Annotated in this window: 119 protein-coding genes, 1 tRNA gene, 1 pseudogene and 1 riboswitch (1 of these 122 cut by a window edge); of the genes and pseudogenes, 80 read left to right on the top strand and 41 right to left on the bottom strand. The window is 71.5% G+C overall.

Annotated features, from left to right (window positions below; all coding sequences use genetic code 11):
* From IE247_RS22090 to IE247_RS22075, 4 genes are all read left to right on the top strand, one after another.
* Positions 1 to 458, top strand: the end of a protein-coding gene (locus IE247_RS22090) for an MFS transporter (protein WP_190124956.1). Its footprint begins 901 nt before the window's first position; the window shows 458 of its 1359 coding nt (coding positions 902-1359); its start codon lies off the left edge, out of view; its stop codon occupies positions 456 to 458.
* Between the two features lie 89 nt (positions 459 to 547).
* Positions 548 to 1024 (top strand): DUF2771 domain-containing protein, encoded by a 477-nt coding sequence (locus tag IE247_RS22085; RefSeq protein ID WP_190124955.1) that lies wholly within the window; start codon positions 548 to 550, stop codon positions 1022 to 1024.
* Between the two features lie 16 nt (positions 1025 to 1040).
* On the top strand, positions 1041 to 1715 hold the full coding sequence (locus IE247_RS22080) for a futalosine hydrolase (RefSeq protein WP_190124954.1): 675 nt from the start codon (positions 1041 to 1043) through the stop codon (positions 1713 to 1715).
* Positions 1712 to 2551, top strand: a complete 840-nt coding sequence (locus IE247_RS22075) for a 1,4-dihydroxy-6-naphtoate synthase (RefSeq protein ID WP_190124953.1) — start codon at positions 1712 to 1714, stop codon at positions 2549 to 2551. The genes IE247_RS22080 and IE247_RS22075 overlap by 4 nt, the downstream gene beginning before the upstream one ends.
* 122 nt (positions 2552 to 2673) lie before the next feature.
* On the opposite strand, the gene IE247_RS34900 is transcribed toward IE247_RS22075, so the two are convergent.
* Entirely contained in the window at positions 2674 to 3057 is a 384-nt protein-coding gene (locus IE247_RS34900; protein WP_190124952.1) for a cold-shock protein, read from the bottom strand.
* 177 nt (positions 3058 to 3234) lie between these two features.
* Here IE247_RS34900 and IE247_RS22065 point away from each other — a divergent pair, with 177 nt between their 5' ends.
* On the top strand, positions 3235 to 3471 hold the full coding sequence (locus tag IE247_RS22065) for a hypothetical protein (RefSeq protein ID WP_190124951.1): 237 nt from the start codon (positions 3235 to 3237) through the stop codon (positions 3469 to 3471).
* 6 nt (positions 3472 to 3477) lie between these two features.
* Here the strand turns inward: IE247_RS22065 and IE247_RS22060 are convergent, their stop codons facing one another.
* Positions 3478 to 4188 carry an HAD family hydrolase gene (locus IE247_RS22060; protein ID WP_268247229.1) on the bottom strand — a complete coding sequence of 237 codons (711 nt, stop codon included), beginning with the start codon at positions 4186 to 4188 and terminating at the stop codon, positions 3478 to 3480.
* Positions 4189 to 4266: 78 nt separating this feature from the next.
* Between IE247_RS22060 and IE247_RS22055 the strand changes: the two genes are divergently transcribed.
* The 3 genes from IE247_RS22055 (at position 4267) to IE247_RS22045 (ending at position 7269) form a co-directional block, all read left to right on the top strand.
* Positions 4267 to 5277, top strand: coding sequence for a FecCD family ABC transporter permease (locus IE247_RS22055; protein ID WP_190124950.1), 1011 nt, complete (start codon positions 4267 to 4269; stop codon positions 5275 to 5277).
* A gap of 73 nt (positions 5278 to 5350) precedes the next feature.
* Positions 5351 to 6415, top strand: a complete 1065-nt coding sequence (locus IE247_RS22050; protein WP_190124949.1) for a FecCD family ABC transporter permease — start codon at positions 5351 to 5353, stop codon at positions 6413 to 6415.
* An 8-nt stretch (positions 6416 to 6423) separates the two neighbouring features.
* Complete coding sequence (locus IE247_RS22045; RefSeq protein WP_190125007.1) at positions 6424 to 7269, top strand: ABC transporter ATP-binding protein; 846 nt, start codon at positions 6424 to 6426, stop codon at positions 7267 to 7269.
* A 31-nt stretch (positions 7270 to 7300) separates the two neighbouring features.
* Here IE247_RS22045 and IE247_RS22040 read toward each other — a convergent pair whose 3' ends face one another.
* Positions 7301 to 8389, bottom strand: coding sequence for a hypothetical protein (locus IE247_RS22040; protein WP_190124948.1), 1089 nt, complete (start codon positions 8387 to 8389; stop codon positions 7301 to 7303).
* 101 nt (positions 8390 to 8490) lie between these two features.
* Between IE247_RS22040 and IE247_RS22035 the strand changes: the two genes are divergently transcribed.
* A complete protein-coding gene (locus tag IE247_RS22035) occupies positions 8491 to 11022 on the top strand; it encodes a helicase C-terminal domain-containing protein (RefSeq protein ID WP_190124947.1) in 2532 nt (843 codons plus the stop codon).
* 46 nt (positions 11023 to 11068) lie between these two features.
* A complete protein-coding gene (locus IE247_RS22030) occupies positions 11069 to 12706 on the top strand; it encodes a DNA repair helicase XPB (protein ID WP_190124946.1) in 1638 nt (545 codons plus the stop codon).
* 40 nt (positions 12707 to 12746) lie between these two features.
* Here the strand turns inward: IE247_RS22030 and IE247_RS22025 are convergent, their stop codons facing one another.
* Positions 12747 to 12935 carry a hypothetical protein gene (locus tag IE247_RS22025; protein ID WP_190124945.1) on the bottom strand — a complete coding sequence of 63 codons (189 nt, stop codon included), beginning with the start codon at positions 12933 to 12935 and terminating at the stop codon, positions 12747 to 12749.
* A gap of 245 nt (positions 12936 to 13180) precedes the next feature.
* Here IE247_RS22025 and IE247_RS22020 point away from each other — a divergent pair, with 245 nt between their 5' ends.
* Positions 13181 to 15337 (top strand): HelD family protein, encoded by a 2157-nt coding sequence (locus IE247_RS22020; protein WP_190124944.1) that lies wholly within the window; start codon positions 13181 to 13183, stop codon positions 15335 to 15337.
* A 224-nt stretch (positions 15338 to 15561) separates the two neighbouring features.
* Positions 15562 to 16332, top strand: coding sequence for a calcium-binding protein (locus tag IE247_RS22015; RefSeq protein WP_190124943.1), 771 nt, complete (start codon positions 15562 to 15564; stop codon positions 16330 to 16332).
* 65 nt (positions 16333 to 16397) lie between these two features.
* Here the strand turns inward: IE247_RS22015 and IE247_RS22010 are convergent, their stop codons facing one another.
* Positions 16398 to 17213, bottom strand: coding sequence for a hypothetical protein (locus IE247_RS22010; protein WP_229869266.1), 816 nt, complete (start codon positions 17211 to 17213; stop codon positions 16398 to 16400).
* A gap of 459 nt (positions 17214 to 17672) precedes the next feature.
* Here IE247_RS22010 and IE247_RS22005 point away from each other — a divergent pair, with 459 nt between their 5' ends.
* The gene (locus tag IE247_RS22005; protein ID WP_190124941.1) at positions 17673 to 18272 is read left to right on the top strand and encodes a choice-of-anchor C family protein; all 600 of its coding nucleotides are present in this window, start codon (positions 17673 to 17675) and stop codon (positions 18270 to 18272) included.
* Positions 18273 to 18358: 86 nt separating this feature from the next.
* Here IE247_RS22005 and IE247_RS22000 read toward each other — a convergent pair whose 3' ends face one another.
* The gene (locus IE247_RS22000) at positions 18359 to 19606 is read right to left on the bottom strand and encodes an MFS transporter (protein ID WP_190124940.1); all 1248 of its coding nucleotides are present in this window, start codon (positions 19604 to 19606) and stop codon (positions 18359 to 18361) included.
* Positions 19607 to 19813: 207 nt separating this feature from the next.
* On the opposite strand from IE247_RS22000, the gene IE247_RS21995 reads away from it, so the two are divergent.
* The 3 genes from IE247_RS21995 (at position 19814) to IE247_RS21985 (ending at position 26557) form a co-directional block, all read left to right on the top strand.
* The gene (locus IE247_RS21995; protein WP_190124939.1) at positions 19814 to 20653 is read left to right on the top strand and encodes an endonuclease/exonuclease/phosphatase family protein; all 840 of its coding nucleotides are present in this window, start codon (positions 19814 to 19816) and stop codon (positions 20651 to 20653) included.
* Positions 20654 to 20858: 205 nt separating this feature from the next.
* Positions 20859 to 25724: a beta strand repeat-containing protein gene (locus IE247_RS21990; protein ID WP_190124938.1), complete on the top strand. Its 4866-nt coding sequence runs from the start codon at positions 20859 to 20861 to the stop codon at positions 25722 to 25724.
* Between the two features lie 179 nt (positions 25725 to 25903).
* On the top strand, positions 25904 to 26557 hold the full coding sequence (locus IE247_RS21985) for a sortase family protein (RefSeq protein WP_190124937.1): 654 nt from the start codon (positions 25904 to 25906) through the stop codon (positions 26555 to 26557).
* 20 nt (positions 26558 to 26577) lie between these two features.
* On the opposite strand, the gene IE247_RS21980 is transcribed toward IE247_RS21985, so the two are convergent.
* The 3 genes from IE247_RS21980 to IE247_RS21970 all read right to left on the bottom strand — a co-directional run bounded on the left by IE247_RS21980 (position 26578) and on the right by IE247_RS21970 (position 28257).
* Positions 26578 to 27300, bottom strand: a complete 723-nt coding sequence (locus IE247_RS21980; RefSeq protein ID WP_229869265.1) for a L,D-transpeptidase — start codon at positions 27298 to 27300, stop codon at positions 26578 to 26580.
* Between the two features lie 160 nt (positions 27301 to 27460).
* Positions 27461 to 27916, bottom strand: a complete 456-nt coding sequence (locus IE247_RS21975) for an NUDIX domain-containing protein (RefSeq protein WP_190124936.1) — start codon at positions 27914 to 27916, stop codon at positions 27461 to 27463.
* 137 nt (positions 27917 to 28053) lie between these two features.
* Positions 28054 to 28257: a DUF397 domain-containing protein gene (locus IE247_RS21970; protein WP_190124934.1), complete on the bottom strand. Its 204-nt coding sequence runs from the start codon at positions 28255 to 28257 to the stop codon at positions 28054 to 28056.
* A gap of 109 nt (positions 28258 to 28366) precedes the next feature.
* Between IE247_RS21970 and IE247_RS21965 the strand changes: the two genes are divergently transcribed.
* From IE247_RS21965 to IE247_RS21955, 3 genes are all read left to right on the top strand, one after another.
* Positions 28367 to 28591, top strand: coding sequence for a hypothetical protein (locus IE247_RS21965; RefSeq protein WP_190125005.1), 225 nt, complete (start codon positions 28367 to 28369; stop codon positions 28589 to 28591).
* Positions 28592 to 28604: 13 nt separating this feature from the next.
* Complete coding sequence (locus IE247_RS21960; protein WP_190124935.1) at positions 28605 to 28880, top strand: PH domain-containing protein; 276 nt, start codon at positions 28605 to 28607, stop codon at positions 28878 to 28880.
* Positions 28881 to 29200: 320 nt separating this feature from the next.
* On the top strand, positions 29201 to 29740 hold the full coding sequence (locus tag IE247_RS21955; protein ID WP_229869264.1) for a protein kinase: 540 nt from the start codon (positions 29201 to 29203) through the stop codon (positions 29738 to 29740).
* Positions 29741 to 29807: 67 nt separating this feature from the next.
* On the opposite strand, the gene IE247_RS21950 is transcribed toward IE247_RS21955, so the two are convergent.
* A complete protein-coding gene (locus IE247_RS21950) occupies positions 29808 to 30011 on the bottom strand; it encodes a DUF397 domain-containing protein (RefSeq protein ID WP_190124934.1) in 204 nt (67 codons plus the stop codon).
* 389 nt (positions 30012 to 30400) lie between these two features.
* Here IE247_RS21950 and IE247_RS21945 point away from each other — a divergent pair, with 389 nt between their 5' ends.
* Positions 30401 to 30634 (top strand): hypothetical protein, encoded by a 234-nt coding sequence (locus IE247_RS21945; RefSeq protein WP_229869263.1) that lies wholly within the window; start codon positions 30401 to 30403, stop codon positions 30632 to 30634.
* Between the two features lie 69 nt (positions 30635 to 30703).
* On the opposite strand, the gene IE247_RS21940 is transcribed toward IE247_RS21945, so the two are convergent.
* Together IE247_RS21940 and IE247_RS21935 are read right to left on the bottom strand one after the other, a co-directional pair.
* Entirely contained in the window at positions 30704 to 30883 is a 180-nt protein-coding gene (locus tag IE247_RS21940) for a DUF397 domain-containing protein (RefSeq protein ID WP_190125004.1), read from the bottom strand.
* Positions 30884 to 30917: 34 nt separating this feature from the next.
* A complete protein-coding gene (locus IE247_RS21935) occupies positions 30918 to 31808 on the bottom strand; it encodes a helix-turn-helix domain-containing protein (protein WP_190124932.1) in 891 nt (296 codons plus the stop codon).
* Between the two features lie 268 nt (positions 31809 to 32076).
* Between IE247_RS21935 and IE247_RS21930 the strand changes: the two genes are divergently transcribed.
* The 3 genes from IE247_RS21930 (at position 32077) to IE247_RS21920 (ending at position 34468) form a co-directional block, all read left to right on the top strand.
* The gene (locus tag IE247_RS21930; RefSeq protein ID WP_190124931.1) at positions 32077 to 32511 is read left to right on the top strand and encodes a hypothetical protein; all 435 of its coding nucleotides are present in this window, start codon (positions 32077 to 32079) and stop codon (positions 32509 to 32511) included.
* A gap of 28 nt (positions 32512 to 32539) precedes the next feature.
* Positions 32540 to 33166 (top strand): hypothetical protein, encoded by a 627-nt coding sequence (locus IE247_RS21925; protein ID WP_229869262.1) that lies wholly within the window; start codon positions 32540 to 32542, stop codon positions 33164 to 33166.
* A 120-nt stretch (positions 33167 to 33286) separates the two neighbouring features.
* The gene (locus IE247_RS21920) at positions 33287 to 34468 is read left to right on the top strand and encodes an alpha/beta hydrolase family protein (protein WP_190124929.1); all 1182 of its coding nucleotides are present in this window, start codon (positions 33287 to 33289) and stop codon (positions 34466 to 34468) included.
* Between the two features lie 69 nt (positions 34469 to 34537).
* Here the strand turns inward: IE247_RS21920 and IE247_RS21915 are convergent, their stop codons facing one another.
* Positions 34538 to 35236, bottom strand: a complete 699-nt coding sequence (locus IE247_RS21915) for a copper homeostasis protein CutC (protein ID WP_190124928.1) — start codon at positions 35234 to 35236, stop codon at positions 34538 to 34540.
* Positions 35237 to 35488: 252 nt separating this feature from the next.
* On the opposite strand from IE247_RS21915, the gene IE247_RS21910 reads away from it, so the two are divergent.
* The gene (locus IE247_RS21910) at positions 35489 to 37726 is read left to right on the top strand and encodes a heavy metal translocating P-type ATPase (protein WP_229869279.1); all 2238 of its coding nucleotides are present in this window, start codon (positions 35489 to 35491) and stop codon (positions 37724 to 37726) included.
* A gap of 85 nt (positions 37727 to 37811) precedes the next feature.
* Here the strand turns inward: IE247_RS21910 and IE247_RS21905 are convergent, their stop codons facing one another.
* Entirely contained in the window at positions 37812 to 38129 is a 318-nt protein-coding gene (locus IE247_RS21905) for a DUF6479 family protein (RefSeq protein ID WP_190124926.1), read from the bottom strand.
* A 107-nt stretch (positions 38130 to 38236) separates the two neighbouring features.
* Positions 38237 to 38911 (bottom strand): maleylpyruvate isomerase family mycothiol-dependent enzyme, encoded by a 675-nt coding sequence (locus tag IE247_RS21900; protein ID WP_190124925.1) that lies wholly within the window; start codon positions 38909 to 38911, stop codon positions 38237 to 38239.
* 213 nt (positions 38912 to 39124) lie between these two features.
* On the opposite strand from IE247_RS21900, the gene IE247_RS21895 reads away from it, so the two are divergent.
* From IE247_RS21895 to IE247_RS21885, 3 genes are all read left to right on the top strand, one after another.
* On the top strand, positions 39125 to 39841 hold the full coding sequence (locus tag IE247_RS21895) for an HD domain-containing protein (RefSeq protein ID WP_190124924.1): 717 nt from the start codon (positions 39125 to 39127) through the stop codon (positions 39839 to 39841).
* A gap of 132 nt (positions 39842 to 39973) precedes the next feature.
* The gene (locus tag IE247_RS21890; protein ID WP_190125003.1) at positions 39974 to 41197 is read left to right on the top strand and encodes a Cmx/CmrA family chloramphenicol efflux MFS transporter; all 1224 of its coding nucleotides are present in this window, start codon (positions 39974 to 39976) and stop codon (positions 41195 to 41197) included.
* A 93-nt stretch (positions 41198 to 41290) separates the two neighbouring features.
* Positions 41291 to 41821, top strand: a complete 531-nt coding sequence (locus tag IE247_RS21885; RefSeq protein ID WP_190124923.1) for a hypothetical protein — start codon at positions 41291 to 41293, stop codon at positions 41819 to 41821.
* An 18-nt stretch (positions 41822 to 41839) separates the two neighbouring features.
* Here IE247_RS21885 and IE247_RS21880 read toward each other — a convergent pair whose 3' ends face one another.
* Positions 41840 to 42109: a DUF4031 domain-containing protein gene (locus IE247_RS21880; protein ID WP_190124922.1), complete on the bottom strand. Its 270-nt coding sequence runs from the start codon at positions 42107 to 42109 to the stop codon at positions 41840 to 41842.
* Positions 42110 to 42146: 37 nt separating this feature from the next.
* Positions 42147 to 42503 (bottom strand): DUF8819 family protein, encoded by a 357-nt coding sequence (locus IE247_RS21875; protein ID WP_190124921.1) that lies wholly within the window; start codon positions 42501 to 42503, stop codon positions 42147 to 42149.
* Positions 42504 to 42610: 107 nt separating this feature from the next.
* On the opposite strand from IE247_RS21875, the gene IE247_RS21870 reads away from it, so the two are divergent.
* The 3 genes from IE247_RS21870 to IE247_RS21860 all read left to right on the top strand — a co-directional run bounded on the left by IE247_RS21870 (position 42611) and on the right by IE247_RS21860 (position 46072).
* On the top strand, positions 42611 to 43543 hold the full coding sequence (locus IE247_RS21870; RefSeq protein ID WP_190124920.1) for a MurR/RpiR family transcriptional regulator: 933 nt from the start codon (positions 42611 to 42613) through the stop codon (positions 43541 to 43543).
* Positions 43544 to 43638: 95 nt separating this feature from the next.
* Complete coding sequence (gene murQ / locus IE247_RS21865) at positions 43639 to 44622, top strand: N-acetylmuramic acid 6-phosphate etherase (protein WP_190124919.1); 984 nt, start codon at positions 43639 to 43641, stop codon at positions 44620 to 44622.
* Positions 44623 to 44644: 22 nt separating this feature from the next.
* Entirely contained in the window at positions 44645 to 46072 is a 1428-nt protein-coding gene (locus tag IE247_RS21860) for a PTS transporter subunit EIIC (protein WP_190124918.1), read from the top strand.
* Here IE247_RS21860 and IE247_RS21855 read toward each other — a convergent pair.
* From IE247_RS21855 to IE247_RS21845, 3 genes are all read right to left on the bottom strand, one after another.
* The gene (locus IE247_RS21855) at positions 46062 to 47504 is read right to left on the bottom strand and encodes an aldehyde dehydrogenase family protein (protein ID WP_190124917.1); all 1443 of its coding nucleotides are present in this window, start codon (positions 47502 to 47504) and stop codon (positions 46062 to 46064) included. The two genes, IE247_RS21860 and IE247_RS21855, sit on opposite strands and share 11 nt — an antisense overlap.
* A gap of 88 nt (positions 47505 to 47592) precedes the next feature.
* Complete coding sequence (locus IE247_RS21850; RefSeq protein ID WP_190124916.1) at positions 47593 to 48207, bottom strand: chorismate mutase; 615 nt, start codon at positions 48205 to 48207, stop codon at positions 47593 to 47595.
* A gap of 23 nt (positions 48208 to 48230) precedes the next feature.
* The gene (locus tag IE247_RS21845; RefSeq protein ID WP_190124915.1) at positions 48231 to 49265 is read right to left on the bottom strand and encodes a Clp protease N-terminal domain-containing protein; all 1035 of its coding nucleotides are present in this window, start codon (positions 49263 to 49265) and stop codon (positions 48231 to 48233) included.
* A gap of 477 nt (positions 49266 to 49742) precedes the next feature.
* On the opposite strand from IE247_RS21845, the gene IE247_RS21840 reads away from it, so the two are divergent.
* Positions 49743 to 50354, top strand: coding sequence for a VOC family protein (locus IE247_RS21840; RefSeq protein WP_190124914.1), 612 nt, complete (start codon positions 49743 to 49745; stop codon positions 50352 to 50354).
* A 31-nt stretch (positions 50355 to 50385) separates the two neighbouring features.
* Positions 50386 to 50608, top strand: a pseudogene (locus IE247_RS21835) (methyltransferase); the annotation flags it as partial.
* A gap of 23 nt (positions 50609 to 50631) precedes the next feature.
* Here the strand turns inward: IE247_RS21835 and IE247_RS21830 are convergent.
* From IE247_RS21830 to IE247_RS21820, 3 genes are all read right to left on the bottom strand, one after another.
* Positions 50632 to 51039, bottom strand: a complete 408-nt coding sequence (locus tag IE247_RS21830) for a RidA family protein (protein WP_190124913.1) — start codon at positions 51037 to 51039, stop codon at positions 50632 to 50634.
* A gap of 317 nt (positions 51040 to 51356) precedes the next feature.
* The gene (locus IE247_RS21825; RefSeq protein WP_190124912.1) at positions 51357 to 51980 is read right to left on the bottom strand and encodes a response regulator; all 624 of its coding nucleotides are present in this window, start codon (positions 51978 to 51980) and stop codon (positions 51357 to 51359) included.
* A complete protein-coding gene (locus IE247_RS21820; RefSeq protein WP_190124911.1) occupies positions 51977 to 53206 on the bottom strand; it encodes a sensor histidine kinase in 1230 nt (409 codons plus the stop codon). Before IE247_RS21820 ends, IE247_RS21825 begins: the two co-directional genes overlap by 4 nt.
* A 276-nt stretch (positions 53207 to 53482) precedes the next feature.
* On the opposite strand from IE247_RS21820, the gene IE247_RS21815 reads away from it, so the two are divergent.
* The 3 genes from IE247_RS21815 (at position 53483) to IE247_RS21805 (ending at position 56751) form a co-directional block, all read left to right on the top strand.
* On the top strand, positions 53483 to 54040 hold the full coding sequence (locus tag IE247_RS21815) for a GlcG/HbpS family heme-binding protein (RefSeq protein WP_190124910.1): 558 nt from the start codon (positions 53483 to 53485) through the stop codon (positions 54038 to 54040).
* A 33-nt stretch (positions 54041 to 54073) separates the two neighbouring features.
* Complete coding sequence (locus tag IE247_RS21810; protein ID WP_373305595.1) at positions 54074 to 55489, top strand: M1 family metallopeptidase; 1416 nt, start codon at positions 54074 to 54076, stop codon at positions 55487 to 55489.
* Positions 55490 to 55635: 146 nt separating this feature from the next.
* Positions 55636 to 56751 (top strand): nuclear transport factor 2 family protein, encoded by a 1116-nt coding sequence (locus IE247_RS21805; protein ID WP_190124909.1) that lies wholly within the window; start codon positions 55636 to 55638, stop codon positions 56749 to 56751.
* A gap of 57 nt (positions 56752 to 56808) precedes the next feature.
* Here the strand turns inward: IE247_RS21805 and IE247_RS21800 are convergent, their stop codons facing one another.
* Positions 56809 to 57384 carry a TerD family protein gene (locus IE247_RS21800; protein ID WP_190124908.1) on the bottom strand — a complete coding sequence of 192 codons (576 nt, stop codon included), beginning with the start codon at positions 57382 to 57384 and terminating at the stop codon, positions 56809 to 56811.
* A gap of 143 nt (positions 57385 to 57527) precedes the next feature.
* On the opposite strand from IE247_RS21800, the gene arfB reads away from it, so the two are divergent.
* Positions 57528 to 57956 carry an alternative ribosome rescue aminoacyl-tRNA hydrolase ArfB gene (gene arfB, locus IE247_RS21795; RefSeq protein WP_190124907.1) on the top strand — a complete coding sequence of 143 codons (429 nt, stop codon included), beginning with the start codon at positions 57528 to 57530 and terminating at the stop codon, positions 57954 to 57956.
* Between the two features lie 122 nt (positions 57957 to 58078).
* Here arfB and IE247_RS21790 read toward each other — a convergent pair whose 3' ends face one another.
* A complete protein-coding gene (locus IE247_RS21790) occupies positions 58079 to 58663 on the bottom strand; it encodes a flavin reductase family protein (protein WP_373305594.1) in 585 nt (194 codons plus the stop codon).
* Between the two features lie 352 nt (positions 58664 to 59015).
* Between IE247_RS21790 and cdgB the strand changes: the two genes are divergently transcribed.
* Both cdgB and IE247_RS21780 read left to right on the top strand, forming a co-directional pair.
* A complete protein-coding gene (gene cdgB / locus IE247_RS21785; protein ID WP_190124906.1) occupies positions 59016 to 60656 on the top strand; it encodes a diguanylate cyclase CdgB in 1641 nt (546 codons plus the stop codon).
* Between the two features lie 133 nt (positions 60657 to 60789).
* Positions 60790 to 61848, top strand: a complete 1059-nt coding sequence (locus IE247_RS21780; RefSeq protein WP_190124905.1) for a CBM35 domain-containing protein — start codon at positions 60790 to 60792, stop codon at positions 61846 to 61848.
* On the opposite strand, the gene IE247_RS21775 is transcribed toward IE247_RS21780, so the two are convergent.
* The 5 genes from IE247_RS21775 to IE247_RS21755 form a co-directional block, all read right to left on the bottom strand.
* Positions 61824 to 62750, bottom strand: a complete 927-nt coding sequence (locus IE247_RS21775) for a class II fructose-bisphosphate aldolase (protein ID WP_190124904.1) — start codon at positions 62748 to 62750, stop codon at positions 61824 to 61826. The genes IE247_RS21780 and IE247_RS21775 overlap by 25 nt on opposite strands.
* Before the next feature lie 90 nt (positions 62751 to 62840).
* Complete coding sequence (locus tag IE247_RS21770) at positions 62841 to 63767, bottom strand: 1-phosphofructokinase family hexose kinase (RefSeq protein WP_190124903.1); 927 nt, start codon at positions 63765 to 63767, stop codon at positions 62841 to 62843.
* Positions 63768 to 63889: 122 nt separating this feature from the next.
* Positions 63890 to 65065 (bottom strand): N-acetylglucosamine-6-phosphate deacetylase, encoded by a 1176-nt coding sequence (gene nagA / locus IE247_RS21765; RefSeq protein WP_190124902.1) that lies wholly within the window; start codon positions 65063 to 65065, stop codon positions 63890 to 63892.
* Positions 65065 to 66003, bottom strand: a complete 939-nt coding sequence (locus IE247_RS21760) for an ROK family protein (protein ID WP_190124901.1) — start codon at positions 66001 to 66003, stop codon at positions 65065 to 65067. The genes nagA and IE247_RS21760 overlap by 1 nt, the downstream gene beginning before the upstream one ends.
* A gap of 377 nt (positions 66004 to 66380) precedes the next feature.
* Positions 66381 to 67274: an SIS domain-containing protein gene (locus tag IE247_RS21755; protein WP_190124900.1), complete on the bottom strand. Its 894-nt coding sequence runs from the start codon at positions 67272 to 67274 to the stop codon at positions 66381 to 66383.
* 303 nt (positions 67275 to 67577) lie between these two features.
* Between IE247_RS21755 and IE247_RS21750 the strand changes: the two genes are divergently transcribed.
* The 3 genes from IE247_RS21750 to otsB are packed head-to-tail and all read left to right on the top strand — an operon-like array spanning position 67578 to position 69980.
* Entirely contained in the window at positions 67578 to 68861 is a 1284-nt protein-coding gene (locus IE247_RS21750; RefSeq protein WP_444545283.1) for an extracellular solute-binding protein, read from the top strand.
* A 17-nt stretch (positions 68862 to 68878) separates the two neighbouring features.
* On the top strand, positions 68879 to 69115 hold the full coding sequence (locus IE247_RS21745) for a DUF3263 domain-containing protein (protein WP_190124898.1): 237 nt from the start codon (positions 68879 to 68881) through the stop codon (positions 69113 to 69115).
* A 10-nt stretch (positions 69116 to 69125) separates the two neighbouring features.
* A complete protein-coding gene (gene otsB, locus IE247_RS21740) occupies positions 69126 to 69980 on the top strand; it encodes a trehalose-phosphatase (protein ID WP_190124897.1) in 855 nt (284 codons plus the stop codon).
* Between the two features lie 5 nt (positions 69981 to 69985).
* Here otsB and IE247_RS21735 read toward each other — a convergent pair whose 3' ends face one another.
* From IE247_RS21735 to IE247_RS21730, 3 genes are all read right to left on the bottom strand, one after another.
* The gene (locus IE247_RS21735; RefSeq protein ID WP_190124896.1) at positions 69986 to 71395 is read right to left on the bottom strand and encodes an alpha,alpha-trehalose-phosphate synthase (UDP-forming); all 1410 of its coding nucleotides are present in this window, start codon (positions 71393 to 71395) and stop codon (positions 69986 to 69988) included.
* Between the two features lie 151 nt (positions 71396 to 71546).
* A complete protein-coding gene (locus IE247_RS34795; RefSeq protein WP_268247228.1) occupies positions 71547 to 71672 on the bottom strand; it encodes a hypothetical protein in 126 nt (41 codons plus the stop codon).
* Positions 71673 to 71701: 29 nt separating this feature from the next.
* Complete coding sequence (locus IE247_RS21730; protein ID WP_190124895.1) at positions 71702 to 72646, bottom strand: glucosyl-3-phosphoglycerate synthase; 945 nt, start codon at positions 72644 to 72646, stop codon at positions 71702 to 71704.
* A 144-nt stretch (positions 72647 to 72790) separates the two neighbouring features.
* Positions 72791 to 72939: riboswitch (SAM riboswitch) on the top strand.
* Positions 72940 to 72955: 16 nt separating this feature from the next.
* On the opposite strand from IE247_RS21730, the gene thrC reads away from it, so the two are divergent.
* The 8 genes from thrC (at position 72956) to IE247_RS21690 (ending at position 82353) form a co-directional block, all read left to right on the top strand.
* Positions 72956 to 74245, top strand: a complete 1290-nt coding sequence (gene thrC / locus IE247_RS21725; RefSeq protein WP_190124894.1) for a threonine synthase — start codon at positions 72956 to 72958, stop codon at positions 74243 to 74245.
* Between the two features lie 20 nt (positions 74246 to 74265).
* Positions 74266 to 74541 (top strand): MoaD/ThiS family protein, encoded by a 276-nt coding sequence (locus tag IE247_RS21720; protein ID WP_190124893.1) that lies wholly within the window; start codon positions 74266 to 74268, stop codon positions 74539 to 74541.
* A 457-nt stretch (positions 74542 to 74998) separates the two neighbouring features.
* Positions 74999 to 75202: a cold-shock protein gene (locus tag IE247_RS21715; RefSeq protein ID WP_005315736.1), complete on the top strand. Its 204-nt coding sequence runs from the start codon at positions 74999 to 75001 to the stop codon at positions 75200 to 75202.
* Between the two features lie 394 nt (positions 75203 to 75596).
* On the top strand, positions 75597 to 77222 hold the full coding sequence (gene groL, locus IE247_RS21710; protein ID WP_190124892.1) for a chaperonin GroEL: 1626 nt from the start codon (positions 75597 to 75599) through the stop codon (positions 77220 to 77222).
* Positions 77223 to 77743: 521 nt separating this feature from the next.
* Positions 77744 to 79315: an alpha/beta hydrolase gene (locus tag IE247_RS21705; RefSeq protein WP_190124891.1), complete on the top strand. Its 1572-nt coding sequence runs from the start codon at positions 77744 to 77746 to the stop codon at positions 79313 to 79315.
* Positions 79316 to 79454: 139 nt separating this feature from the next.
* A complete protein-coding gene (locus IE247_RS21700; RefSeq protein ID WP_190124890.1) occupies positions 79455 to 79952 on the top strand; it encodes a hypothetical protein in 498 nt (165 codons plus the stop codon).
* 109 nt (positions 79953 to 80061) lie between these two features.
* Positions 80062 to 81279, top strand: coding sequence for an NAD(P)-binding protein (locus tag IE247_RS21695; RefSeq protein ID WP_190124889.1), 1218 nt, complete (start codon positions 80062 to 80064; stop codon positions 81277 to 81279).
* A gap of 66 nt (positions 81280 to 81345) precedes the next feature.
* Positions 81346 to 82353, top strand: coding sequence for a zinc-binding dehydrogenase (locus IE247_RS21690; protein WP_190124888.1), 1008 nt, complete (start codon positions 81346 to 81348; stop codon positions 82351 to 82353).
* Here the strand turns inward: IE247_RS21690 and IE247_RS21685 are convergent.
* Positions 82350 to 82850, bottom strand: a complete 501-nt coding sequence (locus IE247_RS21685; protein WP_190124887.1) for a GNAT family N-acetyltransferase — start codon at positions 82848 to 82850, stop codon at positions 82350 to 82352. The genes IE247_RS21690 and IE247_RS21685 overlap by 4 nt on opposite strands.
* Positions 82851 to 82948: 98 nt before the next feature.
* The gene (locus tag IE247_RS21680) at positions 82949 to 83833 is read right to left on the bottom strand and encodes an aminoglycoside phosphotransferase family protein (protein ID WP_190124886.1); all 885 of its coding nucleotides are present in this window, start codon (positions 83831 to 83833) and stop codon (positions 82949 to 82951) included.
* Between the two features lie 81 nt (positions 83834 to 83914).
* Here IE247_RS21680 and IE247_RS21675 point away from each other — a divergent pair, with 81 nt between their 5' ends.
* On the top strand, positions 83915 to 85213 hold the full coding sequence (locus IE247_RS21675; protein ID WP_373305599.1) for an SLC13 family permease: 1299 nt from the start codon (positions 83915 to 83917) through the stop codon (positions 85211 to 85213).
* Position 85214: 1 nt separating this feature from the next.
* Positions 85215 to 85700, top strand: coding sequence for a universal stress protein (locus tag IE247_RS21670; protein WP_190124885.1), 486 nt, complete (start codon positions 85215 to 85217; stop codon positions 85698 to 85700).
* A 172-nt stretch (positions 85701 to 85872) separates the two neighbouring features.
* Here the strand turns inward: IE247_RS21670 and IE247_RS21665 are convergent, their stop codons facing one another.
* Positions 85873 to 86562 (bottom strand): HAD family hydrolase, encoded by a 690-nt coding sequence (locus IE247_RS21665; protein WP_190124884.1) that lies wholly within the window; start codon positions 86560 to 86562, stop codon positions 85873 to 85875.
* Between the two features lie 2 nt (positions 86563 to 86564).
* Positions 86565 to 87413, bottom strand: coding sequence for a GntR family transcriptional regulator (locus IE247_RS21660; protein ID WP_190124883.1), 849 nt, complete (start codon positions 87411 to 87413; stop codon positions 86565 to 86567).
* 679 nt (positions 87414 to 88092) lie between these two features.
* Here IE247_RS21660 and IE247_RS21655 point away from each other — a divergent pair.
* From IE247_RS21655 to IE247_RS21535, 26 genes are all read left to right on the top strand, one after another.
* Positions 88093 to 88275, top strand: coding sequence for a hypothetical protein (locus tag IE247_RS21655; protein WP_190124882.1), 183 nt, complete (start codon positions 88093 to 88095; stop codon positions 88273 to 88275).
* 102 nt (positions 88276 to 88377) lie between these two features.
* A complete protein-coding gene (locus IE247_RS21650; RefSeq protein ID WP_190125018.1) occupies positions 88378 to 88554 on the top strand; it encodes a hypothetical protein in 177 nt (58 codons plus the stop codon).
* Positions 88555 to 88675: 121 nt separating this feature from the next.
* Positions 88676 to 88846, top strand: a complete 171-nt coding sequence (locus IE247_RS21645) for a hypothetical protein (RefSeq protein ID WP_190124881.1) — start codon at positions 88676 to 88678, stop codon at positions 88844 to 88846.
* Between the two features lie 90 nt (positions 88847 to 88936).
* Positions 88937 to 89218 carry a DUF6284 family protein gene (locus tag IE247_RS21640; RefSeq protein WP_190124880.1) on the top strand — a complete coding sequence of 94 codons (282 nt, stop codon included), beginning with the start codon at positions 88937 to 88939 and terminating at the stop codon, positions 89216 to 89218.
* Positions 89215 to 89682 (top strand): Pycsar system effector family protein, encoded by a 468-nt coding sequence (locus IE247_RS21635; protein WP_190124879.1) that lies wholly within the window; start codon positions 89215 to 89217, stop codon positions 89680 to 89682. The genes IE247_RS21640 and IE247_RS21635 overlap by 4 nt, the downstream gene beginning before the upstream one ends.
* A 56-nt stretch (positions 89683 to 89738) precedes the next feature.
* Positions 89739 to 90278, top strand: a complete 540-nt coding sequence (locus IE247_RS21630) for a hypothetical protein (RefSeq protein ID WP_229869261.1) — start codon at positions 89739 to 89741, stop codon at positions 90276 to 90278.
* Positions 90275 to 91582 carry a hypothetical protein gene (locus IE247_RS21625; protein WP_190124877.1) on the top strand — a complete coding sequence of 436 codons (1308 nt, stop codon included), beginning with the start codon at positions 90275 to 90277 and terminating at the stop codon, positions 91580 to 91582. Before IE247_RS21630 ends, IE247_RS21625 begins: the two co-directional genes overlap by 4 nt.
* Positions 91583 to 91734: 152 nt before the next feature.
* Positions 91735 to 92436: a DNA cytosine methyltransferase gene (locus IE247_RS21620; RefSeq protein ID WP_190124876.1), complete on the top strand. Its 702-nt coding sequence runs from the start codon at positions 91735 to 91737 to the stop codon at positions 92434 to 92436.
* A complete protein-coding gene (locus tag IE247_RS21615) occupies positions 92436 to 92822 on the top strand; it encodes an RRQRL motif-containing zinc-binding protein (protein WP_190124875.1) in 387 nt (128 codons plus the stop codon). Before IE247_RS21620 ends, IE247_RS21615 begins: the two co-directional genes overlap by 1 nt.
* A gap of 254 nt (positions 92823 to 93076) precedes the next feature.
* Entirely contained in the window at positions 93077 to 93535 is a 459-nt protein-coding gene (locus IE247_RS21610) for an NUDIX domain-containing protein (protein ID WP_229869275.1), read from the top strand.
* Between the two features lie 10 nt (positions 93536 to 93545).
* Positions 93546 to 93926 carry a DUF6251 family protein gene (locus tag IE247_RS21605; protein ID WP_190124873.1) on the top strand — a complete coding sequence of 127 codons (381 nt, stop codon included), beginning with the start codon at positions 93546 to 93548 and terminating at the stop codon, positions 93924 to 93926.
* Between the two features lie 22 nt (positions 93927 to 93948).
* On the top strand, positions 93949 to 94161 hold the full coding sequence (locus IE247_RS21600) for a hypothetical protein (protein ID WP_190124872.1): 213 nt from the start codon (positions 93949 to 93951) through the stop codon (positions 94159 to 94161).
* Positions 94162 to 94251: 90 nt separating this feature from the next.
* Positions 94252 to 94422 (top strand): hypothetical protein, encoded by a 171-nt coding sequence (locus IE247_RS21595; RefSeq protein ID WP_190124871.1) that lies wholly within the window; start codon positions 94252 to 94254, stop codon positions 94420 to 94422.
* A gap of 50 nt (positions 94423 to 94472) precedes the next feature.
* A complete protein-coding gene (locus IE247_RS21590) occupies positions 94473 to 94667 on the top strand; it encodes a hypothetical protein (protein WP_190124870.1) in 195 nt (64 codons plus the stop codon).
* Positions 94668 to 94746: 79 nt separating this feature from the next.
* Positions 94747 to 94983 (top strand): DUF6257 family protein, encoded by a 237-nt coding sequence (locus IE247_RS21585; protein WP_229869260.1) that lies wholly within the window; start codon positions 94747 to 94749, stop codon positions 94981 to 94983.
* An 86-nt stretch (positions 94984 to 95069) separates the two neighbouring features.
* Positions 95070 to 97184, top strand: coding sequence for a cell division protein FtsK (locus IE247_RS21580; RefSeq protein ID WP_190124869.1), 2115 nt, complete (start codon positions 95070 to 95072; stop codon positions 97182 to 97184).
* Positions 97185 to 97331: 147 nt separating this feature from the next.
* Complete coding sequence (locus IE247_RS21575) at positions 97332 to 97559, top strand: hypothetical protein (RefSeq protein ID WP_190124868.1); 228 nt, start codon at positions 97332 to 97334, stop codon at positions 97557 to 97559.
* A gap of 27 nt (positions 97560 to 97586) precedes the next feature.
* Entirely contained in the window at positions 97587 to 97775 is a 189-nt protein-coding gene (locus tag IE247_RS21570; protein ID WP_190124867.1) for a hypothetical protein, read from the top strand.
* Positions 97776 to 97788: 13 nt separating this feature from the next.
* The gene (locus IE247_RS21565; protein WP_190124866.1) at positions 97789 to 98046 is read left to right on the top strand and encodes a hypothetical protein; all 258 of its coding nucleotides are present in this window, start codon (positions 97789 to 97791) and stop codon (positions 98044 to 98046) included.
* A 24-nt stretch (positions 98047 to 98070) separates the two neighbouring features.
* A complete protein-coding gene (locus IE247_RS34790; RefSeq protein WP_268247227.1) occupies positions 98071 to 98199 on the top strand; it encodes a hypothetical protein in 129 nt (42 codons plus the stop codon).
* Between the two features lie 11 nt (positions 98200 to 98210).
* Positions 98211 to 98999, top strand: a complete 789-nt coding sequence (locus IE247_RS21560; RefSeq protein ID WP_190124865.1) for a hypothetical protein — start codon at positions 98211 to 98213, stop codon at positions 98997 to 98999.
* Positions 98999 to 99241 (top strand): hypothetical protein, encoded by a 243-nt coding sequence (locus IE247_RS21555; protein ID WP_190124864.1) that lies wholly within the window; start codon positions 98999 to 99001, stop codon positions 99239 to 99241. The genes IE247_RS21560 and IE247_RS21555 overlap by 1 nt, the downstream gene beginning before the upstream one ends.
* Before the next feature lie 93 nt (positions 99242 to 99334).
* Positions 99335 to 100210 carry a bifunctional DNA primase/polymerase gene (locus tag IE247_RS21550; protein WP_190124863.1) on the top strand — a complete coding sequence of 292 codons (876 nt, stop codon included), beginning with the start codon at positions 99335 to 99337 and terminating at the stop codon, positions 100208 to 100210.
* 304 nt (positions 100211 to 100514) lie between these two features.
* Entirely contained in the window at positions 100515 to 102056 is a 1542-nt protein-coding gene (locus tag IE247_RS21545) for a YfjI family protein (protein ID WP_190124862.1), read from the top strand.
* 288 nt (positions 102057 to 102344) lie between these two features.
* On the top strand, positions 102345 to 102560 hold the full coding sequence (locus IE247_RS21540) for a helix-turn-helix domain-containing protein (RefSeq protein WP_229869259.1): 216 nt from the start codon (positions 102345 to 102347) through the stop codon (positions 102558 to 102560).
* A 68-nt stretch (positions 102561 to 102628) separates the two neighbouring features.
* Positions 102629 to 104014, top strand: coding sequence for a tyrosine-type recombinase/integrase (locus tag IE247_RS21535; RefSeq protein ID WP_190124861.1), 1386 nt, complete (start codon positions 102629 to 102631; stop codon positions 104012 to 104014).
* Between the two features lie 46 nt (positions 104015 to 104060).
* On the opposite strand, the gene IE247_RS21530 is transcribed toward IE247_RS21535, so the two are convergent.
* Positions 104061 to 104134 (bottom strand) — tRNA-Thr (locus IE247_RS21530).
* Between the two features lie 177 nt (positions 104135 to 104311).
* Between IE247_RS21530 and IE247_RS21525 the strand changes: the two genes are divergently transcribed.
* From IE247_RS21525 to IE247_RS21515, 3 genes are all read left to right on the top strand, one after another.
* Positions 104312 to 105439, top strand: a complete 1128-nt coding sequence (locus IE247_RS21525; protein ID WP_190124860.1) for an ABC transporter ATP-binding protein — start codon at positions 104312 to 104314, stop codon at positions 105437 to 105439.
* 193 nt (positions 105440 to 105632) lie between these two features.
* On the top strand, positions 105633 to 106052 hold the full coding sequence (locus IE247_RS21520) for a hypothetical protein (protein ID WP_190124859.1): 420 nt from the start codon (positions 105633 to 105635) through the stop codon (positions 106050 to 106052).
* A gap of 38 nt (positions 106053 to 106090) precedes the next feature.
* Positions 106091 to 106813 (top strand): nucleotidyltransferase family protein, encoded by a 723-nt coding sequence (locus IE247_RS21515; protein WP_190124858.1) that lies wholly within the window; start codon positions 106091 to 106093, stop codon positions 106811 to 106813.
* A gap of 144 nt (positions 106814 to 106957) precedes the next feature.
* On the opposite strand, the gene IE247_RS21510 is transcribed toward IE247_RS21515, so the two are convergent.
* From IE247_RS21510 to IE247_RS35140, 3 genes are all read right to left on the bottom strand, one after another.
* Complete coding sequence (locus tag IE247_RS21510) at positions 106958 to 108631, bottom strand: DoxX family membrane protein (protein WP_190124857.1); 1674 nt, start codon at positions 108629 to 108631, stop codon at positions 106958 to 106960.
* A gap of 218 nt (positions 108632 to 108849) precedes the next feature.
* A complete protein-coding gene (gene rlmB, locus IE247_RS21505) occupies positions 108850 to 109800 on the bottom strand; it encodes a 23S rRNA (guanosine(2251)-2'-O)-methyltransferase RlmB (RefSeq protein ID WP_190124856.1) in 951 nt (316 codons plus the stop codon).
* A gap of 85 nt (positions 109801 to 109885) precedes the next feature.
* On the bottom strand, positions 109886 to 109993 hold a 108-nt coding region (locus tag IE247_RS35140), incomplete at its 5' end, for a CysS/YqeB C-terminal domain-containing protein (protein WP_444545284.1).

Raw genomic sequence — 109993 nt, 5'->3', positions numbered from 1 at the left:
TTGTGGGGGTCTCGGCGGGGCTCGGCAATGCCCTGGGGACGGCCGTGGGGGCCTGGCTGCGGACCCGGGCCCCGGAGATGATCATCGTGACGGTGCTCGGCACGGCGCTGGCGGCGGCGGTGCTGGCGGCGGTGTTCTTCGGGGCGGGGATGGTGGCGGTGCTGGCCGCGACGGCGGGGTTCTGCCAGGCGCTGGCCAAGCTGTCGCTGGACGCGCTGATCCAGCGGGATGTGCCGGAGGAGGTGCGGACCTCGGCGTTCGCCCGCTCGGAGACGCTGCTTCAGATGTCGTGGGTGGTGGGCGGCGCGATCGGGATCGTGCTGCCGCTCAACGGCGCGCTGGGGATGTCGGTGGCGGCGGCGATCGTCGGCACGGGCGCGGGGCTGGCGGTGCGCGGTCTGGTGGGCGCGTGCGGGCGGAGCGGGCGCAGTGGCCGCACCGGGCCGAGGGTCGCGTGAGAGCGGCGAGATCCGCCAGACAGGCCCTCGCGTGCGGCGCGCCGGACCCCCGCGCGGGAAGGGCGGGCGGGACCGATAGCCTTTTGGCCATGACCGTTGCGATCTTCTCCGGCAGGCGCCGCCGGGCCGCTGCCACCATCGGCGCCGTCTCCGCCGGGCTCCTCGTACTCTCGGCGTGCGACAAGCCGACCCCGCTCGCGACCGTCACGGTCGGGACGGAGTCCGTGAACTCCGAGGCCGCCTGCTACAACGACGGCAAGGCCATCAAGGAGTCCCTGGTCCAGGGGTGCCTGAACAAGGACTCGGGCAAGACCGTCAAGGTCTCGCTGGACGACAAGATCCGCTTCGGTGTCGACCCGGAGATCGCGGAGAACGGCTGGACCCTGTTCATCGGCGGGCAGCCCGCCGAGCAGGAGCCGTTCAAGAAGACGTACCGGACCATCCCGGCCAACGCCTTCTTCACCTCGCAGACCGGCGAGACCACCAACAAGACGAACATCAGCATCGTCGAGACCGACGGCAAGAAGCTCATCGGCATCTGGCTGTTCACGCTAGAGAAGAAGTGACCCCGGGAGCCCGGTGATGCGCGTACTGGTGGTGACCGCGGTGGCGGCCGAGTCCGAGTCCGTCGCCGCCGGGCTCACCGCACGGTTCCCGGCCGGCCGGTCGGCGAGGCCCGGCCCCACGGTGATGGCGGGCGGAGTCGGACCGGCGGCGGCCGCCGCGGCCACCGCCGCCGCGCTGGCCCTGGCGAGCGCCGGGGGCACCCCGTACGACCTGGTGGTCTCCGCCGGGATCGGCGGCGGCTTCCCGCCGCACGCGCCCATCGGCTCGCTGGTCGTCGCCGACGCGATCGTCGCCGCCGACCTCGGGGCCGAGACCGCCGAGGGCTTCCTCTCCGTCGACGAACTCGGCTTCGGCCGCACCGCCCATCTGCCGCCCGCAGCGCTCGCCGCCCGCGCGGCCGGGCTGACCGGCGCCCGGTGCGCGCCGGTGCTGACCGTCTCCACGGTGACCGGCACCGCCGCCCGCGCCGCCGAGCTGAGCGGGCGTCACCCCCGGGCCGCCGCCGAGGCGATGGAGGGTTTCGGCGTCGCCGAGGCCGCCGCCGCCCACGGGGTCGCGGTGCTGGAGATCCGGGCGATCTCCAACGCGGTGGGCCCGCGCGATCGCGCCGCCTGGCGCATCGGTGCGGCGCTGGCCGCCCTGCGGACCGGCTTCGAGCAGCTCAGCCCCCTCTTCGAGGAGTCGTCGTGACCCTGCGGATCGCGTACTCGCCCTGCCCCAACGACACCTTCGTCTTCGACGCGTGGGCCCATGGCCGGGTCCCCGGCGCGCCCGCCGTCGACGTCGAGTTCGCGGACATCGACATCACCAATGGAAGGGCCGAGCGCGGCGAGGGCGACATCCTCAAGGTGTCGTACGCCGTGCTGCCCTGGGTGCTGGACGAGTACACGCTGCTGCCCTGCGGCGGCGCGCTGGGCCGCGGCTGCGGCCCGCTGGTGCTCACCCGGGAGCCGGGCGGGGATCTGCGCGGAAAGACCGTGGCGGTGCCGAGCGAGCGTTCGACCGCTTATCTGCTGTTCCGGCTCTGGGCCGCCGACCAGGTGCCCGGCGGGGTCGGCGAGGTGGTCGTGATGCCGTTCCACGAGATCATGCCCGCGGTACGGGACGGAAAGGTCGACGCCGGACTCGTCATCCACGAGGCCCGGTTCACCTACCGGACGTACGGGCTGCACTGCCTCGCCGATCTGGGCGAGCACTGGGAGAACACCACCAGCCTGCCCATCCCGCTCGGCGCGATCATCGCCAAGCGCTCGCTGGGCAGGGAGACGCTGGAGCTGCTGGCCGCCTCGATCCGTACCTCCGTACGGATGGCGTGGGACGACCCGGAGGCCTCACGGCCCTATGTCCGGGCGCACGCCCAGGAGATGGATCCGGCCGTCGCCGACCAGCACATCGGTCTGTATGTGAACGAGTTCACCGCGGAGCTGGGAGAGGACGGCTACGCGGCGGTGCGCGGGCTGCTCACCCGGGCCGCGGCCGAGGGGCTCGTACCGCCGCTGGCCCCTGGAGCGCTGGCCTTCGGCTGACGGCGACGGCTGTACGGCTGTGCTGCGGGCGGCTGTACGACGGGGGCTGTACGACGGGGGTGTACGACGGGAGGGGGCGGCGCGTCGGGAGGAGAGGGCCGACGCGCCGGAAGAGGGACTGATCAGACGTCGAGCTGGTCGGCGACCGCGCGCAGCAGCCCCGCGATCTTCGCGCCCTGCGCCTTGTCGGGGTAGCGGCCACGCTCCAGCGCCGGAGTGATGTTCTCCAGCAGGGTTGTCAGATCCTGCACGATGGAGGCCAGCTCGTCCGGCTTGCGCCGCTGCGCCGCCGCCACGGAGGGCGTGGGGTCGAGAACCGTCACGGAGAGGGCCTGGTCACCACGCTGGCCGGCGACCACACCGAATTCGACACGCTGGCCCGGCTTGAGCGAGTCGACTCCGTCGGGCAGCACGGACGAGTGCACGAAGACGTCGCCGCCGTCGTCGCGGGAGAGAAAGCCGAAGCCCTTCTCGCTGTTGAACCATTTGACCTTGCCGGTAGGCACGTCTGTCCTCGTCTTCGTACTCATGGGGGCGCTGGGGCCGCCGGAAGCGTGGCGCCGATTTCGGCTCTGGAAGCACTGCCGCGGGCCGTCCGACCCGCAACCCAAGGCTAATGGTCCAGGGGCTGGTGACAAGACGTCGCCGATCGGTTCCTACTCGCTGGGAACTACCCTGGCTGGATGACTGCTACTCCTACCGCACCGGGTGACGGACTGGTCCGTACCGGTGGCATCGTCTTCATCGTCGGCGCGGTGGCCACTCTGGTCACCATGGCACCGCTGTTCCTGGGGACGGATCCGTTTCCGCCGATCGCCTACGGCGTCTGCATGCTCATGGGCGTCGGCTTCATGATCGCCGGGGCGGGGGTGCTGCGCTCGATCGCGGCTCAGCGGCGCGCCGCGAAGTCCGTCGCCTAGCCGCGCCTAGCCCTTTCGGGCGAGGTGCCCGCGCAGCCAGGCGGGGAAGGCCGTGAGGTCGTCGAGCACCACGTCCGCACCCTCTTCGCGCAGCTCAGCGGGGCCGCAGGGGCCGGTGGGCACGGCGACGGCCAGGGCTCCGGCGGTGTGCGCGCCGCGTACGTCGCCGATGTGGTCGCCCACGTACACACTCGCGCCGTACTCGCGCAGCGCCTCGGCCTTGGCCTCGGCCCAGAGCCAGCCGATGACGGCGTCGGGGACGATGCCGAGCGCTTCGAGGTGGAGCCTGGCGTTCGGCTCGTGCTTGGCGGTGACCACGATCGCCCGGCCGCCGGATTCGCGGACGGCGGCGACGGCCTCCCGCGCGCCGGGCAGCGCCCGGGTCGGCTCGATCGCGTACGCCGGGTAGAGCGCCCGGTAGCGGTCGCCCATGGCCTGAATCTGATCATCGGGGAACCAGTGGGCCAGCTCCTGCTCCAGCGGCGGGCCGAGCCGGGTGACGGCGAGGTCGGCGTCGATCCACACCCCCGTCTCCTCGGTGAGCGCGTGGTACGCGGCGCGGATGCCGGGGCGGGAGTCGATCAGCGTCATGTCCAGGTCGAAGCCGACGGTGATGCCGCCGTCGGCTTCGCCCGCGTTCGGCGCCGCGCGGTGGGCCGGGCCGGAAGCCAGAGGGTCCAGAGGGTCCAGAGGGTCCATGAGGTCAATTGTGCCCATCGGTGGCTCCTACACCCGCCCCTTTACACTAAGCCAAGCCTTACCAAACCTGCTGGTTCCGCTCCCTGATTGGTGCACATGTCAGCCAGACGCGCGCTCGCGGTCCGCCGCATCGGCTGGACGGCGGCGGCCGTTGTGGCCCTGCTGATCGCGGCCCTGCTCAGCCTCGGGGTGGGGGCGCGGCCGATCGCGCCGTCCGCCGTCTTCGACGCCCTGCTGCACGGCGGCAGCGGCGAGGACGCCCAAGTCGTCCGCGAGATGCGGTTCCCCCGTACGGTCATCGCGGTCCTGGTGGGCGCGGCGCTCGCGATGGCGGGCACGGTGATGCAGGGCATCACCCGCAACCCCATCGCCGACCCGGGCATCCTCGGCATCAGCCAGGGCGCTTCGGTGGGTGTGGTCTGCGCGATCGCCTTCGCGGGGGTGCACACGCTCGCGGGGTACGTCTGGTTCGGATTCGCCGGGGCCGCGATCGCGGGGGTGGCGGTGTACGCGATCGCCGCCAACGGGCGCGGCGGGGCCACCCCGGTGAAACTGGCGCTCAGCGGCGCGGCGATCAACGCGCTGCTGGTCGCGGTGGTGACGTCGATCCTCACCACCCAGGCCGCCACCCTCGACGAGTTCCGCTTCTGGCAGGTGGGTTCGGTGGCCGGCCGGGACATGGCGATCGCCGCCCAGCTCTGGCCGTTCCTGCTGCTCGGCGCGGTGCTGGTGATCTCGGTCGCGCGCGGTCTGGACGCGCTGGCGCTCGGCGAGGACATGGCGAAGGGGCTGGGCCAGAACATCGCGGCGGTACGGATCGTGGGCGGCCTCGGCGCGACGGTGCTGACCGGCGCGGGAGTGGCGGCGGCGGGCCCGATCGCCTTCATCGGGCTGGCGGTCCCCCATCTGGTCCGCGCGGTCGTGGGCACCGACCACCGGTGGGTGCTGCCGCTGGCGGCGCTGGTGGGCCCGGTGATGCTGCTGGTGGCGGATGTGATCGGGCGGGTGGTGTTCCCGCCGGGAGAGATACCGGCGGGTGTGACGGCCGCGCTGATCGGCGTCCCCTTCCTCGTGTTCCTCGTCCGCCGCAAGGCGGTCCCCGCATGACCCCCGTGCCCCCCGTGTTCCGCGTGACCCGTGTGACCCCCGCCCGCTCCGCCAACCCCACGGGGGTCCGCACATGAGCACCACCACCGCCCGTCCCACCGTCCGCCCCACCGGTTACGCCGTCGTCCGGACCGGCCCCGCCGCCTTTCTGCTGCACCGGCGGTCCGCGCTGGTCGCCACCGTGCTCGGGGCGCTGCTGGCCGCCGTCTGTGTGCTGTATCTGTCCGTCGGGGAGAGCTTCGTCCCCCCGGGCGAGGTGCTGAAGGTGGTCCTCGGGCACCCCTCCGACCACGAGCTGGTGGTCGGGACCCTGCGGCTGCCCCGGATGACCGTCGGCCTCCTCGTCGGCCTCGCCTTCGGCGTCGCGGGCGCGCTCATCCAGACCGTCGCCCGCAACCCGCTCGCCAGCCCCGACATCATCGGCATCAGCCAGGGCGCGACGGCGGTCACCGTCGGCGGGCTCGCCTTCGGCGTCTCGGCGACGGTGCTGCCCTACTTCTCCATCGCCGGGGGCCTCGCCGCCGCCGCGCTCGTCTATCTCTTCGCCTGGCGCGGCGGACTCCAGGCCGCCCGCTTCGTCCTCATCGGCATCGGCATCGGCGTCGCCCTGCGCTCCATCACCCTCCTCTTCCTCACGAAGACCGACCACCACATCGCCCAGCAGGCGAAGATCTGGATGTCGGGCTCCGTCAACGGCCGGGGCTGGGAGGAGGCCACCCCGCTCGCCTGGGCCATGCTCGCCCTGGTCCCCGCCGTGCTGTGGGCGGCCCGCGCCCAGCGGACCGTCTCCCTGGACGACGACACCGCCACCTCGCTGGGCGTCCGGCTCGGCCGAGTACGCCTCGGGCTCGTCGTCACCGGTGTGGTGCTGGCCTCCGTGGCGACGGGCGCGGCCGGACCCGTCGACTTCGTGGCGCTGCTCGCACCGCAGATCGCCCGCAGACTGACCCGTACCGCGCAGATCCCGCTGCTCTGCTCGGCGCTGACGGGAGCGGTGGTCGTGGTGAGCGCCGACCTCCTCGCCCGCAAGCTCCTGGCCCCCACCGAACTGCCCGTGGGGGTCCTGACGGCCGCCCTCGGCGCGCCGTATCTGATCTGGCTGCTGATGCGCGGCCGTACCACCGGAGGGAACGCGTGAGCAGGCTCATGGCGCGCGGGCTGACGCTCGCGTACGAGGACCGGACCGTCGTCCACGGCATCGATCTCGCGATTCCCGAGGGCCGGGTTACCGTGATCGTCGGGCCGAACGCCTGCGGCAAGTCGACCACGCTGCGCGCGCTGGGCCGGCTGCTGAAGCCGGCGGGCGGCGCGGTGCTCCTGGACGGCGCGGAGCTGGCGAAGATACCGACCAAGACGATCGCGCGCGCCATCGGGCTGCTGCCCCAGTCGCCCGTCGCCCCGGAGGCGATCACCGTCGCCGATCTGGTCTCGCGCGGCCGCCAGCCCCATCAGGCCTGGTGGAAGCAGTGGTCGGAGGAGGACGAGCGGGCGGTGACGGACGCGATGGCGCGCACCGATGTCACCGATCTCGCCGAGCGCCCGGTGGACGAGCTGTCCGGCGGACAGCGGCAGCGGGTGTGGATCGCGATGGCGCTCGCCCAGGACACCGAGGTGCTGCTGCTGGACGAGCCGACGACCTTCCTCGACATCTCCCACCAGGTGGAAGTCCTCGATCTGGTCCGCCGGCTCAACCACGAGCGGGGGCGGACCGTCGTCGCCGTGCTCCACGATCTGAACCAGGCCGCCCGCTACGCCGACCATCTGGTGGCGATGAAGGACGGCCGGATCGTCGCCGAGGGCCCGCCCGCCGAGGTGGTCACGGCCGAGCTGGTGCGCGAGGTCTTCGGGCTCGCGTCGGTGGTGGTCCCGGACCCGGTGACCGGCTCCCCGCTGGTGGTGCCGGGCGCGCCGTACACCCCCGACGCGCCCCGCACCCCCGACGCGGCGGACCTTCCCGTACCCGTACAGAAGACCGGCACCACCACCGGCTGAGGCAGGGACCGGGGCGGGGGCGGGGGCGGGCTCAGCGGCGGGAGCGCCAGACCAGATAGAGCGCGGAGGCGAGCGCCGCGCCGTTCAGCACCCAGGGGCCGGTGGCGGAGATCGCGTCCGCCATCCCCTCCGGGGGGACCGGCTCGCCCCAGCGGCCCTCCGTACGGCCCCAGAGCCAGAGGGCCCCGGCGCCCAGCGCCGCGCCCGGCAGCCCGAAGACGGCGAGCTTGGTCTCGGCGGGGTTGAGCCTGCGGGAGAGATACGCGAGGACCCAGCCGAGGCCGAGCGGGATCCAGGAGCCGAAGAGCACGCCCCCCAGCAGCAGCGCGGCGGCGAGCAGCAGCAGCGGGTTGCTGAGCCGGAGCTTCGGCGCGGGCTCGGGCTCGGGCTCGGCGGCTTCGACGGAGGCCGCTTCGGCGGGGGCGGGCGCCGCCCGGCGGCGGAGCAGCCCCAGCGGGCCGCGCGGCCGGGCCTTCGCCGCGCCCCCGCCCTCCTTCTCCTCTTTCCCCTTCTCCGTCGCCGCTTCCCCGGTCTTCTTCCCGTCCTCCTCCACCGGAGGCGGCGTCAGTATCTCGGGGATCTCGACCCCGCCGGTGAACCCGGCCACCCGCTCGCCCGGCCCGAACGGCTGCGGGGTCACACTCCACCAGTCGACGTCCGCGACATCCGCGACATCCGCGACATCCGCGTCGGACGAACCCAGCTCGTCGAGGCCCGCGAGATGCGGCGGCAGCCCGCCCGCCGGGGGCAGGGGCGGGGCCTTCGGGCGCTCGGCCACCGTCTTGCGCGGGCGCGGGATCCGGCGGCGCACCCGCTGCTCCGGCAGCGCGGCGGCCGGAGCGGCGGGGGCCGGGGCGGAAGGGGTTACGGAGGGCGGCGGCACGGCCCCGGAGCCGTCCAGCGACGCCGCCACGACCTCGTCCGGAGTGCCGATCCGCCCCAGGATCCGGCGCACGGCGGCGGGGGTGTCCGGGACCGCACCGGCACGCCGCCGGTCGATCTCGGACCGCAGCGCCGACACCAGCTCCATCCGGGTCCCGGACGGCAGCTGACGCTGCTGGGCCAGATCGCCGACCCGGCTCAAATAGTCGTAGACGAGCTGATCACTCTCGATCCCCACGGCCGGCTCCCCTGACGTTCCCCGATGTTGCCTGCCGACGGTAGCGCGCCCTCAGCGCTCCGGGGACTCCACAGGCCCTTCCAGCGACTAACGTGGTCCGGATGGGGACCACGCCCGAAGGAAGCAGTCCGCGCACACTGGCCGAGGCCCTGCGTGCCCGCAGCGAGCAGGAGCTGACCGCGCTGCTGCGCGCCCGCCCCGACCTCCTCAACCCGGTGCCGGGGGATCTGACCCAGCTTGCCACCCGCGCGAGCACCCGCGCCTCCGTCGTACGGGCGCTGGAGCGGCTCGACCGGTTCACCCTCCAGACCGCCGAGGCGCTGGCGGTCGCCCCCGAGCCCGGCCGGTACGAGACCCTGCTGGCGCTGCTGGGCGGCGACGACGGCGACCTTGAGGTCGAGGCCGCCCTGCCGGGCGCCGTCGAGACGCTGCGGACGCAGGCCCTGGTCTGGGGCGGCGGCGGCCGGCTGCGGCTGGTGCGCACCGCCCGGGAGCTGCTCACCCCCTCGCCCTCCCGCCCGTCCCCGACCGGCCTCGGCCCCACCGTCGCCGAGGCGACGGCCGGGATGTCGCCCGGCCGGCTCCAGGAGATCCTGGCCGCGAACGAGCTGCCGACGACGCACGATCCGGTGTCGGCGGTCACCGCGTTGACATCGCTCTTCACCGACCGGCGGCGGATGGGCGAGCTGCTCGACCAGGCCCCGTCGGAGGCGCTGACGGTCCTGGACCGGCTGGTGTGGGGCCCGCCGTACGGAGAGGTCACGGCCAGCCCCACACCCCCGGTGCGCTGGCTGCGCGACCACGGTCTGCTGCTCCCCGCCTCCCCGCGCACGGTCGTGCTGCCGCGTGAGGCGGCCCTGCATCTGCGGGCGGGCCGCGCGCACCGCACCGCAGAGCCGGTGCCGCCCGCCGTCCTGCCCGCCAGGACCGCCGCCTCGGGCCGTCCCGCCGGAGTGGACGAAGCCGCCGCGGGACAGGCGTACACCGCGCTGTCGACGGTCGAGGAGCTGCTCCAGGACTGGCACGAGGGCGGCCCGCCGGTGCTGCGGGCAGGCGGGCTCGCCGTCCGCGACCTCAAGCGGACCGCCGCCGCGCTGGACACCCATGAGCAGATGGCGGCCTTCTGGCTGGAGCTGACGTACACGGCGGGCCTGCTCGCCGCGGACGGCGAGGCCGACGAGCGGTACGCCCCCACCCCCGTGTACGACGAGTGGCTCACCCTCCCGGCCGCCGAGCGCTGGGCGCTGCTGGCGGACGCCTGGCTCACCGCGACCCGTACCGCCGGTCTGGTCGGCGGCCACGACGGCAAGGGCCGCGCGCTCTCCGCGCTGGGGCCCGAGATGGACCGCTCGGCCGCGCCCGAGGTGCGCCGGCGGGTGCTGGAGCTGCTGGCCTCGCTGGAGCCCGGCACCGCGCCCGACCCGGAGACCGTGCTGGCCCGGCTGCGGTGGGAGCGCCCGCTGCGGCCCGGCGCGGGAGCCGGCTCCGACGGTGTGGTGGACCTCCGCTCCCGGATGGCCGCCTGGACGCTCGCGGAGGCGGAGACCCTGGGCGTGACCGGCCGGGGCGCGCTGTCCGGGCACGGCCGGGCGCTGCTGGGCCCCGCCGACGGGGAGCCGCAGCCCGCCGCCGACCGTGCGCGCACCGCCGCCCTGACCACGGTGGAGCGCGCGGCCGCCCAGAGCGCGGCGGCCACCGCCCTCGCCCCGCTGCTGCCCACCCCGCTCGACCATGTCCTGCTCCAGGCCGATCTGACCGCCGTCGCCCCCGGCCCGCTGGAGCGCCCGCTGGCCGAGACCCTCGCGGTCCTCGCCGACATCGAGTCCAAGGGCGGGGCGACGGTCTACCGCTTCACGCCCGGTTCCGTACGCCGCGCCCTCGACGCCGGGCGCTCCGCCTCCGACCTCCACACCTTCCTGGCCACTCACTCCCGTACGCCGGTGCCGCAGCCGCTCAGCTATCTCATCGACGACGTGGCCCGCCGCCACGGCCATCTGCGGATCGGCGCGGCCTCCGCCTATGTGCGCTGCGACGACGACGCGCTCCTCGACGAGATCCTCGCCGACAAGCGCTCCCAGGGCCTCGGTCTGCGCCGTCTCGCGCCCACCGTCCTCGCCGCCCAGGCCGACCCCACCACCCTCCTCCAGAGCCTGCGGTCCATCGGCTACGCCCCCTCCGCCGAATCCCCCCAGGGCGATGTCCTGATCACCCGCGCCCACGCCCACCGCACCCCTCCGCGCACCCCTCCCGTCCCCGTCCCCGACGGCCCCCCGGCCCCCGACGACACCCTCCTGAGCGCGGCGGTCCGCGCCGTCCGCGCGGGCGACCTCGCCGCCACCGTCGAGCGCAAGCCCACCGCCGCCCCCACCGCCCGCACCCCGGGCCCCGGCGGCGGACTCCCCCGCTCCACCTCCGCGGAGACCCTGGCCACCGTCCAGGCCGCCGTGATGACCGGCTCCGCCCTCTGGATCGGCTACGTCAACGCCGAGGGCGCCGCCAGCCAGCGAGTGATCGCCCCGGTGCGCGTCGAGGGCGGTTTCGTGACCGCGTACGACCACACGGCCGACGAGGTCCGCACCTATCCACTGCACCGGATCACCGGCGTCGCGGAGCTCGCGGACGACCCGGCCTGAGGACGTACGGCACACTGGAGGTTTGGCTTAACGAAAGGGCGAAGTCGTGAACGGTCCCCTCATCGTCCAGAGCGACAAGACACTCCTGCTGGAGGTCGACCACGAGCAGGCCGACGCCTGCCGCCGGGTCATCGCCCCCTTCGCGGAGCTGGAGCGCGCCCCGGAGCACATCCACACCTACCGGATCACCCCGCTCGGGCTGTGGAACGCCCGTGCCGCCGGGCACGACGCGGAGCAGGTCGTGGACGCGCTGGTGCAGTACAGCCGCTATCCCGTCCCGCATGCGCTGCTGGTCGACGTCGCGGAGACGATGGCCCGCTACGGTCGGCTGACCCTCACCAAGCACCCCGTGCACGGTCTGGTGCTGACCTCGACCGACCGGCCGGTGCTGGAGGAGATCCTGCGCTCGAAGAAGGTTCAGCCGCTGGTCGGGGAGCGGCTGGACCCGGACACGGTCGCGGTGCACCCCTCGGAGCGGGGGCAGATCAAGCAGACCCTGCTGAAGCTGGGCTGGCCCGCCGAGGATCTCGCCGGATATGTCGACGGCGAGGCGCACCGCATCGATCTGGACGAGAACGGCTGGGCGCTGCGGCCGTATCAGAAGCAGGCCGTCGAGGGCTTCTGGCACGGTGGCTCCGGAGTGGTCGTTCTGCCGTGTGGGGCGGGAAAGACGCTGGTCGGGGCAGGGGCGATGGCTCAGGCGAAGGCGACCACGCTGATTTTGGTCACCAATACCGTCTCCGCCCGCCAGTGGAAGCACGAGCTGGTGAAGCGGACCTCGCTGACCGAGGAGGAGATCGGCGAGTACAGCGGTACGCGCAAGGAGATCCGCCCGGTCACCATCGCGACCTATCAGGTGCTGACGACCAAGCGGAAGGGCATCTACCCGCATCTGGAGCTGTTCGACTCCCGCGACTGGGGTCTGATCCTCTACGACGAGGTGCATCTGCTGCCCGCGCCGGTCTTCAAGTTCACCGCCGACCTCCAGGCGCGGCGCAGACTCGGCCTCACCGCCACGCTGGTGCGCGAGGACGGGCGGGAGTCGGACGTCTTCTCGCTGATCGGGCCCAAGCGGTTCGACGCGCCGTGGAAGGAGATCGAGGCGCAGGGGTACATCGCGCCGGCGGACTGTGTGGAGGTGCGGGTCAATCTGACCGATGCCGAGCGGCTCGCGTACGCCACGGCGGAGACCGAGGAGAAGTACCGCTTCTGTGCCACCACCGCGACCAAGCGGAAGGTGACGGAGGCGCTGGTCGCCAAGCACCGGGGGGAGCAGACGCTGGTCATCGGGCAGTACATCGATCAGCTCGATGAGCTGGGCGAGCATCTGGACGCGCCCGTGATCAAGGGCGAGACCTCGAACGCGCAGCGCGAGAAGCTCTTCGACGCCTTCCGTCAGGGAGAGATCTCGGTGCTCGTCGTATCGAAGGTGGCGAACTTCTCCATCGACCTGCCGGAGGCGACGGTCGCCATCCAGGTGTCGGGGACCTTCGGATCGCGCCAGGAGGAGGCCCAGCGGCTGGGCCGGGTGCTGCGGCCGAAGGCGGACGGGCACGAGGCCCGGTTCTACTCGGTGGTCGCCCGGGACACCATCGACCAGGACTTCGCGGCGCACCGCCAGCGGTTCCTGGCGGAGCAGGGATACGCGTACCGGATCGTGGACGCGGACGAGCTGCTGAAGTGAGCTGAAACCGGCCGGGACGGGAGGCGGGGGCGGGGCGTGCTCAGTGGCGGCGTACGCCCGCGTCCTCCGCGTACTCCCCGAGGACCGCGACGCTGAAGATGGCCCCGGCGAAGACCTTGAGCGCGCGCAGTGCGCCGCCCATGCCCTGGGGCGCGTGGTTGTCGCCGTCGGAGCCGCCGGTGGTGGCGCGGGAGGCGTGGGCGCTGGTGGCGAAAGTCGCTGTGTTCATGGATCCATACTGGCTCCACCTGCCCTTTCGCCACATCGCCCCAAGGGCTGAACCCCGCCCCGGAGTTCCTCCTCCTCCAGGTATAGGGGTCGGCGTCAGGGTCCGGGACCTGAGGAGGAGACCCGTGTCCTCCCTGCCGCCGAGAAACGCGTTCGCCGTCGTCCCGGACGATGACTAGACTCCTGCGTCTCCCCCGCCTTCCGCTTGTCGCGGAGCGCCGCCGTCCGGACGGAAACCGGCCGGCCATGCCCACGCTGTTCTCTCCCGACCCGGAGGCGATCCCTGTGTCCGCGCGCGCCCACGACCAGCCCGACGAACGCACCGAGACCGAGACCGGTACCGAGGCCGAGACCGAGGCCGAGACCGATCCCCTGGCCAGGGAGCGCGCCCATCTGTCGGCGTCCCGCACCGCCCTGCGGGTGATGCGCGAGGACGTCGAGGCGCTCGACCTCAGCAACGTCACCGCGAACTGGGTCAACTCCCGGGTCCTGGCGGCCCAGATGGAGAACCGGATCAAGGAGCTGGCGGACCTCTCCCACACCCCGCTCTTCTTCGGCCGGCTCGACTACCGGCGCATCGAGCACCCCGAGACCGGCATCGGCGGGGAGGGCGCGTTCCGCTTCTACATCGGCCGCCGGCACGTCCACGACGCGGCCGGCGACCCCATGGTGGTGGACTGGCGCGCCCCCGTCTCCCAGCCCTTCTACCGGGCCTCCCGGAAGGACCCGATGGACGTCGGGCTCCGCCGCCGCTTCGGCTACACCGGCGGCGAGCTGACCGCGTACGAGGACGAGGACCTGAGCGACCCGGCCGAGGAGTCCCGTACCAGCAGGCTCCTCCAGGCGGAGATCGAGCGCCCGCGCGTGGGCCCCATGCGGGACATCGTGGCGACGATCCAGCCCGAGCAGGACGAGATCGTCCGCTCCGGCCTCTCCGGCACCGTCTGCGTCCAGGGCGGCCCCGGCACCGGGAAGACCGCCGTCGGCCTGCACCGGGTGGCGTATCTGCTGTACGCGCACCGCGAGCGCCTCGCCCGCACCGGGACCCTGGTCATCGGGCCGAACCGGTCCTTCCTCCACTACATCGAGCAGGTGCTGCCCGCACTGGGCGAGCTGGAGGTCAAGCAGTCCACCGTGGACGACCTGGTCGCCCATGTGGAGCTGCGCGGCGCCGACCCCGCCGAAACGGCCGTGATCAAGGGCGACGCCCGGATGGCCCAGGTGCTGCGGCGCGCCGTCCGCTCCCACGTCACGCTCCCCACCGAGCCGGTGATGGTGGTGCGCGGCTCGCGGCGGTGGCGGATCCCCGCGTACGAACTGTCGGAGATCGTCCAGGAGCTGCTCGCCCGCGACATGCGGTACGGGGCCGCCCGCGAGGCGCTCCCCCAGCGCATCGCGCACTCCGTCCTGGTGCGGATGGAGGAGTCCGGCGAGGCCCCGGACGACCGGGTGCAGGACGCGGTCGCGCGCGATCGCGCCGTGAAGGCCGCCGTCAAGGAGATGTGGCCGCCGGTGGACCCGGCGAAGCTGGTGCTGCGGCTGCTCTCCGACGCCGAGTTCCTCGCCCGGCACGCCGAGGGGCTGCTCAGCGAGGAGGAGCAGCGGACCGTCCTCTGGCCGAAGCCGGTACGGAGCGTCCGGGCCGCGAAGTGGTCGGCGGCGGACGCGGTGCTGATCGACGAGGCCATGGACCTGGTGGCGCGTACGCACTCACTCGGCCATGTCGTCGTCGACGAGGCCCAGGACCTCTCCCCCATGCAGTACCGGGCGGTCGGCCGACGCTGCTCCACGGGCTCGGCGACCGTGCTCGGGGATCTCGCCCAGGGCACCACCCCGTGGGCCACCGGCAGCTGGCGCGAGGCACTGACCCACCTCGGCAAGCCGGACGCGGCGGTGGAGGAGCTGACGGCGGGCTTCCGGGTGCCGCGCGAGGTGATCGCGTACGCCTCACGGCTGCTGCCGCACATGTCCCCCGGCCTCGCGGAGGTCCGTTCCGTACGAGAGGCCCCGGGCTCCCTGGAGGTGCGCCGGGTCGCGGACGGGCTGGACGAGGAAGTGGTGGCCGCCTGCCGGCAGTCGCTGCGCCACGAGGGCTCGATCGGTCTGATCGCGGCCGACGACCGGGTGCCCGCGCTGGCCGGGGCGCTCACGGCGGCGGGCCTTCCCCATCTCGCGCCCGGCGAGGAGACGACGGCCGAATCCCGGCTGACGCTGGTGCCCGCGTCCCTCGCGAAGGGCCTGGAGTACGACTACGTGGTGCTCGACGAGCCCGCCTCGGTGGTGGCGGGCGAGCCGGACGAGCGGACGGGGCTGCGCCGGCTGTACGTCGCGCTGACCCGCGCGGTCTCGGGGCTGACCGTGCTGCACCGCGAGCCGCTGCCCGCGCAGCTTGGCGCGGTCTGAGGCCCGGCGGTCCGAGGCCCGGCGGTCCGAGGCCCGGCGGCCTGGCGGCCCGGAGGCCCGGTCGGAGGCGCGCGCGGAGACCCGCCAAAAGAAACTGCATGTCGTCGTACAACCATTTTGGTTCCTGCTTTGTCTGGACTTGGTGAGTCAGCAGACTCACCAACGTCCGGGCTCCCGGACGGCGCACCCGCTGTGCCGCCGAGCCCCTTCAGAACCGGGAAGACATGCGCTTTCGTGTATCTGCCGCCGTGGTAACCGGCGCTCTGGCCCTCACCGCTCTGTCCGCCCCGGCCGCCCAGGCCGATGAGGCGGTCGGCAACACGAAGATCTCGAACGTCGTCGTCAACGGCGGCAAGGCGATCATCCTCGGCACCTCCGCCAAGAAGACGGTCACCGTCAGCTTCACCGCCAGCGACAGCTCGGGCATCTTCTACGCCACCAGCGCCCTCTGGTACGGCAAGACCCCCGACACCGCGCTGAGCGCCGTCAGCCCCAAGGGCGGCAAGGCCACCTGCGGCAAGGGTTCCAAGCCCACCTGCAAGGCCACCTTCACGATCGACCCCACGTACCACCTGTACTCGAACAACCTGGCCGGCGGCTGGAAGACCATCGTCGGCGCGGCGGCCAACGACGGCGACTACATCAACAAGGACAACGCCAAGTCCTTCAACATGCAGCGTCTGTCGAAGATCTCCATCAACGCCTCGCCCGAGCCGGTGAAGAAGGGCAAGGACCTCACCGTCACCGGGTCCCTGACCCGCGCCAACTGGGAGACCGGCAAGTACGCCGGTTACACCAACCAGCCGGTGAAGCTCCAGTTCCGCAAGAAGGGCGGCAAGACCTTCACCACGGTCAAGACCGTCAAGACGGACAGCAAGGGCAACCTGAAGACCACCGTCAAGGCCTCCGCCGACGGCACCTACCGCTACTCCTTCGCGGGCAACTCGACCACCCCCGCCATCACCAACGGCGGCGACTTCGTCGACGTGAAGTAGCACCGCCCGCTTTCCCGAGGGCCCCGCCGATCACCGGCGGGGCCCTCGGCCGTTCCGGTTCCGGCTCAGCCCGCCGCGCCGGCCGCCCGCGTCACGGTGAACAGCAGCGGCGAGCGGACCCCCAGCCGGGCCGTGACATCGGCGACGATCTCGGCCAGCCCGCCGATCGCGTCGCCCGACCACTCGGCCAGCTCTCCGCGCAGCACCGTGCCGTGCAGGGGCGGGCCGTTCCAGAAACTGTCGTGGAACGGGGGAGGGAGGGCCGCCTCGTCCCGGCCGCCGCCCTCGTGGGACCCGAGGGCGGGTCCGGAGGCGAGGGCGAACACCTCCTGGTCCAGGCGGCCGAGTTCCTCGGCGAGCCGCCGCGCGACGGCGGGCGCCGACGGGTCCCGACCGCTGTCGACACGTACCTCCACCCGCTTCCTCGCCCCGGGGTCCCGTCCGGCGAACCAGCCGTCCGACCCCGCCGAGGGCACGGGCGCGTACGGCGGGCGCGACGAAGGATCGATCCCCTGTACCGGCAGAAGGATCTGCACCGCCGAGAGCCGCACCGTCCCGGCCCACGCCGTCGCGTCCTCCGCACACCGCAGGAACGGCCGCACCGGCAGCGGCCGGTCGTCGGCCACGGCACTGGCCTCCACCTGGAACCAGGAGATCAGCCCCGTTCCGGCGACATCGAGCGGATGGCTCCACCCGGCGTCGTTCATCCCCCACAGCCCGGCCGCGCGAAGCATGTCCTCCCCGGCGTCGCCCCCGGCCGACCGGTCGTCGAGCCAGCCCATGGCGATCGACCGCTGATGGAACAGCGAGTACGCGTCCTCCTCCGGCTCCGGCCGGTGCCAACCGTGCGGCACCAACTCCCCGTACAGGGCCGCGAACATCGTGCCCGCGCTCCGGACGGACGTGGGGGCCACGCCCGGCCGTGCCGCGCCGCCGTACCCCGGTGGGTCCAGTGGGTCCGGTGGGCTGGAATCTTCCTGGTCGTCTCGCAACTCGTCCGCCCTTCCCTCGCCCGGCGCGTATACGCGTCCGAGCCTAGGTCGTGTCTTCACCGGACGGAGAACGGTACGGGCCGGACGGACCACAGCGGCCCCAGTACCGCCATCAGCGCCTCAAAGAGATCAACGCATGTCCAGACCGCCGCCGAGCGCAGCCCTGCCCCCGTCTGTCCAACGCGACACGGCAGACTCGACCGGCTTGTTGGAGCGCGGCCGTGCGCTCCGGCACCACGCGCCCTGTCCAGCACTCCCACACGCCCGACCACACGCCTCCCCACCCCCTCCGGTCCACTGGAACGCTGATCGTGTTGTAGGAGGAAAACACCCTATTAGGAGGCAGTTATGGCTCTCTCCCGTTCCCTGGCCGTCGCCGCCGTCGCGGCAGCGCTCCTCGCGACCGGCGCACAGACGGCGATGGCGGCCCCTTCGGCGGCGACCGTGAGCCGCTTCGACGACGGCAGCTTCGAATACCCCACCGCCCCGGCGAACTCGTTCAGCACCCTCACCGCCGGACAGTCCATCGGCCCCTGGAAGGTCGCCTCCGGCACCGTGGACCTGATCGGCGCGGGCTTCTGGCAGGCCGCCGAGGGCGACCAGTCCGTCGACCTCAACGGCGGCCAGGCGGGCGCGGTCGCCCAGACCTTCACCACCATCCCCGGGCGCACCTACACCGTCACCTACGCGCTCGCCGCGAACCCGGCCGGCGGCCCCGCGCTGAAGACCGGCAAGGTCCTGGTCGACGGCCAGAACTTCCAGGACTTCTCCTTCGACTCCACCGGGAAGACCTTCACCGCCCTGGGGTACGTCCAGCGCCAGGTGACCTTCGTGGCCACCGCCTCCGCCACCACCCTCGGCTTCGCCAGCACCGTCCCCGGCGCGTACGGCCCCGTCATCGACGACGTCCGCGTCACCGCCGCCTCCCCCTGTTCCTGCTCCAAGTGAGCCGCCCGCCCTCCTGATCCCAGCCGCACACGGATCGGCCCGTACACACCCGGCGCGTACGGGCCGATCCGCGCTGTACGACGGCATCATCCGGCCGATCGGTCAGGACACCGCCCGCCGACGTCCCCCGCGCCCCGCGCCCCCGGGACCGCCCGCGCCCGCCGCGCCCGTCGCCGCGGCCCCGCTTCGCCCAGCGCGCTGACCGCCACCAGCGACAGGGTGAGCCCCACCCCCGCGAGAACCGCGGCCGACGGCGTGGCCGCGCTCTGCACGGCCCCCACCAGCACCGCGGCGACCGCGTAGCCGACGCCGCTCGCCGCGTACATCACCGAGTAACCCGCCGCGTGCGCGCTCGGCGGCAGGGCGTCGCGCAGCGAGAGGGAGCGGCTCAGCTGCACCCCGGACTGCAAGAGTCCGGCGACGAGAAGACCGCCCGCGATCCAGGGCAGCGAGCCCGAGGCCCCGACGAGCGTCACACACCCCGCGACAGCGATCAGCAGCACCAGACTCTGCGCCCGCAGCGAGCCGGGCCAGGTGCCGCGCACCCCGTAGAGGACCGCCCCGGCGGCGGACGAGACCGAGAACCCGGCGAGCAGCGGACCGGCCCAGCCGACGCCGATGCCCCGCTGCTCCAGGAGCGCGGGCAGGACGAGTTCGGCCAGTGCCAGCAGGGACATCGCGGCGGCGCCGGTGACATAGACGGGCCAGGCGGCAGCGAGCGCCCGTGCCATGGAAGCGCCCTCTCCCCCGCCGTCCTCCTCCGCCGCCCACCCGGAGGGCAGCGCCCACATCCCCGCCGCGGACGCCGCCAGCAGCACCGCGGCCAGCAGCATCGGCAGCGGCGGCGCGACCCCCAGCGCCAGCACCCCCGCGAGCGCGGGAGCCGCCGCCCACACCGCGTACACGAGCACCGATTCCGCGCTCAGCGCCTTCACCACCAGAGCCTCGGGAAGCCGCGAGATCAGCAGCGTCCGCATCCCGCCCGGCGACGCGGCGGGCGCGGCCCCCGCCGCCCCCGCGAGCACCCCCAGCACCACCGGATGCGCCCCCGGCGACAACCCGACCCCCGCGAAAGCCGCCGCCCCCACCCCCATCCCCACCGCCAACTGGACCCGCGCCCTCCCCGGCCTCAGCCTCGCCCCCAGCACCGCCGCCCCCAGCACCTCACCCACCACATAGACCGCGGCCAGCCCCGCCCCCAGCGCGTACCCGCCGGGGCGCTCCCGTACGAGGAACACCAGCGCCAGCGGTGCCATCGCCACGGGCATCCGGGCCCCTACGGCGACGAGCGCCCACACGAGTACGGGGCGGGTGGCGAGCAGGCGGTAGCTCATGGCGCACTCCCGGTGTGTTCGTGTCCCGTGAACCTGGTGTCCCCGGCCGGCGCCGGCGGCGACAAGCCCCGCCCGCCAAGGGCCCCTTACCCCTTACCCGGATCGGCGCGGCAGGATCCGGCACACCGCATGCGTCACTGACAGCTTCGTCCCATAGCCTCTCCATGAAGGTCACCTACTCGGTCGCACCCACTGTGAGGAGAGACGATGGCGCTCGGAAAGGGTGCGTGGCTGCTCGTGGGCGCCATGGCCGCGGCCTGCATCGTGCTCATCGGCCCCGGCGCACCGGGCGATGCCCCCGTCGCCAGGCCGATGCCCGTCAAAGCGGTCAAGGACATCGTGCCGAACCGGGCCATGACGTGGAACATCTGCAACCCCTGCAAGGAGAGCAACGCCGACCGGGCCGCCGAGATCGCCAGATACGCGCCCCAGGTCATCGGCCTTCAAGAATCGTGCGTCCGTGACGTCGAGAAGATCCGCGACTATCTGGAGCGCCGCCACGGGCTCGTCTACCACGTCGAGTACGGAATGGTCCTCCTGAACAAGGACCGCTGCGGCGGTATGCCCTGGAGCCCCGGCGCCTTCGGTCAGGCGATCCTCTCCGCCGCCCCCATGAAGGACCGCGTCAACGTCGAGTACCCCGACGGCGGCTCCGAGGACCGCGGATACATGGCGGTCACCACCACCGTCGGCGGCAAACCCGTCCGCGTCTTCAACACCCATCTCGCCCAACGCCGCCAGGAGTCCTTCCGGGCCGCCCAGACCCGCGTCCTCGCCGCCGAAGTCGCCCGTCACGACCGCGCCATCGTCCTCGGCGACTTCAACGCCGTCCCCACCGCCCCCGAGCTCTCCCCGCTCTGGAAACTGGCCACGGACACCGACCCCCGGTGCCGCCCCGCGTCCACCGTCGACTGCGAGGCCAGCACCGACTGGCAGCTCAAGTTCGACTACATCTTCCTGCGCGGCGTCTCCCCCCTCGCACACGGCATGCACCCCAGCGAGGACTCGGACCACCACTTGCTGCACGCCGATGTGAAGACGGCCTGAAGCCCGGCTCAGGAGGTCGGCTCAGGAGGCCGGCTCAGGAGGTCGGCTCAGGAGGTCGGGCGAATGCGCCCAGGTGGCCGACCGGGCCAGGGCCCCTTGAGTGAGGTTCACCGCCCTGATCCTGATGATTCACATGGTTACCAGCCGTATGAGGTATCCGTGTGACTTCGGGGGGCCGTGAACCGACAAAGGAGTGCATGTCGACATGCATGGTTCCCCCCGAAGAGGACGCCGTCTCGGCGTCCTCTTCTCCGCGGGCCTCGTGCTCGGGGCCCAGCTGGTGGCCCTGGGCACCGCCCTGCCACTGGCGAGCGCCGCCCGCGCCGCCGCCGCGCCCGGAGCCCCCGGTCTGCCGCAGGGCCCGCCCTCGGTCTACTCCGAGGGCTTCGAGAACGGGACCGGCCAGACGCCGATCCTGCTGAGCGCCTACACGGGCGCGCCCCCGATCAGCGCCAAATACACGGCGGCACCCGCGTGGATCAGCGCGGCCAACTGCAACGGGATCATCCTCGACCAGACGGGGGCGAACAACGCGGCCTGCCAGAACCAGAGCGCCACGGCGATGGCCGAGCTGAAGGCCATGGCCAATGTGCTGGGCCAGGTGGCGGGCTCGGCGACGCCGGGCACCAACCACGCCGTCTCCGCCTACACCGACGGGGCGAACCCGGGGGCGAACAAGGTAGAGATCCAGACGGTCAATCCGATTCCGCTGGTCACCTCGAACCGCTTCATCACCTTCTCGGTGGATGTGGCGGCCGTGAACTGCAATGTGTCGGCCCCCCTGCTGAACTTCTTCCTCACCGGCGCGGGACCCGACCTCCCCGCCAACGACCAGGCGATCAACCCCTGCACCGACCCGCGCTCCAGCACCTACAACGTGGGAGCGCGCCCCATCCAGGCCGGTTCCTTCGCCTCCGACTCGTCCGTGTTCTTCACCGGGTCGGCCGTCGGTGTGAAGATGACGAACGCCAACGGCAGCGGGCTGGGCAACGACCACGCCTACGACAACCTGCGGATCCTCGACGTCACCCCCCAGCTCGACAAGGGCTTCAACCCCGCGTCCGTCCCGCAGGGCGGCATCTCCACCCTGACCTTCACCGTCACCAACACCTCCGAGCTCGCGGAGAAGAACGGCTTCTCGTTCTCCGACAACCTGCCGTCCGGGGTGACGGTGGCAGCCGTCCCGAACGCGGCCACGACCTGCGGCTCCGCCTCGCTCACGGCGGTCCCCGGCACCGGAGTCGTCGGCCTGTCCGGCGGTGTCCTCGCCGCCGGTACGCAGTCCTGCACCTTCACGGTCGACGTCACGTCCAACACCCCCGGCACCTATGTGAACGAGCCGGCGAACGTGACCCCCTCAGGGGTCAACCCGCCGGGACCGGCCACACTGATCGTCACCGTCCCCGGCTCGCCGACGATCACGAAGTCGGCGAGTGAGGAGACCTTCGCGGCCGGTGACGCCATCACGTACTCCTTCGTCGTGACCAACACCGCCACGGCCCCGCTCTCCGGCATCCAGGTCACCGACAACGGTCCGGGCACCCCGGCCGTCTCCTGCCCCTCCACCACCCTGGCCGCCGGCACTTCCATGACCTGTGCGGCGACCTACACCGCCACGGCCTCGGACGCGGCGACCGGCACGATCACCGACACCGCGTCCGTGACGGGCACGGTCAACGGCAACACCGTCAACGGGACCAGCAACCAGGTGGTCATCCCGCTCCGCGCCCTGACGGTCGTCAAGTCCGCCGACCGGGACCAGTTCACCGCGGCCGGGCAGACCATCTCCTACGCCTTCCGGGTGACCAACACCGGCCAGGTCCCGCTCACCGACCTCAACGTCATCGACAACGGCCCCGGCAGCCCCGCCGTGAGCTGCCCGAGCGCACCGCTGCCCCCCGGCTCCTCGGTCAACTGCACCGCCACCTACACGACCACGGCGGCCGATGTCACGGCGGGAAGCGTCACGGACACGGCCCAGGCCACGGGCACGGCCCCGGACGGCGAGCTGGCCAGGGCCACCAGTAACACGGTCACGGTCCCGTTCGTCGCCCCGGAGGCGGATCTCGCGCTGACGAAGACCGGCCCCGCGGCCGTCAACCCCGGCGGGGAGATCGACTACACGCTGACGGTGACGAACAACGGACCGGACGACTCCAGCGGCTGGACCGTCACCGACACGATCCCCGCCGGACTGGCCAACGCGGCCACCACCACACCCGGCTGCTCCATCACCGGCGGAACCCTCACCTGCACCGGCGGCGCACTCCCCGTCGGCGACAGCACCACCATCGCCCTCACCGGCACGGCGGCTCCCGGGGCGACCACCGTCACCAACACGGCGACGGTCACCGGCGACGAGGACGATCCCAACCCGGACAACAACACCGACACCACGACCACGACCGTCACCCCGGCCTCGGTGGACCTCGCCCTGACGAAGACCGGCCCGGCATCCGTGACGGCGGGCGGACAGGTCTCGTACACGATCACCGTCACCAACAACGGACCGGACGCCTCGACCGGCTGGACCGTCACCGACCCGATCCCGGCCGGGCTGGACAACGCGGCCACCACCACCCCCGGCTGCTCCATCACCGGCGGAACCCTGACCTGCACCGGCGGCGCACTCGCCGTGGGCGGCAGCACCACCATCGCGCTCACCGGCACCGCCGACGTGAACGCCACCAGCATCACCAACACCGCCACCGTCGACGGGGACGACCCCGACCCCAACCCGGACAACAACACCGACACCACCAACACCACGGTGAACCTGTCCGTCGATCTGGCCCTGAACAAGACCGGCCCCGCGTCGGTCACAGCCGGTGGCGAGGTCACGTACACCATCACCGTCACCAACAACGGACCGTCGGACTCGACGGGCTGGACGGTGGCCGACTCCATCCCCGCCGGGCTGACGAACGCCGCCACCACCACCCCCGGCTGCTCCATCACCGCCGGGACCCTGACCTGCACCGGCGGACCGCTCGCGGCGGGCGACAGCACCACCATCACCCTCACCGGCACCGCCGCCGCGAACGCGGGCACCATCGTGAACACCGCCACCGTGGACGGCGACGACCCCGACCCGAACCCCGGCAACAACACCGACACCACCAACACCACGGTCAATCCCTCGGCCGACCTGGCCCTGAACAAGACCGGCCCCAGCGCGGTGACCGTCGGCGGCACGGTGTCGTACGCGATCGTCGTCACGAACAACGGCCCGTCCGACTCCACCGGCTGGACCGTCACCGACGCGATCCCCGCCGGACTGGCCAACGCGGCCACCACCACACCCGGCTGCTCCATCACCGCCGGGACCCTGACCTGCACCGGCGGACCGCTCGCCGTGGGCGACAGCGCCACCATCGCCCTCACCGGCACCGCGCCGAACGCGGGCACGATCACCAACACCGCCACGGTCGACGGAAACGACCCCGACCCGGACCCGGGCAACAACACCGACACCACCAACACCACGGTGACACCGCTGCCCGTGCCGGAGGTCGACCTCGCGGTCACCAAGACCGGGCCCGCGTCCGTCCTTCCCGGGGACTCGGTGACGTACACGATCACCGTGTCCAACAACGGACCGGACGACTCCACCGGCTGGACCCTGACCGACGCGATCCCCGCCGGACTGGAGAACGCGGCCACCACCACCTCCGGCTGCTCCATCAGCGGCGGGACGCTGACCTGCACCGGCGGCGCACTCACGGCGGGCGACAGCACCACCATCACCCTCACTGGCACCGCCGCCGCGAACGCGGGCACCATCGTGAACACCGCCATCGTCGACGGCGACGACCCCGACCCCAACCCGAACAACAACCAGGACTCGACCACCACCACGGTGGGCGTGTCGGCGGACCTCGCCGTCACCAAGTCGGGCCCGGCATCGGTGGCGGCCGGCAGCACGGTCAGCTACACGATCACGGTCACCAACAACGGCCCCTCCGACTCGACCGGCTGGACCCTCTCCGACCCGATCCCGGCGGGGCTGACCAACGCGGCCACCACCACGGCAGGCTGCTCGATCAGCGCGGGCACTCTGACCTGCACCGGCGGCGCACTCGCCGTGGGCGACAGCACCACCATCACCCTCACGGGCACGGCATCGCCGAACGCGACCAGCATCACCAACACCGTCACGGTCGACGGAAACGACCCCGACCCGAACCCCGGCAACAACACCGACACCACCAACACCACGGTGACACCGCTGCCCGTGGAGGTGGACCTCGCGGTCACCAAGACCGGACCGGCATCCGTGGTCGCGGGCGGGCAGATCTCGTACACCATCACCGTCACCAACAACGGACCGGACGACTCCACCGGCTGGGCCCTGACCGACACCCTGCCCACCCAGATCCAGAACCCGTCCACCACCAGTGACGGCTGCGGCATCGGGGCCGGGCGGCTCACCTGCACCGGCGGACCGCTGGCCGTGGGCGAGAGTGTGACGGTGACGGTGTCCGGCACGGTGGCGGCCGACGCCACCGGCTCCATCGCCAACACCGTCACCGTGACCGGCGACGACCCCGACCCGGACCCGGGCAACAACACCGACACCACCAACACCCCCGTCAACGGCCGCCCGGAGCTGACCATCGTCAAGGAGCAGAACGGCCCCTCGACCGTGCGGCCCGGAGACACCGTCGACTACACCATCACGGTCACCAACACCGGCACCGCCGCCTACACCGCCGCGGACCCGGCATCGTTCACCGACGACCTGAGCGGTCTGCTGGACGACGCCGCCTACAACGGCGACGCCGCCGCCACCCGAGGCACCGTCACCTACAACGAACCCATCCTCAGCTGGAGCGGCGCGCTCGCCCCCGGCCAGACCGCGACGATCACCTTCTCCGTCACCACCTACAGCCGTACGTTCGGCGACCTGAAGCTGATCAACACCGTGGTCTCCGACACCCCCGGCAACAACTGCGAGCCGGACAGCGACGACCCCCGCTGCACCACCAGCGGCAAGGTCAAGCCGAAGGACAAGGGCAAGGACAAGAGGACCGTCGCCGGAAGGGAGCCGGAAGGAGCCCGCGCCGCCTGAGTGAGACACCGCGACGCGAATGACCGACGGGTTGTGCCCGGCGCCCCTGGGCGCCGGGCACAACCCGTTCGGGTGACCCGGCCCTTCCCTCCGGCGGTGTCGGGCCCGGCCGTACGAGTCCTCTTCTAGGCTCGGTCGCCGTCAGCGGCCCGCTGAATCCGAGTCCGAGGAGGAGTCCGGTGTACCGTCCAGCCCGGCCCGGGACCAGATCCTCGCTGAGGATCGCGGCCCTGATCACACTGCCCGTGTTCCTCTTCCTCACCGCCTGCGGTGCGCCGTCCGGCGGCACCCCTCCCGGCTCCGACGACCAGCGGGCAGGCGGTTCCAAGGCCCCTCGCGCCTTCTCCCTGGTACGAGCCGATGGCCGTGCCGGTGACCATGGAGCGGACCCGGTGGATGTTGTACGGCTCAAGGGCGGGACGGACCAGAAGGTCACCGCCCCCGACGCCACCGGCCGAATCGGCTGGCTGGCCGGCGGCGTCGCCCCCGGGAACAAGGGCGCGGCAGTGCTCAGCGGCCAGGTCGGTACGGAGGACAGCCCCGGCCCCCTCTACGGCCTCACCCGGGCCGCCGTCGGCGACAAGGCGAAGATCACGCACACCGACGGCACCACGACCACCTTCACCATCAACCGCATCCAAATGATCAGCCGGGAGCTTCCGACCGCCGCCGAGGCCGCGAAGAAGCCGGACGGGCGCGAACTCCGCGTCGTCGCCCTCACCCCGCCGCCCAAGAAGAACGACCCCGAGGAGAAGGAGGAGGGGGAGGCCGAGGAACCCACGGCCGTCTCCGAACAGGTCGGACTGCTGGTGTCCGCCGCCGTCCCCCGCTGACCGGCTCGTCCCGCCCGGGCTCAGTCGCCGACCCTGGCCCCCCACACATACACCTGGTCACCGATCCTCAGCCCGTTCCACAGCGCCTCCGCGTCCTCATAACGGAGATTCACGCAGCCGTGCGAGCCCGGGTCCTCGAAGATGGGCCGATAGCTGGCGTGCAGGGCCTGCCCACCGCTGAAGAACTGGGAGAACGGCATCGGCCCCTCGAACTGCGTGGACCAGAACTCCCTCTCCCGCTGATAAATCTCGAACCACCCCGTCCGCGTCCCGTACCCCGGCATCCCCGTACGCGCCGGCACCGGCCGGAAAATCACCCGCCCCTCATCCTCCACCCACAGGATCTGCCGATCCATGTCCACACACACCACCACCCCACCGGCGTCCGGACACCCCTCGATCCCATCCCCCTCCGCCAGCGCCCTCTCCCACACCACCGCCCGGTAGGTGTACAGCCCCGCATACCCCTGCGCCGGCTCGATCCCATGCTTCCGCTGATACTCGGCGATCACCCCGCAGTCCCCCGCCGACTGCCGACCGTCGGCCACCAGCCCCAGATGCGCCTCAATCTCCCTCTGATACGGCCCCGCCCCCGGATGACACTCCTCCGCCGCCTCCGGGCCCTCCACGCCAGGCATGCGCTCAGCGGCACCCGCCGAAGAGGCACCGGACACACCCCCCAAGCTCACCACCGCCACCGCCACCGCCCCCACCCACAGCGGCACCCACCTCTTCAGCCCCATGCCCACACCCTCCTCACCGCTCCGCGCCAATCCCCCCTCCCCGATCCGCAACACAACGGACCACACTGCTCCCTTCACCCCAAACCCCACACAACCAAGCAGCCACGCCCGACAAAGCCCCCTCCTGGGCGCACACGACCACCTGAACGGCCGAGTTCCGTCAATCCGGAGCACCCGACTTAATGAGCTGGACATGAGACTCCTGCATCCCCTCCGGAAGCATGTCCAGGCTGAACCACTTCGCCTCCAGGATCTCAAAGCCGTCAATCCTGAGCGCCCCACCCACATACAGAGCCTCGTACGCGACCTCCACGCGGAGTTTGTATCCGCTGGTCACCTGAACCAGCCGACCCGGCACCACTTCAAGGCCCGTCTCTTCCCTGACCTCCCGAACAACGGTCTTCGGGAACTCCTCACCCTTGACGGCATATCCGGTAGGAAGACCCCACGGACGGTCGGCGGGCCACATGCGGTGTTTCAGAAGCAGGAATTCCCCCGCGTCGTTACGCACAACGCCCGTGACACCGACCATGAATTTCGCGTGCGCGAACCACAGCACGCGCCACTGCAACGGGCCACGAATCAGTTTCCACACCCGAGCGATGATCCGCTTCATACGCACTCTTCCGACAGGGCAAGCACATCCAGCGCTCGCGATGCCAGCTCAACCCCTGCCCTGGGGTACAGGTCACGCCCAGGCCCGACCTGTCCAGGTTTCCACCACCGTGAGTTCCGTGCATCGCGCTGTACGGATCAGGCCGAGGCGAAGGCCACGAAGGACGACCAGGCAGCCGAGGGGACGACCAGGGCCGGGCCCGACCGGACCTTGGAGTCACGGACACCGACCCGGCCGGCCAGGGCCGCGACCTCAACGCAGTTGTTGCCGGTGTCGCCGCTGTAGGACGACTTGAACCAAGCGCTCTCGGGTACTTCCTGAAGCACTCCACTGAGGGTCATGCACCATCTGTTCCCACAACTGGGCACACCCATACGAACAGCGTCCCGTTCGAGTGATCCAACCGGCTGTTCCCTGCCGAAGCCGAGCAGGATGCGTACTCATATGACCATGGGAATCGGGGACCGACATCAGAAGAAAGATGCTGAAGCCGCACTAAAAAGGGCTGAGGCCTGTGGACTTAAGGTGAAGCACGATAAGAACCGACACCGCTGGGGATTCGTCATCTGCTGCCCCTGCAATGACGACATCACAGTGAACTGTACCCCTCAGAGCACAGGAAACGAGGCGAAGAGAATTGACGGCTTCATCAGAAAGCACCGCAGCCACGCCTAGCTGGCACTTCATCATGCATGCTCAAGATCCGCTGACCCCAGATCAGTGCAACACCATGGACCACCTGGACAGCTTCGCCGACGGCTTCATCAGCCGGGAGGAACGTCCTGGAGTATTCACCAAGTTCGTCTGCTTCTTCGAGGCGGACGACCTCATGGACGCCATGAAGCAGGCTCTCCTCCGAATCGAAGACATCCCAGGTGTCCTCATCAGCAGCATCGAACTGGACCCCTGCTCCTTCGAGCACAACGGGATGCTGACCAAGTCAGTCGTGCAGCTTCCCGACTAGCCACCCCCCACACGAACGACGACAAACAGCTTGTCGGCGAGGCAAGGGAAGTTGACGAATGACCGAACGCCTCCCTGACTCCGCTTCCTGGCACTGGTAGAGCCCTTCACCGGTCCTGTGAAGGAGCTGAAGCCCACCGAACGCGGATTCATGTCTGACGTCCTGGTACTGATGGATGGTGATCTCGGCCGCTTCTTTGCCAAAGGTGTCCGGAACAGGAAAGAGGGCGTCGGGATTCGCTCATCCGAGAGCGTCGGATCAACAAGTTTGTTCAGTCGGTCTCACCCCGCCTGTGCTGGCACACAGAGAACGACCGGTGGATGGCGCTCGGCTTCGAACAGGTGGAGGGCCGACCGAGCCGCTTCGAGCCGGACTCTCCGGACCTTGCGGCTGTGCTGGATCTGCTTGGCCGAATCGGGGAAATCGCCTTGCCCTCCTTGGTTGAGGACTGGCACGAAACACGGTGGGACGCCTTCGCGGCCGACGAGGCGGAAGCTCAGTTGTTCCGAGGCGACAGCCTCATCCACGGAGATGTGGCACCTGGCAACTTCCTCGTCGGCACAGGCCACAGCTGGGCGGTCGACTGGGCCTGGCCAACGCGCGGAGCCGGCTTCATCGACCCCTCGTTGCTGATCCTTCAACTCATCGCCGCCGGTCACACTCCGGCGTCGGCGGAGAATCTGGTGTCCCCGTGCCCCGGCTGGTCGAGATCAGACCCCCGAGGTATCGACGCGTTCGCCAGAGCCAACCTCCGGATGTTCCGCCACTGGGCGCAGCGGTACCCGGAGCAGACATGGCTTCGTGCCATGGAAACGGCGGCGAAAGTATGGGTCGACCACCGCTCGGCCCAGATGTATTGACCACGCCCGCAGACACGAACTGCGGAGCACCCCATGAGCAGGGGCGCTCCGCGTCGCACTGTACGGATCAGGCCGAGGCGAAGGCCACGAAGGACGACCAGGCAGCCGAGGGGACGACCAGGGCCGGGCCCGACCGGACCTTGGAGTCACGGACACCGACCCGGCCGGCCAGGGCCGCGACCTCAACGCAGTTGTTGCCGGTGTCGCCGCTGTAGGACGACTTGAACCAAGCGCTCTCGGGTACTTCCTGAAGCACTCCACTGAGGGTCATGCACCATCCGTTCCCACAACTGGGCACACCCATACGAACAGTGTCCCGTTCGGGTGATCCAACTGGCTGTTCCCCGCCCGAGCCAAGCGGAGTGCGTACTCATATGACCATGGGAATCGGGGACCGGCATCAGAAGAAAGATGTTGAAGCCGCACTCAAGAGAGCTGAGGCGCAAGGCTTTAAGGTGACGCACGACAAGAAGAGTCATCGCTGGGGATATGTCATCTGCTGCCGCTGCACAAAGAACTTGATTGTGAGTTGCACTCCCCAGAGCACAGGAACAGAAGCAAGGAGGATCGATGAGTTCGTCAGACATCACCAGCGCTGTGCCTAGCTGGCACTTCCTCATGCACCCACAGGCACCGCTCACTGTGGAGCAGAACGATGTCATGGACACCCACGACAGCTTCGCGGACGGCTTCGTCGGCAGAGAAGAGATTCTCGGGGTGGAGACCACGTTCATCTGCTACTTCGAGGCGAACAACCTCATGGACGCGATGAAGCAGGCCCTCGCCCGCATCGAGCACATCCCCGGCGTCCTCATCGAGAGCATCGAACTCAACCCGCACTCCTTCGAGCACAACGGCATGCAGACCGCATCCGTCGTCAGGAACCCTGACTGACCAGAACCAGCACACACGAACCGCGGAGCACCCCCACGAGCAGGGGCGCTCCGCGTCGCGCTGTACGGATCAGGCCGAGGCGAAGGCCACGAAGGAGGACCAGGCGGCCGAGGGGATGAGCAGGGCCGGGCCGGACTGAACCTTGGAGTCACGGACACCGACATGGCCGACCAGGGCCGCGACCTCGATGCAGCTGTTACCGGTGCCGCCGCTGTAGGACGACTTGAACCAGGCTCTTTCGGGGGCCAGCTCAATGGCTGGGGAGTGCGTGTTGATGGCTCTACTACCTTCTGGCTAGTTCCGTCAGAAATTCGATGGTCTCCTCGACCCCAAGGGCCACACCCACCATCGCGTTGAACCGGCGTTCGAACCGGTCTACCTCTCGGGGCTTGTCAGATGTAGAGATCGCACCCCAAGCGTTGTCGGTCTGGACCCGGGAAGGGAGGCCGCCAAGGTTCAGTACCGCAAAGTCGTTGATGGCCCGGTATCCACGCCGGAAAGGAAGAACCTGTATCGAAACGTTGTCCAGCCGAGCGATCCTGATGATCTCCTCGTACTGCCCGCGCATCACCTCGGCGTCCCCAACAGGAGTACGCAAGGCTGCCTCCCCCAGGATGAACCGAAGGCGTACAGGCTCCTCGCGTGTCAGAACCCTGTGCTTGCGATCCATCCGCAGTTCAACATTGCGGGTCACGAACTCGGCTGTCGTGTCTTCAACAGGACGGTCCATCTCGTAGACCGCCTTCGCATAGGACTCGGTCTGGAGCAAGCCATGCACGACGGTGGGGTGGTACACCGCGATGGCAAGCGCCTCGGCCTCCAGGCCCACATAGTGCGGCATCCCCGATGGCATGACGTTGCGGTACTGCGTCAGCCACTCCTCGTTCGGACCTTCCCGGTTCAACTCAATGAACTGCTGGATCAGGTCTTCGTCGGTAACCCCATAGCGTTTGAGTAGGGTCCGAAGGTTTCCCACGTTCCGACGGAAGTTGAGTTCACCGTGCTCGATCCGGGCCAGGGACGCCTCCGAGAGATCCTTCAGACCTCGGATCGCCTCCTTGCGCGTCAGCCCTCTGGCTCCGTGCGGCTCTATGGCAGGGCAGTTCTCTCGCAGCTGCCTCAGCTGAATACCGAGCTCCAGACGGCGTCCTGACGCCCCGCGTTTTGCTCCCACCTGTGCACCCTCCCAGTGCCCCTGCGCATGTTCAGTATCACCCTGTGCAGCCCCCCGTACCCCTGCGCAGTGTCCCCAGCGGTGCACGCATGGTCGCGCATAATCCACTTTGGCGGCACGCTGGTTATTCAGAGGCGTTTCGCTTGCGATGCAATACGCCTAGGCGTCACGGTAGTTGAGAACCAGCGCGACGGGACCGAGTTCGCAGGACCAGGGGGCTCACGCCCCCAACCCGCGCGCCCCCAACCCCATACCGGAGGGCTCCACCATGCCTCTCTTCCCTCAGCCCCCGTCGGACGCCGCCCCGGAAGAGCGTTTCTTCGCGCTCCGGGAGCAGTTGCTGAAGGCGCTCATCGAGCCGCCGAAAGGGTTTCCGGTCGTGGTCTACGCGCTGACGATCAGCAATGACCGTGTGCCCTCGGACACCTTCGCCCGGGCCAGGAGTTACGCGCTTCACCGGGGGTGGCAGGTGCGCTCCGAAATGCTCTGGGACGGGTGCGGGATGACCGAGCCGCTGGAGAGGCCGGAGTGGCGGCGGGTGGAGGCGCTGATCGCAGGTGGGTTTGTGCAGGGGGTGGTGACGGTGGGGCAGTCGGCGGTGAGCACTAGCGCGCTGGAGTACGAGCAGGTGCTGGAGCGGCTGGCGTCGCGGCGGGCGTTCATCGCGCATGTACCGGTGAGGTGGGGGATGTTCCGTGGGTGAGAGGAGCAATCACCTGACGGTTCCGTGGGTGGTCGCGTGGAGTGGCGAGACCCCGGTGGAGTCACTGGTGGAGACGCGGGTGGTGCAGGGGATGCCGCCGTCGGGCGGGATCGGGTACGCGAATGAACTTCCCGCCGACCGGGGTGAGTACGGCGTACTCCTGAACCGTGGGCGGCTGCCCGCGAGGCCCGGCGAGCGGGGGCGCCCGCTCTTCTCCTCCGTGCATGGGAACAGGCAGCGGAGGGCGATGCGGAAGCTGCTCTGCCAGAGCTGCGGAGGGCCGGCCTCCATGGACGGGCGGGGGGTGCTGTGGCTGCTGGACGAGACGGTCGACGCCCGGGAGCCGGGCTGGCCGGAGGGGCAGATCACCGCGCATCCGCCGGTGTGCGTGGAGTGCGCGGGCGAGGCCGTGCGGCAGTGTCCGGCGCTGGGGCCCGGCAAGGGGTACACGGCGGTACGGGTGCGTCTCCCCGTACTGTGCGGATTCCACGGCCGTCTCTACACCCCCGGGCCGGTGCGCCCCCTGGTCGCGGAAGCGCGGACCGTCATCGGGCTCGAAGACCCCAGGCTGCCCTGGCTGCTGGCGACCCAGTCGGCGGTCCGGCTGGAGGGGTGCACGGTGGTGCGGCTGGAGGAGGAGACCGGCCACCGGTAGACCGCCAACAGCTCCCCCTCTGGGGGGAGTCCGGAGGGAAAGAGTGTGGCCCTGAAGAGGTACGCGGGGTCATCCCGGCCGTCGATGACCGGGACGGCGGACGGGCCTAGCGTCGGGGGCATGATCAGAATTCGTCGCGGCGTGGTCGCCGCGCTGCTCGCGCTGACGCTGCCGTTGCCGCTCATGGGGGCGGCGGTGGCCGACACGGGCACGCCCCGGACGACGGCGGCCGGGGGGCTGGAGCTGCCGAGGCCGTCGGGGGCGTATGCCGTGGGGATGGAGACGCTGCGGCTGAGGGACGTGAGCCGGACGGATCACTGGGTGCCGGCGGCGGGGGCGCGGGAGTTGATGGTGTCGGTGCACTATCCGGGGCGGCGGGGTACGGGGAAGCCCGCCGCGCGGCCGTATATGACGGTGGCGGAGGCGCGGGAGCTGCTGGGGCGGACCAGTACGGGGGAGCTGATACCGGTGGGGAATGAGGAGCGGCTGAGCGCGGTCCGTACGCATGCGCGGGAGGGGGTGCGGCCCGCGCGGGGGAAGTTCCCGCTGGTGGTGCTGTCGCCGGGGTTCGGGCTTTCGCGGATGACGTTGACGCTGCTGGCGGAGGAGCTGGCGAGCGAGGGGCATGTGGTGGCGTCGGTGGACCACGCCTATGAGTCGGAGGCGACGGAGTTCCCGGACAAGGGGGTGCTGCCCTGCACGGCGTGCCGGACCACGGAGGCCGGGGAGGTGTCGCACACGGCCGTGCCGGAGGGGCGGGCGAAGGATGTGTCCTTCGTACTGGATCAGTTGACCGGGCGGAAGGCGGTCTGGCGGCACTCGGGGATGATCGACGCCCGGAAGGTGGGGATGGCGGGGCACTCCATCGGCGGGAACAGCGCCGCGCACACCATGGCGACCGACCGGCGGGTGCGGGCCGGGATCAACATGGACGGGACGTTCTTCACGCCGGTGCCCGAGGGCGGGCTCGGCGGGCGGCCGTTCATGATGCTGGGTGCGGCGGAGAGTGTGCCGGGCTCGCCGGATGTGAGCTGGGACCGGGACTGGCGGCGGCTCGACGGGTGGAAGAGGTGGATCACCCCGACGGGGAGCCATCACTTCACCTTCGTGGACGCCCCGTATCTGGCGGACCAGGTCGAGGGCGCTCCCCAGTACCCCGGGGTGCCCTCGGGCAAGCGCTCGGCGGAGATCACCCGGGACTATGTGTCGGCGTTCTTCGCGCAGCACCTCAAGAGGGTTCCGCAGCCGCTGCTGGACGGGCCGAGCCCGCGGAATCCGGAGGTCGTCTTCCACCAGCCGTGAGACGGAACGGAGGAAGGGGGTCCGGGGCACACAGCCCCGGACCCCCTTCCTCGTGTCCGAAAACGACGGCTATCCGTCGATGATCTTGCGCCACTCGCGGACCGCCGCCGCGTCCACCGGCCCGTCCCAGCCCCGGGGGCGCGCCGCGCCGCCGATGTGGAAGCCGGTGACGCCCGCGTCGCGGAGCTGGGGGACGTGTTCGAGGCGCAGGCCGCCGCCGACGAGGACGAGGGGCTCGTAGCCGGGCTCGCCGGCGCGGGCCACCTCGGCGAGGAGCGTGGGGATGCCGTGGTCCACCCCGGCGGCCGAGCCGGCGGTGAGGTAGGTGTCCAGGCCCGGCAGGTCCGCGAGCTGCTTGCGCAGCCCGTCCCGGTCGGCGGCGCGGTCGATCGCCCGGTGGAAGGTCCAGGCGCTGCCCGCCATCGCGGCGACCAGGCGCTCGACGATGGCCAGATCCGCACGGCCCGACTCGTCGAGGAAGCCGAGGACGAACTCGTCCGCGCCCTCCTCGCGCAGCTCGGCGGTGGCGCGTAGGAGCGCTTCCACTTCGTCGGGAGTGCCGGCCGAGAAGCCGTCGGTGAGCCGCAGCATCACCCGTAGCGGAATGTCGACCGCCGCGCGGATCCGCGCGAAGGTCTCCCGCGAAGGCGTCAGGCCGTCTCTCGACATGTCCGCGACCAGCTCCAGCCGGTCCGCTCCTCCGGACCGCGCCGCGATCGCGTCCTCCGCGTCGAGCGCGATCACCTCCAGGACCGCACGGTTGCTCATGGGAACCCCATTCCTCCTGGGAGATGGCTAATGCATCAAATAGGTCTAGTCCAATGCCAGCCTAGTGCGCACGCTCTGCGAGCGCACCAGCACCCCGGGAGGCTCTCGTCCGGTTCAAGACTTGCGCGAGGTACCTTGGGGGGGTATACATGAACCCATAAGGCATACCCCCTAGGGGTATGAAGCGCGGGACAGGGAGGAACCGTGGCGCACACAGCCACCCATCAAGAGGTCGAACTCGCCATCGGTGGCATGACGTGCGCCTCCTGTGCGGCTCGGATCGAGAAGAAGCTCAACCGGATGGACGGGGTCGAGGCCACCGTCAACTACGCCACCGAGAAGGCCAAGGTCGTCTTCCGGGGCGAGGATGTCTCCGTACAGGATCTGATCGGCACCGTCGAGGCGACCGGATACAGCGCCGCCGAGCCCAGGCCGAAGACGCCCGAGCAGGTCGGCTCCGGCTCCGATTCCGGTTCCGGTTCCGGCTCCGAGGAGTCCCCGGAGGAGGACCGGGCGCTTCGGACGCTGCGCGAGCGCGTGATCACCGCGGTGACCCTCTCCGTACCCGTGATCGCGATGGCGATGATCCCGCCGCTCCAGTTCGAGTACTGGCAGTGGCTGTCGCTCACCCTCGCCGCCCCCGTCGTCGTCTACGCGGGCTGGCCCTTCCACCGCGCCGCGTGGACCAATCTGCGCCACGGCGCGGCCACCATGGACACCCTGGTCTCGGTGGGCACCATCGCCGCCTTCCTGTGGTCGCTGTACGCGCTGTTCCTCGGGCACGCCGGAATGCCCGGCATGACCCACCCCTTCGAGCTGACGATCTCCCGTACCGACGGCGCTTCCAATATCTATCTGGAGGCCGCGGCGGGCGTCACCGCCTTCATCCTGGCCGGGCGGTACTTCGAGGCCCGCTCCAAGCGGAAGGCCGGGGCCGCGCTCCGGGCGCTGATGGAGCTGGGCGCGAAGGAGGTCACCGTACTGCGCGACGGGGTGGAGGTCCGGGTGCCGACCGCCGAGCTGAGCGTCGGCGACCGGTTCGTGGTCCGCCCCGGCGAGAAGATCGCCACCGACGGCACCGTGGTCGAGGGATCGTCCGCCGTGGACGCCTCCATGCTGACCGGCGAGTCCGTCCCCGTCGAGGTCGCCCCCGGCGACAGCGTCACCGGCGCCACCCTCAACGCGGGCGGCCGGCTCGTCGTCGAAGCCACCCGCATCGGCTCGGACACCCAGCTCGCCCGGATGGCGAAGCTGGTCGAGGACGCCCAGAACGGCAAGGCGGCGGCCCAGCGCCTCGCCGACAAGATCTCGGGAGTCTTCGTCCCGATCGTGATCCTGCTGGCCCTCGGCACCCTCGGCGTCTGGCTGGCCATGGGCGAGGGCTGGGCCGCCGCCTTCACCGCCGCCGTCGCCGTACTGATCATCGCCTGCCCCTGCGCCCTGGGCCTGGCCACGCCGACCGCGCTGATGGTCGGCACCGGCCGGGGAGCCCAGCTGGGCATCCTGATCAAGGGCCCCGAGGTCCTGGAGACCACCCGCAAGGTCGACACCGTCGTACTCGACAAGACCGGAACCGTCACCACCGGCAAGATGACCCTGCTCGCCGTCCACACCGCCGACTCCACCGACGAGATGGAGACCCTGCGGCTGGCCGGAGCGCTGGAGAACGCCTCCGAGCACCCCATCGCCCAGGCGGTCGCGGCGGGCGCCGCCGAGCGCACCGGCAGCATCCTGGCGACCCCCGAGGGCTTCGCCAACGTCCCCGGACTCGGCGTCCAGGGTGTCGTGGACGGTCACGCCGTGCTGGTGGGCCGCGAGAAGCTGCTCGCCGAGTGGGAGATCCGGCTGCCGGACGCGCTGCTCAAGGCGAAGCGGGACGCCGAGGCCGCCGGGCGCACCGCGATCGCGGTGGCCTGGGACGGCGAGGCCCGCGCGGTGCTGGAGGTCGCCGACGCGGTCAAGGACACCAGCGCCGAGGCGATCACCCGGCTGCGGGCGCTGGGCCTCACGCCGATCCTGCTGACCGGCGACAACCAGGCCGTGGCCGAGTCGGTCGCCGCCGAGGTGGGCATCGACGAGGTGATCGCCGAGGTCATGCCCGAGGACAAGGTCGACGTCGTCAAGCGGCTCCAGGCCGAGGGCCGCAGCGTGGCCATGGTCGGCGACGGGGTCAACGACGCCGCCGCGCTCGCCCAGGCCGATCTGGGACTGGCGATGGGCACGGGCACGGACGCCGCCATCGAGGCCGGCGACCTGACCCTCGTACGGGGCGACCTGCGGGCGGCGGCCGACGCCATCCGGCTGGCCCGGCGCACCCTGGGCACCATCCGGGTCAACCTCTTCTGGGCCTTCGCCTACAACGTCGCGGCGCTGCCGCTGGCCGCGCTGGGGCTGCTCAGCCCGATGATCGCGGGGGCGGCGATGGCCTTCTCCTCGGTGTTCGTCGTCGGCAACAGCCTGCGGCTGCGGGGGTTCAAGGCCGCCGCTTAACACTGGGGCGGTACGGGGCAAAGGCGAAGGTCCGGGCGGTTCACACCGCCCGGACCTTCGTTCCGTGCTGCCCCGTGCTCCCTGCTCAGCCGTAGCCGCCGCTGCCGAAGGCCCCGCCGCCGACGTTCGGGCCGTGGTCGGGGCGCGCCTCGCGGCCCTTGCCCGTGCTGTGGCTGCTGTGGGTCTTCATGTTGTACGGGAGAAGCCGGTCCTCCCCCTCGTGCGGGAAGGTGTCGTCGTCCGCCTCCCGCACTTCCTCGATGTGCTCCCGCCGCTCGGGCTTGAGCGGCTGCTCCTCGGGCTTGGGGGGTACGTACTTCTCGCGGCGGATCGAATCCCACCACATGCTCGCCGTCAGGATGAGCACCAGAAAAACTCCGATGACGATGATCACTGTGACCATGGCGTCCGCCTCCAAACCCTGGATCGGCACATCGGCACACACTTCACCTGGTCCCAGTGTGACCCCATTCAGTACATTTCGGCCGCTTGAGGAGTCTCTGATCAGGTTCAGCCGAAGAAGTTGAGATCGGCCTCCCGGGCCCCGGTCAGCTCGTACCGGGTGCCGGTCAGCGGGCGGGCCGCGAGCAGCCGTACCAGCGTCCCGGCGGAGCCCCGGTACCGCGCGGGTTCCGGGCCGCCGTCCGTGTCCAGACCCAGCGCGAGCGGGACGGGGCGGCCGTCGACGGCGGCGAGCAGCGGGGCCGCGCCCCGGGCCCTGGTGAGGGCCGCGAAGAGCTCCAGGGCCGGATCGAGGGCTTCGCCCGCCTCGTACGCGCCGGGCTCCCCGAGGGCCTCGCGCACATCGCCCGCGTGCACCCACTCACCGAGCGCGATCCCGTCGAGGCCGCCGTGCCCCTGTCGTCCGGCGGCGGCGATGACCGGGCCGGCCTCGGTCATCCCGCGCTCCAGCTCGTCCACGATCCGGGCGTTCGACCAGTCGGCGCGCTCGGCGATGTCCCGGTCGTTGGACTCGGGGCTGAAGACCCCGTCTCCCAGCCGGCCTTCCACCACTCGGGTGAGGGCCGCCCCGCAGTGGGCGAGCACATGGCGCACGGTCCAGCCGGGGCAGCAGGTGCGGATCGCGAAGTCCTCGTCGGGGCGGGAGCGGAGCAGCGGGATCAGGGCGTCGCGCTCGGCCCGCAGAAGGAGGCCGGGAAGCTCCGGGCCGCGTACGGATTCCATCGGCTCAGCCAAGCGCAAACGGAGGGGACTCTTCTAGTGGCGGCGGGTACGGGGCGGGGGTTTGCTGTACGGCTCTGAGCTGCGGGTTTTACTCGAATGGCGGAGGCAGGGGGTGGGGTCGGATTCACTCGGGTGGCTCAAGCGGAACCTGTGGGTGGGATGGGTTCCGGATAACCCCGGCGTCGCTTCGGCGGCACTGCCTAGAGTCGGCGCATGAGCCCCGGTCCTCGCCCCGCCTCCGACCCCGCCTCCACTTCCGCCTCCGACCTTCGCGCCCGCTGGTCGCGCGCCCTGCTGGCCGCCCGCGCGGCGGACCCCCTGGAGTCCGTACCCGGCCCCGGCCCCGGCCCCGACTCCGGCCCCGATCCGCTGCCCTACGCGGAGGATCTCCTCGCCCGCTGGGCCGAGCCGCAGCGCAGATACCACTCCACCGCCCACCTCACCGCCGTGCTGGACCACATCGACACCCTCGCCGCACACGCCGCCCGGCCGGATCTCGTCCGGCTGGCCGCCTGGTTCCACGACGCCGTCTACCTCCCCGAGCGCTCCGAGAACGAGGAGCGCTCCGCCCGGCTCGCCGAGCGCGCGCTGCCCGAGGCGGGCCTCGGGGACACGAGCACCCGCGAGGTCGCCCGGCTGGTCCGGCTCACCGTCACCCACGCCCCGGAGGACGCGGACGCCGACGGCGCGGTGCTGTGCGACGCGGATCTCGCGATCCTGGCGGCCGGGCCCGAGCGGTACGCGGCGTACACGGCCGCCGTGCGCGAGGAGTACGGCTTTGTCCCCGACGACGCCTTCCGCGCGGGCCGGGCGGCGGTGCTGCGCCAACTCCTGGAGCTGCCCCGGCTGTTCCGCACACCCCACGGCGTACGGGAGTGGGAGGCGGCGGCCCGCCGCAATATCGCGGCGGAGCTGGACCGGCTCGACTGACCTCCGCACGGCGCGTCCGCGCGGCACACGCGACACAAAGACGTGACACATCACGGGCGGCCGACGGGAATGTCAGGTGTGATCGGCACCGTTACCCGTGTCATGCCCGACTCCGCCCAGCCGCGCGCCCGTATGCCCCTCGCCGTATACATTCTCGGCCTCTCCGTCTTCGCCCTCGGTACGAGCGAATTCATGCTCTCCGGTCTGCTGCCGCCGATCGCGGAAGACATGGACGTCTCCATTCCGCAGGCCGGTCTGCTCATATCCGCCTTCGCGATCGGCATGGTCGTCGGCGCCCCGCTGCTCGCCGTGGCCACCCTCAGACTCCCCCGCAAGACCACACTGATCGCCCTGATCACGGTCTTCGCCCTCGGCCAGGTCGCGGGCGCGCTCGCGCCGACGTACGAGATCCTCTTCGTCTCCCGGGTGATCAGCGCCCTCGCCTGCGCGGGCTTCTGGGCGGTCGGCGCGTCGGTCGCCGTCGCGATGGCCCCGGCGAACTCACGGGCCAAGGCGCTGGCGGTGATGATCGGCGGACTCTCGATCGCCAATGTGCTGGGCGTCCCCGCCGGAGCCTTCCTCGGCGACCACCTCGGGTGGCGGTCCGCGTTCTGGGCGGTGGCGATCGCCTCCACGATCGCGCTGGTCGGCGTGGTGACGCTGATCCCACGCATCCCGCTCCCGGCCGAGCGCCCGCGCCTCAAGCGCGAGCTGTCGATCTACGGAGACCGCCAGGTCTGGCTCTCCATCGTGCTGACGTCCCTCGCGGGCGGCGGTGTGTTCTGCGCCTTCTCCTACTTCGCCCCGCTGCTGACCGACGTCTCCGGGATCGCCGAGAGCTGGGTACCGGGCGTGCTCGGCCTCTTCGGGCTCGGTGCGCTGATCGGTACGTGGCTGGGCGGCCGGATCGCGGACGCCCACCTCTTCGGGGTGCTGCTGAGCGGAATCGCCGCCTCGACCGTCTTCCTCGTGGCGCTGGCCCTCTTCGCCTCCAGCCCCGTCATCACCGTCTCGCTCGCCTTCCTGCTGGGCGTCTCCGCCTTCTACACCGCCCCGGCCCTGAACGCCCGCATGTTCAACGTCGCGGCCGCCGCCCCCACCCTCGCGGGCGCGACCACCACCGCCGCCTTCAACCTGGGCAACACCGGAGGCCCCTGGCTCGGCGGCACCGTCATCGACGCCGGCCTCGGCTTCCCCGCCACCGCCTGGGCCGGCGCGGCCATGACCGTCACCGCCCTCGCCCTCGTCGCCCTCTCCCTCCGCCTCCAGGGCCGCTCCCGCACCATCGCCACCTCCCTCCCGGCCCCGGCCCCGTCTCCGGCTCCGGACACCGCCTCCGCCGAGGCCGTCCGGTAGGGCATGGCAGACTCCCCCTCCGACCTGGCGTTCTGTGCCAGGTCGGAGCAGAACCAAGGGGTGGGGATGAGACGGTCCAGAAGGTTTGTCGCGATGGGTTCCGTGGTGGGAGCGCTCCTGCTGCTCGCGGGGTGCGGTGATGGCGGCTCGTCGGAGACGAAGGCCGCCGCCCCGGAGCGCACCGCTTCGCCGAAGGCGTCGCCCTCGGCGAAGAAGGAGAAGACCGCCGCACAGGTGCGGGAGGACATCCTCGTCGTGACCGAGGGCATCGGGGACGGCTATCAGACCATCGACACCGGGGGCCGGGACCACTGCATGATTTACGGCGCGGCCCTGACTCCCGAGGTCCCGGGAGAGGCCGATGTGAAGCGCGTCATCGAGCGGCTCAAGAAGCGCGGCTGGACTCATGCCGTCATCCGGGAGTCCAGCAGGCACCCGCAGGACGGCGTGCTCACGGAGGAGGAGAAGGCCGCGTCGGTCGAGCTTCTGAAGTCGGGGGAGTGGAGCACCGTCATCAGCGCGGGGCCCCTGTCGAAAGAACTCAAGGATCAGCTGGCCCCGAACAAGGGAGTCTTCTCCGTCGACGCGACCGGAATGTGCGGGGCTTCCAAAAAGCGGTCCTGAGCCGGGTGCGCGAAGCACTCAGCCCCAGGCCCGCCCCTTCGGCCGCCGCAGCCCGGCCTTGACCAGGAGGCGGACGACCTCGCGGGGCGAGACCTCCAGGGCTCCCGCCGCGACGGCGGCCGGGTAGCGGTGGGAGGGGACGTCGTAGTGGTCGCGCTCGAAGGCGCGGCGGGGGCAGCCGATGGACGAGGCGAAGCGGTGGAGCTCCTCGTAGGACTCGTCGCTGACCAGGTGGGACCAGAGCCGGCCGTGGCCGGGCCAGGTGGGCGGGTCGATGTAGAGGGTCACCGGGGGGCGTCCGTACGGCGGGGGCCGGGGGCCGGGGTCATCCGAGGCCGCCGACCGGGGCCACCACCACGCCCGCCTTGTGGCAGACCCAGTGGGGATCCGGGCCCAGCTCGGGTTCGATCTCCAGGGCGTGCGGGTCGCCCGTGTCGCAGACCGGGCAGAGCGGCCAGCGGCCGTGGCGCTCCAGAAGGGCGTCCTGGACATCCTGGGCGATCAGGCCGGCGACGTACTCCGCGCCCTGCGGCCACTCCTTCACCCACCAGCGGCGATGGGTCACCGAGTCCTCGACCAGCGACACCACCTCCGGGTCCGCGACGTCGCGGGCCGCCAGATCGGCGAGGATCAGGGCGCGGGCGGCGTGCAGGGCCTGCTCATGCGGGTCGGCTTCGTCCATGTGGCCATTGTCCCTCGTACGGCGGGCGTCCCTCGTACGGAGGACCCGGTCCGCCGTACGCCGTGGAGGGGTTGACCCCACCCGAAAATTGAAAATATCTTTCATATGTGACCGACTCACTGAAGGAAATTTTCAGCGCCGGACTGCCCGCCGAAGCCCCTCCCGCTCCCGCCGCCCTCGCCTCCAAAGTCCGCACACTCGCCCCCTCCATGACGCGCTCCATGCAACGGGTCGCCGAAGCCGTCGCCGAAGACCCGGCGGGCTGCGCCGCCCTCACCGTCACCGGGCTCGCCGAGCTGACCGGCACCAGCGAGGCCACCGTGGTCCGCACCGCGCGGCTGCTGGGCTACCCCGGCTACCGCGATCTGCGCCTCGCGCTCGCCGGACTCGCCGCGCACCAGCAGTCCGGCCGCGCGCCCAGCGTCACCGCCGACATCGCCGTCGACGACCCCATCGCCGACGTCGTCGCCAAACTCGCCCACGACGAACAGCAGACCCTCGCCGACACCGCCGCCGGACTCGACACGGTCCAGCTCGCCGCCGCCGTGGCCGCCGCCGCGACCGCCCGCCGGATCGACATCTACGGAGTCGGGGCCTCCTCGCTCGTCGGCATGGACCTGGCGCAGAAACTCCTCCGCATCGGCCTCATCGCCCACGCCCACGCCGACCCCCATCTCGCCGTCACCAACGCCGTGGCGCTGCGCCCCGGCGACGTCGCCATCGCCATCACCCACTCGGGATCCACCGCCGATGTCATCGAGCCCCTGCGCACCGCCTTCGAGCGCGGCGCGACGACCGTCGCCATCACCGGCCGCCCGGACGGGCCCGTCTCCAGCTACGCCGACCATGTGCTGACCACCTCCACCGCCCGCGAGAGCGAGCTGCGGCCCGCCGCCATGTCCTCCCGTACCAGCCAACTCCTCGTCGTGGACTGCCTCTTCATAGGCGTGGCCCAGCGGACCTACGAGACGGCCGCCCCCGCGCTCGCCGCCTCCTACGAGGCGCTCGCCCACCGCCGCGCACCGCGCACCGCCCGCTGACGAGCCGCCCGCCGACGAACACCTGTCGCCGAACACCTGTCGCCGAGCCTCCCGCTGCCGAGCCATCCGCCGCCGAGCCAAAGGAAAGCGCGCCCATGACCTCGACCTCCTCCGCGTACGGCGAACTCCGCGCCCAGCTCGACTCCCTCACCACCGAGGCCTTCCGGCCCGAACTGGCCGGCATCGACCGGCTCGCCACCCTCGACATCGCCCGGATCATGAACGGCGAGGACCGGACCGTACCGGACGCCGTCGCCGCCCAACTGCCCCTCATCGCCGCCGCGATCGACGCCACCGCCGAACGGATGGCGCGCGGCGGACGGCTGGTCTACGCGGGCGCGGGCACCCCCGGCAGGCTCGGCGTGCTCGACGCCAGCGAGTGCCCGCCGACCTTCAACACCGGCCCCGGCGAGGTCGTCGGACTGATCGCGGGCGGCCCCGGCGCCGTCGTCCAGGCCGCCGAGGGGGCGGAGGACAGCCCGGAGCTGGCCGCCGCCGACCTCGACGCGCTGCGGATCGGCCCCGACGACACGGTGGTCGGGATCTCCGCGTCCGGGCGCACCCCGTACGCCGTCGGCGCGGTCGTCCGCGCGCGGGCCCTGGGGGCGCTCACCGTCGGGCTCTCCTGCAACGCGAACAGCCCGCTGGCCGCCGCCGCCGACCACGGGATCGAGGTGGTCACCGGACCCGAACTCCTCACCGCCTCCACCCGCTTGAAGGCGGGCACGGCGCAGAAGCTCGTCCTCAACATGATCTCGACGATCACCATGATCCGGCTCGGCAAGACCTACGGGAATCTGATGGTCGACCTCCGCGCCTCCAACGAGAAGCTGCGCGCCCGCTCCCGCCGGATCGTCTCGCTCGCCACCGGCGCGAGCGAGGCGGAGATCGAGGCCGCCCTCACCGCCACCGGCGGCGAGGTGAAGAACGCCATCCTGACCCTGCTCGGCCCGGTCGACGCCCCCACCGCCGCCCGGCTGCTCACCGAGAGCGGCGGCCATCTGCGCGCCGCGCTCCGCTACGCCGCCGCCGCCTCCGTCTCCACCTCCGCTCCCGCTCCCGCTCCCGCCGAGGAATGACCGCACAGCAAGGCACCCCCACATGGCCTCACCCGAGCACCGTGCCACAGCCGCCGCGATCCTCCCGCTGGTGGGCGGCGCGGCGAACATCTCCTCCGTCGCCCACTGCATGACCCGGCTCCGGCTGGAGCTGCGCGACCGCTCCCTCGTCCGGGACGAGGAGCTGCGGGCCCTGCCCGCCGTGCTCGGAGTGGTCGAGGACGACACGTACCAGATCGTCCTCGGCCCGGGCCGGGTCGCCCGCGTCGCCCCCGAATTCCAGGCACTGCTGACGGCCACCGGGCCCGCCACCGGGGCCGTGACGGCTCTCGCGCTCGCCGAACGCGGCGCGGCCATCAAGGCCGCCCGGCGCACCCGCAACGCCACCCCCGGGAAGCTCCTGCTGCGCCGCGTCGCCAATGTCTTCGTCCCGCTGATCCCCGCCCTCATCGGCTGCGGCATCATCGCCGGACTCAACGGACTGCTCATCAACCTCGGCTGGCTGCCCGGCATCACCCCCGCGCTCACCGCCCTCGCGGGCGGCTTCATGGCCCTGATCGCGGTCTTCGTCGGCTACCTCACCGCGAAGGAGTTCGGCGGCACCCCCATCCTCGGCGGCGCGGTCGCCGCCGTCATCGTCTACCCCGGGGTCGCGAACATCGAGATGTTCGGCCGGCAGCTCTCCCCCGGCCAGGGCGGAGTCCTCGGCGCGCTCGGCGCGGCGATGCTCGCGGTGTACGTCGAGAAGGGCTGCCGCCGCTTCGTGCCCGCCGCCCTGGACGTCCTGCTCACCCCCACCCTCACCGTCCTCATCGCCGGACTGGTCACCCTCTTCGGGCTGATGTTCCTGGCCGGGACGGTCTCCGCCGCCATCGGCGAAGCCGCCGGGGCGCTGCTCTCCGGCGGCGGCGCGATCGCCGGATTCGTCCTCGGCGGGCTCTTCCTCCCGCTGGTGATGCTCGGACTGCACCAGGCGCTGATCCCCATCCACGCCACCCTCATCGAGCAGCAGGGCTTCACCGTGCTGCTCCCCATCCTCGCGATGGCGGGCGCCGGGCAGGTCGGCGCGGCGATGGCGGTCTACGCCCGGCTGCCCCACCACCCCGGGCTGCGCGCCACCATCCGCTCCGCGCTCCCGGCGGGGCTGCTGGGCGTCGGCGAGCCGCTGATCTACGGCGTCTCGCTGCCCCTGGGCCGCCCGTTCATCACGGCGTGCGTGGGCGGGGCCTTCGGCGGCGGCTTCATCGGCTTCTTCCACATGATCGGCGACACGGTCGGCTCGACGGCGATCGGTCCCTCGGGATGGGCCCTGTTCCCGCTGCTGCGCGGCAGCCACGGGCTGGGGACCACGGTCGCGGTGTACGCGGGCGGGCTGCTCACCGGGTACGTCGCCGGCTTCTGCGCCACCTACTGGTTCGGCCTGCGGAACCCGCCCGAGCCCGCCCCCTCCTCGACCCCGGCTAAAGACTGATCACTCCCGTACGGGTGTCCGTCATGTCCATCAGGGTCCATCTGCCGCCGATCCGCCCCCAGCCGGTGGACCGGCCGCCCGCCCCGCCGAACGGCATATTGATGTCCCACCAGTTGTTGGTGTCGTTCACGATGACCTGCCCCACGGCCATCTCCTCGACGAACCGGAACGCGGACTTCATGCTCCGGGTGAAGACCGCGCCCTGGAGCCCCAGCGCGTCGTCGTTGGCGATGCGCAGCAGATCGTCCTCGTCCCGGCCGGTGATCACCGGTACGACGGGGCCGAAGGACTCCTCCTTCGCCAGCAGGCTGTCCTCGGGCACTTCGTCGACCACGGTGAACTCGTAGTAGAGCCGCGTCGGCATCCCGGCGCGCCGCCCGCCGCCCCTGAGCACCCGCGCGCCGCGTTCGCGGGCGTCGGCGAGATGGCGGTCCATCTTCCGGGCCACCGCCTCGTTGTTGAGGGGGCCGAGCACGGTCGCCGGGTCCAGCGGGTCGCCGAGCACCACCCGCTCCGACTCGCGCAGCACCGCGCCGACGAAGGCGTCGTGGACGTCGGCGTGGACCACGACCCGCTCGGTGGCACAGCAGACCTGGCCCGCGCAGGGGTACGCGCCGTCGACCGCCGCCTTCGCGGCGGCCCCGACATCGGCGTCGGCGAGGACCACCAGCGGGCCGTTGCCCGAGCACTCCATCAGGGACCTCTTCAGCCCGGCGGCGGCCTGGATCCGCGCGCCGGTCGCGGAGGAGCCGATGAAGCCGATGGCGTCGACGCCCCGGTGGCGTACGAGGGCGTCCCCGAGGACCCCGTCGCCCGGCACCACATTGACCAGCCCGGCGGGGAGTCCGGCGGCGGACGCCACGGCCATCGCGCGCAGAACGGTCAGCGGGGTGTGGGCGGGAGGTTTGACGACGAGCGCGTTGCCGGTGGCGAGGCCGGGGGCGGCGAACTCGGCGAACATCAGCAGCGGGAAGTTCCAGGGTGTGATGACGCCCCAGACGCCCACCGGGCGATGGAAGGTGAACATCCGCTTCGAGCTGTCGCGGGAGAGCAGGGTCTCGCCGTTGAGCCGTACGGCGTCCTCGGCGTGGAGCCGGAAGAGCTGCGCCGCCTCGGTGACGTCCGCGAGCGACTCGGCGAGCGGCTTCCCCTGCTCCTGGGTCTGGAGCAGGGCCAGCTCCTCCCGGAGCGCGTCGATCCCGTCGGCCATGCGATGACAGACGGCGGCCCGCTCCCAGACGTTCACGGCCGCCCAGTCGCGCTGGGCGCGGCGCGCGGCGCGTACGGCCTCGTCCAGATCGGTGGCGGTGGGGACCGGGGTGGAGCCGACGGGCTCGCCGGTGGCGGGGCTGCGGACCTCGTAGGTCTCCGTGCCCGTGCCCTCGGTGTAGGCACCGTCGATGAACAGCGGCTGTCGTGCGGGGCGGGTCATGGGCGTGTCCCTCCGTCCGTGGCTGCGTCTGCGCCCGATCGTCCCACCGGGGTCAACCCCGCCCCGTACGGCTCGTGTTCAGCCTCTGTCAGTCCTCGTCGGAGCAGACCGACGGCACCGCGCGGGCCAGCGCCCTGGCGTGCAGCCGGTCCAGCCCCTTGTCGTGATGGACCTGGAGCGCGGAGAGCGCGAGGACCCCCCGGCAGTACGGGGCCGAGCGGGCCGTCGCCGAGCCCGCGATCGCCCGGACCAGCTCGCCGTTGACCCGGTTGATCTCCTTGCGGACCTCCGCCAGATCGGGGCGCTCGACCGGGGCCTTGGCCGGGTCGGCCGTCCACAGGCTGTGGAGTCCGCGCTGAACCAGCTTGTTCGCCTCGATCTGGTCCCGGAAGATCCGCACGGTCGCCTCCGGGTCGGCCCCGGCGTCCTCGGCCTGCTCACGGACAGTGTCCAGGACGATCCGCTCCCGGGCCGGGTCGTCGATGGGGCTTCCCGTGCCCCACTTGGCGGCGGCGACGAGATCGGCGGTGGCGAGCCGGTCGGCGGAGAGCGAGGCGATCGGGTGGAGCTGGGCGTACGGTCCGGGACCGTACTGCCCCGGGGCGGCGGCGGACGCGGACGCGGTCGGTGCGGCGGCGGTGAGCAGGGCGGCGGACGCGACGGCGGTGGCCAGGCCGTGGCGGGCGGAGACGCGGAGGCGCAAGGGGTTCCCCTTCGGGGTCGGGTTCAGCGGGAAGTGATGGCGAACCCCAGCGACTCGATCAGCCGCCGGGCCCGGGTGTCGCCCCGCAAGAGGGCTTCCACGAGAGGTCCGGTTCCCTCGTCGCCCGCCGCCGCGTCGAGGAACGCGCCGAAGTCCCTTTCCTCCTCGCCCAGCTCAAAGTCGTCGCGCTCGATCGCCCGGCGCACCGAGACATAGTCGACGCCCATCGCGGCCAGCCTCGCACCGCCCGCGTGGCGTACCGCCGGATCGACGGGCCCCTCGTTCGCCATATGGGGGTGGCGCAGGCCGACTTCATGGGTGGCGAGCAGCGCGAGCAGCACATGTTCGGTGCCGGCCTCCTGACCGAGCGCGCGCGACTGCTCCAGCGTGTCGAGACTGACCCACAGCACCGGGTGGGAGGCGAGGTTGGCCCCCTTGGCGAAGGTGAACAGCAGCCGCTTCCAGAAGGGAAGCCCGCGCGGGGGACGGCGGCCAAGGAGGGTGTCGCGGGTGGGCCACAGCAGCGGGTCGAGCCCGCCACCCGCCGGGAGGCCGGATCCGGATCCGGAGGCTGAGGCTGAGCCTGAGCCGAGGATCTGGAGCACCTCGGCGGCGCGGCTGCTCTCGTCGGCCAGCAGGGCCCGCAGCAGCTGCGTGGGTCCGTACTTCTTCGTGCCCTCCTCGCGGGCCAGTTCCATCGCGCGGACGAACGCCCGGCTCGCGGCCCCGCTGAGCAGTCGGCCGCGATCGCCGTCGTCCCCCAGCAGCTCCTTCGACGAGACGCTGTCCGCCAGCTCGTCCGTGCTCACCCAGGAGCCCGCGACCCGCTCCCGCTCGCGCACCACCGCCAGTTGGGCGGCGACGGTCGCGCCCGAGTGGCCGAGCGCGCGGCTCGTCTCCCCCTTGGCGTCGGCCAGCGCCACAAGCAGATGCTCAGTGCCGATCGTGTCCCCCTCCCCGGTCGCCCCCCAGGCCGCGCCGAGCACCCCCACGACCCCCCAGCTCGCCCCCACGCTCACCGTCTTCATCCGGCCGCTCTCCCCGTCGTCACCGCTCATACCGACCACCCTCCCGCGCCCGGGGTCCCTGCGGCGTCCCCCCGAGGTCGCTGCCCGCCGCTCCCCTTCGAGTACAGCGCGAGGGTGCTCCCGTACCCGAAAGTTGATCCGCTTGACCGGGGTTGGGGGTGCGGGTGTCGGTGGTGCGGGGTCGGTGGGTGCGGGGGTCGGGGGCCGCTCCGGGCCCGTGTCCGGGACTGCTTTCCTCACCGCGCTCCGCGCGAGCTGCGCCGCTTTACGTCCCGGACCCGAGCCCTGCGCGTCCCCCTCCACGACAGTCCCCGGCGATCCGCCCGGCTGTTCCGAAAACCTGATGCGAGGGGAGTGCGAAGGCAGTCCCCGACGATCCGCCGGTGATCCGCCCGGGGACCCGAAAACCTGATGCGGGGGGGGGAGCGCGAAGGCAGTTCCCGGCGATCCTCCCGAGGTCCCGAAAACCGATTGCCCGCCGCGCCCGGCTCCGGGTACCACCGTCGGATGAACGGTTTCTGCTGGATGGACCTCAAAACCCATGACCCGGCCGGTGCGGCCGAGTTCTTCTCCACCGTGCTGGGCTGGCACTTCGCCGTCGACGAGGACGACTGGCGGCGGGCGACCAAGATCTATGAGAACGGCCGTCCCGTGGGCGGGGTCAGCGATCTCTCCCAGCCGGTCTATCCGCCCGGCACTCCGGCGCACATCGCGCACTATCTCGCGGTGGACGATGTGGACCGGCGCACCGAGGCGGCGACGGCTCATGGAGCACGGCTGGTGGTACCGCCGTTCGACGCGGGCGACCAGGGCCGGATCGCGACCCTGGTCGATCCCTTCGGCGCGGCGGTCTCGCTCTGGCAGGCGCGCGGGTTCGCCGGCTGGGACGAGCCCCGGCCACTGGTCCTGGACTGCCCGGATCCGGAGGGGGCGCGCCGCTTCTACCGCGAGGTGCTGGGCCTGGAGCAGGCCGAGTTCGGCACGGCGGACGTGCCCGGCTGGCGGCCGGTCGTCCTGGTCGACGATCTGCCCGCCGTGGCCGCCCGCGCTGCCGGGCGGCTCCGCGACGGTATGCTCCACAGCCCTCAGGGCCTGGTGCTGGAGGTGCGCGCCCGCTGAAGGTGGGGTCGCACCCGCTCGGTGGCGGAAACCGGACGACCAGGTGGTCACGATCCTCCGCCACTGCCGCGCGGTGCTGCCGCCCGGAGGCATCTATCTGACCGACCTGAACATGCTGGTGAACGTGGGCGGCAGGGGAACGCACCCGCACGGAGTTCGAGGATGTGTGCCGACGCGCGGGCCTGACCGTCGCCTCGGTCGCCCCTCTCCCGGACGCCCCGCCGTTCTCCCTGATCGAGGCCGTCGCGGGCTGACCGGGCACCCCACCGCGATGCGCCTATGCCAGGGCCACGGTCAGATCGACCTCGACCAGCTGCCCGGGGTAGCCGAGGCCGAAGGCCCCGAGCAGGGTGGAGGCGGTGGTGAAGGCGGGGGCGAGGGCGGAGGCGTTGAGCCGGTCCCAGGCGCCGGCGAGGACCTCGGACTCGGCGCTGACCACATGGATCAGCGAGCGGATGACGTCCTCGGGGCGTGCGCCGATCGCGCCGAGGGCAGTGAGGGCGTTGGCGACGACCTGGTCGATCTGGGCGTCGAGGTCGCCCTCGCCGACGAGCGCTCCGGAGAGGTCGAGGGGGCACTGTCCGGAGAGATGGGCGGTGCGGCCCGATTCGACGATGGTGATGTGGTGGTAGCCGGGGGTGGGGTGGAGCTGCTCGGGGTTGATTCGTTCAATTTTCACACTCATACGCCGATTCTCACCACTTCGCGCTCCCCCCGCATCAGGTTTTCGGGTCCCCGGGCGGATCACCGGCGGATCGTCGGAGACTGCCTTCGCACTCCCCTCACATCAGATTTTCGGAACAGCCGGGCGGATCGCCGGGGACTGTCGTGGAGGGGGACGCGCAGGGCTCGGGTCCGGGACGTAAAGCGGCGCAGCTCGCGCGGAGCGCGGTGAGGAAAGCAGTCCCGGACACGGGCCCGGAGCGGCCCCCGACCCCCACACCCACCGACCCCGCACCACCGACACCCGCACCCGCACCCCGCACCCCCCACCCGGCGGACTCAGGGCAGCAGCCGCTGCTCCTTCGCGGTGGAGACCGCGCCGGTGCGGGTGTCGACGCCGAGCTTGGCGTAGATGCGGCCGAGGTGGGTCTTGACGGTGGCCTCGCTGATGAAGAGGGCGCGGGCGATCTCGCGGTTGCCGAGGCCCCGGGCGAGCTGGCCGAGGATGTCGCGTTCGCGGTCGGTGAGAGTGGGACGGCCAGCGCCGCGCATCCGGTCCATGACGCGGGTGGCGACGGGGGCGGAGAGGGTGGTGCGGCCCTGGGCGGCCGCGTGGATGGCGGTGAAGAGTTCTTCGGGGCGCTCGGCCTTGAGGAGATAGCCGGTCGCCCCGGCCTCGATGGCGCGGGTGATGTCGGCGTCGGTGTCGTAGGTCGTCAGCACGAGGACATGGACGCCGGTCCCGGCGATCCGGCGGGTCGCCTCCACTCCGTCGATCCCGGCCCCCAGCTGGAGGTCCATCAGTACGACGTCGGGCCGGAGCTTCCCGGCCATGGCGACGGCCTCCTCCCCGCTGCCGGCCTCCCCCACGACCTCGATGTCGGGCTCGCTGCCGAGGAGCGCGAGCAGCCCGGCGCGGACGACGGCGTGGTCGTCGCAGAGCAGGATCCGTACGGCGGTCATCGGTTCTCCGAGGGGTGTTCAAGGGGGATCGCGGCGGAGAGGACGGTGCCCTCGCCCGGCGCGGACTCGATCGTGAGGGTGCCGCCGAGCTGCCGGAGCCGGGCGCGCATGGCGGCGAGGCCGTGGCCGCGCACTCCGGGGGCGCGCTCGACGGGCAGGAAGCCGATGCCGTCGTCGGCGATGTCGAGGACGATCTGATCGTCCAGTCGGCTGAGGGTGAGCGCGGCGGAGGTCGCTCCGGCGTGTTCTCGTACGTTGGCGAGCGCGCCCTGGGCGATCCGGAGGAGCGCGGACTGCACCCGGTCGGGGAGTGGGGCGGGCGGCCCGTCGAGGTGGAAGCGGATGGGCAGGGCGTCGGTGGACTCGCGCTCGGCGAGGGTGCGCAGCGCCTGGGCGAGGCCGCCGCCCTCCGCGAGGTCGGCGGGGGCGAGGTCGTGGACGAAGCGGCGGGCCTCGGCGAGGCCGCGTTCGGCGATCGACTCGGCGGTGCGGATGTGTCCGCGCGCGAGGGAGGGGTCGCTGTCCCAGGTGCGCTCGGCGGCCTGGAGCAGCATCTGCTGGCTGGAGAGGCTCTGGGCGAGGGTGTCGTGGATCTCCATGGAGAGCCGCTGGCGCTCGGCGAGGGTGCCTTCGCGGCGTTCGGTGGCGGCGAGTTCGCGGCGGGTGCGGATGAGGTCGTCGACGAGGTCGCGGAGCCGGTCGGCCTGGCGGCGCATATGGAGGAAGACGGCGGTGGCGAGGGCGGCGACGACGGTCGGCAGAAGGAAGAGGTTGGGGTCGATGCCCTGCCGCAGCCGCCATTCGGCGAGCATGACGAGGAGGGTGAGGGCGGCGACGAGGGCGACGGCGGCCCGGGTGGGCAGGGCGCGCAGCCCGGTGTAGATGAGGGGCACGGCGCACCAGGCGAAGCTGGGCGCGAGGAGCACGATGAGGACCCAGCAGCCGACGACGAGCCCGAGGCGGAGGAGCTCGCCGCGCCCGTGGGCGCGGGTGGTGAGCCGGTGGCCGGCGAGCTGGAGCACGGCGAGGGCGGCGCTGAGGGAGATGACCCAGGGGACCCGGGGGCTCTCCGGGTGCTTGATCAGATAGCGGATGAGGGATCCGGCGAGCAGGGCGATGAAGGCCGTGTTCATGACGGTGTCGAGCCGTCGGTCGTCCCGGTCCGCGCCCCGGGCGTCCGGCGTCGGGGGGCCCTGGCGGGTTCCCGGGCGTGGCTGCTGGGACATGGCGTTCTCTCCTGCGGGACGTGCTGGGGCGGGCTGGGGCGTACGGGTTCGTGCGGGTTCGTGCTGGGGCGTACCGGGCGCGCACCTGCGTCGCGCCTTCGCATCGTGACCCGGCGGTCGGGGGCCCGCATCAGCCGATCGGTTGATACGGGCCTCATCCATCATGCACGCGCGGAGCAGCCGGTACACCGACCGTCCCGGGCCCCGGCCGGGCGGAGGATCGATTGCAGAAGGTCGCGGAAGCCCGCCGGACCTCAGCAGAAGGAGCCAAGGACCATGAAGAAGATCTCGACCCGCACCCGCGTTCTCACCGTCACCGCCCTCGCCACCGCGCTCGGCGCCGGTACCTTCGGCGCGGTGTCGGCGAACGCTTCCGCTCCGGCCGCCGAGACGCGTGCCGCGGTGCAGAAGGATCTCTCCAACAAGCACCTCCAGCAGAACACCCGGCTGACGGTGGACGCCGCGGCGAAGGCCGCGCAGGCGACCCTGGACGCGGCCGAGAAGGCCGGCCAGCGGGTGACGGTCGCGGTGGTCGACCGTGACGGCAAGACCGTGGTGACGCTGCGCGGCGACGGCGCGGGCCCGCAGTCGTACGAGTCGGCCGAGCGCAAGGCGTTCACGGCGGTGTCGTGGAACGCGCCCACCTCCGAGCTGGTGAAGCGGCTGGAGTCCACTCCGAACCTGAAGGACATCCCGGGCACTCTGTTCCTGGGCGGCGGCGCTCCGGTGCAGGTCAAGGGCGCTCCGATCGCGGCCATCGGGGTCGCGGGCGCGCCGAGCGGCGCTCAGGACGAGGAGTTCGCGAAGGCGGGCGTGGCGGCTCTGAGCCGCTGATCGACCGCCCGGTCCGCCCTCTAGGATCGGCGCGTGGCCCGGTCATCGTCCGTCACGCGTCTGCTCACGCCGCCCGCCGTCGCGGCCCTCCTCCTTTCGGGGTGTGCCGCCGGCGGGCACGGCGATGTCATGGCCGGGCCCGAGGTCATGGGGGTGGGCGATCCGCTCTTCCCGGGGCTCGGCAACGGCGGTTACGACGTCCGGAGCTATGGGCTGGCGCTGGAGTACGACCCGGGGTCGGGGAGGCTGGCGGGCACGGCGGAGATCGTGGCCCGGGCAACTCGTGAGCTGCGCGTCTTCAATCTGGATCTGCACCGGCTGTCGGCGACGGCGGTGACGGTGGACGGTGCGGGGGCGCGCTCGGTCCACGACGGCGACGAGCTGACGGTGCGCCCCGGGGAGGCAGTCCCGGCGGGCCGGGAGTTCCGTACGGTCGTGCGGTACGAGGGCGAGCCGGGCGCGATCAGGGACGCGGACGGCTCGGAGGAGGGCTGGCTGAGGACGCCGGGCGGGGCGCTCGCGGTGGGCGAGCCGTCCGGCTCGATGGCCTGGTTCCCGGGGAACCACCATCCGAGCGACAAGGCGTCGTTCGACATCGCGGTGACGGTCCCCGAGGGGCTTCGGGCGGTCTCCAACGGCGAGTTGGCGAGCGAGCGGACGAGCGGGGGCCGCAGCACCTACCGATGGCGGTCGGCGGAGCCGATGGCGACGTATCTGGCGACGCTGGCGATCGGCCCGTACGAGATGCGGTCCTCACGGACGGCGTCCGGTCTGCCGGTGGTCACGGCGGTCGATCCGGCGGTGGGGACGGCGGTGGGGACGGCGGATTCGGCGGTGGGGAAGCTGTCGGCGCGTCTGCCGGAGGTGCTGGCGTGGGCGGAGGGGCTCTTCGGGCCGTATCCCTTCTCGTCGGCCGGGGCGATCGTGGTCCCGGACGAGGTGGTGGGCTACGCCCTGGAGACACAGAACCGTCCGGTGTTCCCGGCCGGGCTCTTCACTCCGGAGACCCTGGCCCATGAGATCGCCCATCAGTGGTTCGGCGATTCGGTGACGCCGAAGTCGTGGCGGGACATGTGGCTCAACGAGGGTTTCGCCACCTACGCGGAGTGGCTGTGGGCGGAGGAGTTCGAGGGCGTTCCGGTACGGGAGAGTTTCGACGCGGCGTTCGCGGACGCGGAGAACTGGGCCTTCCCGCCCGCGGATCCGCCGTCGGCGGCCGAGGTGTCGTCGGCTCCGGTGTACGGGCGGGGCGCGATGGTGCTGCATCGGGTGCGCCGGGAGGTGGGGGACGGGGTCTTCTTCCGGCTGCTGCGGGGCTGGGCGGAGGAGCACCGGCACGGCAACGCGTCGACGGCGGATTTCACGGCGTACGCGGAGCGGCTCTCGGGCCGGGATCTCGGCGGGGTGTGGGACGTGTGGCTGTACGGGGACGGCCGGCCGCGAAGGTGAGCGCGCGGGGGCCCTCGCTACCTCGCATTACCTCTCATGTAATCGACCGGTTGGGTGGCCGACGGCGAGACTTCGAGTGCGGGGCGGAGATGAGCCCCCCGGGGCCCGGAGGGGCCCGTTGAGTCCCGAAGAGACCGGAGTGTCGAATGTCGCGCCGTATCCGCCCCATGCTCGTTCTGGTGACCGCCGCCGCGCTGCTTCCCCTGGGGGCGGGCACCGCGTCGGCGTCGGCCTCGCCCGCCGAGCCCAGGCTCTGTCCGCCCCCGGCCTCGGCTCTGGCCGGAGCGGTCGGCGAGGCCGGGAAGGCGGACCGCCGGACGGCCCCGCTGCCGCCGAACGTGGTCGCCTTCATCAAGAAGTACTGCGCCTGGGGTGAGAAGACCTCGGTGGTCAAGAACTACATGGACCTCTTCACCTCCGACGGCACGCTGATGGACACCGGCCTCCCCCAGCCGATCGGCAGGACCGTCATCAAGGAGCAGATCGAGGGCGTTCTCAAGGTGATGCCCGACTATGTCTTCGAGCCGGTCTCGGTGACCTCCTCGCCGGACGGCGGGGTGATCTTCGTGAAAGCCCGGAACACCGGCACCGTCAAGCAGCTCCAGGGTCCGGCCGTGTCAGTGGACTACTACACGATGCACCGGCTGGTGCTCCGCGGCGACGAAGTCGAGCAGGGGCGGCGGTTCTGGGACCAGACGGAGCTGTTCCGTCCGCTGGACCAGACGCTGCCCAACCTCTTCGCGGGACTGGGCTCGGGCGGCGCGGCGGGCCGGGCGGCCGGCGGCGCGGCGGTCGGGAAGCGGTCGACGGGCCTGCCGGGCACGGCGGAGTGGAAGGAGCGGCGGAAGCAGGCGTGGAACAGCGGTGATGTCTCCGCGCTGGTGCCGGACGTACGGAATCTGCGGCTCAACGGCCCCGGTCTGAAGGGTCCGATCACCGGCGCGGCCGGTGCCGAGGAGTATCTCGGCCGGTTCTTCGGCGCGATGCGCGGCCAGCTGAAGCTGGAGCCGGGCAACACCGTGCGCAAGGGCCGCACGGTCCACCAGGAGTGGGTCGGCCATGCGACGGTCGGCCCGGACGACGAGAACGGCAATCCCACGACGCCCCGCGAGGTGACCTACGGGATCGTGGAGCGCTTCACCCATGACGGGCGCGGCGGGACGGAGTGGGAGCTGTCCTTCGAGACGCTCGACCTGGTCGCCACCCAGTCGCGGATAGCGAAGCTCCGGGAGCGGATCTTCCCCCCGAAGAAGATCTCCTGACCCCCGCCGGCCCGGCCCCCGGACATCTCCGGGGGCCGTGCCGTTGAGCGCGGCGGGTCAGATGTTGACGCCGAAGTCCTGCGCGATGCCCTGGAGGCCGGAGGCGTACCCCTGGCCGACGGCGCGGAACTTCCACTCCGCGCCGCTGCGGTACAGCTCGCCGAAGACCATCGCGGTCTCGGTCGCGGCGTCCTCGCTCAGGTCGTAGCGGGCGATCTCGGCTCCGCCGGCCTGGTTGACGACGCGGATGTACGCGTTGCGGACCTGGCCGAAGTTCTGGCTGCGGGCGGTGCCGTCGTAGATGGAGACCGGGAAGACGATCTTGGCGACATCGGCGGGCAGACCGGCCAGGTTGACGTTGATCTGCTCGTCGTCGCCGCCGCCCTCGCCGGTGCGGTTGTCACCGGTGTGGACGATGGTCTGGTCGGGGGTGGCCCGGTTGTTGAAGAAGACGAAGTGGGCGTCGGACGCGACCTTGCCCGCGCCGTTGATCCCGATCGCGGAGGCGTCGAGGTCGAAGTCCGTGCCGGTGGTGGTGCGGACGTCCCAGCCGAGACCGACGGTGACGGCGGCGAGGCCCGGGGCCTCCTTGGTGAGCGAGATGTTGCCACCCTTGGACAGGCTTACTGCCATTGGGAAGTCCCCTTCGTGTGCGGATGTGCGACGGCCCAGGCTGTCCCGAAGCTGCCGGTAACCGTCTTAACGCAGACAAGGGAGTCACAAGTTCCATGGAAATCGAGATGACGTGAACATCTCGGACACGGGACGATGGGGGTATGTCCGGTCCTTATGTCATCCGAGGCTCCGTCTCCCTCCCGGAGGCCGAGCTGATCTGGCGTTTCTCCAGGTCGTCCGGGCCGGGCGGCCAGCATGTGAACACGAGCGACTCCCAGGTGGAGCTGCGCTTCGACCTCGCACGCACGGAGGCACTGCCTCCGGTGTGGAAGGAGCGCGCGCTGGAGCGGCTGGCGGGCCGTCTGGTGGGCGGGGTGGTCGCGGTCCGGTCCTCGGAGCACCGCTCGCAGTGGCGCAACCGCGAGACGGCGGCGGTACGGCTCGCGGCGCTGCTGGCGGAGGCGACGGCTCCGCCGCCGAAGCCGCGCAGGGCGCGGAAGATACCGCGCGGGCTCAACGAGCGGCGGCTGCGGGAGAAGCGGCAGCGCTCGGACACCAAGCGGGGACGGTCGGGCCGCGACTGGGGCTGAGCCGGCGTCCGGTCCGGTGTATGTATCGCGCAGTGATCCCGGCCGAAACGGGCGGAGAGCCCGGAGCGGACGGGGAGCCCGGAGCGGGCCGGGAGCCCGTGGCGGCCCGTGGCGGGCCGGGCTCAGCCCAGCTGCCGGTACTTCCCCTGGAAGTACATCAGCGGATCGCCCTCGGCGGCCGGCACCCCGACCCCCAGCACCCGGCCGATGACCAGGGTGTGGTCGCCCGCGGTCACCCGCTGCTCGGTGCGGCACTCCAGGGTGGCCAGCGAGTCGCCGACCAGCGGCGCTCCGCTGTACGCGCCCCTGGTCCAGGGGATGGCGTCGAAGAGCAGCCGGTCGCTGACCCGGCCCTTCATGGCGAAACGGCCCGCGATCTGACGCTGGTTCCCGGAGAGCACCGAGACCGCCCAGTGGGGCTGCTCGGCGAGCAGGTCGTCCATCCGCGAGCCCTCGCGGAGGCTGACCATCACCAGCGGGGGATCGAGCGAGACCGAGACGAAGGCGGTCGCCGTCATGCCGATGTCCTCGCCGTGCGGCCCCTCGTCGGGGGCGTGGGCGGTCACCAGCACCACACCGGCGGCCAGACGGGACAGGGCCGCACGAAACTCCTCATTGCTCACCCCGTCAGGATGAGGGATCAGAGGGTCGGAATCGGGGCCCGGGGGCGCGGCGGTCCCGGCAGCGGCAATCGTCGTCTGGGGCACACGCAGAACGCTAGCCGTGCCGCGCCCGGGACCGCATCGGACCAGGGGACCAAGGGGGTCCTAGGACTTCAGACCCAGTTTGAAGGGCGAAGCGGAATGCGGGCCGAGGGGCGGGCCGGGGCCTGGATTTGCGTTAGGAGACGCCTTCCCGGGCCGCGAACGCATCCATCCGCTCCGATGACCACCCATACACTCATGTGACTTGAGTCACAGAGTGGCTTATTTGTTGACCCTGTGTACCGAGTGGACAGCTCGCTGTGATTCAGTGGCCGGGATACCGCAACGAGAAGACCGAACAAGAAGGCCGAAGAGAAACCTGGAGTCTGCTGTCGAGGTCTCGGGGAGAGCGAGCATGGAGACCGAGTCGGAGCCCTACGTCCGTCTTGCGACCCTGCGACAGCTGCACAAAGTGGTCGCCGACCTCAATACCGCCCGCAGCCTGGCCGACACCCTCCAGACCGTCGCCGACGGCATCGTCGCCGGCCTCGGGTACGAGCTGGCGTGCGTCAATCTCGTACGGCCCGACGGGGATCTCGTCGTCGCCGCCTTCGCGGGCAGCGCCGCCGCCGAGGCCCTGATCACCGGACGGGTCGGTTCCAGGCCCTCCTGGGAGCGGCGGCTCTCCATGGGAGAGGCCTGGGGCGAGCTGCGGTTCATCCCGCACACCGAGGGCTGGGTGCTCATCGAGGACGATGTGCCGCAGTGGCACACCGAGGGCCCCGACCCCCGCTTCGAGGACGAGTGGCACCCCCAGGACCGGCTCTACGCGCCCATGTTCACCTCCGGCGGCGGACGCGAACTCCTCGGGGTCATCTCCGTCGACCGGCCGCGCAACGGCCGCCGGCCGGGCCCCTGGGGACAGGAAGCCCTCCAGATGTACGCCTCCCAGGCCGCCATTGCGATCAGCAATGCCCGGCTGCGAGCAAACATGCAGCGCGCCCTCGTCCGCCTCGAACGCGAGCAGCAGGCGCTGCGCGCCAGCGAGGAGTCGTTCCGCCAGGCCTTCGAGTACGCGCCCAGCGGGATGGCCATCGCCGAGATGGGCGGCGACCAGCACGGGCGGCTGCTGCGCACCAATGACGCCCTCTGCCGGCTGCTGGGACGCCCCGCCTCCGCGATGCGGCGGTACTCCTTCGCCGACCTCGTCCACCCCGAGGACGTCGGCACCCTGCTGCGCACCTCCGCCGAAGGCGGCAGGGCCGAGCTGCGGCTCGGCCGGCGGGACGGCAGCTATGTCTGGGTCTCCCTGCGGAACTCGGTCGTCGCGGACACCACCGACGGCCCCCGCTTCCTGCTCACGCACGTCGAGGACATCGAGGACCGCAAGCGCCACGAGCTGGCGCTCGCGCACCGCGCCTCGCACGACGCGCTCACCGGCCTGCCCAACAGCGCCGAGCTGCGCGCCCGGCTCAGCTCCAAGCTGTGCGAGCGCCCGCCCACCGCGCCCGGCGGCGAGGAGAGCGCGGCCGACCCCGGGTACGACCCGGAGACCGGCGCGCTCTTCAACGCGGACGGTTTTGACTTCGGCCCCGCGGGCGCGGCGTTCGATCACCATGTGCACGCGATCGCGCCCGCCGACGAGGTCGACGACGGTACGAAGGGCCTCGCGGTCCTCTTCTGCGACCTGGACGGCTTCAAGTCGATCAACGACCGGTTCGGGCACCAGACCGGTGACGCCGTCCTGGTCGAGGTCGCCCGGCGGCTCACCCGGGGGGTGCGCGAGGGGGACACCGTCGCCCGGCTCGGCGGCGACGAGTTCGTCGTACTCGCCGACGGTCTGGGCGCGGCGGACGCGGCGGATCTCGCCGTCCGGCTGCGAAACGCGATCATTCTGCCGATCCGGGTGGGGGGTCGCGGAGTGCGTGTCGGGGCCAGTTTCGGTATCAGCTGGGCGAGTTGCGGAATGTCGGTCGAGGAAGTGCTGCAATCCGCCGACCAGCGGATGTACATCGAGAAGCGGTCCCGGTCCAAGGTCCACCGAAGGGCCGGCTGAGACCACCGCCTGTCATGTTCTGGTCTTGTGACGATGGCCCCGTTTGGGGTCAACGTCACCCATTCCGTTACTCCGAACCGGGTAGGCTCGCCCGCGTCGGCGTAGGGCTGACGACGGTGAGGAGGGACCAGGGATGACGGCCGGGAACAACGGCGCGAGCACGCCCGAGGACGACGATCCTTTCGGGTATCTGTACGAGGACGGGCACGCGGCAGGCGCGACACCACCCTCGGGCCGCGGCCGCGGCTACGGCTACCCGGGTCCCGCAGCGCCCCAGCCCGGCGTCCCCAGAACCTCGTACAACCATGTCCGGGCGGTCGGCGAGCGCCAGTACGGCGGCCAGCCCCAGCACGCCCCGCAGCAGCAGGGGTATCCGCAGCAGGGCTTCCCCCAGCAGCAGGGGTATCCGCCGCAGCAGAACTACCAGCAGCAACAGCAGCCGTACGGGCAGCACCCCGGCGGACCCGGCGGGCAGTACGCCGCGCCCGGGGCCCATCCCTCCGGCCCGGTCACCCAGCCGGTGCCCCCGGCCGGCGGCGGGCGCGGATCGGGCGGCCGGGGGCCCAACACCAAGGGGCTGCTGATCGGCGCGATCGCCGTGGTGGTCGCCGTGGTCGTCGGCATCACCATCGCCCTGATGGACAAGGACGACGAGAAGGACACCCAGGCGAACGGGGTGCAGCCCGAGCAGACCAGCTCCTCGGCCCCCGCCGAGCCTGCGGAGCCCAGCGCGGACCCCTCCGAGAAGGAGGAGGACGACGAGCCCGCCGGGCTGCCCAAGCAGGACGCGGTCACCCTGCGCCTCGGCGGCGACGCCCAGGCGAAGACGGACATCGAGGGCGCCCAGGGCACCGGCGGCGCGTTCATCGGCAACTTCAACAACGTCGGCGCCTCGGTCACCTGGAAGGCGAAGGTCGCCAGCGCGGGCGACTACCGGCTCTACGTCCGCTACGCCATCCCCAACAAGGAGGCCAACGCCACCTTGACGGTCAACGGCAAGGCGAACGCCAACCCGCTGGGGCTCAAGGACTTCATCAGCTCCAGCGACTCCGAGTGGGAGAAGAACTGGCAGACCACCTGGGCGCCGGTGACGCTCCAGGACGGCGAGAACGAGATCAAGATCTCGTGCGAGCAGGACAACAAGTGCGATGTGGTCCTCGACTGGCTTCAGGTCAGCGACGGCGCGCTCTGAGCCGCCGTACCGGGCTCCGCCGGGCCGGGCACTGAGCCCGGGCCCCGGCCCGGGGTGCTCAGCAGCCCCAGAAAGCCCGCCACGGTCCCGGCCATCGCCGTACGCGCCGGAACCAGGTACTTCCGGGGGTCGACCACCTCGGGACGGCCCGCCAGAAACTCCCGTACGGCTCCGGTGAACGCCGTGTTCAGCGCCGTACCCACATTGATCTTCACCATGCCGGCCGCGACCGCCGCCCGGATCTCGCCGTCGGGGACGCCCGATGAGCCGTGCAGCACCAGCGGCACCGGGACCGCCGCGCGCAGCCGGGCGATCAGGGCGTGGTCGAGGGCGGCGGTGCGCTCGGTCATCGCGTGCGAGGAGCCGACGGCCACCGCGAGGGCGTCCACGCCGGTCGCGGCGGTGTAGGCGGCGGCCTCGGCGGGATCCGTGCGGACGCCGGGGGTGTGCGCGTCGAGCGGGGCCTCGCCCTCCTTGCCGCCGACCTTCCCCAGCTCGGCCTCGACCCAGATGCCGCGCTCGTGGCCCCAGCGCACCGCGTCCGCCGTGGCGCGCACATTCTCCTCGTACGGCAGCTTCGAGGCGTCGAACATCACCGAGCCGAAGCCGTGGCCCTCGGCGGCGCGCAGCAGTTCGGCGGAGACCACATGGTCGAGATGGAGCGCGAGGGGCGCGCTCGATGTCCGGGCCACGGCGCACGCGGCGGCGGCGACGGCGGAGAGGTCGCCGCCGTGGAAGCGGACGGCGTTCTCGGAGATCTGGAGGATGGCGGGCGCGCCCGCGCTCTCCGCGCCCTCGGCGATCGCCTCCGCGTGTTCCAGGGTGATGACGTTGAACGCGGCGACACCGCGCCGTTCGGCGACCGCGGCACGGACGAGTTCAGCGGTGGGGACGAGTGGCATGGTCCGTTCTCACTTCCCGGGCACCGGGCGCCCGTTGTACGGCCCGACGGTGCGGGGTCGTTCCGCCCGTACCGACGTACGCGGCGGGTGTCATGCGGAGACCGCGCGCTCGCTCACCCTCACTCCCGGGAGCAGCCGCTCGTATGCCGCGCGGTCGAACTCGCCCGCCGCCGGGGCCGCCACGGTCGCCGCCGACAGGGCGACCGCGCGGGACAGGTTCTGCTGCCAGGGGATCCTCTCGACCACCCCGGCGAGCAGGGCCGCGACCATGGAATCCCCCGCTCCGGTGGGGTTGCCCCGGACCGGTCCCGCCCCGGCCGCCTGCCAGACGCCGTCGGGGCCCACCGAGAGCAGCCCGTCCGCGCCGAGCGAGGCGACCACGGTGTGCGCGCCCCGGCGGCGGGCGTCGCGGGCGGCCCGCAGCGGCTCGCGCGCGCCGGTCAGCCGGGCGAGTTCCTCCGCGTTGGGCTTGACGAGGTCGGGGCGCGCGGCGATGCCCCGGCGCAGCGGCTCGCCGCTGGTGTCGAGCAGTACGGGGACCTTCGCCGCGCGGGCCCGGCGGACGAGTTCGGCGTATGCCCCGACGTGTATGCCCGGGGGCAGGCTGCCGCAGAGGGCCACCGCCTCGGCCTCCGGCAGGAGTTCCGCGTACCGCTCCAGGAAGGCGGCCCACTCCTCGGGGGCGACGACCGGTCCCGGCTCGTTCAGCTGTGTGGTGTTCCCGCTCGCGGCGTCCACGACGGCGATGGTGCGGCGGGTGCTTCCCGCCGTGGCCACCAGCGCGTCACGCGGCGGGAGCGGGGCGAGGAGGTCGCGCAGCACGGCTCCGACGGGGCCGCCCGCGAAGCCGGTGACGACGGTCTCGTGGCCGAGGGCGGAGAGCACCCGGGCGACGTTGACGCCTTTGCCGCCGGGGCGTTCGGCGACTTCGCCGACGCGGTGGCTGGTGTGCGGGGTGAGTGTCCCCACGGTGTAGGTGATGTCGAGTGCGGTGTTGAGCGTGACCGTCAGAATCACCGTGACACCCCCTTCGGCAGACCGCGCTGACAGACGCCCTGATCATGCCAAAAGGAAGGCGGTTGGCCCAGACCCCGGACCAACCGCCTTGCTTGTACTTCGCAGGTGCTATGCGAATCCGCTTACGCGGGGTCGATCACCCACGCGCCCTGGCGCATCACGCCCTTGAGGCGGAACTCCTCGTCGAGGACGACCAGGTCGGCGTCCTTGCCGGGCTCCAGGGAGCCGACGCGGTCGTCGATGCCGAGGAGCTTCGCGGGGTTGGCGGAGATCGCCTGGACGATGTCCTCGACGGGGATGCGGTCGATGGTGGCGGCGCGTCTGAAGGCGGTGTCCAGGGTGAGTGTGGAGCCCGCGATCGCGCCTCCCTCGGCGAGCCGGGCGACGCCGTCCACGACGTCGACGGCGAGCGGGCCGAGTTGGTAGCGGCCGTCGCCGAAGCCTGCGGCGTCCATGGCGTCGGTGATGAAGGCGACCCGGCGGGCGCCCGCGCGGTGGAAGGCGAGTTCGAGGGCGGCGGGGTGCAGATGGGTGCCGTCGTTGATCAGCTCGACGGTGACCCGCTCGTCCTCCAGCAGGGCGGCGATCGGCCCGGGGGCGCGGTGGCCGATCTGCGGCATCGCGTTGAAGAGGTGGGTCGCCACGGTCGCGCCCGCGTCGATGGCGGCCACGGTCTGCTCGTAGGTGGCGTCCGTGTGCCCGACGGCGGCGATCACGCCGTGTTCGGCGAGCAGCCGTACGGAGTCGAGGCCGCCGGGCAGCTCGGTGGCGAGGGTGACCATCCGGGCGGTGCCGCGCGCGGCGTCGATGAGCTTGCGCACCTCGGCCGGGTCGGGGTGGCGCAGCAGTTCCTCGCTGTGCGCGCCCTTGCGGCAGGGGGAGATGAAGGGGCCCTCGAAGTGGATGCCGGCGAGGTCGCCCTGCTGGACCAGTTCGGCGAGGGCGGCGGCGCGGCGGGTGAGGAAATCGATGTCGGCGGTGACGAGGGAGGCCACCAGGGTGGTGGTGCCGTGCTCGCGGTGGGTGCGGACACCGCGCAGTACGTCCTCGGTGGTGCCGCCGGTGAAGGAGGCTCCGCCGCCGCCGTGGTTGTGGAGGTCGATGAAGCCGGGCACGATCCAGTGGCCCGACAGATCGCGGGTGGGCGCGTTCTCGGGAGCGGTGCCGGCGATCTTGGTTCCGTCGACAGTCACCCGGCCGTTCTCGACGGTCCCGGTCGGCAGTACGACCCGGGCGCCGGTGAGGACGGTGCTGTCGGCGCGTGCGGCGCTGTCGGCGAGTGCTGCGCGAGCGGCCATTAGGCGGTTACCTCCGAGTCAGTGGCGATCAGATCCCAGGCGAGCAGCCCGGCGCCCAGACAACCAGCGGTGTCTCCGAGGGCGGCCGGAACGATGGAGGGCAGCTTCTGGAACGTGACTCGCTCCTCGACGGCGGCCCGCAGTGGTGTGAACAAGGTTTCCCCGGCCTCGGCGAGACCGCCACCGATGATCAGGACGCGCGGGTCCAGCAGGGTGATCGCGGTGACCAGCCCGGCGGCGAGCGCGTCGACGGCGTCCCGCCAGACCGTGAGGGCCTTCGGGTCGCCCGACTCGACCGCCTTGGCGCAGTCGGCGGCGTCGGCGGCGGGGTCTTTGCTGGCCTTCGCCCAGGCGCGGCTGACGGCGGCTGCGGAGGCCAGCGTCTCCAGACAGCCGCGCTGTCCGCAGCCGCAGACGGGGCCGTCGGGCCGGACGACGACATGGCCGATCTCGCCCGCGTAATTGTGCGCCCCGGCCTCGATCGTCCCGCCGATGCCGATGGCTCCCGCGATACCGGTGCCCAGCGGGATGAACAGGAAGCGGTCCGCCCCCTGCCCCGCGCCGATCCGGCCCTCGGCGAGCCCGCCGGTGCGGACGTCATGGCCGAGAGCGACCGGAAGCCCGTCGAGGCGCCCGCTCAGCAGTTCGCGCATGGGAACGTCCCGCCAGCCCAAGTTGGCGGCGTACACCGCCACCCCGCTCTCGGAGTCGACAATCCCGGGTACGGCGACCCCGGCGGCCAGCGCGGACACACCGAGGTGCTCCTCGCCGTACGCCCGGAGGTCTCCGGCGAAGTCGAGAATGGACTGTACGACGGCCTCGGCGCCACGCTCCCGCCCAGTCGCGCGCCGGGCCTCATAGAGGAGGTTCCCGTCCGCGCCGACGAGGGCGGCTTTCATGCCGGTGCCGCCCACATCGAGGGCGATGACGTGTCTCACGGAGGACAGTCTCCGCGACAGCCCCCGAAAGGTCTAGTCCACTACACCTGATTGTTGCGCAACCGTACAAACTCCACCGCAGGTCGCAAGCCCTTTCCCCTCACCGCCACCCCTCCGAATCCACCTTCCAGAACCCCCCGGAAGGGATCATTCCAATCGCCCGAAACCCTCCCCTCCGGGGGAGTGCGACCACCCCTGCCGGGCCGCCGATTTCAGCCCTGCGCCGAAGCGGAAGAAGGCCAATTCCAGCCCCCGCCCCGGGCAAGAGGTCGCCAATTTCAGCCTCGCTGGTGGTCCCCCGGCGAAGCCAGGGGGAGATTGAGGCGCGGGGGTTCGGGGGCAGCGCCCCCGACAAGAACCCGCAGCTCACAACCCGGTCAAGACAGAATCACACTGCGCGACAAGTTCCTCGGCCGATCCGGATCAAACCCCTTCCCCTCCGCCACCCCCACCGCCAACTTCTGCACCCTCACCAACTCCGCCATCGGGTCCACCCCCTCCCTCGCCACCATCTCCCCGCCCACCCGCTCCACGTCCCCCGCCAGCCCCTCCGGCACCTCGCCGAACACCCATGCCACCCGCCCGGGCCCGGTGATCGCGATCGGCCCGTGCCGGTACTCCATCGCGGGGTACGCCTCCGTCCACGCCCCGGCCGCCTCGCGCATCTTCAGCCCCGCCTCCAGGGCCAGCCCGTAGGTCCACCCCTGGCCCAGGAAGGTCCACTGCTCCGCCCCGGTCACGGTCTCCGGCAGCGGCTCGGCGATCGCGGTCTCGGCGTCCGCCGCCGCCTCGGCGATCGTCTTCAGCCCGGGGACGTCCCCGAGGCCCGCGCGGAGGAAGGCCAGGGCCGTCGTCGCGAAGCGGGTCTGGACGACGGACTCCTCGTCCGCCCAGTCCAGTACCGCCACCGTGTCGGCCAGCGCCATCACGGGCGTCTCGGGGTCGGCGGTCAGAACCGTCGTGGCGACCGTTCCGCGCAGGGCGGTCAGCAGCTCCAGCACCTCGGTCGTCGTCCCGGAGCGGGTGATCGCCACCACCCGGTCGTAGGAGCGCCCCACCGGGAACTCCGAGGAGGCGAAGGCGTCGGTCTCCCCCTGCCCCGCGGCCTCGCGCAGCGCGGCGTACGCGATCGCCATGAACCACGAGGTGCCGCACCCGGTGACGGCCACCCGCTCCCCAGGCGCCGGCAGCCCCGCGAAGGACGCCGCGGCGTCCGAGGCCCGCCGCCAGCAGACGGGCTGAGTCGCTATCTCTGTTGCGGTACGGGACATGTGGCATGACTCCTTGAAGAGGCTGCGCGTACACGTGCATGCGGACCGGCACCTGAGCACTTCGTGCCGGGACGTGCTTAGCAGGCCCGGACACATCCGGGCAATGGCACCCACCGCGCTCCCTTTACAAAACCCCTCTGTAGAACAGGTGTTGCAGAAGTGAGACCGCGCGGCATAGACCACTGAAGGGGCGTTGATGGAAAATCGTCAGCTCGCCCGGGGGGCGGCAGGGCCGCGGCGTACCGGCGCCCATATCCGGCGTCGGTGCACACATCCAGCGATCGACAAGGTGGAAAAAGAGCTGTGCAGCGGCACTTCTTAGGCATGAGGGCGGCTGCGGCCGCACTGGCGACGGCCGTCACCCTCACGGGATGCGGCGCGTCGGGCGATTCGCCGGACAAGGTGACACTCACCCTCGTCGCCGCCGACTACGACGTCAACGGCGGTCAGAGCAGCAAGACGTACTGGGCGAGTCTCATCAAGAAATTCGAGGTGGAGAACTCCCATATCGACGTCCAGGTCCAGATCGAGCCCTGGACGGATGTGGACCGCAAGGTCGCCGAGCTGGTCAAGGAGGGCGAGGCCCCCGACATGGCCCAGATCGGCGCGTACGCCGACTACGCGGCCGCCGACAAGCTGTACACCGCCGACCAGCTGCTCTCCGTACCCGTGCAGGCCAACTTCCTCGGCCCTCTCGTACAGGCGGGCGAGCAGCGCCGGGTGCAGTACGGGCTGCCGTTCGCGGCCTCCACCCGGCTGCTCTTCTACAACAAGGAACTCTTCGAGCAGGCCGGGGTGGCGAAGGCTCCCGAGACCTGGGAGGAGCTGCGCGAGGCGGCCGAGCTGCTCAAGTCGGAGACGGACGTCGACTATCCGTTCGCGCTGCCGCTGGGGCCCGAGGAGGCCCAGATCGAGACGATGATGTGGCTGCTCGGCGGCGAGGGCAACGGCTATGTCGACCCGGGCGGCTCGTACTCCATCGACACCGACGAGAACACAGCCACCCTGGACTGGGTCAAGTCCAATCTCGTCGCGCCCGGCCTCACCGGCCCCGGCACCCCCGGCGAGCTGAACCGCAAGGCGGCGTACGCGGCCTTCACCCGGGGCGAGGTGGGGATGCTCAACGGCCACCCCTCGCTGATGCGGCAGGCGGAGAAGGCCGGCATCGAGCTGGGCAAGGTCCCGGTGCCCGGCCGGGACGGAAAGCCGAAGGCCCCGCTCGGCGTCGCCGACTGGATCATGGGCTTCAAGGAGAACGGCAACAAGGACGAGATAGGCGCCTTTCTGAACTTCCTCTTCACCGACGAGAACGTCCTCGCCTTCGCGTCCCAGAACGATCTGCTGCCGGTGACCGTCTCCGCCTCCGAGGCGATGGAGCTGAACCCCCGGCACAAGAATCTTCGGGAGTTCCTCCAGGAGCTGCCCAGCGCGCAGCTGCCCCCGGTCGACAAGACCTCCTGGGCCCTGGTCAGCGACGACATCAAGCGCAACATCGGCAAGGCGGTGGCCCCCGGCGGCTCCCCGGCCAAGGTGCTGGACAAGATCGCCCAGAACGCGGCCCTGGAGGAGGAGAAGGAGCGGGAGTGACCGCCTAAATTGGAGGCATGACCGACACCGAGCCGCTCTCCGAGCGGGAGCGGGCCGTGCTGGCCATGGAGCAGCGCTCCTGGCCCGGCCCCGGCGCGAAGGAACGCGCCATCAGGGAGCGGCTCGGGATCTCCCCGGTCCGCTACTACCAGCTGCTCAACGCGCTGCTCGACGACCGGCGCGCGCTGGAGCACGATCCGGTCACCGTGAACCGGCTGCGCCGGGTCAGGGACGAGAGACGCGAGCGCCGATAGGCTCAAGGGCATGGGCAGCTCCCCGTACGCGCATCCTCTGCCGGACCCTTCGACGCCCGCGGGCCGGGACGGGCTCGCCGCGATTCTCGCCCGGCCGCGCGAGGCGGTGATCGCGCTGGACTTCGACGGCACCCTCGCCGAGATCGTGCCCGACCCGGAGCGGGCCCGCGCCCACCCCGGCGCGGTGCCCGCGCTGGCGCGGCTCGCGCCGAAGGTCGCGTCGGTGGCCGTGGTCACCGGCCGGCCCGCCGAGGTCGCGGTCCGCCACGGCGGCTTCTCGGGGGTGCCGGGGCTGGAGCGTCTGGTGGTGCTCGGCCACTACGGGGCCGAGCGGTGGGACGCCGTCACCGACACCGTGGACGCCCCCGACGCGCATCCCGGCGTCGCGGCCGTCCGGGCCGAACTCCCCGCCCTGCTCGCGGGGTTCGGCGAGGTGACGGGCGCCTGGATCGAGGAGAAGGGCGGCCGGGCGGTCGCGGTCCACACCCGTCGCGCGAGCGATCCGCGGGCCGCCTTCGACACACTGCGCGAGCCGCTCGCCGCGCTCGCCGCCCGGCACGGCCTGGTGCTGGAGCCGGGGCGGATGGTGCTGGAACTGCGCCCGCCGGGGATGGACAAGGGCGTCGCCCTCGCCGCGTACGCCCGGGGGACGGGGGCCGGGGCCGTGCTCTACGCGGGCGACGACCTCGGCGATCTGCCCGCCTACGCCGCGGTGGAGAAGCTCCGCGCGGAAGGGGTGCCGGGGCTGCTGGTGTGCAGCGGCAGCACGGAGGTCACCGAACTCGCCGAGCGGGCCGATCTGCTGCTGCCCGGCCCGTCGGCGGTGGTCGAGTTCCTCGCCGCGCTCGCCGACCGGCTGCCGTAAAAGCCTCAGAGCGCCCGCAGGGCCTCCAGCTGGTCCAGGAACCAGCGCTGCGGGGGCAGCGCGGTCGCCGCGGCGGCGAGCCGCTCGGTGCGGCGGAGCCGTTCGTCCGCCGGCATGCTCAGCGCGCGGTGCAGCGCGTCGGCGGTGCCGGTGATGTCGTACGGGTTGACCGTGAGCGCGTCCGCCGCGAGCTCCTCGTACGCCCCCGCCTCGCGGGAGAGCACCAGCGCGCACCCCTCGTCGGAGACGACCGGGATCTCCTTGGCGACCAGGTTCATACCGTCCCGGATCGGGTTGACCAGGGCGACGTCGGCCAGCCGGTAGGCGGCGAGCGAGCGGGCGAAGTCGTCCTTCACATGGAGGACGACCGGCGTCCAGCCGTCGGTGCCGTACTCCTCGTTGATCTCGTCGGCGACCCGGCGCACCTCGGCCGTGTACTCGCGGTAGACCGCGAGATCCTGGCGGGAGGGGTAGGCGAAGGCGAGGTGGACGACGCGCTCGCGCCACTCGGGGCGGGTGTCGAGGAGCTGCCGGTACGCGAGGAGGCCGCGCACGATGTTCTTGGACAGCTCGGTGCGGTCGACCCGGACCACGGTCCGCCGGCCGGGGCCGATCTGCTCGCGCAGGGCGGTCATCCGCTCGGCCACGTCCGGCCGGTGCGAGCGCTCCTTGAGGAAGCCGGCGTCCGCGCCGAGCCCGTGCACCCCGATCCGGCGGCCGGTGAGGGCGTCCTCGCCCAGCACCCGCACGGCGCAGTCGGTGAAGGCGTCGGCCCAGCGGCGGGTGAGGAAGCAGGTGCGGTCCGCGCCGAGGAGGCCGCGCAGCAGCTGTTCGGCGATGTCGTCGGGGAGCAGCCGGAAGTAGTCGGCGGGCGCCCAGGGGGTGTGCGAGAAGTGCCCGATCCGCAGATCGGGGCGGAGCTCGCGGAGCAGGCCGGGGACGAGCGCCAGATGGTAGTCCTGGACGAGGACCGCGGCCCCGTCGGCGGCGTGGTCGGCCAGGGCCCGGGCGAAGGCGCGGTTGTAGCTCTCGTACGCGCTCCAGCGGCGGCGGAAGTCCGCGTCGAAGACGGGTTCCAGCGGGGTCTGGTACAGCAGATGGTGGATAAACCAGAGGACGGAGTTGGCGATGTCGTTGTACGCGGCGGAGTGGATGTCCGGGTCCATGTCGAGCATCAGCACGCCCGGTTCGCCGACGCCGCGCCGCAGTGCCTCGCGGTCGCCGTCGCCGAGCGCGGAGCAGACCCAGAGGGAGTCCGCGCCGGAGCCGATGGCGGAGAGCCCGGAGACCATCCCGCCGCCGCCGCGCCGGGCGTCGAGCGCTCCGTCCTCGCCGAGGGCGTAGGAGATCGGACCCCGGTTCGACGCTACGAGGATCTGGGCGCGGACCGGTGTTGCGGGGGGCTCGGAGACCATGTCGCGAAACCTAGCCCGCCGGGTGAGTTCTCAAACGTGTGTGCGCGGGCCGGGACAGTGCCGGGGTGCGGGGCCGGTGGTGCGGGGCCGGTGGCCCTCCCGTGGAGAGTCCCGCCGACGGGATCCGCCTGCCCGCCGCGCCCGGCACCGGTCAGTCGCCCCGGCGGCCGCGCCCGGCGGCGAGGGCGACGGCCGCGGCGGCGGCGAGGCTGAGGACGAGTCCGCCGAGCAGCCAGAGCCGCTCGGCCGACATCAGGACATGACGGGCGAAGTTCATACATAGGATGTTCGACCGGCGGGCGGGGCTCAGGCCGCCCGACGCGCCGCGTACTCGCGGATCTCCCGCATCGGGGGCCGCTCCTCGGTGTCCACCGGGTGGGTCCGCGGGACAAAACCGTCCGCGCCGCGCTCGAACTGGGTCAGCGACGGCCGTACCAGCTGGCCGCGCTCCAGTCTGAGCTGGGCGGTGCGGTAGATCGCCGCGGCCATCCGGCCGAGGGCCCGGGCGTCCTGGTGGCGGTGTTTGCGGGAGCCCACGTCGACCTGGGCGAGGGCGTCCAGGCCCACCGCGCGCAGGGCGTCGACCAGCAGGCCCAGCTCGACCCCGTACCCGACCGGGAAGGGCAGCGCCTCCAGGAGGGAGCGGCGGGCCGCGTACTCGCCGCCCAGCGGCTGGACGAAGCCGGCCAGCCGGGGCCAGTGCAGATTGAGCAGCGGGCGGGCCACCAGCTCGGTGACCCGGCCGCCCTGCCCCGGGGCGTCGTCCAGCGGGCGGTCGTACATCGCCTTGACGAAGTCGATCCCCGGGTCGGTGAGCAGCGGCCCGACGATCCCGGAGACGAAGTCGGCGGAGAAGTCCCGAAGATCGGCGTCGACGAAGCACACGATGTCACCGCCGGTCACCATCAGCGACCGCCACAGCACCTCGCCCTTGCCGGGCAGCGCCGGCAGCCGGGGCAGGATCGCGTCCCGGTGCACCACCCGCGCCCCGGCGGCGGCCGCGATCGCGGCGGTGCGGTCGGTGGAGCCGGAGTCGATCACCACCAGTTCGTCGACGAGCGGGGCGGTCTCCATCAGCTCCCTGCGGATCACGGTGACGATGTCCCCGACGGTCGCCTCCTCGTTGAGCGCGGGCAGCACGACGCTGACCGTCGCCGAGGTCGCTCGCTTGGCCGCCAGCAGCCGGTGCAGCGGCCGGTCGGCGGCCTTCCAGGTCCGCCCGGTCAGCCAGTGCTCCACTTCATCGAGCACGTGTACCCACTCCCCACAGCAGCCCTGTGACGCATCTCGCGGTGCGGACGACTATCTCAACCGTCCATGCCTTCGGTTACAGTCTTGAACAACGCGGACGCCCGTCGCATGTCGGGGTCGTTCCCGCGTTACACAATCGAATACCGCTCATCCAGAGGGGCAGAGGGATACGGCCCGTTGAAGCCCCGGCAACCCTCCAGCCGGTCTCAGTCGCTGTTCAGCGCATGAGGCTCCCGGCTCGGGAAGGTGCCAAATCCGTCTCATGGCGAGCCTCGCCATGGGAAAGATGAGGAGAAAGGGCCTCCCTCCATGGCTGTGCAGACCGTCGCAACCACCCCCGTCACCCCTGTCGATCTCGGACCGGCCGCAGCGCTGTCGTGTCGCGAGTGCGGTGAGCGTTTCGAACTGGGCCCGATCTTCGCCTGTTCCTCCTGTTTCGGCCCCCTGGAAGTCGCCTACGACCTCCCCGCCGAAGACCCCGAGGCGCTGCGCGCCCGGATCGAGGCCGGCCCGGAGAACATCTGGCGCTACGCCCCGCTGCTGCCCGTCCCCGCGGACGTGGCCGGCAAGCCGAATCTGAACCCCGGTTTCACCAAGCTGGTCAAGGCCGACAACCTCGCCCGTGAACTGGGCGTCACCGGCGGCCTGTTCGTCAAGGACGACTCCGGCAACCCGACCCACTCCTTCAAGGACCGGGTCGTCGCGATCGCCGTCGAGGCCGCCCGCGCCTTCGGTTTCACCACCCTCTCCTGCTCCTCCACCGGCAATCTGGCCGGCGCGGTCGGCGCGGCCGCCGCGCGGGCGGGCTTCCGCTCCTGCGTGTTCATCCCGCACGACCTGGAGCAGGGCAAGGTCGTCATGGCCGCGGTCTACGGCGGTGAGCTGGTCGGCATCGAGGGCAATTACGACGATGTGAATCGTTTCTGCTCCGAGCTGATCGGCGACCCGCTCGGCGAGGGCTGGGGCTTCGTCAACGTCAACCTGCGCCCGTACTACGGCGAGGGTTCCAAGACGCTCGCGTACGAGATCTGCGAGCAGCTCGGCTGGCGGCTGCCCGATCAGATCGTGATCCCGATCGCCTCCGGCTCTCAGCTCACCAAGATCGACAAGGGGCTCCAGGAGCTGATCAAGCTGGGCCTGGTCGAGGACCGGCCGTACAAGATCTTCGGGGCCCAGGCCGAGGGCTGCTCGCCGGTCTCGGCGGCCTTCAAGGCCGGACACGACGTGGTGCGCCCGGTGAAGCCGGACACCATCGCCAAGTCTCTGGCGATCGGCAACCCGGCCGACGGGCCGTACGTCCTGGACATCGCCCGCCGCACCGGCGGAGCGGTCGAGGACGTCACCGACGCGGAGATCGTGGACTCGATCAAGCTGCTGGCCCGTACCGAGGGCATCTTCGCGGAGACCGCCGGCGGGGTGACCGTGGGTGTGACCCGCAAGCTGCTCGAAGCCGGTCTGCTCGACCCGGCGCTGACCACGGTCGTCCTCAACACCGGCGACGGTCTCAAGACCCTGGACGCGGTCGCCCCGACCAGCGGCCCCACCGCGACCATCCGCCCCAGCCTGGACGCGTTCCGCGACGCCGGCCTGGCCCACTGAAACCCCTGGGAGAGCTGAAAATGAGCGTCAACGTACGAATCCCCACCATTCTGCGCACCTACACCGGCGGCCAGGCCGAGGTGGCGGCCGAGGGCGCCACCCTCTCCGAGGTGATCGCGGACCTGGAGCGCAAGCACTCGGGGATCGCCGCGCGCGTCCTGGACGAGAGCGGCAAGCTGCGCCGGTTCGTGAATGTGTACGTCAATGACGACGACGTCCGTTTTGAACAGGGTCTCGACACCGTGACGCCGGACGGCGCCGGAATCTCGATCATTCCGGCGGTCGCCGGAGGCTGATCCCCGGGGTCCCTCCCGGACCCGCCCCGCGCCACACCGGTTGCCCTCTCCGTCGAAATAAACGGAGGGGGCAATTCCGCAGGATTGAAGGCGCTACAGTTGGGGAATGTCCCGCGGCCGGCCGCGCTTCTCGGCATACGAGAATGCGCCCCCGCGCGATAAGAAGCAGCCAATGTGTGCGATTGATTTGCCGCTTAAGTCTTCTTTGCCGGGCCCGACTTGCCCCACAACCTTGTGAATTCAGGCTAATTCGCCGATCCGCCGTGCCCGGATTTCTCGTCCGATTGACCTGTTGCAGAGGGCAGTTGGGCCGATACATTCAGCCGCGGTCGACGCGTTCCGGCGCACATCCGCAGAGTCTCCCTCCGCACCTGGAGGACGGCTCACGGCGGGTGAGATCTGACCCGGGTCCGCGAGGTGCGGTCCTGCGCAAGGGCCAGTAATAGGGGAGTTAGGCATGGCTCAGGGCACCGTCAAGTGGTTCAACGCGGAGAAGGGGTATGGCTTCATCGCGGTCGACGGTGGTGCGGATGTATTCGTCCACTACAGCGCGATCCAGATGGACGGATACCGCACCCTGGAGGAGGGTCAGCGAGTCGAGTTCGAAATCTCGCAGGGACAGAAGGGTCCGCAGGCGGACATGGTGAAGCTCGCGGTCTGATTCCGCGATCCGAGCCAGACCTGCGACACCTGCGACGCGATCGGCCACCGACGCGTTCACGCGTGTGGGGTCCGCATCCCCGGAAACGGGGTGCGGACCCCACACGCGTGTACGGGCGGGCCCGCGTGCCCCGGGGGCCTTGCGCGGCCCGGGCCGGGGGCGGCTCCGGGGTCCTCCCCGGGGGGCCGGTTCTCCCGAAGGCGCTTGCACTCGGCAGGGGCGAGTGCTAATCATTGGCGTTAGCACTCTCCTAGTGAGAGTGACAGAACATGGACCGAGCAGGTGAGGTCCGCAGGCCTGTGGGGCAGAGAACCACACGGCGCGCGGACCGTCCGTCGCGGGCGCCGACGCGGTCCGGCCAGAGCTTCCCACCAGTCCGTGGAGGACACTTCACATGGCAAAGATCATCGCGTTCGACGAGGAGGCGCGGCGCGGCCTTGAGCGCGGTATGAACCAGCTCGCCGACGCCGTCAAGGTCACCCTCGGTCCCAAGGGCCGCAACGTCGTCCTTGAGAAGAAGTGGGGCGCGCCCACGATCACCAACGATGGTGTTTCCATCGCCAAGGAGATCGAGCTCGAAGACCCGTACGAGAAGATCGGCGCCGAGCTGGTCAAGGAAGTCGCCAAGAAGACGGACGACGTCGCCGGCGACGGAACCACCACCGCGACCGTTCTCGCCCAGGCGCTCGTCCGCGAGGGCCTGCGCAACGTGGCGGCCGGCGCCAACCCGATGGCCCTCAAGCGCGGCATCGAGAAGGCCGTCGAGGCCGTCTCCGGCGCCCTGCTGGAGCAGGCCAAGGACGTGGAGACCAAGGAGCAGATCGCCTCCACCGCCTCCATCTCCGCCGCCGACACCCAGATCGGCGAGCTCATCGCCGAGGCGATGGACAAGGTCGGCAAGGAAGGCGTCATCACGGTCGAGGAGTCCCAGACCTTCGGTCTGGAGCTGGAGCTCACCGAGGGCATGCGCTTCGACAAGGGCTACATCTCGGCGTACTTCGCCACCGACATGGAGCGTATGGAGGCGTCCCTGGACGACCCGTACATCCTGATCGTGAACTCCAAGGTCGGCAACGTGAAGGACCTCCTTCCGCTGCTGGAGAAGGTCATGCAGTCGGGCAAGCCCCTGCTGATCATCGCCGAGGACGTCGAGGGCGAGGCTCTGTCGACGCTGGTCGTGAACAAGATCCGCGGCACCTTCAAGTCCGTCGCCGTCAAGGCCCCGGGCTTCGGCGACCGCCGCAAGGCCATGCTGAACGACATCGCCATCCTCACGGGCGGCACGGTCATCTCCGAGGAGGTCGGCCTCAAGCTGGAGAACGCCGGTCTCGACCTGCTGGGCCGCGCCCGCAAGGTCGTCATCACCAAGGACGAGACGACCATCGTCGACGGCTCCGGTGACAGCGACCAGGTCGCCGGCCGGGTCAACCAGATCCGCGCCGAGATCGAGAACTCCGACTCGGACTACGACCGCGAGAAGCTCCAGGAGCGCCTCGCGAAGCTGGCCGGCGGCGTGGCCGTCATCAAGGCCGGCGCCGCGACCGAGGTCGAGCTCAAGGAGCGCAAGCACCGCATCGAGGACGCCGTTCGCAACGCGAAGGCGGCCGTCGAGGAGGGCATCGTCGCCGGCGGCGGCGTGGCCCTGATCCAGGCTTCCTCGGTCTTCGAGAAGCTGGACCTCGAAGGCGACGAGGCGACCGGCGCCAACGCCGTGCGTCTCGCCCTGGAGGCCCCGCTGAAGCAGATCGCCGTCAACGGCGGTCTTGAGGGCGGCGTCATCGTCGAGAAGGTGCGCAACCTGCCCATCGGTCACGGTCTGAACGCCGCGACCGGCGAGTACGTCGACATGATCGCCGAGGGCATCATCGACCCCGCGAAGGTGACCCGCTCTGCTCTGCAGAACGCGGCCTCCATCGCGGCGCTGTTCCTGACCACCGAGGCCGTCATCGCCGACAAGCCGGAGAAGGCCGCCGCGGGCGGCGCTCCGGGCGGCATGCCGGGCGGTGACATGGACTTCTGATCCCTCGTCGGATCAGCTGCTCCAGCAGTGCGAAGGGCGGCACCCCTCTCCCAGGGGGTGCCGCCCTTCGGCGTGCGTGCGGGCGGGCGTTCTCGCGGGCGGGCGCTACCCCCGATCCCGGCGGATACTCCCCGGGCCGCCGGACCGGCCCCCTTCAGGTGAATGATCACGCCGGGGGCTGTCGCGAGGGCGGGCCGCTCCCGCACCATCGACAAGCGCCACCGCACCGCAGCACCGCGACACACCGCAGCACCGCGACACCGCAGCACACCGTGACACCGTGACACCGCGGCCCCTTGACCAGCCGCCGTCACCCGAACGCTCCCCGGTACAGCCGACCCGGGGAGCGTTCGCCGTTTCCGGCCCGGGGCGAACGGCGTCCCCTACCCCGGGCGAAGGATTCCCCCGCCGCGCCTCCACCCAGAGACGTAGACAAGACTGTCCCGACGGGGGATTCCCCCGGGCCGGGGACACGACAGGGTTCACCCCTGAGCCCACAACTGCCTTTAAGGAAACACTTCATGCAGAGACGACGACTCGTTCCCGTGCTGGCGGTGAGCGTCATGGCGACGCTGGCCCCCGCGGTCGCCACCACCGCGAACGCCGCCCCGACACCGGCGAGTCCGCTGGCCAAGCTCGCCCAGCAGAAGCCCTCGTGGAAGCGGTGCGCCCCCGATCTCCCGGCCGCCTTCCAGTGCGCCACGATCAAGGCGCCGCTCAGCTACGCCAATCCCGGCGGCAAGAAGATAGACGTGGCGATATCCCGCTACAAGACGAGCGTGAAGGGCAAGCGCCACGGTGTGCTGCTCTCCAACCCCGGCGGCCCGGGCGGCGACGGCATCACGCTCCCGCTTGAGCTGAAGGGGGCGCTGCCCAAGTCCGTGCAGGAGCGGTACGACCTCATCGGGTTCTCCCCGCGCGGCATCGGCCAGTCCTCCGCGATCAGCTGCGGGCTCTCCGACAGCGACGCCAACTGGCCGCGCCCGTACAAGGCCAAGACCTTCGCCAAGGACGTCAGCTGGGCCAAGGGCGTCGCCGACAAGTGCCGCAAGAAGGCCGGCGACAAGCTGTCGCACATCACCACGCGCAACACTGCTCGTGACATGGACCTGATCCGCACGGTCCTCGGCGAGAAGAAGATCTCGTACCTGGGCTACTCCTACGGCACCTACCTCGGCGCCGTCTACACCCAGATGTTCCCGAAGCAGACCGACCGCTTCATCCTGGACAGCGCCGTCGACCCCAAGCTCGCCTGGCGCGGCATGATCCAGGTGTGGGCGGAGGGCGTCGAGCCCGCGTTCCAGCGGTGGTCGAAGTGGACGGCTGAGCGCGACTCGGTCTACAAGCTCGGCAACTCCTCCGCGAAGGTCGGCAAGACCTTCTGGGACCTGATCGCGCAGGCCGACCGCAAGCCGATCGTGATCGAGGGCGAGCCGTACACCGGCGACGACATCCGCCAGATCATGCGGGCCGAGTTCTTCGACGTCCGCAGCGCCGCCGCGATCGTGGTGGAGCTGAAGAAGGCCGCCGCCGGCAAGAAGGCCTCCGGCCGTCTCCTCCCGGCCCAGGAGACCCCGAGCCCCGCCTTCCGGAAGCCCGTGGCGCCCGACAACGGCGAGTCGGTCTTCTGGACCGTCGCCTGCGGCGACAACTCCGCGGCCTGGTCGCGCGATACCGAGCAGTACCGCAAGGACGCGGTCCGGGACAAGGCGCGCTACCCGCTGTACGGCGACTTCGCGTCCAACATCAAGCCGTGCGCGTTCTGGAACAAGTCCGCCGAGGCCGCGACCAAGGTCGACAACAAGGTCGCCTCGCTGATCCTCCAGAACGAGTGGGACTCGCAGACCCCGCTCTCCACCGGTGTGGGCCTGCGCAAGGCGCTGCGCGGAGCCAAGATGGTGACCGTCAAGAACGGTGAGGGCCACGGGGTCTATCTGTTCGGCGGGAACGCCTGCGCGGACAAGGCCGGCACTGCCTACCTGACCACCGGGAAGCTCCCGGCCAAGGACACCACCTGCACCGCGGCCGTCCCCCGCAAGTCGGCGACCACCACGCCGTCCTCCCCGCTCATCCAGGACGCCATCCGCTTCTGAGACGGGGCACGGGCCCCTGAGGCCCCCCCGGGGCGGCTGTTCGCACCCCGGCGGGACTCTCCGTACCGCCCCCCCGGGCCGGACTCTCCGCGAGCCCCGGGGGCGGGACGGCGGGCGCGGGCGTGGCACCATCAAGACCGTGCTCGATATCGGCTACTCCCTCTCCCCCCGCTTCCCGGACCCCCCGCAGACCGACTACCGGCAGGTGGACACCGCCTCCCTCCGCCACGACCTCTTCTGCGGCGACGTCTATCTCGCGGACACCAAGGCCGACCGCGAAGTGTCCACAGCCTGGGGATGGGTCCCCGTCCTCGACTTCGCGTGGGCCCTGTGCGACATCGTCGAGCGCCTCGACCGCGACCCGCGCGGCAGCCGCTCCGCCACCCCCCAATTCGCCGAGCTGGACTTCACCGAGTCCGCCGACCGGATGATCTTCGAGCGGCGCTTCGGCTGGGTGGACGTGGCCGCCGACTGGATGCGGAGCGACGAGCCGCCCCTCACCTTCAACCACGGCGAGCTGCGCCGCGAGGCCCGCGACTTCCTCCAGGACGTGATCGCGGATCTCACCGACATGCACGAGGGCCTCGCCGACAATCCCGTCATCTGGGATCTTCAGGCGCGCTTCCCCCGGATCTGACCGCCCCCTCCCTCGGCCCTCCGGGCCGCGGCGATGTCACAATCGCGCCCCGCCGCCCGTCCCCTTTCCGAGAGCCCCCACGGCCCTCCGAGGAAGAGGAAGGGCAGTCATGCACCGCATCACCATCGTCGGCGGCGGCTTCGCCGGACTCACCGCGGCCATCGCCGCGGCCGAAACCGTCGGCGCGACCACCGGCGGGACCACCGGCGGAGCCCGTGTCACGCTGTACGAGTCCCACCACACCCTGGGCGGGCGCGCCCGCACCGACGACGGCCCGTACCGCACCAATGAAGGACCGCACGCCCTCTACAGCGGCGGCCCGCACTGGGGATGGCTCAGGCGGCGCGGACTGATCGGGCCGCTCGCCGCGATCCCACCGCTCGAAGGGGCCCGGTTCCGCTTCCGGTCCGGCGGGGCGCTGCGCAGGGTCCCGCCGCTCGCCCTGTACCGGCTGGCGCGGCGGGCTCCGGAGTCCGCCCCGGTCGACGAGGACTTCCTCACCTGGGCCACCGGCCAGGTCGGCGAGACGGGCGCACGGGCCGCCGCCCACTACATCGGCGTGGCCCTCTTCCACCACGATCCCGGATCGCTCTCCGCCGCCTTCGTCCAGGAGCGGCTGCGGCGCGCCACCGCCCTCCCGCCGGAGGCCCGCTACCCGCGCGGCGGCTGGGGCCAGATCATCGACCGGATGACCGGCCGCGCCCTGGACCTCGGCGTACGCGTCGAGACCGGGTCACGGGTGGACGCCCTGCCCGAGCGCGACGGGCCGGTGATCGTCGCGACCTCGCTGGACGCGGCCCGGGGCCTGCTCAAGGACGACTCGCTGCGGTGGGAGAGCGGCCGCACCACCCTGATCGACCTGGCGCTGCGCAGCAGCCGGAAGGACGCGTTCGTCGTCTCCGACCTGGACGCCCCCGGCTGGCTGGAGCGCTTCACCGCCCAGGACCGCACCCTGGCCCCGGCCGGCCGCTCCCTGGTCCAGGGCCAGCTGCCGATCGCCCCCGGCGAGTCGAAGGCCGACGGCGTGGCCCACGCCGAGGCCCTGCTCGATCTGGGCTTCCCCGGCTGGCGCGAGCGCTCCGTCTGGCGGCGCGAAGCCCTCTCCCAGGGGCGTACCGGAGCGCTGGACCGGCCGGGCCTCAGCTGGCGGGACCGGCCCGCGATCGACCGGGGCGACGGGGTGTATCTCGTGGGCGACCAGGTCGCGGCGCCCGGAGTGCTCTGCGAGGTCTCGTTCACCAGCGCGCTCAACGCGGTGTCGCTCATCGCCCGGCGCTCCGGTACCGCCCCGGGGCCGAACAACCTCCTTGACCTCAAGCCTTCTTGAGGTTGAACAGTTGTTCTCGCAGCCGAGACAGCGAAACACCGAGCACCGCACTCAGGGGAGTCCGTCATGCGCGCCATCCGCCTCCACTCCTTCGGCCCCGCCGAGAACCTCGTCCTCGACGAGATCGAGAACCCGGTGCCCGGCCCCGGCCAGGTCCGTGTCGCGGTCGCCGCGTCGGGCGTCCACCTCCTGGACACCACCCTGCGCCAGGGCCTGCCCGGCCCCTACACCGAGCCGATCAGCCTGCCGACCGTCCCGGGCCGCGAGGTCGCCGGCGTGGTCGACGCGCTCGGCGAGGGCACCGACCCCGGCTGGCTCGGCAAGATGGCCGTCGCCCACCTCGGGATGGTCCCCGGCGGATACGCCGAATTCGCCGTCACCGACGCCGCCCGGCTGCACGAGGTCCCCGACCGGCTCGACCCCGCCGAGGCCGTCGCGATGATCGGCACCGGGCGGACCACCCTCGGCATCCTCGGCCTCGCCGAACTGCGCGAGAACGACATCGCGATCATCCCGGCCGCCGCCGGGGGCATCGGCTCCCTGCTCGTCCAGTACGTCAAGAACATCGGGGCCACCGCCATCGGCCTCGCGGGCGGAGCCGCCAAGGTCGCCGGCGTCCTGGCCAACGGCGCGGACATGGCCGTCGACTACCAGCAGCCCGACTGGGACCAGCAGGTCCGCGACCACCTCGGCGAGCGGCGCGCCACCGTCGTCTTCGACTCCGTCGGCGGCACGATCGGCCGCGCCGCCGTCGATCTGCTCGCCAAGGGCGGCAAGCACCTCGTCTTCGGCTGGACCGGGGAGAAGGATCTGCACGACGGATCGCCGCTCGCCTTCACCGAGGAGGAGCTGGCCGAACGCGGCATCACCTCCGAGATCGTCCTCGGCCCGGCCATGCTGGAGAAGGCCGGCGGCCTCCGCGCCCTGGAGGAGCGCGCCCTCGCGGAGGCCGCCACCGGCCGGCTGCGCCCGGTCGTCCAGCGCTTCCCCCTCGCCGACGCCGCCCGCGCCCACCGGGCACTGGAGACCCGCGGCACCGTCGGCAAGGTCGTGCTGATCCCCCGTATGCCCTAGGCCGTGCCTTCCTGGGCCCGGACGTCCTGGGACCCCAGCGCGGTGAGCGCCTCGTCGGTCAGCCGGTACACCGTCCACTCGTCCTGCGGCCGCGCGCCGAGCGAGCGGTAGAAGTCGATCGACGGGGTGTTCCAGTCCAGGACCGACCATTCGAGCCGCTCGTAGCCGCGCTCCACGCAGATCCGCGCCAGCTCGGTCAGGAGCGCCTTGCCGTGCCCGCCGCCGCGCCGCTCGGGGCGGACGTACAGATCCTCCAGATAGATCCCGTGCACCCCGCGCCAGGTGGAGAAGTGCAGGAACCAGAGCGCGAATCCGACGGGCTCGCCGTCGTCACCCTCCGCGATATGGGCGAAGGCGGCGGGCCGCTCGCCGAAGAGCGCCTCGCGCAGCTGCTCCTCCGTCGCGTGGACCTCGTCCAAGGCCTTCTCGTACTCGGCGAGTTCACGGACCATGCGGTGAATCGCGGGGACATCCTGGGGTACGGCTGTACGAATCATGAGGTCAGGATGGATGACGGCCGATCCGGTACGCCACCTCGATTCACCTTCTGGACGGTCCTGGAGGGTCCGGGGCCCTCCGGTACGGCCAGGGCCCCTCAGCCGCGTCCCAGCAGTGCCCGGGCGATCTCCGCCCACTCCTCGTCCAGCTCTTCGTCACCCTCCGAAAGCCCCCACAGGCTGTTCTGGAGGATCCGCCCGAGCGTCCACGCCCCGGCCCGCTCCCGGTCCAGCCCCAGCCTCTCCGTCAGCAGATCGAACCGCCAGAGCGTCTCGGCCGGGTCGTAGCGGTTGGTGAGGGCGGGCAGCAGCTCGAAGCCCGGGTCCCCGGCGAGAGGCTTGGGGTCGATGGCGAGCCAGGGCTCCCGCTCGGCGGCCAGGATGTTGTCGTAGTGGAGATCCCAGTGGAGCAGCCGGTCCCCCGGCTCCGCCGCGACCTCCCGTACCGCCGCCGCGCAGTCCAGCAGCAGCCGCCTCCCGTCCGCGTCGGCCAGCCCCCGCACCGCCGTCGGCGTCTCGTCGAGCAGCCTGCCCGCGATGTCGCCGAGTCGCCGCAGCCCCTGCGGCGCGGGCCGCTCGGTGAGCCTTGCCAGCAGCCCTGCGAGGATCCGTACCGCCTCCCGCGTCTCCACCGCCGACAGATGGCGGCGGAAGTCCAGCCGCTCCAGCAGCAGGGTGCCGGTCTCCCGGTCGTGGTCCAGCAGCCGGGCGGCCCCGTCCCCGTCCCAGGCCAGCAGCGCCTCCGCCTCCCCGGCGGTCTCCTCGTCCAGCGCCTGGAGCTTCAGCACGGCGGGCGTGCCGTCCTCCCGCCGTACCGGCAGCACCAGCGCGCACATCCCGTGCATCGGCGCACCGTCCGGCCGCAGCTCCCAGCCTTCAAGGAAGCGGGCGGTCCGCTCGGGCAGCGCGGCGACGAAGGCGCGGCCCGCCGCGCCGCCGTGCTCGTGCTGACTGGCCGCGAGAGCGTCCGGGACCTCGATCATGCCGCCGATGGTACGTACGCCGTTGTCTTCCGTACACGCGTTCCGTCTGTGCGCGCCGCGGCGGCGGGATGATGAAGGAGCATTCCCGGCCGTACGGAGCGCCTTACAGGAGGGCCCGCCCTGAACACCCCCTATGTGGAGACGCTCTCCGTCGTCCTGCTGTTCGCGACCCTGGCCTGCGCGGTCGTACGCCCCTGGGGGTGGCCGGAGGCGGTCGTCGCCGTTCCGGCGGCGGTGGTGGCCGTCGCGGCGGGAGCCATCTCGCCCCAGGACGCGGCCGCGGAGGCGGAGCATCTGGCTCCGGTGGTCGGTTTCCTGGCCGCGATCCTGGTGCTGGCTCAGCTCTGCGACGACGAGGGGCTGTTCCGCGCCTGCGGGGCGTGGATGGCCCGGGCGGCCCGGCGCCGGCCGGGCTCCCTGCTGGCGTATGTGTTCGCGGCGGCGTCCTCGATCACCGCCGTGCTGAGTCTGGACGCGACGGTCGTCCTGCTGACCCCGGTGGTCTTCGCGACCGCGGCCCGCCTCGGAGCCCGGCCCCTGCCCCATGTGTACGCCTGCACCCATCTGTCGAACACGGCCTCGCTGCTGCTTCCGGTCTCGAATCTGACCAATCTGCTGGCGTTCGCCGCGAGCGGGCTGAGCTTCACCCGGTTCGCCGCGCTGATGGCGCTGCCGTGGCTGGTGGCGATCGCGGTGGAGTACCTCGTCTTCCGCCGCTTCTTCGCCGTCGATCTGGCGGCCGGCTTCCGCGCCCGGGCGGACGACCCGGAGCCGGTCGCGGTCCCGGTGTTCGCGCTGGTGACCGTGGTCTGCACACTGGCCGGATTCATCGCCGCCTCGGCCCTGGGCATCGAGCCCGTCTGGGCGGCGGCGGCCGGTGCGGCGGCGCTCGCGATCCGCGCCCTGGCCCGGCGGCGCACCACCCCCGCCGCTCTGGTGCGCTCCGCCGCCGTGCCCTTCCTCGCCTTCGTACTCGCCCTGGGCATCGTGGTGCGCGCCGTGGTCGACAACGGGCTCGGCGACGCGCTGGGCCCGCTGGTCCCCGAAGGAACCGGCCTGCCGGCGCTGCTCGGCCTCGCCTTCCTCGCCGCCGTCCTGGCGAATCTGATCAACAATCTGCCCGCCGTGCTGGTACTGCTGCCGCTGACCGCGCCCCTGGGCCCCGGGGCGGTCCTGGCGGTGCTGCTGGGGGCGAACATCGGCCCCAACCTCACCTACGCGGGCTCGCTGGCCACCCTGCTGTGGCGGCGGATCGTGCACGCCCACGACACGGAGGTGGATCTCGGGAAGTTCACCCGGCTCGGTCTGCTCACCGTGCCTGCCACGCTGCTGCTCTCCGTCGTGGCACTGTGGATCTCGCTGAGCGTCGTCGGAGGCTGAAGTGACCGTCATCGCCTGGATCGTGGAAGGCACCTGGCCCGCGTGCGTCGACGCGGCCCGTACCCACGCGCCCGACGGCGCGGACATCGTCCTGCTGCATGTCACCGACCCGGAGGCGATGAACGCCGCCCGGGGCTCCTACGCCGGACTCCTCGGCCGCGCCCGCCCCGACCGCGACCCCGCCGTCCCCGTCGGGACCCTGGCCTCGGCCGCCGCCGACCGTCTGCTCGCCGACGCCGCCGCCCGCCTGGGCCGCCCCGCCACCCGGCTCCACCGCACCGGCCGCCCCGAACACGAGGTGACCTCCACCGCCGGGCCCACCGACCTCCTCGTCCTCACCCGCGACGGCGCCCCCACCCGCCCCGGCCCTCACAGCCTCGGCCCCGCCACCCGCTTCGTCGTCGACCACGCCCCGTGCCCCGTCCTGCTGGTCTGGCCCGAAGCCCCGCTCCCAGAACGGGAAAAGCCAGGTCACGGAATGCCGTGACCTGGCCTTTCAGCGGAGCCCCCTGTCGGATTCGAACCGACGACCTACGCATTACAAGTTGTCCGATCTTGTTCCGGGCGTGTCCATGGGTGTCCGGCAGGCGACGGGCGTCGCTGGTCAGAAGGGATGCCGGATACCCGTGGACGGCCGTGGATCGTTGTGGAACGGCCCGCTACTGAGCCCACAAGTGAGACCACTCTCCCGCGTCAAGAACCGCCTGAGCGAGGTCCGTCATCGAGGTGGTCACCGCGACCGCCCCGGCTGCGCGGAGCTTCTGATCCTTGTGAGGCTTGTTCGCGTACCCGATCGTGCCTACGCCCGCCGCCTTCCCTGCCTCTACGTCGCGGACCGCATCGCCGATGAACACACACTCGGAGGGGCCGGACTCGGCCGCCGCCATGGCGTCCGCCAGGAGGCGTGCTGACGGCTTCATGGATGTGGGGTCACCGGGGACGCGGCCGAAGACGCCGGCCACCGTCAGCCCGTGAGCTGCCAGATACGTCCGGATGGCGGCCCCCGAGTTGTTGCTCACAATCCATACCGGGCGAGCGGTCGCCGCGCAGGCGTCCAGGAATTCCCGCCCGCCCGGGGTCGGAGCCGCTGAGCCCGCAGCACTCGTCTCCAACTGCGTGAGCCGAGTGTCGGCAGGCTCAACGAGAGCTGGGTGAGTATCCGCGACGGCCCGCAGCAGAGCCAACGGATCGTCCGTGCCCCATGACTCGGGTGCCTCGATTCCGTCCTTGGTCAGGTAGTCGTGGAGATCCCGGGCTATGTCCGGCGCCGGGGCCCCCGCGAACAACGAGCAAACCGGGCCGTCGAAGTCCAACAACACGTGCCGTCGCACAGCGTCGGAGAGTCCCATGATCACGCCTTCCGCTCGTATGCGATCGAACTCCAAACACTGTTGAACCATCGCTGCGCCTGTTCCACGTGCTGGGACCCGATGGACGCTTCGTCCGGCCCGGCGGAGTGATGGAACAGGGTCGTGTCCTTGCCAGTCACGTCGTAGAACGTGTGCTCCGTTCCTTCGACAGCCATGGTCCGCTCCCTGAGGGGATAGAAGCCGAAGAACGTCTCTCGCCCGTTCAAGATGTAGAGCTTGAACAGGCTGGATGCCTTGTGTACGCGTACGTCGACCGTCGCGGACTTCACGAGGCCGTACTCGGCCAGCACCTCTACGGAGTGCTTGATGCCGCCAGCAGCGGTAACGCCGATGCCGCCAGCACGACGGCGCAACACCTCCTCGTCCCGCAGGCCGTCCACAGTCACGGGGACCGCCATGGGTTCGGTCGTGTCAGGCAGGAGTAGACGAACCGCGACGGACTCGGGCACCAACCGCCCGGCCCGGATCTTGTCTAGGGGCTCCTGCAACGCGTTGTGCAGCGTTTCGCTGCTGAATCCGGCGAAGTCAATGGTCACATGCGGCTGCCCAAACGCAGCCTCCAGGTGAGGGCGCAGGCCGGTCGGACGCTCTGTCCGATCACGCACAAAGGACCCGCTTCCCTGGCGAGTGACGATCAGGCCCTCGTTCCTCAGGAGATCGAGGGCCTTGTCCACCGTGTTCCGCGCCACGCCGTACCTACGTGCGAGTTCCGTTCCTGAGGGGAGCTTGTCACCCGGAGTGAAGCCTTCTTTTCGGGTGAGGATCGCGGCTCGCAGCGCGCTGCTGACCTGCTGATACGGGGGGCGCGGGTCGTCCGGGTCAAGGCTCATGAATCCATGCTAGGGCACATGCCCAAGAAGCCAAGGTTGCCCATCCCTCTTGACCTGCTTAAGCAGGTTGCCTATGTTGAGCGTATCGCCACCGCAGCAACGAGGCGGAGGTGAACGGCCCTTCTTTGGGCTGCTCGGCACTACCAGGAGCCCCGCTTAGTCGGTCGGGGGGAGGGTCCCGGATCCCTTGTCAATCCGGAGGGCTTAGACCGAAAGGTCACGTCTCCATACGCCTGAAACGGGAGCTCGTGTTCCCGAAGGAGACCGCACAGCATCACTCATTCCCTCGATCTTGGGGGCTCTATGTACAGGCGACATCTGCGGGCGCTGCTGGGGCTGGACCGGTCCTGGTGGTGATGCCCGCCGTGTCATCGCATGACTGCCGCGTGAGGCGGTGCCTGCCGGAATGGCGGCACTGCTGGCGCGGCCGGTTGCCTCCTCCGCCCGTCCGGCCCGCTTCACGCAGGGCTGTACGGGCGGGGCTGAGGGGAGCCGGTTTCGGTTCCGCATATGGGTGCGGACCCCAGGGAGGCAACCCCGGGGCCCGCGTACAGGCACCTGAGTGGAGGTCACCTGTGGTGACGAGTTTGACAGAAGCTGAGCGGGCCGCGCTGGCGAAGAAGCTGACTGACGTCAACAAGCGGACTCAGGACGCCGCGCGTGTTCGGGGTGGCCGCTGATGGCCGCGCCAATGTTCGCGTTCGAGGAGGAGCACCGGGCCGAGGGGCTGGCCGTGCGTGCTGCTGAGATCACCGCCGATCCGGGTCACCCGTCGGCGGGATCGCTGCCGCTCTACCAGGCCGCCGCCCGCGCCGCTTTCGAGGCGTCGGCCGCGCACACCGACCAGCCCCACCGCTCCTGACGCACCGCCCGGCCGGGGACAGCCCCGGCCGACGGTTGCCTCCCCCACCCGACGCCCCGGCGCGGACGGGTGGGGTCGCGGGGAGCCGGAGAGCCCGGTGACGTGAAGGAGCGCCTCATGTTCGGCAAGAAGTCGCAGCAGACCACCACCCCCTCCGACCTGACCAGCCCGAAGGAGGTCAGGAAGAGCCAGAAGGTCTACGACCGGATCGTGTCCGGCGAGTGCAAGGACGTCGTCGCCGAGCTGAACGCGACGCACGGCCGTGGCAAGCGCCGCTGACACCCGACCAACCCCCATCCCGCGTTTCTGCGGGCCGGTTGCCTCCTCCACCCGTACGCCTGGCGCGGACGGGTGGGGCCGAGGGGAGCCGGACAGTCCGCTCCAGGACGGGAGTACTCGCATGGCTATCAACCTTCGCGGCATGACCCTGGGCTTCTCCAACGGCGAGGTGACGCCGCCGCCGGTTCACCCGGACGTCGAGAGCGTGACCCTCGCCCCCGGCGAGAGCGTCACGTTCCAGGGCCCGAACGGCGAGACCACCACCATCACCAACGACCGCGACAAGGACTGACACACCCGCTCAACGGCGCGGCCCCGGAGGTGCAACTCCGGGGCCGCTGTCGGGCCGCACCACCCCCATCTGACAGAGAGAAGACGACCCATGGGCATTGTCCCTGATTGGGCTTTCGCCGCGTCGGCGAAGGCGTTCGAGCCGTGGCTTGAGCCCACGGATGCGGAGCTGGACGCGATCGAGCTGGAGATGCCCGCCGTCATGGCGGACGTCGATCTCCTCGACACGCAGATCGCCGTGCTCGACCGGCCGTTCGGCGAGCTGGACGCGAAGCGGATCCGCCGGGCCCGCCGGCGGGTGTTCGCGGCGCTGCTGACCCTGGCCAACCCCACCACCGCCGCCCCGGCGCAGATGCCGGAGGTGGGAGCGTGAACACCCCCGACTCCTCCGGGCTGATGGCCGCGCACGCCGAGGTGAAGGCGGAGATCGCCCGCACCGACACGAAGACCGGTTTGCTCCTGGCGTTCATCGGCGCTGTGATCGCCGTGGTCGGCACCCTCGCCAAGGACGTCCACCCCCACATCCCCACCGCCGCCTACATGGTCGGCGGGATCGGGGTGGCGGTGCTGATCGGAGCGGCCGGGATGCTGCTGCGGGCCGTCCGCCCCAACCTCGGCGGCCGGGCCCCGGTGGGGTTCCCGCGCTGGGCGACGCTCACCCCGGACGAGATCCGCGCCGAGCTGGCGCAGGACCGGCGGGCCGAGCACATCGCCGCCCTCTCCCGTATCGCCGTGGCGAAGTACGTCCGGCTCCGCCGGGCGGTCGATCTCACGTGCGTCGGCGGGGTGCTGCTGATCGCCGCCGCCGTGATCACCGTGGTGGGGAGTGTGGCATGACGGCCATCGTTCCGCCCCGCGCCGTCTTGGTCGATCACAGGGGGGAGCCGCTACCCATGTCCTCGTCGCTGCTTGGTTACGAGGCGGCCCGGCTCGGGATGGCGTTCCACGAGGCCGGTCACGCGGTCCTCTCCATGGCCTACGGCTTCCGTGTCGTCTCCAGCGAGATCGACGCCCGGGAGCCCGAGCCGGGCCGCTGGGACCTCGGCGGCGTGACCATGATCTCCGTGCGGGACGGCAACCCCTGGGCATTCGCCGCCCAGGCCGCCGCCGGCACGCTGGCCGAGGTCCGCTACCTCATGGCCTACGGCCTGTGGACGCCGGCGCGGGCCGCCGCCTGCGACGCGGACCACGACCGTCGGCACGCCGTCGACGTCGTCGCCCTGGCCGGTCTGCCGCTCGCCTGCGGCCACGTCCCGCCGGGCGGGAAATCCTGGGCCCAGGTCCGGGGCATGGCACTGCGGAAGCTCGGCCACCTGTGGCGGGAGGTCCGCACCGTGGCCCACGCCCTGGACGAGGCGGGCACGGTCACCGGCGAGCAGATCGCCGCTCTGACCGGCCTCGCGCACACCCCCCGGGCAGGGGCGGAGTCATGAGCGCGCCGGTCGATCTGCGGTCGGAGCGCCGGGCGGACCGGGTCGCTGAAGCTGAGCAGCGGCGGTTGGACGCGGCTGCCGCTGAGGAGCGCCGTGCGGTTGCCCGGCGGGAGGAGGACGAGCGAGCCGGGCGGCTGAAGGCGCGGCGGCGGGCCGATCGGGTGAGTGCCCGTGCGGCCCGTGCCGAGCGTCGGGCGGTTCGGGCCGGGCGGCTGACTCCGGAGTACGTCTACCGCCGGGGCACGCTGGCGCTGGTGGTCGCGTCCGGGCTCGGATCGCTCCCCGCCCAGGTCATGCATTTCGTGGCCATCAGTCCGATGCTGCTGCCTCTCCCGTTCGGTTTGGAGGGGGCGGCGTGGGTGATGGCGGCCGGGGTCGCCTACGCGGACGCGCGTCATCTGCCCGCGTGGGTGCGGTGGCTGCTGCGGGCACTGGTCGCCCTGTTCGCGGGGTTCGCCGCCTGGATCAACTACGGCTACGGCCTCAGCCTGGCCAGCGGTGACGACGCGCTGAGCGAGGTGGCGGCCCGCACGGTCGGGCTGGGCCTGGCCGCTGTCACCCTCCTCGGCCCGCTGGTCTTCGAGATCCGGCAATGGGTCTCCACCCTCGCGGCCGACAGCGACGACCACGACGCCCATGAGCGCCGTCGGCACGACCGGACCCGCCGCCGGCATCACCGCAAGGTCGGCCGACTGGCCGACCGACTCCAGTCGGCCGCCCCCTACGGAACGGTCGACGCGGACACCGCATGGGCCCATGCCTGGCGGATCCACACCGGCACCGACGAGCACGGCATGACACCCGATCTCCACCGCCGGGCCGTGAAGTCCGCCGCCGAACTCACCGCCGCCCGCACCCCCACCACAAAACACAAGAAAACGGCCCAGGTGACCGCAAAGGGGTCGGGGTCTGACCTGCAAAAGTCGGCCGACTCGCCCTTGGCCGTACTGCCGACTCCGGCGGTCGTGGAGTCGGCCGACCGCACACCCACGGTCGACCTGGTGAAGCCGACCGCCCCGGCCCGCGCGGCGGTGGCCGCCGCCGACCCGGACCGGCCCCGCCGCGTGAGCGGCAGGGTCCCCCGGTCGGCCCGCACCACCCGACCGGTCCGCACCCTGGACACCCTCCTCGCCGAGGCACGGGAGGCGACGGCCGACTGGTCCGACGACGAGCTGACCGCCGACAAGATCCGTCTCACGGTCCGCACATCGGCGGAACGGGCCCGGACCATTCGGGACACCCTCACCGCCGAACGCGCCAAGGCCGCCGCTGCCGGAGAGGCGTCCGGGGCGGTGGCATCGTGAGAGTGCCGGTTCAAGCTCTGGTGATCCCGCCGTGGGCACCGCACCGCCCACCCGGCCCCGAAGCGCCGCTCTTTCCGCCCTTTCCTCCGTACCGGCCGGGCGGCCGACGGCCCCGAGTGCTGGATCTGTTCTGCTGCTCGGGCGGTGCCGGTATGGGGTACTGGCGGGCGGGGTTCGACGTCTACGGCGTCGACATTCGCCCCCGGCCCCGGTATCCGTTCCCCTTCGCCAGGGCCGATGCGCTGGAAGCGTTCCACCAGTGCCAGGACTTCGACCTGGTGCACGCCTCCCCGCCCTGCCAGGCAGCCTGTGCACTGACCCGGGGCACCAACCGGGGCCGGACCTACGCCGACCTGATCCCCGAGCTGCGGGAGATCTGCGCCTGGTACTCGGTCCCGTACGTGATCGAGAACGTCCCCGGAGCCAAGATCCGCAAGGACGTCCGGCTGTGCGGGGAGATGTTCGGGCTCGGCGTCATCCGGCACAGGGACTTCGAGATCGGATGGCTCGGAGCACCCCCGCTGACCTCACCCGCGCACCGGCCGCACCGTGGGCCGGTGCGCGGGTGGCGACACGGCGTCTGGCGGGACGGCCCGTACATCGCCGCCTACGGCAAGGGCGGCGGCAAGGGCACCGTCGCCGAGATGCAGACCGCGATGGACATCACCTGGACCGACGTCCACGAAGAGCTGACCGAAGCCATCCCCCCGGCCTACACCGAGTGGATCGGCCAACGGTTCATCACCGTCGGCCAGTGGGGCGCGGACTTCGTGCCCGACCCGGCCGAACGCCTCGCCCGACTCGCCCGCCCGGCCCCGCACCCGATGCGGGGCGAGCTGGGAGTGGCGGCCTGATGAGCGTCCGGTTCTGGGACCCGGACGGCACCCGTCACGGCATCCCGACCTTCCCCTTCCGCATGGCCCCCGCCGGGTTGGCCACCCGCCGTCAGCTCCGCGCGTCGGGGCTGCGGCCGGGCGGGCAGGAGATCGCCGCGCAGGTCCTGTGGCTCTCCCGCCGCCACCAGCGCCCCGGCCGGTCCCCGGTCCGGGTCGCCTACCTCTACCGGATCGACCGCGCCCTCCCCGTCCGGCCCATGACCCCCGCCCGCACGGTGGCGCTGGCCGCCGCGATGCGAGCCCGCCGCACATGTCCGCAGTGCCGCCGCGATGTCGGCTACTGCATCCCCACCTCCCTCGGCACCTGCCCCACCTGCGCCGACAGCGTTCCCCGCGCGGCCTGAGCACGGAGTCGACTCCGGCCGGCACACGACCTGAAGAACAAGAGATGAGGAATCCCATGTTCGGACGCAAGAACACCAGCGAGACCAGCCAGGGCGCGAGTGCCCGTGAGCGGGTCAGCCGCCGTCTCCAGGCCACGGGACAGACCATCGCCGGTGACCGTGGCGGACGGATCGCCAACAGCGTCTCCGAGGCCATCGGGTGCGGCCGCGTCACTATCTGCACCGACCCCACCTGCGTCGACTGCGCCCCTGCGCTGCCCGACCCGAGTAGTGAGACCGAGACCTTCGAGACCATCCGCTACACCGCTGATGTGGTGGCGGTGACTCCTGACGGCCGGGTGCTTCTGATCGAGCGGGCCCATGAGCCGTACCGGGGTTCGTGGGCACTGCCCGGAGGCCACGTCGATCCGGGTGAGACCGCTGTTGAGGCGGCCGCACGGGAGCTGGCCGAGGAGACCCGTGTGCGCGTGGGACCTGAGGATCTGCGTCAGATCGGGGTCTGGGACCGGCCCGGCCGGGACCCGCGCGGCCGGTACGTCACCGTTGCGTACCTCGCCGTCGTTCCCGCCGGCACCACGGTCCTGGCGGGGGACGACGCCCGCGCCGCCCGCTGGTGGCCCCTGGAAGCCCTGCCTCTCCTGGCGTTCGACCACGCCGACATCCTCCGCAGCGCCGCTGTTCGGCACGGCGGACACCTGCGGCCGACGGCCTGACGGAGGACCCGTGGACCAGCTCCCCGCCCCGCGTACGGTCGTCCAACTCCCGGACGGCACCCACGCCTACATCGACCCCAACACCCTGCCCGCCGTGCCGCCGGCCGCCACGGGTGCTCAGCCGCAGGTGGTCCACATCCACCAGGCCCCGCCGGACCGGACGATGCAGCGGATCGCGCTCGGCTCCGGCATGGGCGCCGGAGTCGTGGCGGCCGGGGTCTACTTCGGCCCGCTGCTGGTCGGAGCCCTGACCGCGATCGCCGCCAACCTCGCGATCCTCGCGTTCCTCGCCGTGGCCATGGCCTGGGGCGTGGTCAGCGTCGTGAAGTCGGTCGGCGGCCCGGACGGCAAGGCCGCCGCCAAGAACATCAGCAAGGCCCGCAAGCGCTAACCACCCACTGAAAGGACCCGTCATGGGTTTGTTCAGCCGCAAGCAGCCCGCCCCTGGCCCGACCCCGGTTGTGCCGGTCGGTCCGTCGGCGGGGGAGATCGACGCCGCCGCCCGCGCGCTCGCCCAGGGCGACATGGCCCCGGCCGAGCGTCTCGCCGCCGGGGCCGGTGACCACGGGCAGGCGGTCGCCATGCAGATCCTGACCGCCTCGATCGACCACACCCCCCAGGACTGACAGGGACTGTCCGTTGCCTGTCCCCGCCCGGCCGCAGGTGGCCGGGCGGGGGCGGGGAGCCGGGACAGTCCCGGCCGGAGGGAGAGCGCTATGCCGTCCCACGTCCAGCCCGCCAGTCACAGCAAGTGGGTGGCCTGGGAGTTCGCGTGCACCTGCGGCCGGCGGGGCCGTCCCCGTGACACCCCGGCCGCCGCCGAGGCCGACCGCCAGGCTCACATCCGCCGCGAGCACCCGGGCCTCTGGCCCAGCCCCCGCCGCTGACCCGGGCCCGACCTGAGGATGCCGCTGCTGCGGCAGGAGGAGGTTTCGACATGACGTTCCGAGCCGGTGACCGGGTGCTGATCGTCTCCTGTGAGGACGACCCCCGCGCGGCGGGGCGCACGGGCCGGATCCTGGACGAGGTACCGCCCGGACCGCTGACCGGCGGCCGGTGGACGGTCGACCGGATCGGGTGGCTGATCGCCCCGGTCCTGTGCCACGCCCACGAGCTGAAGCCCAGCCGCTGACGGCTGCCTGTCCCTGCCCGGCCACTTGCGGCCGGGCAGGGGCGGGGAGCCGGGACAGCCCCGGCCGGAGGGAGCCACCGTGGACCACCGTCGTCGTTTCACCCCCGAGCCCCACCCCGACGAGCCCGCCCTCACCATCGCCGAGAAGACCAAGGTCGCCGTCCTGATCGCACGGATGGCCAAGCGCGGCCTCGCCGCCCAGAACAGTCCGACCGGTGACGTCCACCAGGCCGACCTGAAGCGCAAGGTCGAGCGGATCCTCGACGGTGCCCGCCGCCGCGAGAAGAGGGCCGCCGGCAAGACCGGCAGGAAGTAGCTGCACCCCGGGGCGGCCGACAGCCGCCAAGCACACCGGCCGCCCCGGGTCCACCCACCGCTCATCGAGCAGCAGGAGGTACCAGCATGACGGAGACCACCGTGCCGCGTCTGCGGCCGGTCCCCGCCAGCACCGTTCCGGAAAGCGACAGCGACAGCGGCCCGTCAGTCGTGTCTGTGGAGCAGGAGGCTGCTCCGGTGGTGCGGGTCGACAACCCGGCACTGCCCGAGCCGGGGGTACGGGCCGAGAAGCGCAAGCCCATCATGGCCGGGTGGCTCACGTCCCGGAAGGATTTCGTGGCGACCGCCCGGCACGCCGGTGCGAATGCCGGGTACAGCGTCCTGTTCCACGGGGTGCGGATCCCGGTCTACACGGCACGGCTGTCCCTGATGTCACCGCGGGGAGCGTGCCGGTTCGTGGCGTCGGTGAACCGGTGGGTGTGGGACCGGGAAGCCGCGCCGCTGCGGTCGATGGCGGTGCGCACGGAGGACGTCGAGGAGTACATGCGGCTGTCGCGACTGCGGGCCGGTCGTATCCGACTGCGGGGGCTGGTGACGCTGGTCGCCGCCGTGTTCGGCGTGGGGTTCGCCCTGTGGCTCTACGTCCTGGCCCCCGGCTACCTGTACGCGTTCGCGGCCGGCGGGGTGCTGCTGCTGGGGGCGGCCGGTCAGCAGCCGGACGCGCCCGTGGTCGGGCCCGCCGTGCTGAAGACCGAGGTCCAGAAGCTCACCGGAGCGATCGTGCTGCGGGGCCTGGACAGCATCGGCAACGCCCGGGTGTCCGCCGCGATCAAGAAGGGCGGGGACATGAACGGCATGCGGTTCGTCTCGGAGATCGTCCGCGACGGGCCCGGATACCGCGCCGATCTCGATCTCCCCTACGGCGTCACCCCGGAGGACATCATGGAGGCCCGCAAGCCCCTCGCGTCCGGTCTGCGGCGCAAGTCGGGGTGTGTGTGGCCGTCCCCGGACCCGGCGGAGCACGACGGACGCCTGGTGCTGTGGGTCGGGGACAAGCCGATGAACGAGACCACCAAACCCGCGTGGCCGCTGGCGAAGTCGGGGCAGGTGGATCTGTTCAGGCCGGTGGTGTTCGGCAACGACCAGCGCATGCGGGACGTCGCGGTCACGCTCATGTTCGCGTCCGTGGTCGTCGGCTCGATCCCTCGTATGGGCAAGACGTTCCTGATGCGGCTGTTCCTCCTGATCGCCGCCCTGGACCCGCGCGCCGAGCTGCACGCGTTCGACTTCAAGGGAACCGGCGACTTCGGCGCGCTGGAGCCGGTGTGCCACCGCTACCGGGCCGGGGAGGAGTCCGAGGACATCGCCTATGTCGTGGACGCCCTGCGGGAGCTGAAGGACGAACTCCGCCGCCGGGCGAAGGTCATCAAGTCCCTGCCGCGCTCCCGGTGCCCGGAGTCGAAGGTGACTCCGGAACTCGCGGGTGACAAGAGTCTGGGGCTGCATCCGATCGTGGCCGGGTTCGACGAGTGCCAGGTCCCCTTCGAGCACGAGGAGCACGGCAAGGAGATCGAGGCGATCTGCACCGACCTCGTCAAGCGCGGGCCCGCGCTGGGCATCGTGGCCCTGTTCGGGACCCAGCGCCCCGACGCCAAGAGTCTGCCCACCGGCATCTCCGCGAACGCCGTGCTCCGGTTCTGCCTGAAGGTCATGGGACAGCCCGCCAACGACATGGTCCTGGGCACCTCGATGTACAAGGCCGGGTACCGGGCCACCATGTTCTCCCGCTCCGAGCGGGGCATCTGCTGGATGGCCGGTGAGGGTGATGACCCCCGCATCGTCGCGTCCGCGTTCGTGGACGCCGTCGCCGCCGAACGGATCGCCGCCCGAGCCCGCGCCCTGCGCGAGGAGTACGGCAACGTCACCGGCCACGCCATCGGCCAAGGCCCCAAGGACAGCGACGGGCCGGACATCCTCGCCGACGTCCTCGACGTCATCGACCCCGGCGAGAAGGCCGTGTGGTGCGAGCGCATCGCCACCCGCCTCACCGCCCTGCGGCCCGCGACCTACGCCGGATGGAAGGGCGAGAACGTCACCGCCGCCCTCAAGCCGCACGGGATCAAGTCCGGACAGGTCTGGGGCCAGACCGACGACGGAGAGGGCAGGAACCGGCGCGGCGTCGACCGTACCGACATCGCCACCGCCATCACCCGCCGTAACAGCGACCGGGCCGCAGCCTGACCCATCACCGGTGCTAGACCTAGCACCCCCGCGCGCTAGGTCTAGCACCCCCGCTAGCACCCGAACACGCCTCTGAACAGGCATCTAGTGTCTAGCGGCCCACCTGCGCAAACCCCGGAAACCAGCCCCCGGAACGGGAATCGCCCCATGCTGCTCACCGCTAGCGCCCTCGCCCTCATCCTCACCAGCGGTTACGCACTGTTGTGCGCGGCCAGTCCCTTCAGGCCCTGCCGGCCGTGCTCCGGCACCGGAGTCCGGCACACGCGCAAGGCCGTGAACGTCTGCCGACGCTGCCGGGGACGCCGCCACCGCCTCCGCACCGGCCGCCGGATCCTCAACGCCGCACACCGCACCCACACCACCGGAAACCGCTGACCCCCACCACCCCGGAAGGCCCCCGCCATGGCTGTGACCGTCTCCCTGGTCCTGCTCTTCGGACTCGTCCTCTTCTTCCTCCTCCGCTCCAACAGCCTCGGCTACGGCTCCGCGTTCACCGCCGCCATGTTCGGCTTCTTCCTCGCCTCCACCGGCGCGTCCGACCCCATCAACCGCCTCACCCAATCCGTCATCGACGCCATACCCGGCCTCTGAAAGGACCCCCCAATTGCGCTGTGAAACGTGGCTCTTCACCCGTGACGGGGACGAGCTGGAGATCACCCTCTACGAGCACCCCGACCCGACCGCCAACCCGGAGGACATCGAGGTCACGTCCACCGATGGCACCGAGGAAGAACGGGCCAGTTGGGACGACGCCCGGGGGCTGATCCTCACCGGTCTGATCCCCGACTACACCGCCAAGGGCTGGCAGCCCGCCGCACACCACCCCATGCGTGACGTCCCCGGCGACCGCGCCTCCTGGTGAAACCGACCTCCTCCGAGGAGACCCGTGGACGACTACGACGACGGGTGCGAGCTGTGCGAGCCCACCGACGGCTCCGAGCCCTACCCCTACCCCCACTGCTGCGGCTGCGGAGCCGACGGCAGCAACGAGCGCCCCGACTGCATCTGCGGCTGACCGGAGGACACATGACACACACCCCTACCCGGCTGATCGCCGCCACCGCCACCCGGCGGGGCACCCGCACCTACAACTGCGACGCGGGCGAGATCTACCGGCTGCCCGGTACCGGGATCGTCGCGGCCGCGATCGTGGACGGCATCGGCAACAACCCCAGCGTGGCCCGCTTCTCACGCAACGCGGCGTACGCGATCGCGCGGACCGCCGCCCGCCGCACGCCCCTGCTCGGCATCCTCGCCGCCGCCGGCATGGCGACCGCGCCTCCCGGCGCCCGGGCCGGTGAGGACGGGGTCGCCGCCGTCGCGGTCGCCCACCCCGGCCGCAGTACGGTCATCGCCTGGACCGGAGACTCCCGCGTCTACAGCCTCCCCACCGACGGCGACCGGCTGATCCAGCGCAGCACCGACCAGACCATGGGCGAGTGGATGCGGAACTGGGGCGACAACCAGTTCAGCATCGACCTGGTGACGTTCCGCCCCGAGGACGGCCCGGCCCGGACGATGCCGATGGCCGAGGCCGCCGTCCTGCTGGACGACGTGCCGCGCTCGACCCTGGCGCACTGCTCGATGGACACCGTCCTCATGCTCATGGTCTCGGACCCGCTGGTGGTCATCACCTCCGACGGAGTCCACACCCAACTCCCGCACGGGGAGCTGGAGCGGCTGGCGCGCGAGTACGCCGACCGGCCCCAGAAGCTGGCGGACGCGATCGTCGCCGCAGTCCTGGCCGACCCGGTCACCGGCTACCGCGACGACGCCACCGCCATCGTCATCGCCAACCCCCGGGAGCAGAACTGATGCCCCGCACCCCCGCCAAGCGCACCCCCGGCCCGGCGGGCGGGGGTGAGGTGGTGGAGATCCGGCTGATCGCCCGCGACGGAATCGCCCAGGCGCTCGCCGCGCAGATCGCTGACTCCATTCCCGGATGCCCCCCGCCCCGGATCTACCCCTCCCGCAAAACCCCCGGGCAGATGAGGGCCTACATCAAGGCCACACTCCCCGCCCACACGGTGGCGGCCCTGGAGAACCCGCAGAAGTAGCACCCTGCACAGCGAAGGCGGCCCCCTTCTCGCCAAAGATCCGGGGCCGCCTTCGTCCAGCACAACTCAACAGAGAGCCTGGAGGTCTTCAGCATGACCCATGACCGCCCGTCCCTGCTACAAGTCGCGGTCGATCTGGCCCGGCGCGGGGTGCCGGTGCTGCCGCTGCGAGCGAAGCGCCCGCCGGCCAACTGCCCCGACTGCCAGGACCTGAAGTGCGGGGGCCGTCCGCACATGCGGGTGCCGGGCCCCTGCCGGTGCCCGCTCCCCTGCCACGGCTGGGCCGCCGCCACCACCAACCCCGACTTCCTCGCCTCCCCGCAGTGGGCGGCGGACTGGCGGCATGCCACCGCGATCGCCTACCACCCCGGCGGAGCCGGACTCACCGTGGTGGACCTGGACAGCCCTACCGCCATCACGTGGGCCCGCACCGCCCTGCCCGCCACCCGCACCGTCGCCACGACGCGCGGCGAGCACTGGATCTACCGGGGCACCATGCCATCCGCGAACGGCGTCCTTGACGACGTCGACATCAAGAGCCTGATGTCCTACGCCCGCTGGCTGGGCCCCGGAACCGGGACCATGACCGATCTGCCGGACGCCGTCCGCGCGCTGACCGTGAGGGAAGAGACCACCCCCGCGGGGGGCGGCGGCGGGGTGGTCTCTTCAGTCCCTGAGCGCGCCGCGTGGGACCGGACCGTGGCCACCGGATGCCGCCACACCGAGCGATACGTTCGCACCGGCCTGGACCGGGGACTGGCCCGCGTCCTGGCCCGCACCGAATCCGGAGCCGCATCAGCGGCGTTCGGCGCGGCCCGGTTCCTGGGTGCCCAGCACACCCACTGCCCCGGACCGTGCGGCCTGGACGCCATCGAGCAGCAGATCATCGCCGCCGCCGTCTCCGTCGGAGTCCCCGAACCGTACGCGGCCCGAGCCGTCACCAACGGGCTTCTCGGGAGGGCGGCATGACCACCCGCCCCGACCCCGCCACACCGACCCCGGACACCCGCGACAGTGGCGCGCCGAAGGTCGCCGCCGAAGGCGTCCCTTCTGTTGTTCGCCCGAACCCGCACGCGCGGCCGGATAGTCGGCACATCGTCGCCATGCTCCACATCGCCGCGCCCCGGGGCACCACCCCCACTGCCACCTCCCGCTGTGTGTGCGGGCGGGACCGCTCCGCCATCGGCCACCGACGCGTGGCTGTCCTGATCGAAGATCACGCCGCACACCGTGACGTGTGCCCCTTGCGTACGACCGATGGGAAGGCGGCAGCATGAGCGGTGCGAGTGTGAGTTCTGACCTGTGGGAGGGGTTCGACATTCTCGATCCGGAGAGCATCACCGGCCCTGTGTGGGACGAGCCGGTTCCGGTCTCCGCCCGCCGCGACCTCCCCGGTTTCCCTGTGGACGCGCTGCCGTCGTGGCTGGGGAGCATGGTGGGGGCGGTGGCGGAGGAGACCCAGACTCCGGCGGATCTGGCTGGGTGTCTGGCGCTGGCGGTCATCGCCACGGCGGCCGGCGGCCGGGCCACCGTGTCGGTCCGGGGCCACTGGCGCGAGCCGGTGACCATCTACACCGCCGTAGCCCTGGACCCCGGCAACCGCAAGAGCGCCGTGTTCTCGCTGATGACCCAGCCCCTCATGGCCGTGGAGAAGACTCTGGTCGAACTCTCCGGCCCCGTGCGGGCGGAGGCGGAGACGGCGGCGCGTCTGGCCAAGGCCGCCGCCGACAAAGCGGCGGCCCGTGCGGCGAACGCCGACGCCGAGCAGCGGGCCCAGCTCACCGCGGAAGCCGTCGCACTCGCCCAGGCCGCCGAGGAGATCCACGTTCCGGGCAAGCCTCAGCTCGTCGCGGACGACGTGACCCCGGAGAGCCTGGCGACTCTGCTCGCCGAGCAGGACGGCCGCATCAGCGTCCTGTCTCCGGAAGGGGGCATCTTCGACATCATCGCCGGGCGCTACTCCGGGGCCCCGAACATGGAGATCTTCCTCAAGGGCCACGCGGGGGACATGGTCCGGGTGAACCGGCAGGGTCGCGACTCTCAGCACATCGAAGCCCCGGCCGTCACCATGGGACTCGCGGTGCAGCCCGAAGTCCTGGAGTCCCTGGGAAAGATCAAGGGCGCGGACGGCCGGGGCCTCCCCGCCCGGTTCCTGTATGCGATGCCCGACTCCCTCGTCGGCCGACGGAACCTCACCCCCGACCTGATCCCCGACCATGTGTCCACCACGTACACCCAGCGCCTCGCCGCCCTCACCCTCGAAATGGCGGGCTGGAGCGAGCCAGTCACCCTCACCCTCAGCCCCGGGGCGGATGCCGTGCTCCTGGCGTATCAGCACGGGACCGAATCCCGACTGGGCCGGGGCGGCACTCTGGCACCTATCGTGAAGTGGGCGTCCAAACGAGACGGAGCGGTTGCCCGGATCGCCGGTCTGCTCCACCTCGCGTCCCACGCCGACCAGCCCTGGACACGGCCCGTCGACGCCGACACCATGAACGCCGCCACGCGCGTGGTCGACTACTTCACCGACCACGCCCTGACCGTGTTCGACGCCATGGGCGCGGACCCCGCTCAGGACGCGGCCCACACCGTCCTCACCCACCTCCGCGACACCGCGATGGGCGAGTTCACCAAGCGCGACCTGTTCCGGGTCCTGCCCCGGGGCGACTTCCCCGCCATGGCCGACCTCACCCCCGCGCTCGCCCTTCTCGAAGAGCACGGCTGGGTCCGCCCCCAGCCCCTCCCGCCGCGTACCGGCCGGGGCCGGCCGCCGTCCCCCCGCTACCAGGCACACCCCGCCCTCACCACCCGCTGAAAGAAACCCCGCCCGCGCTGACAGAAATGACAGAAATACGCGACACCCCCTCTGACCTGCACCAACAGCCGCCATCGAGGCTGCGACAGAAACAATAAGAAGTCCGACAGAAACCAGCCCCACCCGCGCCCCGGTCGCGGGCGCGGATTTCTGTCAGATTTTCCGCGATTTCTGTCACAGCCTCAGATGAGACCAAACCCGCAGGTCAGAGCGCTGGTCAGCGTTTTCTGTCATTTCTGACGGCCACTGCGCCATTTATTTCGCCCACGACCTCTCCCGGAGGATGCCGTGAGCCTCACCCTGCCCGCCCATCACCCCACCATCGAGCCTCTGCTCTACACCCCCGCCGAAGCAGCGGAAGCGCTGCGCATGGGCCGGTCGACCATCTACGAGCTGATGGCCGCCGGGGTCCTGGAGTACGTCAAGCAAGGCCGGAGCCGACGCATCCGCGTCAGCGTCCTGGAGGCGTATGTCGAGAGCCTCAGCCCCGAGCCCACCCACTGAACCAGCACGATCGAAGCGACACAGGCGGGCCGGACCAACCGGCCCGCCTCCTTCTTTTGGAGACACCGTTGGGCTCGCGTAACGCGAACAATGAATCGTCCGTCTATCTGGGCAGTGACGGTTGGTGGCACGGTCGCGTCACCATGGGCGTCAAGAGTGACGGCAGCCCGGACCGCCGTCACCGCCGGGCCAAGTCCGAACCGGAAGTGCGGCGCAAGGTCAAAGAGCTGGAGAAACTCCGAGACGAGAAGCGTGCGCCAAAGGCCGGGCGCGTCCCGACCGTGGCGGCCTGGATGGAGACCTACCTCGCCACCATCGCGAGCCTGAAGCTGAAGCCTCGCTCCCTGGACGACTACTGGTCCAAGACCCGCAACGACATCATCCCTGGCGTGGGCCAGCACCGGCTCGACAAGCTCGCGCCGGAGCACCTGGAGACGATGTACGCCGCCATGCTCAACGAGGGGCACGCGCCGTCGCACGTACTCAAGACGCACCGCATTCTCTCCCGAGCCCTGAAGATCGCGCACCGCCGCCGGATCATCGGCGAGAACGTCGCCACGCTCGTTGACCCGCCGACCGTCGATGAGACCGAAGCCAACCCGTTCACCCAGGAGCAGGCTCGCGCGTTCCTTGAAGCGGCAGCAAAGCGGCCCACATTCATGCGGTGGATCGTCGGTGTCGGCATGGGCTTCCGACAAGGCGAGACGTTGGGGCTCCGATGGGCGTACATCGACCTCGACGCCGAACTGTTCCACCCACGGTGGCAGCTCCAGCGGCTGACGTGGCGACACGGCTGCAAGGACGCACATGCCTGCGGGGAGCGTCTCCATCGCTTCGAGCAGTGCCCGCCGGACTGCGTCACGCACCGGACCTACACCCGGGGATGCCCCAAGCCATGCCCGAAGACCTGCACGCGCCATGCGAGCACCTGCCCGGAGAGAAAGGGCGGCGGGCTGGTCTTCACCCGGCCGAAGACGAAGAAGAGCCAGAACCCCGTACCCATTCCGTCGCCGTTCGTCCCCCATCTGCGCGAGCACAAGGCCCGGCAGCTCGAAGCGCGTGCGGCGGCCGGGGAAGCGTGGGAGGAATGCGACGCGGTGTTCACGCGGTCCGACGGCCGGCCGCTCGACCCGCGCGCCGACTGGGAGGAGTTCAAGGAACTCCTGGCCGAGGCGGGCATCAGTGACCGTCGCCTCTACGACGGGAGCCGTCACACGGCCGGCACGATCCTGAACGAGCTGGGGGTGGACCTGGTGACCATCATGGAGATCCTGCGCCACACCCAAGTCAGTCAGACCCGCCGGTACGTCAAGGGACGGTCCAGCCTCTCCAAGGACGCCATGCAGCGGATGGGAGATGCGTTCTTCCCCACCGCCGAACCCGCATCTGAGACCAGAACTGAGACCACGAGCAGCAAGGAAGCCCGCGCCCGGCGTCGCAGGCGCATCCGCTGAGCACGAAAGGCCAGCTCAGACACTGTCTGACCTGGCCTTTCAGCGGAGCCCCCTGTCGGATTCGAACCGACGACCTACGCATTACAAGTGCGTTGCTCTGGCCAGCTGAGCTAAGGAGGCAGCCGTAGCAGTGTAACCAAAGCACCGCGCCCCGTCGGACGGGAATCTCGTGCCCTAACCGTTACTGACATAACAGAAAACGCCAGGTAGCGTCACCACCAGTCCACACAGGTGGACTACACCAATCCTTTACTCGGATCGTCCGGCACGTTCCTGCCGGTGGAGGGACACACAGCCATGGCAACCGTCACTTTCGACAAGGCCACCCGGGTCTACCCGGGCACCGAGAAGCCCGCGGTGGACCAGCTGGAGATCGAGATCGCGGACGGCGAGTTCCTCGTCCTCGTCGGTCCCTCCGGCTGCGGCAAGTCGACCTCCCTGCGCATGCTCGCGGGGCTTGAGGACGTCAACGGCGGAGCCATCCGCATCGGCGAGCGCGATGTCACGCATCTGCCGCCCAAGGACCGGGACATCGCGATGGTGTTCCAGAACTACGCGCTCTACCCGCACATGACCGTCGCCGACAACATGGGCTTCGCCCTGAAGATCGCCGGCGTGAACAAGGCCGAGATCCGCAAGAAGGTCGAAGAGGCCGCGCAGATCCTGGACCTCACCCCGTACCTGGACCGCAAGCCGAAGGCGCTCTCCGGTGGCCAGCGGCAGCGTGTGGCGATGGGACGCGCCATCGTCCGTGAGCCGCAGGTGTTCCTCATGGACGAGCCGCTGTCGAACCTCGACGCGAAGCTGCGTGTCTCCACCCGTACGCAGATCGCCTCGCTCCAGCGCCGTCTGGGCATCACCACGGTGTACGTCACCCACGACCAGACCGAGGCCCTGACCATGGGCGACCGGGTCGCGGTCCTCAAGGACGGTCTGCTCCAGCAGGTCGACTCGCCGCGGAACATGTACGACAAGCCGGCGAACCTCTTCGTCGCCGGATTCATCGGCTCGCCCGCCATGAACCTGGTCGAGGTCCCGATCACCGACGGTGGTGTGAAGTTCGGCAACAGCGTCGTCCCGGTCTCCCGGGCCGCGCTGAGCGCCGCCGCCGACCGCGGCGACAAGACGGTCACCGTCGGCATCCGCCCCGAGCACTTCGATGTGGTCGAGCACAGCGGCAGCACGTCCGGCGCGCTCTCCAAGGACGCCCCGGCCGGCCTCGCCGTGCAGGTGAACGTCGTGGAGGAGCTGGGCTCCGACGGCTTCGTCTACGGCGCGTCGAAGGTCAGCGGCGAGGACAAGGAGCTGGTCGTGCGTGTCGGCGGCCGGTCCGTGCCCGCGAAGGGCTCGGAGCTGCACGTCGTGCCGCGCGCGGACGAGCTCCACGTCTTCGCGACCTCCACCGGCGAGCGCCTCACCGACTGACGCTCCCCGAGAGACCACACGTGACGGCCCCGCGGATCCCGCGGGGCCGTTACGCGTACGCCGCGAAATAAACCACCACTACGGGCATTTCACCGTCGGCCGTCAACCGCGGATTCGAAAGGCCCCCTCGAACCGTCCCCCACGTGAGTGACTAAATGTCGCCACATCATCACCGGCCGCTACGCTCGCTGGCGTGACCCACTCAGCACGCCGAATCGGCCGCTCCTTCGCCCTCGTTCTGCCCGTCGTCCTGGTGCTCTCCGGAACCCTCGCGGTCACCAGCGTCCCGTGGGCCGGGCAGACCGGCGACCAGATCCTCACCGCCTCCTCCCAGAACGTCTCCGTGCGCGCCAAGTCCCGTGCCCCGCAGGACGTGCTGCGCGACCGGCTGATGACCGAACTCCAGGAGAAGGACCCCGGCACCGCGCTCACCCGGCTCCAGCGCGAGGTGGAGGCCCGCCCCTCGCTCGCCAAGCACTGCATGTCGATCGCCCGCTCGCTCGGCCGCGCCGCCGTCGACCGCTTCGGTCCGGTCCGCGCCCAGGCGTACTCCAAGCCCGTCTGCGACACCTCCTTCGCGAGCGGCGTCGCCCAGCAGACCCAGGGGAGCTGACGGGCCGCGCACGGCCCGCTGCGCATATCGTTCACCGCATGCATACGCCTACGTATCCGACGCAGGCCGTGATCCTGGCCGGCGGCCAGGGCTCCCGGCTGCGCCCGTACACCGACGACCGGCCCAAGCCGATGGTCGAGATCCCCGGAACAGGGACCCCGATCATCGGCCATCAGCTGTCCTGGCTGGCCGCCGAAGGCGTGACCGACGCCGTCGTCTCCTGCGGCCATCTCGCCGAGGTGCTCCAGGAGTGGCTGGCCAGCGCCGAACTGCCGCTGCGCGTCACCACCGTCGTCGAACCCGAGCCGCTCGGCCGGGGCGGCGGCCTCAAGTACGCGGCGGCCCGGCTGCCGCACCCCGATCTGCCCTGGTACGCGACGAACGGCGACATCTGGACGCGGTTCTCGCTCCGTGAGATGGCCGCCTTCCACGCCGAGCGCGACGCGGTCGCCACCCTCGCGCTGGCCAGGCCCAGGATCCCCTGGGGCGCGGTCGAGACGGACGCCTTCGGGCACATCACCGACTTCATCGAGTCGCCGCCGTCGCCGTATCTCATCAACGCGGGCGTGTACGTCTTCGCCGCCGCCTTCACCGAGCTGCTGCCGGAGCGGGGCGACCACGAGCGCACCACCTTCCCCGGGCTGGCCCGGGAGCGCAGGCTGGCGGGCTTCCCGCTGCCCAACGGCGCTTACTGGCGGGCCATCGACACCGCCAAGGACCTCACCGAGGCCGCGAAGGAACTGGCTGCCCAGGCCCGCTAGGACCGGCCGGACCCCCCGTACCCCTGGACAACCCCCTGTCGGCGCCCACAGGCCCGTACAGGGCCCTTCTCGGCCGGGAACGCGCGGCGGGGGCGGACCCGGGAATCCGGATCCGCCCCCGCCGCGCGTGGGGCCTGTGGCGGCTCAGCCGAGCAGACCGCCGATGACCTTGCCGCCGCTCGTGGTGCCGCCGTCCGAACCGCCGCCGGTGGAGCCGGTGTTGTCCGGGCTGCTGCCGGGCGCGCTGCCGGTGCCGCCGCTGCCCGTGCCGCCGCTTCCGGTGGCGGGATCGGTGCCGGTGGCCGGCTGCTGTTGCTGCTGGGCCGGCTGGGAACGGGTGGGCTGCTGCTGCCCGCTGCCCGTGCCCTGGGTCTGGCTGGGGCGGCCGGCACCGGTGCCCGTGGTCGCCGTACCCGGGGCGGTGGTCCCCGCCGAGGCGGGGGCGGTGGACTGCTGACGGGTCGGAACGCCGGACTGGCTCGCGGTCGGCGAGGGCTCCTTCTTCGCCTTCTTCTCCTTCTCTCCGCCGCCGCTCGGCCCCGCCGAGGAGCGGGTGCCGGACGGCATGTCCTTCGGCAGCGGCGAGCCGGGGAGGTGGTTGGTCGGGTCCTGGTTCGGCCCCGGCACGGTGACCATCTCGGTGGAGCGGACCGCTCCGCCGAGCATCGACCCGATGAGCAGGGTGAGCCCGACCACCACGGTCGTGACGACCGCGCCGCGCCGCAGCACCCGCTGGCGGAGCTGCCACAGCTCGGACCGGGGCCCCAGGGTGCGCCAGGCCTCGCCCGCGAGCCGTCCGTCGATGGAGTAAACGGGCGCCCCCGCGATGATCAGCGGCGACCAGGCGGCGAGATAGATGATGTCGGGCGCGTCGTAGGCCGGGACCGTCTTCCAGCTCACCGTGAGGATCAGCGCCGCCGACAGCAGCGCGCCGAAGACGGCCGCGACCCGCTGCCACAGTCCGAGCACGGTGAGCACGCCGACGACGACCTGGAGGAAGGCGACGGTGAGCCCCGCGCCCACCGGGTGGGAGAGCGCGAAGTCGCGCAGCGGGTCGGCGAGCGCCCACGGGTTCAGCGAATTGAGCCACTTCACCATGGAGCCGCGCTCGCCGCCGTCGAAGTAGACGGGGTCGCAGAGCTTGCCCATGCCCGCGTAGATGGAGATGAAGCCGAGGAAGACCCGCAGCGGCAGCAGCACCACGCCGAGGTTCATCCGGCGGCCGGGGTAGTAGGCGTGCCGCACCACGTCGTTGCCGTGGCGCTGGGGACGGCCGTCGGCCGCCTCCTCGTCCGGCTCGTCGTCGTACAGCCCCTGGTCGCCGTCGTAGGAGGAGGAAGAGGGAGAAGGGGCGGAGTAGGTGTCGTACGCGCCGACCGCCTGGCGCATCGGGGGCAGCAGGGGCTTGCCGGGGGAGCCCGCGACGGGGGTGGGCGCGGTGTCGTCCGCGCCGCCCGGGACCCGGACCCGGGGGATGAGCTGGGTCGAGCCCGTGTCGTATCCGGCGGAGCCGTAGCCGTCGCGCTCGGCGGTGGCGGTGCTGTTGCGCACGGCCTGGAGCAGCCCGGTCGCGCCCGAGTCGCCGGGCGCGGACTTGCCGCTCCAGACGACAGGCGCCCGCCGCCGCACCACCGCCCCGCCCATCGGGATCATGGCGGTGTCCGCCATGACTCTGGAGGGGCGCGGCCTCTGGGCGAGCTGCACCCGGAAGCTGGCGTGGTTCACGATGACCTGAGCGGGGTCGCAGTCGACCTTGATCATGCTCAGCGCAGGCTGATCATCGAACCCGGGCCGGGGCGTTCTGGTGTCCACACTCATCTAACCGAGTGACATCGCGTTTGGACACTGCCGTGACGGGCCCTATCTGTCCGAGACCCGTCAAGGCTGGTGAGAGGGTTGGAAGAGGTGCGCCTCCTCGGCGTCAACCTCCCGTGCGCACCGTCGCCGGTCTCTCGTACGCATCACCGTCGGCCTCTCGTACACGCGCGCCCCCGGCTCCCCCCGGGAGGGGAGGTGCCGGGGGCGCGCGGAGCGGCTCAGGCGCGGCGCTTGGCCGCCTCGTACAGCACGATGCCCGCCGCGACGCCCGCGTTGAGCGACTCCGCGCCGCCGGGCATCGGGATGCGGACGAGGTAGTCGCAGGTCTCGCCGACGAGCCGGGAGAGGCCCTTGCCCTCGCTGCCGACGACGATGACCAGCGGGCCGCCGAGCGCCTCCAGGTCGCCGACCTCGTGCTCGCCGTCGGCGGCCAGGCCGACGACGGTGAGACCGGCCTTCTGGTAGCCCTCCAGGGCGCGGGTCAGATTGGTGGCGCGGGCCACCGGGGTGCGCGCGGCGGTGCCCGCGGAGGACTTCCACGCGCCCGCGGTCATGCCGGCGGCGCGGCGCTCGGGGACGACGACGCCGTGTCCGCCGAAGGCGGCGGCGGAGCGGACCACGGCGCCGAGGTTGCGCGGGTCGGTGACACCGTCGAGGGCGACGATCAGCGGGGCCTCGCCGTGGTCGGCGGCGGTGGCCGCGAGGTCCTCGGGGTGCGCGTACTCGTACGGCGGGACCTGGAGGACCAGGCCCTGGTGGTTGAGCCCGTTGGTCATCCGGTCCAGCTCGGCGCGGGGGGCCTCCATGATGTGGAGGGTGCCGCGGGAGGTGGCGAGCTGGATGGCCTCGCGGACGCGCTCGTCGTTGTCGATGTACTGCTGGATGTAGAGCATGGTCGCGGGCACGCCGTCGCGCAGCGCCTCGAAGACCGGATTGCGGCCGACGACCATCTCGGACGTGCCCTTGCCGCCGCGCCGGGCGACGGGACGGCGGGTGGTCTGCCGGGCCTTGGCGTTGGCCACCCGGTTCTTGACATGGCCCTTGCGGGCGGAGGCGGGCGGGGTCGGACCCTTGCCCTCAAGGCCGCGGCGCCGATTGCCACCGCTGCCGACCTGCGCGCCCTTCTTGTTGGACGTGCGGCGGTTTCTGCGCTGGCTGTTCCCGGCCATGACTGTTACCTGTTCCTGGATCCTCGTATGTGTGTACGTATGACAGTGTGCCGCCCGGACGGCCGGGCGGCACATTCGTCCTGGCTCAGCGGGGGCCGAGCGTCCAGCGCGGACCGTCCGGGCCGTCCTCGATGACCAGCCCGGACTGCTGGAGCTGATCGCGGATGGCGTCGGCGGTGGCCCAGTCCTTGCG

It is taken from the genome of Streptomyces inusitatus (assembly GCF_014651115.1).
GTDB classification, from domain to species: Bacteria; Actinomycetota; Actinomycetes; order Streptomycetales; family Streptomycetaceae; genus Streptomyces; species Streptomyces amakusaensis.
This window is presented reverse-complemented; position numbering and strand designations above follow the sequence as displayed.

Excerpts from the sequence above, each read along its gene's own strand:
- rlmB (WP_190124856.1), bottom strand. The coding sequence starts at position 109,800 with ATGGCCGGGAACAGCCAGCGCAGAAACCGCCGCACGTCCAACAAGAAG.
- murQ (WP_190124919.1), top strand. The coding sequence starts at position 43,639 with ATGACCTCGACCTCCTCCGCGTACGGCGAACTCCGCGCCCAGCTCGAC.
- IE247_RS21685 (WP_190124887.1), bottom strand. The coding sequence starts at position 82,850 with ATGATTCGTACAGCCGTACCCCAGGATGTCCCCGCGATTCACCGCATG.
- IE247_RS21600 (WP_190124872.1), top strand. The coding sequence starts at position 93,949 with ATGGGTTTGTTCAGCCGCAAGCAGCCCGCCCCTGGCCCGACCCCGGTT.
- IE247_RS34795 (WP_268247228.1), bottom strand. The coding sequence starts at position 71,672 with ATGAACTTCGCCCGTCATGTCCTGATGTCGGCCGAGCGGCTCTGGCTG.
- IE247_RS21620 (WP_190124876.1), top strand. The coding sequence starts at position 91,735 with ATGGGGTACTGGCGGGCGGGGTTCGACGTCTACGGCGTCGACATTCGC.
- IE247_RS21830 (WP_190124913.1), bottom strand. The coding sequence starts at position 51,039 with ATGAGTGTGAAAATTGAACGAATCAACCCCGAGCAGCTCCACCCCACC.
- IE247_RS21855 (WP_190124917.1), bottom strand. The coding sequence starts at position 47,504 with ATGACCCGCCCCGCACGACAGCCGCTGTTCATCGACGGTGCCTACACC.
- IE247_RS21775 (WP_190124904.1), bottom strand. The coding sequence starts at position 62,750 with ATGCCACTCGTCCCCACCGCTGAACTCGTCCGTGCCGCGGTCGCCGAA.
- IE247_RS22015 (WP_190124943.1), top strand. The coding sequence starts at position 15,562 with ATGCGCTTTCGTGTATCTGCCGCCGTGGTAACCGGCGCTCTGGCCCTC.
- IE247_RS21555 (WP_190124864.1), top strand. The coding sequence starts at position 98,999 with ATGCCCCGCACCCCCGCCAAGCGCACCCCCGGCCCGGCGGGCGGGGGT.
- IE247_RS21510 (WP_190124857.1), bottom strand. The coding sequence starts at position 108,631 with ATGAGTGTGGACACCAGAACGCCCCGGCCCGGGTTCGATGATCAGCCT.
- IE247_RS21780 (WP_190124905.1), top strand. The coding sequence starts at position 60,790 with ATGACGGCCGGGAACAACGGCGCGAGCACGCCCGAGGACGACGATCCT.
- IE247_RS22000 (WP_190124940.1), bottom strand. The coding sequence starts at position 19,606 with ATGAGCTACCGCCTGCTCGCCACCCGCCCCGTACTCGTGTGGGCGCTC.
- IE247_RS21755 (WP_190124900.1), bottom strand. The coding sequence starts at position 67,274 with ATGTCCCGTACCGCAACAGAGATAGCGACTCAGCCCGTCTGCTGGCGG.
- IE247_RS21960 (WP_190124935.1), top strand. The coding sequence starts at position 28,605 with ATGCATGCTCAAGATCCGCTGACCCCAGATCAGTGCAACACCATGGAC.
- IE247_RS22005 (WP_190124941.1), top strand. The coding sequence starts at position 17,673 with ATGGCTCTCTCCCGTTCCCTGGCCGTCGCCGCCGTCGCGGCAGCGCTC.
- IE247_RS21525 (WP_190124860.1), top strand. The coding sequence starts at position 104,312 with ATGGCAACCGTCACTTTCGACAAGGCCACCCGGGTCTACCCGGGCACC.
- IE247_RS21665 (WP_190124884.1), bottom strand. The coding sequence starts at position 86,562 with ATGGGACTCTCCGACGCTGTGCGACGGCACGTGTTGTTGGACTTCGAC.
- IE247_RS21745 (WP_190124898.1), top strand. The coding sequence starts at position 68,879 with ATGACCGACACCGAGCCGCTCTCCGAGCGGGAGCGGGCCGTGCTGGCC.
- groL (WP_190124892.1), top strand. The coding sequence starts at position 75,597 with ATGGCAAAGATCATCGCGTTCGACGAGGAGGCGCGGCGCGGCCTTGAG.
- cdgB (WP_190124906.1), top strand. The coding sequence starts at position 59,016 with ATGGAGACCGAGTCGGAGCCCTACGTCCGTCTTGCGACCCTGCGACAG.
- IE247_RS21825 (WP_190124912.1), bottom strand. The coding sequence starts at position 51,980 with ATGACCGCCGTACGGATCCTGCTCTGCGACGACCACGCCGTCGTCCGC.
- IE247_RS21970 (WP_190124934.1), bottom strand. The coding sequence starts at position 28,257 with ATGACCCTCAGTGGAGTGCTTCAGGAAGTACCCGAGAGCGCTTGGTTC.
- IE247_RS21815 (WP_190124910.1), top strand. The coding sequence starts at position 53,483 with ATGAAGAAGATCTCGACCCGCACCCGCGTTCTCACCGTCACCGCCCTC.
- IE247_RS21625 (WP_190124877.1), top strand. The coding sequence starts at position 90,275 with ATGAGCGCGCCGGTCGATCTGCGGTCGGAGCGCCGGGCGGACCGGGTC.
- IE247_RS21645 (WP_190124881.1), top strand. The coding sequence starts at position 88,676 with ATGGCTATCAACCTTCGCGGCATGACCCTGGGCTTCTCCAACGGCGAG.
- IE247_RS21885 (WP_190124923.1), top strand. The coding sequence starts at position 41,291 with ATGGGTTCCGTGGTGGGAGCGCTCCTGCTGCTCGCGGGGTGCGGTGAT.
- IE247_RS21915 (WP_190124928.1), bottom strand. The coding sequence starts at position 35,236 with ATGAGCAACCGTGCGGTCCTGGAGGTGATCGCGCTCGACGCGGAGGAC.
- IE247_RS21720 (WP_190124893.1), top strand. The coding sequence starts at position 74,266 with ATGAGCGTCAACGTACGAATCCCCACCATTCTGCGCACCTACACCGGC.
- IE247_RS22020 (WP_190124944.1), top strand. The coding sequence starts at position 13,181 with ATGCCCACGCTGTTCTCTCCCGACCCGGAGGCGATCCCTGTGTCCGCG.
- IE247_RS21800 (WP_190124908.1), bottom strand. The coding sequence starts at position 57,384 with ATGGCAGTAAGCCTGTCCAAGGGTGGCAACATCTCGCTCACCAAGGAG.
- IE247_RS21860 (WP_190124918.1), top strand. The coding sequence starts at position 44,645 with ATGGCCTCACCCGAGCACCGTGCCACAGCCGCCGCGATCCTCCCGCTG.
- IE247_RS21875 (WP_190124921.1), bottom strand. The coding sequence starts at position 42,503 with ATGGACGAAGCCGACCCGCATGAGCAGGCCCTGCACGCCGCCCGCGCC.
- IE247_RS21590 (WP_190124870.1), top strand. The coding sequence starts at position 94,473 with ATGACGTTCCGAGCCGGTGACCGGGTGCTGATCGTCTCCTGTGAGGAC.
- IE247_RS21980 (WP_229869265.1), bottom strand. The coding sequence starts at position 27,300 with ATGGGGCTGAAGAGGTGGGTGCCGCTGTGGGTGGGGGCGGTGGCGGTG.
- IE247_RS21560 (WP_190124865.1), top strand. The coding sequence starts at position 98,211 with ATGACACACACCCCTACCCGGCTGATCGCCGCCACCGCCACCCGGCGG.
- IE247_RS21820 (WP_190124911.1), bottom strand. The coding sequence starts at position 53,206 with ATGTCCCAGCAGCCACGCCCGGGAACCCGCCAGGGCCCCCCGACGCCG.
- IE247_RS21695 (WP_190124889.1), top strand. The coding sequence starts at position 80,062 with ATGCACCGCATCACCATCGTCGGCGGCGGCTTCGCCGGACTCACCGCG.
- IE247_RS21570 (WP_190124867.1), top strand. The coding sequence starts at position 97,587 with ATGGCTGTGACCGTCTCCCTGGTCCTGCTCTTCGGACTCGTCCTCTTC.
- IE247_RS21990 (WP_190124938.1), top strand. The coding sequence starts at position 20,859 with ATGCATGGTTCCCCCCGAAGAGGACGCCGTCTCGGCGTCCTCTTCTCC.
- IE247_RS22080 (WP_190124954.1), top strand. The coding sequence starts at position 1,041 with ATGCGCGTACTGGTGGTGACCGCGGTGGCGGCCGAGTCCGAGTCCGTC.
- IE247_RS22010 (WP_229869266.1), bottom strand. The coding sequence starts at position 17,213 with ATGTTCGCGGCCCTGTACGGGGAGTTGGTGCCGCACGGTTGGCACCGG.
- IE247_RS21595 (WP_190124871.1), top strand. The coding sequence starts at position 94,252 with ATGCCGTCCCACGTCCAGCCCGCCAGTCACAGCAAGTGGGTGGCCTGG.
- IE247_RS21705 (WP_190124891.1), top strand. The coding sequence starts at position 77,744 with ATGCAGAGACGACGACTCGTTCCCGTGCTGGCGGTGAGCGTCATGGCG.
- IE247_RS21515 (WP_190124858.1), top strand. The coding sequence starts at position 106,091 with ATGCATACGCCTACGTATCCGACGCAGGCCGTGATCCTGGCCGGCGGC.
- IE247_RS22055 (WP_190124950.1), top strand. The coding sequence starts at position 4,267 with ATGTCAGCCAGACGCGCGCTCGCGGTCCGCCGCATCGGCTGGACGGCG.
- IE247_RS22060 (WP_268247229.1), bottom strand. The coding sequence starts at position 4,188 with ATGGGCACAATTGACCTCATGGACCCTCTGGACCCTCTGGACCCTCTG.
- IE247_RS21945 (WP_229869263.1), top strand. The coding sequence starts at position 30,401 with ATGGACACCCACGACAGCTTCGCGGACGGCTTCGTCGGCAGAGAAGAG.
- IE247_RS21580 (WP_190124869.1), top strand. The coding sequence starts at position 95,070 with ATGACGGAGACCACCGTGCCGCGTCTGCGGCCGGTCCCCGCCAGCACC.
- IE247_RS21715 (WP_005315736.1), top strand. The coding sequence starts at position 74,999 with ATGGCTCAGGGCACCGTCAAGTGGTTCAACGCGGAGAAGGGGTATGGC.
- IE247_RS21660 (WP_190124883.1), bottom strand. The coding sequence starts at position 87,413 with ATGAGCCTTGACCCGGACGACCCGCGCCCCCCGTATCAGCAGGTCAGC.
- IE247_RS22045 (WP_190125007.1), top strand. The coding sequence starts at position 6,424 with ATGGCGCGCGGGCTGACGCTCGCGTACGAGGACCGGACCGTCGTCCAC.
- IE247_RS21955 (WP_229869264.1), top strand. The coding sequence starts at position 29,201 with ATGGCGCTCGGCTTCGAACAGGTGGAGGGCCGACCGAGCCGCTTCGAG.
- IE247_RS22065 (WP_190124951.1), top strand. The coding sequence starts at position 3,235 with ATGACTGCTACTCCTACCGCACCGGGTGACGGACTGGTCCGTACCGGT.
- IE247_RS21690 (WP_190124888.1), top strand. The coding sequence starts at position 81,346 with ATGCGCGCCATCCGCCTCCACTCCTTCGGCCCCGCCGAGAACCTCGTC.
- IE247_RS21655 (WP_190124882.1), top strand. The coding sequence starts at position 88,093 with ATGGCCGCGCCAATGTTCGCGTTCGAGGAGGAGCACCGGGCCGAGGGG.
- IE247_RS21680 (WP_190124886.1), bottom strand. The coding sequence starts at position 83,833 with ATGATCGAGGTCCCGGACGCTCTCGCGGCCAGTCAGCACGAGCACGGC.
- IE247_RS21550 (WP_190124863.1), top strand. The coding sequence starts at position 99,335 with ATGACCCATGACCGCCCGTCCCTGCTACAAGTCGCGGTCGATCTGGCC.
- IE247_RS21950 (WP_190124934.1), bottom strand. The coding sequence starts at position 30,011 with ATGACCCTCAGTGGAGTGCTTCAGGAAGTACCCGAGAGCGCTTGGTTC.
- IE247_RS22035 (WP_190124947.1), top strand. The coding sequence starts at position 8,491 with ATGGGGACCACGCCCGAAGGAAGCAGTCCGCGCACACTGGCCGAGGCC.
- IE247_RS21920 (WP_190124929.1), top strand. The coding sequence starts at position 33,287 with ATGATCAGAATTCGTCGCGGCGTGGTCGCCGCGCTGCTCGCGCTGACG.
- IE247_RS22050 (WP_190124949.1), top strand. The coding sequence starts at position 5,351 with ATGAGCACCACCACCGCCCGTCCCACCGTCCGCCCCACCGGTTACGCC.
- thrC (WP_190124894.1), top strand. The coding sequence starts at position 72,956 with ATGGCTGTGCAGACCGTCGCAACCACCCCCGTCACCCCTGTCGATCTC.
- IE247_RS21805 (WP_190124909.1), top strand. The coding sequence starts at position 55,636 with ATGTCGCGCCGTATCCGCCCCATGCTCGTTCTGGTGACCGCCGCCGCG.
- IE247_RS21895 (WP_190124924.1), top strand. The coding sequence starts at position 39,125 with ATGAGCCCCGGTCCTCGCCCCGCCTCCGACCCCGCCTCCACTTCCGCC.
- IE247_RS21905 (WP_190124926.1), bottom strand. The coding sequence starts at position 38,129 with ATGGTCACAGTGATCATCGTCATCGGAGTTTTTCTGGTGCTCATCCTG.
- IE247_RS21630 (WP_229869261.1), top strand. The coding sequence starts at position 89,739 with ATGTCCTCGTCGCTGCTTGGTTACGAGGCGGCCCGGCTCGGGATGGCG.
- IE247_RS21735 (WP_190124896.1), bottom strand. The coding sequence starts at position 71,395 with ATGGTCTCCGAGCCCCCCGCAACACCGGTCCGCGCCCAGATCCTCGTA.
- IE247_RS21975 (WP_190124936.1), bottom strand. The coding sequence starts at position 27,916 with ATGAAGCGGATCATCGCTCGGGTGTGGAAACTGATTCGTGGCCCGTTG.
- IE247_RS21845 (WP_190124915.1), bottom strand. The coding sequence starts at position 49,265 with ATGAGCGGTGACGACGGGGAGAGCGGCCGGATGAAGACGGTGAGCGTG.
- IE247_RS21840 (WP_190124914.1), top strand. The coding sequence starts at position 49,743 with ATGAACGGTTTCTGCTGGATGGACCTCAAAACCCATGACCCGGCCGGT.
- IE247_RS22025 (WP_190124945.1), bottom strand. The coding sequence starts at position 12,935 with ATGAACACAGCGACTTTCGCCACCAGCGCCCACGCCTCCCGCGCCACC.
- otsB (WP_190124897.1), top strand. The coding sequence starts at position 69,126 with ATGGGCAGCTCCCCGTACGCGCATCCTCTGCCGGACCCTTCGACGCCC.
- nagA (WP_190124902.1), bottom strand. The coding sequence starts at position 65,065 with ATGGCCGCTCGCGCAGCACTCGCCGACAGCGCCGCACGCGCCGACAGC.
- IE247_RS21930 (WP_190124931.1), top strand. The coding sequence starts at position 32,077 with ATGCCTCTCTTCCCTCAGCCCCCGTCGGACGCCGCCCCGGAAGAGCGT.
- IE247_RS22085 (WP_190124955.1), top strand. The coding sequence starts at position 548 with ATGACCGTTGCGATCTTCTCCGGCAGGCGCCGCCGGGCCGCTGCCACC.
- IE247_RS21615 (WP_190124875.1), top strand. The coding sequence starts at position 92,436 with ATGAGCGTCCGGTTCTGGGACCCGGACGGCACCCGTCACGGCATCCCG.
- IE247_RS21965 (WP_190125005.1), top strand. The coding sequence starts at position 28,367 with ATGGGAATCGGGGACCGACATCAGAAGAAAGATGCTGAAGCCGCACTA.
- IE247_RS21640 (WP_190124880.1), top strand. The coding sequence starts at position 88,937 with ATGGGCATTGTCCCTGATTGGGCTTTCGCCGCGTCGGCGAAGGCGTTC.
- IE247_RS21910 (WP_229869279.1), top strand. The coding sequence starts at position 35,489 with ATGACGTGCGCCTCCTGTGCGGCTCGGATCGAGAAGAAGCTCAACCGG.
- IE247_RS21995 (WP_190124939.1), top strand. The coding sequence starts at position 19,814 with ATGGCGCTCGGAAAGGGTGCGTGGCTGCTCGTGGGCGCCATGGCCGCG.
- IE247_RS21575 (WP_190124868.1), top strand. The coding sequence starts at position 97,332 with ATGCTGCTCACCGCTAGCGCCCTCGCCCTCATCCTCACCAGCGGTTAC.
- IE247_RS21890 (WP_190125003.1), top strand. The coding sequence starts at position 39,974 with ATGCCCCTCGCCGTATACATTCTCGGCCTCTCCGTCTTCGCCCTCGGT.
- arfB (WP_190124907.1), top strand. The coding sequence starts at position 57,528 with ATGTCCGGTCCTTATGTCATCCGAGGCTCCGTCTCCCTCCCGGAGGCC.
- IE247_RS21900 (WP_190124925.1), bottom strand. The coding sequence starts at position 38,911 with ATGGAATCCGTACGCGGCCCGGAGCTTCCCGGCCTCCTTCTGCGGGCC.
- IE247_RS21545 (WP_190124862.1), top strand. The coding sequence starts at position 100,515 with ATGAGCGGTGCGAGTGTGAGTTCTGACCTGTGGGAGGGGTTCGACATT.